General features: G+C 64.4%; 104 protein-coding genes and 1 pseudogene (2 of these 105 cut by a window edge). 47 read left to right on the top strand and 58 right to left on the bottom strand.

Features of this window, described 5'->3' with window-relative positions; all coding sequences use genetic code 11:
* On the top strand, positions 1-632 hold the 3' portion of the coding sequence (locus CIT39_RS16635; RefSeq protein ID WP_094974281.1) for a 3-deoxy-7-phosphoheptulonate synthase. 454 nt of this gene lie to the left of the window's left edge; 632 of the gene's 1,086 nt are visible here — the last part of the coding sequence; the start codon falls outside the window, past its left edge; it ends in the stop codon at positions 630-632.
* A gap of 68 nt (positions 633-700) precedes the next feature.
* Here CIT39_RS16635 and CIT39_RS16630 read toward each other — a convergent pair whose 3' ends face one another.
* Genes CIT39_RS16630 through epmA form a run of 3 tightly spaced genes read right to left on the bottom strand, consistent with a single transcriptional unit; the run spans position 701 to position 3,163 of the window.
* Positions 701-964 (bottom strand): hypothetical protein, encoded by a 264-nt coding sequence (locus CIT39_RS16630; RefSeq protein WP_094974282.1) that lies wholly within the window; start codon positions 962-964, stop codon positions 701-703.
* Between the two features lie 43 nt (positions 965-1,007).
* Positions 1,008-2,102 carry a lysine-2,3-aminomutase-like protein gene (locus CIT39_RS16625; RefSeq protein ID WP_094974283.1) on the bottom strand — a complete coding sequence of 365 codons (1,095 nt, stop codon included), beginning with the start codon at positions 2,100-2,102 and terminating at the stop codon, positions 1,008-1,010.
* The gene (epmA, locus tag CIT39_RS16620) at positions 2,099-3,163 is read right to left on the bottom strand and encodes an EF-P lysine aminoacylase EpmA (RefSeq protein WP_094974284.1); all 1,065 of its coding nucleotides are present in this window, start codon (positions 3,161-3,163) and stop codon (positions 2,099-2,101) included. Before epmA ends, CIT39_RS16625 begins: the two co-directional genes overlap by 4 nt.
* Before the next feature lie 162 nt (positions 3,164-3,325).
* Here epmA and efp point away from each other — a divergent pair, with 162 nt between their 5' ends.
* The 3 genes from efp (at position 3,326) to CIT39_RS16605 (ending at position 6,608) form a co-directional block, all read left to right on the top strand.
* Positions 3,326-3,892: an elongation factor P gene (gene efp, locus CIT39_RS16615; protein WP_028161298.1), complete on the top strand. Its 567-nt coding sequence runs from the start codon at positions 3,326-3,328 to the stop codon at positions 3,890-3,892.
* A gap of 24 nt (positions 3,893-3,916) precedes the next feature.
* A complete protein-coding gene (locus CIT39_RS16610) occupies positions 3,917-5,539 on the top strand; it encodes a peptidoglycan DD-metalloendopeptidase family protein (protein WP_094974285.1) in 1,623 nt (540 codons plus the stop codon).
* Between the two features lie 85 nt (positions 5,540-5,624).
* Positions 5,625-6,608 (top strand): DUF808 domain-containing protein, encoded by a 984-nt coding sequence (locus tag CIT39_RS16605; protein ID WP_094974727.1) that lies wholly within the window; start codon positions 5,625-5,627, stop codon positions 6,606-6,608.
* A 10-nt stretch (positions 6,609-6,618) separates the two neighbouring features.
* On the opposite strand, the gene CIT39_RS16600 is transcribed toward CIT39_RS16605, so the two are convergent.
* Positions 6,619-7,122 carry a cupin domain-containing protein gene (locus CIT39_RS16600; RefSeq protein ID WP_094974286.1) on the bottom strand — a complete coding sequence of 168 codons (504 nt, stop codon included), beginning with the start codon at positions 7,120-7,122 and terminating at the stop codon, positions 6,619-6,621.
* A gap of 21 nt (positions 7,123-7,143) precedes the next feature.
* Positions 7,144-7,623 (bottom strand): carboxymuconolactone decarboxylase family protein, encoded by a 480-nt coding sequence (locus CIT39_RS16595; protein ID WP_094974287.1) that lies wholly within the window; start codon positions 7,621-7,623, stop codon positions 7,144-7,146.
* Between the two features lie 53 nt (positions 7,624-7,676).
* On the opposite strand from CIT39_RS16595, the gene CIT39_RS16590 reads away from it, so the two are divergent.
* Positions 7,677-8,198 carry a MarR family winged helix-turn-helix transcriptional regulator gene (locus tag CIT39_RS16590; RefSeq protein WP_094974288.1) on the top strand — a complete coding sequence of 174 codons (522 nt, stop codon included), beginning with the start codon at positions 7,677-7,679 and terminating at the stop codon, positions 8,196-8,198.
* A 7-nt stretch (positions 8,199-8,205) separates the two neighbouring features.
* On the opposite strand, the gene CIT39_RS16585 is transcribed toward CIT39_RS16590, so the two are convergent.
* The 3 genes from CIT39_RS16585 to CIT39_RS16575 form a co-directional block, all read right to left on the bottom strand.
* Positions 8,206-8,391 carry a hypothetical protein gene (locus tag CIT39_RS16585; RefSeq protein ID WP_094974289.1) on the bottom strand — a complete coding sequence of 62 codons (186 nt, stop codon included), beginning with the start codon at positions 8,389-8,391 and terminating at the stop codon, positions 8,206-8,208.
* A gap of 84 nt (positions 8,392-8,475) precedes the next feature.
* Positions 8,476-8,727, bottom strand: coding sequence for a hypothetical protein (locus tag CIT39_RS16580; RefSeq protein WP_094974290.1), 252 nt, complete (start codon positions 8,725-8,727; stop codon positions 8,476-8,478).
* Positions 8,728-8,787: 60 nt separating this feature from the next.
* Complete coding sequence (locus CIT39_RS16575; protein ID WP_094974291.1) at positions 8,788-9,042, bottom strand: hypothetical protein; 255 nt, start codon at positions 9,040-9,042, stop codon at positions 8,788-8,790.
* Between the two features lie 124 nt (positions 9,043-9,166).
* Between CIT39_RS16575 and CIT39_RS16570 the strand changes: the two genes are divergently transcribed.
* Positions 9,167-10,396 carry a lytic murein transglycosylase gene (locus tag CIT39_RS16570; protein WP_094974292.1) on the top strand — a complete coding sequence of 410 codons (1,230 nt, stop codon included), beginning with the start codon at positions 9,167-9,169 and terminating at the stop codon, positions 10,394-10,396.
* 130 nt (positions 10,397-10,526) lie between these two features.
* Here CIT39_RS16570 and CIT39_RS16565 read toward each other — a convergent pair whose 3' ends face one another.
* The 3 genes from CIT39_RS16565 to recJ form a co-directional block, all read right to left on the bottom strand.
* Positions 10,527-11,324, bottom strand: coding sequence for an aldolase (locus tag CIT39_RS16565; RefSeq protein ID WP_162308529.1), 798 nt, complete (start codon positions 11,322-11,324; stop codon positions 10,527-10,529).
* Between the two features lie 95 nt (positions 11,325-11,419).
* Positions 11,420-12,229, bottom strand: a complete 810-nt coding sequence (locus CIT39_RS16560) for an SDR family NAD(P)-dependent oxidoreductase (RefSeq protein ID WP_162308528.1) — start codon at positions 12,227-12,229, stop codon at positions 11,420-11,422.
* Between the two features lie 91 nt (positions 12,230-12,320).
* Positions 12,321-14,162, bottom strand: coding sequence for a single-stranded-DNA-specific exonuclease RecJ (recJ, locus tag CIT39_RS16555; RefSeq protein WP_094974295.1), 1,842 nt, complete (start codon positions 14,160-14,162; stop codon positions 12,321-12,323).
* Positions 14,163-14,440: 278 nt separating this feature from the next.
* Here recJ and CIT39_RS16550 point away from each other — a divergent pair, with 278 nt between their 5' ends.
* The 3 genes from CIT39_RS16550 (at position 14,441) to CIT39_RS16540 (ending at position 17,082) form a co-directional block, all read left to right on the top strand.
* Positions 14,441-15,517 (top strand): methyl-accepting chemotaxis protein, encoded by a 1,077-nt coding sequence (locus CIT39_RS16550; protein WP_094974296.1) that lies wholly within the window; start codon positions 14,441-14,443, stop codon positions 15,515-15,517.
* 365 nt (positions 15,518-15,882) lie between these two features.
* The gene (locus CIT39_RS16545) at positions 15,883-16,626 is read left to right on the top strand and encodes an SDR family oxidoreductase (RefSeq protein WP_094974297.1); all 744 of its coding nucleotides are present in this window, start codon (positions 15,883-15,885) and stop codon (positions 16,624-16,626) included.
* 39 nt (positions 16,627-16,665) lie between these two features.
* Positions 16,666-17,082 (top strand): cupin domain-containing protein, encoded by a 417-nt coding sequence (locus tag CIT39_RS16540; protein ID WP_094974298.1) that lies wholly within the window; start codon positions 16,666-16,668, stop codon positions 17,080-17,082.
* A 3-nt stretch (positions 17,083-17,085) separates the two neighbouring features.
* Here the strand turns inward: CIT39_RS16540 and CIT39_RS16535 are convergent, their stop codons facing one another.
* The 6 genes from CIT39_RS16535 to CIT39_RS16510 all read right to left on the bottom strand — a co-directional run bounded on the left by CIT39_RS16535 (position 17,086) and on the right by CIT39_RS16510 (position 23,409).
* Positions 17,086-18,096: a 4-hydroxythreonine-4-phosphate dehydrogenase PdxA gene (locus tag CIT39_RS16535; RefSeq protein WP_094974299.1), complete on the bottom strand. Its 1,011-nt coding sequence runs from the start codon at positions 18,094-18,096 to the stop codon at positions 17,086-17,088.
* Positions 18,093-19,631 (bottom strand): tripartite tricarboxylate transporter permease, encoded by a 1,539-nt coding sequence (locus CIT39_RS16530; RefSeq protein ID WP_094974300.1) that lies wholly within the window; start codon positions 19,629-19,631, stop codon positions 18,093-18,095. The genes CIT39_RS16535 and CIT39_RS16530 overlap by 4 nt, the downstream gene beginning before the upstream one ends.
* Before the next feature lie 11 nt (positions 19,632-19,642).
* Positions 19,643-20,125, bottom strand: a complete 483-nt coding sequence (locus tag CIT39_RS16525) for a tripartite tricarboxylate transporter TctB family protein (protein ID WP_094974301.1) — start codon at positions 20,123-20,125, stop codon at positions 19,643-19,645.
* Between the two features lie 177 nt (positions 20,126-20,302).
* Entirely contained in the window at positions 20,303-21,295 is a 993-nt protein-coding gene (locus tag CIT39_RS16520; RefSeq protein WP_094974302.1) for a Bug family tripartite tricarboxylate transporter substrate binding protein, read from the bottom strand.
* Positions 21,296-21,345: 50 nt separating this feature from the next.
* The gene (locus CIT39_RS16515) at positions 21,346-22,605 is read right to left on the bottom strand and encodes a CaiB/BaiF CoA transferase family protein (RefSeq protein ID WP_094974303.1); all 1,260 of its coding nucleotides are present in this window, start codon (positions 22,603-22,605) and stop codon (positions 21,346-21,348) included.
* 9 nt (positions 22,606-22,614) lie between these two features.
* Complete coding sequence (locus tag CIT39_RS16510; RefSeq protein WP_094974304.1) at positions 22,615-23,409, bottom strand: enoyl-CoA hydratase/isomerase family protein; 795 nt, start codon at positions 23,407-23,409, stop codon at positions 22,615-22,617.
* Between the two features lie 119 nt (positions 23,410-23,528).
* Between CIT39_RS16510 and CIT39_RS16505 the strand changes: the two genes are divergently transcribed.
* A complete protein-coding gene (locus CIT39_RS16505; protein WP_094974305.1) occupies positions 23,529-24,194 on the top strand; it encodes a GntR family transcriptional regulator in 666 nt (221 codons plus the stop codon).
* A 219-nt stretch (positions 24,195-24,413) separates the two neighbouring features.
* Positions 24,414-25,397 carry an MBL fold metallo-hydrolase gene (locus tag CIT39_RS16500; RefSeq protein WP_094974306.1) on the top strand — a complete coding sequence of 328 codons (984 nt, stop codon included), beginning with the start codon at positions 24,414-24,416 and terminating at the stop codon, positions 25,395-25,397.
* 48 nt (positions 25,398-25,445) lie between these two features.
* Here CIT39_RS16500 and CIT39_RS16495 read toward each other — a convergent pair whose 3' ends face one another.
* The 3 genes from CIT39_RS16495 to CIT39_RS16485 all read right to left on the bottom strand — a co-directional run bounded on the left by CIT39_RS16495 (position 25,446) and on the right by CIT39_RS16485 (position 26,998).
* The gene (locus tag CIT39_RS16495) at positions 25,446-25,649 is read right to left on the bottom strand and encodes an efflux RND transporter permease subunit (protein ID WP_148667316.1); all 204 of its coding nucleotides are present in this window, start codon (positions 25,647-25,649) and stop codon (positions 25,446-25,448) included.
* Between the two features lie 20 nt (positions 25,650-25,669).
* Entirely contained in the window at positions 25,670-26,167 is a 498-nt protein-coding gene (locus tag CIT39_RS16490) for a hypothetical protein (protein WP_148667315.1), read from the bottom strand.
* A 102-nt stretch (positions 26,168-26,269) separates the two neighbouring features.
* Positions 26,270-26,998, bottom strand: a complete 729-nt coding sequence (locus CIT39_RS16485) for a haloacid dehalogenase type II (protein ID WP_094974308.1) — start codon at positions 26,996-26,998, stop codon at positions 26,270-26,272.
* Positions 26,999-27,155: 157 nt separating this feature from the next.
* Here CIT39_RS16485 and CIT39_RS16480 point away from each other — a divergent pair, with 157 nt between their 5' ends.
* Positions 27,156-28,352 carry a hypothetical protein gene (locus CIT39_RS16480; RefSeq protein ID WP_094974309.1) on the top strand — a complete coding sequence of 399 codons (1,197 nt, stop codon included), beginning with the start codon at positions 27,156-27,158 and terminating at the stop codon, positions 28,350-28,352.
* A 77-nt stretch (positions 28,353-28,429) separates the two neighbouring features.
* Here CIT39_RS16480 and glpX read toward each other — a convergent pair whose 3' ends face one another.
* The 4 genes from glpX to CIT39_RS16460 form a co-directional block, all read right to left on the bottom strand.
* On the bottom strand, positions 28,430-29,431 hold the full coding sequence (glpX, locus tag CIT39_RS16475) for a class II fructose-bisphosphatase (RefSeq protein WP_094974310.1): 1,002 nt from the start codon (positions 29,429-29,431) through the stop codon (positions 28,430-28,432).
* 94 nt (positions 29,432-29,525) lie between these two features.
* Positions 29,526-30,842, bottom strand: coding sequence for a homoserine dehydrogenase (locus CIT39_RS16470; protein WP_094974311.1), 1,317 nt, complete (start codon positions 30,840-30,842; stop codon positions 29,526-29,528).
* A gap of 29 nt (positions 30,843-30,871) precedes the next feature.
* Positions 30,872-32,092, bottom strand: a complete 1,221-nt coding sequence (locus CIT39_RS16465) for an LL-diaminopimelate aminotransferase (protein WP_094974312.1) — start codon at positions 32,090-32,092, stop codon at positions 30,872-30,874.
* A gap of 216 nt (positions 32,093-32,308) precedes the next feature.
* Positions 32,309-32,584, bottom strand: a complete 276-nt coding sequence (locus CIT39_RS16460; protein ID WP_094974313.1) for a hypothetical protein — start codon at positions 32,582-32,584, stop codon at positions 32,309-32,311.
* 252 nt (positions 32,585-32,836) lie between these two features.
* Here CIT39_RS16460 and CIT39_RS16455 point away from each other — a divergent pair, with 252 nt between their 5' ends.
* Both CIT39_RS16455 and CIT39_RS16450 read left to right on the top strand, forming a co-directional pair.
* On the top strand, positions 32,837-34,645 hold the full coding sequence (locus CIT39_RS16455; RefSeq protein ID WP_162308527.1) for a class I poly(R)-hydroxyalkanoic acid synthase: 1,809 nt from the start codon (positions 32,837-32,839) through the stop codon (positions 34,643-34,645).
* 64 nt (positions 34,646-34,709) lie between these two features.
* The gene (locus CIT39_RS16450; RefSeq protein WP_094974315.1) at positions 34,710-35,108 is read left to right on the top strand and encodes an MAPEG family protein; all 399 of its coding nucleotides are present in this window, start codon (positions 34,710-34,712) and stop codon (positions 35,106-35,108) included.
* Positions 35,109-35,143: 35 nt separating this feature from the next.
* Here the strand turns inward: CIT39_RS16450 and CIT39_RS16445 are convergent, their stop codons facing one another.
* The 5 genes from CIT39_RS16445 to CIT39_RS16425 form a co-directional block, all read right to left on the bottom strand.
* Positions 35,144-35,731, bottom strand: coding sequence for a class I SAM-dependent methyltransferase (locus tag CIT39_RS16445; RefSeq protein WP_094974316.1), 588 nt, complete (start codon positions 35,729-35,731; stop codon positions 35,144-35,146).
* A 14-nt stretch (positions 35,732-35,745) separates the two neighbouring features.
* Complete coding sequence (gene argC / locus CIT39_RS16440; protein WP_094974317.1) at positions 35,746-36,792, bottom strand: N-acetyl-gamma-glutamyl-phosphate reductase; 1,047 nt, start codon at positions 36,790-36,792, stop codon at positions 35,746-35,748.
* A gap of 103 nt (positions 36,793-36,895) precedes the next feature.
* Entirely contained in the window at positions 36,896-37,873 is a 978-nt protein-coding gene (gene argC / locus CIT39_RS16435) for an N-acetyl-gamma-glutamyl-phosphate reductase (protein ID WP_094974318.1), read from the bottom strand.
* Positions 37,870-38,535, bottom strand: a complete 666-nt coding sequence (locus tag CIT39_RS16430; RefSeq protein ID WP_094974728.1) for an FMN-binding negative transcriptional regulator — start codon at positions 38,533-38,535, stop codon at positions 37,870-37,872. The genes argC (CIT39_RS16435) and CIT39_RS16430 overlap by 4 nt, the downstream gene beginning before the upstream one ends.
* A gap of 225 nt (positions 38,536-38,760) precedes the next feature.
* Positions 38,761-39,291, bottom strand: a complete 531-nt coding sequence (locus CIT39_RS16425) for a DedA family protein (protein WP_094974319.1) — start codon at positions 39,289-39,291, stop codon at positions 38,761-38,763.
* A gap of 275 nt (positions 39,292-39,566) precedes the next feature.
* Between CIT39_RS16425 and parE the strand changes: the two genes are divergently transcribed.
* From parE to CIT39_RS16405, 4 genes are all read left to right on the top strand, one after another.
* Entirely contained in the window at positions 39,567-41,612 is a 2,046-nt protein-coding gene (gene parE, locus CIT39_RS16420; protein ID WP_094974320.1) for a DNA topoisomerase IV subunit B, read from the top strand.
* Between the two features lie 425 nt (positions 41,613-42,037).
* Positions 42,038-42,820 (top strand): outer membrane protein, encoded by a 783-nt coding sequence (locus tag CIT39_RS16415; protein WP_140479463.1) that lies wholly within the window; start codon positions 42,038-42,040, stop codon positions 42,818-42,820.
* A 282-nt stretch (positions 42,821-43,102) separates the two neighbouring features.
* Positions 43,103-43,288, top strand: coding sequence for a hypothetical protein (locus tag CIT39_RS16410; protein WP_094974322.1), 186 nt, complete (start codon positions 43,103-43,105; stop codon positions 43,286-43,288).
* A 21-nt stretch (positions 43,289-43,309) separates the two neighbouring features.
* Positions 43,310-44,080, top strand: a complete 771-nt coding sequence (locus CIT39_RS16405) for an SDR family NAD(P)-dependent oxidoreductase (protein ID WP_094974323.1) — start codon at positions 43,310-43,312, stop codon at positions 44,078-44,080.
* A gap of 112 nt (positions 44,081-44,192) precedes the next feature.
* Here the strand turns inward: CIT39_RS16405 and CIT39_RS16400 are convergent, their stop codons facing one another.
* The 4 genes and pseudogenes from CIT39_RS16400 to CIT39_RS16385 all read right to left on the bottom strand — a co-directional run.
* Positions 44,193-44,957: an outer membrane protein gene (locus tag CIT39_RS16400; RefSeq protein WP_094974324.1), complete on the bottom strand. Its 765-nt coding sequence runs from the start codon at positions 44,955-44,957 to the stop codon at positions 44,193-44,195.
* 179 nt (positions 44,958-45,136) lie between these two features.
* The gene (locus CIT39_RS16395) at positions 45,137-45,583 is read right to left on the bottom strand and encodes an FAD-dependent monooxygenase (protein WP_334272972.1); all 447 of its coding nucleotides are present in this window, start codon (positions 45,581-45,583) and stop codon (positions 45,137-45,139) included.
* A complete protein-coding gene (locus tag CIT39_RS16390) occupies positions 45,580-45,810 on the bottom strand; it encodes a hypothetical protein (protein ID WP_334273162.1) in 231 nt (76 codons plus the stop codon). The genes CIT39_RS16395 and CIT39_RS16390 overlap by 4 nt, the downstream gene beginning before the upstream one ends.
* A gap of 31 nt (positions 45,811-45,841) precedes the next feature.
* A pseudogene (locus tag CIT39_RS16385) lies at positions 45,842-45,967 on the bottom strand (FAD-dependent oxidoreductase); the annotation flags it as partial.
* A gap of 209 nt (positions 45,968-46,176) precedes the next feature.
* Between CIT39_RS16385 and CIT39_RS16380 the strand changes: the two are divergent.
* Complete coding sequence (locus tag CIT39_RS16380; RefSeq protein ID WP_094974325.1) at positions 46,177-46,464, top strand: hypothetical protein; 288 nt, start codon at positions 46,177-46,179, stop codon at positions 46,462-46,464.
* A gap of 30 nt (positions 46,465-46,494) precedes the next feature.
* Here the strand turns inward: CIT39_RS16380 and CIT39_RS16375 are convergent, their stop codons facing one another.
* Positions 46,495-48,009 carry a caspase family protein gene (locus CIT39_RS16375; protein ID WP_094974326.1) on the bottom strand — a complete coding sequence of 505 codons (1,515 nt, stop codon included), beginning with the start codon at positions 48,007-48,009 and terminating at the stop codon, positions 46,495-46,497.
* Positions 48,010-48,216: 207 nt separating this feature from the next.
* Between CIT39_RS16375 and CIT39_RS16370 the strand changes: the two genes are divergently transcribed.
* From CIT39_RS16370 to fabA, 4 genes are all read left to right on the top strand, one after another.
* Positions 48,217-49,176 (top strand): helix-turn-helix domain-containing protein, encoded by a 960-nt coding sequence (locus tag CIT39_RS16370; protein ID WP_094974327.1) that lies wholly within the window; start codon positions 48,217-48,219, stop codon positions 49,174-49,176.
* Between the two features lie 300 nt (positions 49,177-49,476).
* Positions 49,477-51,000 (top strand): DEAD/DEAH box helicase, encoded by a 1,524-nt coding sequence (locus CIT39_RS16365; RefSeq protein ID WP_094974328.1) that lies wholly within the window; start codon positions 49,477-49,479, stop codon positions 50,998-51,000.
* 166 nt (positions 51,001-51,166) lie between these two features.
* Entirely contained in the window at positions 51,167-52,234 is a 1,068-nt protein-coding gene (locus CIT39_RS16360; protein WP_094974329.1) for a GGDEF domain-containing protein, read from the top strand.
* 97 nt (positions 52,235-52,331) lie between these two features.
* The gene (gene fabA, locus CIT39_RS16355; protein WP_094974330.1) at positions 52,332-52,862 is read left to right on the top strand and encodes a bifunctional 3-hydroxydecanoyl-ACP dehydratase/trans-2-decenoyl-ACP isomerase; all 531 of its coding nucleotides are present in this window, start codon (positions 52,332-52,334) and stop codon (positions 52,860-52,862) included.
* Between the two features lie 125 nt (positions 52,863-52,987).
* Here the strand turns inward: fabA and CIT39_RS16350 are convergent, their stop codons facing one another.
* The 8 genes from CIT39_RS16350 to CIT39_RS16315 all read right to left on the bottom strand — a co-directional run bounded on the left by CIT39_RS16350 (position 52,988) and on the right by CIT39_RS16315 (position 60,564).
* Positions 52,988-53,407 (bottom strand): TfoX/Sxy family protein, encoded by a 420-nt coding sequence (locus CIT39_RS16350; RefSeq protein WP_094974331.1) that lies wholly within the window; start codon positions 53,405-53,407, stop codon positions 52,988-52,990.
* A 178-nt stretch (positions 53,408-53,585) separates the two neighbouring features.
* A complete protein-coding gene (locus CIT39_RS16345) occupies positions 53,586-53,996 on the bottom strand; it encodes a HesB/IscA family protein (RefSeq protein WP_094974332.1) in 411 nt (136 codons plus the stop codon).
* Between the two features lie 63 nt (positions 53,997-54,059).
* On the bottom strand, positions 54,060-54,431 hold the full coding sequence (locus tag CIT39_RS16340; protein ID WP_007609827.1) for an SUF system Fe-S cluster assembly protein: 372 nt from the start codon (positions 54,429-54,431) through the stop codon (positions 54,060-54,062).
* Positions 54,428-55,675 (bottom strand): cysteine desulfurase, encoded by a 1,248-nt coding sequence (locus tag CIT39_RS16335; RefSeq protein ID WP_094974333.1) that lies wholly within the window; start codon positions 55,673-55,675, stop codon positions 54,428-54,430. Before CIT39_RS16335 ends, CIT39_RS16340 begins: the two co-directional genes overlap by 4 nt.
* Positions 55,672-56,976: a Fe-S cluster assembly protein SufD gene (gene sufD, locus CIT39_RS16330; protein ID WP_094974334.1), complete on the bottom strand. Its 1,305-nt coding sequence runs from the start codon at positions 56,974-56,976 to the stop codon at positions 55,672-55,674. Before sufD ends, CIT39_RS16335 begins: the two co-directional genes overlap by 4 nt.
* An 11-nt stretch (positions 56,977-56,987) precedes the next feature.
* The gene (sufC, locus tag CIT39_RS16325; protein ID WP_162308526.1) at positions 56,988-57,740 is read right to left on the bottom strand and encodes a Fe-S cluster assembly ATPase SufC; all 753 of its coding nucleotides are present in this window, start codon (positions 57,738-57,740) and stop codon (positions 56,988-56,990) included.
* Between the two features lie 62 nt (positions 57,741-57,802).
* Positions 57,803-59,299, bottom strand: a complete 1,497-nt coding sequence (sufB, locus tag CIT39_RS16320) for a Fe-S cluster assembly protein SufB (RefSeq protein WP_094974336.1) — start codon at positions 59,297-59,299, stop codon at positions 57,803-57,805.
* Positions 59,300-59,424: 125 nt separating this feature from the next.
* Positions 59,425-60,564, bottom strand: a complete 1,140-nt coding sequence (locus tag CIT39_RS16315) for a cysteine desulfurase family protein (RefSeq protein WP_094974337.1) — start codon at positions 60,562-60,564, stop codon at positions 59,425-59,427.
* A 350-nt stretch (positions 60,565-60,914) separates the two neighbouring features.
* Between CIT39_RS16315 and CIT39_RS16310 the strand changes: the two genes are divergently transcribed.
* Positions 60,915-61,562 (top strand): alpha/beta hydrolase, encoded by a 648-nt coding sequence (locus tag CIT39_RS16310; RefSeq protein ID WP_014495555.1) that lies wholly within the window; start codon positions 60,915-60,917, stop codon positions 61,560-61,562.
* Positions 61,563-61,687: 125 nt separating this feature from the next.
* On the opposite strand, the gene CIT39_RS16305 is transcribed toward CIT39_RS16310, so the two are convergent.
* A complete protein-coding gene (locus CIT39_RS16305; RefSeq protein ID WP_094974729.1) occupies positions 61,688-62,365 on the bottom strand; it encodes a glutathione S-transferase family protein in 678 nt (225 codons plus the stop codon).
* 867 nt (positions 62,366-63,232) lie between these two features.
* On the bottom strand, positions 63,233-64,336 hold the full coding sequence (locus tag CIT39_RS16300) for an anhydro-N-acetylmuramic acid kinase (RefSeq protein WP_094974730.1): 1,104 nt from the start codon (positions 64,334-64,336) through the stop codon (positions 63,233-63,235).
* A gap of 165 nt (positions 64,337-64,501) precedes the next feature.
* On the opposite strand from CIT39_RS16300, the gene tyrS reads away from it, so the two are divergent.
* The 4 genes from tyrS (at position 64,502) to CIT39_RS16280 (ending at position 69,816) form a co-directional block, all read left to right on the top strand.
* Positions 64,502-65,764, top strand: coding sequence for a tyrosine--tRNA ligase (gene tyrS, locus CIT39_RS16295; protein WP_094974338.1), 1,263 nt, complete (start codon positions 64,502-64,504; stop codon positions 65,762-65,764).
* Positions 65,765-65,821: 57 nt separating this feature from the next.
* Positions 65,822-67,114 (top strand): MFS transporter, encoded by a 1,293-nt coding sequence (locus CIT39_RS16290; RefSeq protein WP_094974339.1) that lies wholly within the window; start codon positions 65,822-65,824, stop codon positions 67,112-67,114.
* A gap of 219 nt (positions 67,115-67,333) precedes the next feature.
* On the top strand, positions 67,334-67,738 hold the full coding sequence (locus CIT39_RS16285; protein WP_094974340.1) for a DoxX family protein: 405 nt from the start codon (positions 67,334-67,336) through the stop codon (positions 67,736-67,738).
* Positions 67,739-68,121: 383 nt separating this feature from the next.
* On the top strand, positions 68,122-69,816 hold the full coding sequence (locus CIT39_RS16280) for a methyl-accepting chemotaxis protein (protein WP_094974341.1): 1,695 nt from the start codon (positions 68,122-68,124) through the stop codon (positions 69,814-69,816).
* Positions 69,817-69,940: 124 nt separating this feature from the next.
* On the opposite strand, the gene CIT39_RS16275 is transcribed toward CIT39_RS16280, so the two are convergent.
* Complete coding sequence (locus CIT39_RS16275) at positions 69,941-73,753, bottom strand: DUF3971 domain-containing protein (protein WP_162848696.1); 3,813 nt, start codon at positions 73,751-73,753, stop codon at positions 69,941-69,943.
* Positions 73,754-73,957: 204 nt separating this feature from the next.
* On the opposite strand from CIT39_RS16275, the gene CIT39_RS16270 reads away from it, so the two are divergent.
* Positions 73,958-74,647 (top strand): peroxiredoxin, encoded by a 690-nt coding sequence (locus tag CIT39_RS16270; protein WP_094974343.1) that lies wholly within the window; start codon positions 73,958-73,960, stop codon positions 74,645-74,647.
* Between the two features lie 110 nt (positions 74,648-74,757).
* Entirely contained in the window at positions 74,758-76,110 is a 1,353-nt protein-coding gene (locus CIT39_RS16265; protein ID WP_181955156.1) for a M23 family metallopeptidase, read from the top strand.
* A 28-nt stretch (positions 76,111-76,138) separates the two neighbouring features.
* Here CIT39_RS16265 and CIT39_RS16260 read toward each other — a convergent pair whose 3' ends face one another.
* Together CIT39_RS16260 and CIT39_RS16255 are read right to left on the bottom strand one after the other, a co-directional pair.
* Positions 76,139-77,371 (bottom strand): ABC transporter substrate-binding protein, encoded by a 1,233-nt coding sequence (locus tag CIT39_RS16260; protein WP_094974345.1) that lies wholly within the window; start codon positions 77,369-77,371, stop codon positions 76,139-76,141.
* A gap of 107 nt (positions 77,372-77,478) precedes the next feature.
* Positions 77,479-78,390: a DMT family transporter gene (locus tag CIT39_RS16255; RefSeq protein WP_094974346.1), complete on the bottom strand. Its 912-nt coding sequence runs from the start codon at positions 78,388-78,390 to the stop codon at positions 77,479-77,481.
* 370 nt (positions 78,391-78,760) lie between these two features.
* Between CIT39_RS16255 and CIT39_RS16250 the strand changes: the two genes are divergently transcribed.
* Positions 78,761-80,329 carry an amidohydrolase gene (locus CIT39_RS16250; protein WP_094974347.1) on the top strand — a complete coding sequence of 523 codons (1,569 nt, stop codon included), beginning with the start codon at positions 78,761-78,763 and terminating at the stop codon, positions 80,327-80,329.
* Between the two features lie 206 nt (positions 80,330-80,535).
* Entirely contained in the window at positions 80,536-81,561 is a 1,026-nt protein-coding gene (locus tag CIT39_RS16245) for a methyltransferase (RefSeq protein ID WP_094974348.1), read from the top strand.
* A gap of 139 nt (positions 81,562-81,700) precedes the next feature.
* On the opposite strand, the gene CIT39_RS16240 is transcribed toward CIT39_RS16245, so the two are convergent.
* The 5 genes from CIT39_RS16240 to CIT39_RS16220 all read right to left on the bottom strand — a co-directional run bounded on the left by CIT39_RS16240 (position 81,701) and on the right by CIT39_RS16220 (position 89,058).
* A complete protein-coding gene (locus tag CIT39_RS16240) occupies positions 81,701-82,366 on the bottom strand; it encodes a helix-turn-helix domain-containing protein (RefSeq protein WP_094974349.1) in 666 nt (221 codons plus the stop codon).
* A gap of 345 nt (positions 82,367-82,711) precedes the next feature.
* Positions 82,712-83,593, bottom strand: coding sequence for an NAD(P)-dependent oxidoreductase (locus CIT39_RS16235; protein WP_094974350.1), 882 nt, complete (start codon positions 83,591-83,593; stop codon positions 82,712-82,714).
* Positions 83,594-83,595: 2 nt separating this feature from the next.
* Positions 83,596-84,727 (bottom strand): peptide chain release factor 2 gene (gene prfB / locus CIT39_RS16230; protein ID WP_101635035.1). Its coding sequence is split into 2 segments (ribosomal slippage): positions 83,596-84,657 and positions 84,659-84,727, totalling 1,131 coding nucleotides; the frame shifts between segments, so codons are not numbered across the junction.
* 186 nt (positions 84,728-84,913) lie between these two features.
* A complete protein-coding gene (locus CIT39_RS16225) occupies positions 84,914-87,421 on the bottom strand; it encodes a penicillin-binding protein 1A (RefSeq protein ID WP_094974352.1) in 2,508 nt (835 codons plus the stop codon).
* 338 nt (positions 87,422-87,759) lie between these two features.
* The gene (locus CIT39_RS16220) at positions 87,760-89,058 is read right to left on the bottom strand and encodes an N-acetylmuramoyl-L-alanine amidase (protein ID WP_094974353.1); all 1,299 of its coding nucleotides are present in this window, start codon (positions 89,056-89,058) and stop codon (positions 87,760-87,762) included.
* Between the two features lie 705 nt (positions 89,059-89,763).
* On the opposite strand from CIT39_RS16220, the gene CIT39_RS16215 reads away from it, so the two are divergent.
* Entirely contained in the window at positions 89,764-92,832 is a 3,069-nt protein-coding gene (locus CIT39_RS16215) for an Rne/Rng family ribonuclease (protein WP_094974354.1), read from the top strand.
* Positions 92,833-92,900: 68 nt separating this feature from the next.
* Positions 92,901-94,133, top strand: coding sequence for an NAD(P)/FAD-dependent oxidoreductase (locus tag CIT39_RS16210; RefSeq protein WP_094974355.1), 1,233 nt, complete (start codon positions 92,901-92,903; stop codon positions 94,131-94,133).
* Between the two features lie 27 nt (positions 94,134-94,160).
* Here the strand turns inward: CIT39_RS16210 and CIT39_RS16205 are convergent, their stop codons facing one another.
* On the bottom strand, positions 94,161-94,997 hold the full coding sequence (locus CIT39_RS16205; protein ID WP_094974356.1) for a helix-turn-helix transcriptional regulator: 837 nt from the start codon (positions 94,995-94,997) through the stop codon (positions 94,161-94,163).
* A 105-nt stretch (positions 94,998-95,102) separates the two neighbouring features.
* Here CIT39_RS16205 and CIT39_RS16200 point away from each other — a divergent pair, with 105 nt between their 5' ends.
* Positions 95,103-95,987: an SDR family oxidoreductase gene (locus CIT39_RS16200; RefSeq protein WP_094974357.1), complete on the top strand. Its 885-nt coding sequence runs from the start codon at positions 95,103-95,105 to the stop codon at positions 95,985-95,987.
* A gap of 28 nt (positions 95,988-96,015) precedes the next feature.
* Here CIT39_RS16200 and CIT39_RS16195 read toward each other — a convergent pair whose 3' ends face one another.
* The 3 genes from CIT39_RS16195 to CIT39_RS16185 form a co-directional block, all read right to left on the bottom strand.
* Positions 96,016-97,350 carry a dicarboxylate/amino acid:cation symporter gene (locus CIT39_RS16195; protein WP_094974358.1) on the bottom strand — a complete coding sequence of 445 codons (1,335 nt, stop codon included), beginning with the start codon at positions 97,348-97,350 and terminating at the stop codon, positions 96,016-96,018.
* Between the two features lie 83 nt (positions 97,351-97,433).
* Positions 97,434-97,991, bottom strand: coding sequence for a biotin transporter BioY (locus tag CIT39_RS16190; protein WP_094974359.1), 558 nt, complete (start codon positions 97,989-97,991; stop codon positions 97,434-97,436).
* An 88-nt stretch (positions 97,992-98,079) separates the two neighbouring features.
* A complete protein-coding gene (locus CIT39_RS16185) occupies positions 98,080-99,267 on the bottom strand; it encodes a pyridoxal phosphate-dependent aminotransferase (protein ID WP_094974360.1) in 1,188 nt (395 codons plus the stop codon).
* Positions 99,268-99,457: 190 nt separating this feature from the next.
* Between CIT39_RS16185 and CIT39_RS16180 the strand changes: the two genes are divergently transcribed.
* From CIT39_RS16180 to aat, 10 genes are all read left to right on the top strand, one after another.
* Positions 99,458-100,858, top strand: a complete 1,401-nt coding sequence (locus CIT39_RS16180) for a M48 family metalloprotease (RefSeq protein WP_094974361.1) — start codon at positions 99,458-99,460, stop codon at positions 100,856-100,858.
* A 98-nt stretch (positions 100,859-100,956) separates the two neighbouring features.
* Positions 100,957-101,724, top strand: coding sequence for a DsbA family protein (locus CIT39_RS16175; RefSeq protein WP_094974362.1), 768 nt, complete (start codon positions 100,957-100,959; stop codon positions 101,722-101,724).
* A 210-nt stretch (positions 101,725-101,934) separates the two neighbouring features.
* Positions 101,935-102,735: a DUF1236 domain-containing protein gene (locus CIT39_RS16170; RefSeq protein ID WP_094974363.1), complete on the top strand. Its 801-nt coding sequence runs from the start codon at positions 101,935-101,937 to the stop codon at positions 102,733-102,735.
* 257 nt (positions 102,736-102,992) lie between these two features.
* Complete coding sequence (gene aroQ, locus CIT39_RS16165) at positions 102,993-103,460, top strand: type II 3-dehydroquinate dehydratase (protein WP_094896869.1); 468 nt, start codon at positions 102,993-102,995, stop codon at positions 103,458-103,460.
* A 38-nt stretch (positions 103,461-103,498) separates the two neighbouring features.
* Positions 103,499-103,987 (top strand): acetyl-CoA carboxylase biotin carboxyl carrier protein, encoded by a 489-nt coding sequence (accB, locus tag CIT39_RS16160; protein ID WP_094974364.1) that lies wholly within the window; start codon positions 103,499-103,501, stop codon positions 103,985-103,987.
* Between the two features lie 81 nt (positions 103,988-104,068).
* Entirely contained in the window at positions 104,069-105,427 is a 1,359-nt protein-coding gene (gene accC, locus CIT39_RS16155) for an acetyl-CoA carboxylase biotin carboxylase subunit (protein ID WP_094974365.1), read from the top strand.
* A 106-nt stretch (positions 105,428-105,533) separates the two neighbouring features.
* Positions 105,534-107,060 (top strand): sensor histidine kinase, encoded by a 1,527-nt coding sequence (locus tag CIT39_RS16150; protein ID WP_094974731.1) that lies wholly within the window; start codon positions 105,534-105,536, stop codon positions 107,058-107,060.
* Positions 107,057-107,497: a response regulator gene (locus tag CIT39_RS16145; RefSeq protein WP_094896865.1), complete on the top strand. Its 441-nt coding sequence runs from the start codon at positions 107,057-107,059 to the stop codon at positions 107,495-107,497. The genes CIT39_RS16150 and CIT39_RS16145 overlap by 4 nt, the downstream gene beginning before the upstream one ends.
* On the top strand, positions 107,494-108,609 hold the full coding sequence (locus CIT39_RS16140) for a sensor histidine kinase (protein WP_094974366.1): 1,116 nt from the start codon (positions 107,494-107,496) through the stop codon (positions 108,607-108,609). Before CIT39_RS16145 ends, CIT39_RS16140 begins: the two co-directional genes overlap by 4 nt.
* Before the next feature lie 63 nt (positions 108,610-108,672).
* Positions 108,673-109,353 carry a leucyl/phenylalanyl-tRNA--protein transferase gene (gene aat / locus CIT39_RS16135; RefSeq protein WP_094974367.1) on the top strand — a complete coding sequence of 227 codons (681 nt, stop codon included), beginning with the start codon at positions 108,673-108,675 and terminating at the stop codon, positions 109,351-109,353.
* Between the two features lie 40 nt (positions 109,354-109,393).
* Here the strand turns inward: aat and CIT39_RS16130 are convergent, their stop codons facing one another.
* A complete protein-coding gene (locus CIT39_RS16130) occupies positions 109,394-110,410 on the bottom strand; it encodes a DUF2155 domain-containing protein (protein WP_162308524.1) in 1,017 nt (338 codons plus the stop codon).
* Between the two features lie 207 nt (positions 110,411-110,617).
* On the opposite strand from CIT39_RS16130, the gene CIT39_RS16125 reads away from it, so the two are divergent.
* Positions 110,618-111,565: an alpha/beta hydrolase gene (locus tag CIT39_RS16125; protein ID WP_094974369.1), complete on the top strand. Its 948-nt coding sequence runs from the start codon at positions 110,618-110,620 to the stop codon at positions 111,563-111,565.
* Between the two features lie 117 nt (positions 111,566-111,682).
* The gene (locus CIT39_RS16120) at positions 111,683-112,690 is read left to right on the top strand and encodes a Na+-dependent transporter (protein ID WP_094974370.1); all 1,008 of its coding nucleotides are present in this window, start codon (positions 111,683-111,685) and stop codon (positions 112,688-112,690) included.
* A gap of 53 nt (positions 112,691-112,743) precedes the next feature.
* On the opposite strand, the gene CIT39_RS16115 is transcribed toward CIT39_RS16120, so the two are convergent.
* On the bottom strand, positions 112,744-112,779 hold the end of the coding sequence (locus tag CIT39_RS16115; protein ID WP_155526020.1) for a hypothetical protein. 129 nt of this gene lie beyond the right edge of the window; the window shows 36 of its 165 coding nt (coding positions 130-165); its start codon lies beyond the right edge, outside the window; its stop codon occupies positions 112,744-112,746.

Raw genomic sequence — 112,779 nt, 5'->3', positions numbered from 1 at the left:
ACATTGCCGACCTCGTGTCCTGGGCCGCGATCGGCGCGCGCACGACCGAGAGCCAGATCCATCGCGAGCTGGCCTCGGGCCTGTCCTGTCCGGTCGGCTTCAAGAACGGCACAGACGGCAATGTGCGGATCGCGGCGGACGCTGTGAAGTCGGCCTCGCATCCGCATCACTTCATGGCGGTGACGAAACTCGGCCGCTCGGCGATCGCCTCGACCGCGGGCAACGAGGACTGCCACATCATCCTGCGCGGCGGCAGCAAGCCGAACTACGACGCGGCAAGCGTCGCGGCCGCCTGCAACGAGCTGACCAAATCCGGCGTCGCACCGCTGGTGATGGTCGATGCGAGCCACGCCAATTCGAGCAAGAAGCCCGAGAACCAGCCGCTTGTGGCGGCTGACATCGCCGGCCAGATCTCAGGCGGCGAGAACCGCATCATGGGCGTGATGATCGAGAGCAATCTCGTTGCCGGCCGCCAGGACGTCGTGCCGGGCAAGCCGCTCGTCTACGGCCAGAGCATCACCGATGGCTGCATTGATTGGGCGGCCACCGCGACCGTGCTCGAGCAGCTCGCTGACGCGGTGGAGGTCCGCCGCAACCTCCGCGGTGCAGGCCTGCATGAGCGGTCGGCATAGGGATGACGTGACGAAGCGTCGGTCGCGGGCCCGTTATCAACCTCTCCCCGTCGGGGAGAGGTTGAGCCTCAGCAGCCGCGGCAGATGCTCTTGATCTTCTTGTCGAGCGCCTGATTTTCCTTGCTGAGCGGATCGTTCGGATCGCTCAAATTCTTCTCACTCGGCACGTCGCTGGCGCGCGGCTGACGATGACCGACGGGTGCAGGCGGCACGGAGCCCGCCGACGGCCCGGACGTGGCGCCGCCTGACGTTGATCCCTTGCTCCCGGTCTGCGCGACCGCTGCGCCACCGAGCAAGACCACGAGCGATGCCGCCACGATGATCTTCTTCATGTCTCTCCTCCATTCCTCAAACCAGCGTCGCCGCTTTCACCGCTCAGGTCTCGGGCGGATAGAGATGAACGTCGCCGCAATAATCGACGATACGATAGCGCGTTTCGGTGTCGGCATCACGCGCGTCAGGTGCGGTATTTTGCTCCGCCAACACGTAATTCGGTCCGACCGGCGACTTCCCGGCACCACCGGGAATATCGATGACATAGTCCGGCTGACAGAGCCCTGACACCCGCCCGCGCAACTGCCGCATCAGGTCCTGCCCCTCCGCCAGGGTCGTCCGCAGATGCGCGGTGCCCGGCGCGAGATCGCCGTGATGCAGATAATAGGGCTTGATCCGGCATTCGACGAAAGCTCGCATCAAATCCGACAGAGCGGAGATATCGTCATTGACCCCGCGCAAAAGGACGGACTGGCTCACCAGCGGAATGCCGGAATCGACGAGCCGCGCGCAGGCGGCGCGCGCCGTTCCCGTCAATTCCCGCGCATGGTTGGCATGCACGGCCACCCAGGTGGTCGCACCCTCGACCTTGAGCGCCGCGACCATCTCGTCGCTGATCCGCGCGGGATCGGCCACCGGCAACCTCGTGTGAAGGCGGATGACCTTGACGTGATCGATCGCCGCGAGTTCGGTCATGATCTCGCCCATCCGCCGCGGCGACAGCATCAGGGGATCGCCACCGGTCAGGATCACTTCCCATATCTCGTGATGCGAACGGATGTAGTCGATCGCCGCGCGATAGGCGCTGTCCGACAGCGCATTCTCCTTGCCGGGGCCGACCATCTCGCGGCGGAAGCAGAAGCGGCAATAGACCGCGCAGACGTGAACCAGCTTGAACAACACGCGGTCGGGATAGCGGTGCACGATGCCGGATACCGGCGAGTGCGCATGATCTCCGATCGGATCGGCGTCCTCGCCCGGCTGCATCTCCAATTCGTCTGCACTCGGAACAAACTGACGGGCGATAGGATCGTCGGGGTCGGACGGATCAATCAGTTCGACCAGCGCCGGCGTGATGGCCACGGCATAGCGTGCGGCAACGCGTTCGAGCGCCGGCAGCGCTGCTGCGGGCGCCAGACCTTCGGCGACCAGCTCAGCCGGCTCGCGCAGAGTGCGTGCAAGGTTCGTTTTCGTCATGTCTCGAAAGATGCTTCATTTGCAGGTGGCGTCCAAACCACCTGATCGATCCGCGATGCGCCGCTTGCCAGCATCACCAGCCGGTCGAGGCCAAGCGCGACACCGCTCGCCTCCGGCATTGCGGCGACTGCGGCCAGAAAGTCCTCGTCGAGCGGATAGGCTTCGCCGTAGCGGCGCTGCTTCTCCGTCATCGATTCCGTGAAGCGCTTTCGCAGCTCCCGGGCATCGGTCAGTTCCCCAAAGCCGTTGGCGAGCTCGACGCCGCAGGCGTAGACCTCGAAGCGCTCGGCAACCCTGGGATCCCCAGCCTTAACCCGCGCCAGCGCCGCCTCCGGAGATGGGTATTCGAACAAAACGGTCAAACGCCCCTGCCCCAGATGCGGCTCGACGTGCTCGACCAGGACCTTGCTGAAGATATCCGACCAAGTGTCGTCCCCGGCCACACGGACCTTGCCGCTGGCCGCCTCGGCCAGCGCGGCACGGTTACCCTCGCCGTCCCTGATTGTCGACAGCAGGTCGATGCCGGCGAACCGTTCGAAGGCGCCCGCGACCGTCAGGAGCTCGGGCTCGGCGAACGGATCGGCGGTCCGGCCGCGGAACGAGAAGGTCCCGATGCCGGTCGCCTGCGCGGCGCGGGCGATGACGACGACGCAATCGGCCATGATGGCGTCGTAGGAGGCGCCCGCCCGATACCATTCCAGCATGGTGAATTCGGGCAGATGCAGGTCGCCGCGCTCACGGTCCCGGAACACCCGGGCGAGCTCGAAAATCCGCGTCTCGCCCGCCGCCAGCAGCTTCTTGCAGGCGAATTCGGGCGAAGTCCGCAAATATCGGCTGGCCCGGCTGCCGTCCGGCCGCATGATCTCGGTCCGGGGGGCATGCAGATGGGTCTCGTTGCCCGGGGAGACCTGGAGGATGGAGGTTTCGACCTCCACGAACCCCTGCTCGGCAAAAAAGCCCCTGAGAGACCCGGTAATGGCCCCCCTGGCCTGCAGGAAGGGCCGGCGGTCGAGATGCCGCCCGGGCGACCAGAACGGTGAGATAGGCTTGTCCCCAGCCATTACCGGACCGCCCCAGGTCCGAGCAAAATGCTGGCATCTAGCGGCAAAATCAGTATGTTGCGGCCCGAAACGGGTGCCGCGGTCTGATTTGAGGCCCCAGGTCCCCCATCAATTTGATCACGTCCTGGCCGGTGCCGGGCCAAGCAAGCAGGAAATATAGCTTTGAGAGTCATCGCCAGTTCTATTCGCAAGGGCAACGTGATCGAGCAAGACGGCAAGCTCTATGTCGTCGTGAGCGCCGAGAACATCCATCCCGGCAAGGGCACTCCGGTCAGCCAGATCGAAATGCGCCGAATCTCGGACGGGGTAAAGATCTCCGAACGCTACAAGACCACCGACCAGGTCGAAAAGGCCACCATCGAAGAGCGCAACTATACCTTCCTGTATGAAGACGGCGACGGCTACCACTTCATGAACCCGGAGACCTACGACCAGGTCCAGGTCTCCAAGGACGTCGTCGGCGACGCGGCCTCCTATCTTCAACCGGACATGACCGTCAAGCTGTCGACCCACGACGTCAACGTGGTCTCGCTCGCGCTGCCCCAGCGCGTCACGCTGGAAGTGGTCGAGACCGAGCCGGTGACCAAGGGCCAGACCGCCTCGTCCTCCTACAAGCCTGCGGTGCTCTCCAACGGCGTGCGCACCACGGTGCCGCCGCACATCGCGGTCGGCACCCGCATCGTGGTCATGACCGAAGACGGCTCCTACTCCGAACGCGCCAAGGACTGACGGGGAACAGAGCGAGCGCAACAGGTGCCGCCGGGGGGCGAGACAGTGGTTGGGAAGGGTTTCCGCTTCGTCTCGCTGCTTCTGGCGTCGCTTTCGCTCCTCATTGTCACACCGCTCGCTGCGGATGAATTCCGCAGCCCTTCGCTCACGGCCCTGCGCGTCGACTGGCGCGCAGCGCTCGACCAGCTCCGCACCGAGATCAACAGCCGCCCCAGGGTCGCGGGTGATTTCGTCTTTGCACCTCGCCGTTCGGTGCCGCGCTACGATCCGCGCGCGACCCCGGCACTGGTGCAGCTCAACGCGGTTTCCTCGCGTTTCTTCACCGGCATCACCCGCAGTCCCGTGCCGGTGCTGCTGCCTTTCGACGCCGCGGCTTACCTCGAGGCGCAGCGCAGCGGCGCGACGGCGACGCTGGCGCTGTCCCGCTACCAGGCGGACTTCAATCCCGTCGACATGTTCGATGCCGGTCCCGCCGGCTACAGCGCAACCTTCTCGCTCGAGCCCGGCGCCGGTGACGGCATGCCGGTCCGGGTGTTCACAAGGCCGGTCGAGGTGCAGATCACGGGCTCGGCGCTGGTCTATGACATCGCCGATCCCGCCGGCGGCAAGGGCGAGCCGGTCAAGCCGCTCGCGACAGCCTACCCGGACCTGCGCAGGTTCATCCGGGAAGGCTATGTCCGCTACGCTTTCACTCGTTTCGGCGTCGCCTATGTAGTGTCGATCCAGTGCCTCGACAGCGTCGCCAAACCGCGGCGGCTGGCCTGCAAGGAAGCCTCTCCGGTCGCCGAGCGCTTCCTGAAGGCCCTGCGCGTCGCCGGCGGCCAGCGCATGCGGCCATTGACGGACATCGCCTCCAGCATCCTCGATCGTCCGGCTGGCCGTTCACCGGATTTCAGCTATCGGCCGAGCGGCGACATCATCCCGAACACCGGCTATCGCAAGCAGGGCGGCCATCCCGACGCCATGGCCTATGCACAAATCCGCTTTCCGCTCGAAAAGGCGCCCGCCTTCGTCCGCTCGCAATCCTATGCCAAGCGCGACAGGACGGAGAGCACGACCGCCTATCCCTGGCGCGACAATTTCTGCGAGTCCCGCAGTTTCGAGGTCTGGCAATGCGCGGGCGGTTACGGCCATCAGGGGGAGGACATCCGCGCCGCCGACTGCCCGCCGCCCGGCGAAGGCCGCGAGCCCTGCGATCCCAAGCAGCGCGGCGTCGTCGCCGTGCGCGATGCCATCGTGATCCGCGCGTCCAAGGACCAGGCCGCGACGCTTCAGGTCAACAGCCGCACCGAGCACATCCGCTTCCGCTACATGCACATGAATCCGCAGGCGATGAATGCCGATGGCGTGCTCAATGGCCGCATCGTCACCGAAGGCGAGAAAATCGGTGTGATCTCGAACTATCTCGACCATCCCGCGGGAACGTCGATGCATCTGCATTTCGACGTGCAGGTGTTCACGCGCGACGGCTGGATCTGGGTCAGCCCCTACGTCACCCTAGTCTCCGCCTACGAACGCCTCATCCGCGCCCGCGGCCGCGAGGTTGGCCCGGAGATCGCGGTCACGGCGCAGCCGGTCGCCCATGCGCTGCCGGAGGACGTGATCAAGCCGGACCTGCGCGAGGGGTCAGGCGGCGAAGAGAATTAAGAGCTTGCTCGCTTCCAAATGAAGGGCGGTGCAAGTGCATGCAGTCGCGGACACCGCTGGCTCGAACGAACAAGGGATCGGGTTGATGAGTGTCGGACTGCTTGGCCTTCTCGACGATATCGCGGCGATCGCAAAAGTGGCAGCGGCCTCGCTCGACGACGTGGCGGGTCAGGCTGCCAAAGCGGGTGCAAAGGCGGCCGGCGTGGTCATCGACGACGCAGCCGTCACGCCGAACTACGTCATCGGTTTTGCCGCGAAGCGCGAACTGCCGATCGTCGGCAAGATTGCGGTCGGATCGCTGCGCAACAAATTGCTGATTTTGCTTCCGGTTGCCCTATTGCTTGGCTATTTCCTTCCAACCGCGGTAACCCCGCTGCTCATGCTGGGCGGAGCCTTTCTCTGCTACGAAGGCGCCGAGAAGGTGCTCGAAGCCGTGATGCCCCATCATGCGCACCACGAGGCTCAGCTCCAGCCGATGGCGGCGGATGCCAGGTCGGTCGAGGACGAGAAGGTCGCGAGCGCCATCAAGACAGATTTCATCCTGTCGGCGGAGATCATGGCGATCACGCTGGCGGCTATTCCCGCGGGCAATATCTGGACCCAGGCATTGGTGCTGGCTTTGGTCGGATTCGGTATCACGGTCGGGGTCTACGGCGTGGTGGCCCTGATCGTGAAGGCGGACGATGCCGGGCTGGCCCTTGCGCGCTATGACGGCGCCTCCATCATTGGCGCCGCGATCCGCGCGCTTGGACGCGCACTCGTCCGCGGTATGCCGACCTTCCTGGCGGTGCTGAGCACCATCGGCACGGCCGCCATGATCTGGGTTGGCGGCGGCATCATCCTGCACGGCATCGAAAAATACGGCCCGCCTGTGGTGGGCCGCACGGTCCATGCCGCAACCGAGGTTGCCGCGCACGCCCTTCCATCCATTGCCGGCATCATCGAATGGTCGGTCGAGGCGGCCATCTCAGGGATCGTCGGATTGCTTGTCGGCGCAGTTGCGATTCCGGCAGTCCAATACGGTCTCTCGCCGGCATGGAAGCGGGTGAAGGGCTTGCGGCAAGCCTGAAGGCCTTCGGCTATTCGAGCAACGTCGTGAGCTGCGCGCCCTCGTCGGCCACGAACACCGCGATCAACTCCGCGGGTTCGGTCGTGCTCGCGTTGGCCGAGACCAGATGCGTCGAGCCTGGCGGCTCGAAGAAGGACTGGCCGACGCCGAACGTCTCGACAGGACCGCCGCCAAGCTGGGAGCGGATCTCGCCCTTGGTGATGTAGGCGGTCACCGATCCTGCGTGACGGTGCGGCCGCGAGAATCCGCCCGGACCATAGGTCACGCGCACGATGGTGACGCGCTTGCCCGGCACGTTCGGCAGAGCGTAGGAGCCGATCGGTTCGACCTTGTCGAGCGGCGAGCTCTCCGCCGCCGTGGCGCAGAGCGGCGCCAGCGCGCCGGAAACGGCATCCATCGTCAGCGGCAGCGTTTTGCCGATCGCAAATGCGCAGGCAAGTCCTGCGACGACGGCAAGCGCAGTCGAAGGTGACGGCGCCGGCCGCTGTACGGTAGATAAACTCGTTGCTGTCATCGTAACCTCCGTTCGTGTCGGTCAGGATGCTGCAGCATTCGCGGCCACCGGCCGCGGTGCCGGCGTCCAGCGAAACGCAGCGCCGAAACGGTTCCAGACATTGATCGAGGCGACCGCCGAGGTCAGGTACATCAGCTCGGTCTCGGAGAACTCCCGGGCAGATTCGGCATAGACGTCCTCGCTGACGCCGTCGGGCAGCAAGGTCAGCGCCTCGGCCCAGGCCAGCGCGGCGCGCTCGCGCGGCGAAAAGGTCGGCGCCTCGCGCCAAACCGCGACCAGATGGAGCTTGTCGGCGGGCACGCCAATCCGTTCCGACAGCAGGACATGGTGCTGCACGCAGAAGGCGCAGCCGTTGATCTGCGAAGCGCGCAGCTTGACGAGCTCGAGAAGCTGCCTGTCGAGGCCGGCCTTGGCCGCAAGCTGACCCAGCGCGAGCACCAGATCATACGCATCGGGCGCGATCCGCTTGAAATCCTCGTATTCACTGCGGGCATGTGACATTGCCGTTCACCTCGTCTATTATAAGATTGCTTACATCTTATAAGAGCTCTTACATGTTACGCAAGGCACCCAAAATCACGAGATCGAAATCCCGGGGCAAAATCGCCGAGCCTGGTCCCATGCAGGTGCCCGCCGTGGGCGAAGGCAAGCGCGGCGAGCAAGGGTATCTCGGCTATCTCCTGCGCCAGGCCCATGCCGCGGTCCGCCTGACGATGGAGCGGACGCTCGCAGACCTCGGGGTGACGTCGCCGCAATTTGCGGTGCTGACGATGCTGAATGCTTATCCGGGCCTATCAGGCGCCGACGTGGCCCGTCTCACTTTCCTCACCCCGCAAACGGTCGGGGTCATCATCCGCAATCTTGAGCGTGACGGAGCGATCGTGATGACGCCTCATCCCGTCCACGGCCGTATCCAGCAATGGACGCTGACCAAGCGGGGAACGACATTGTTGAGGGCGTGCAGGGAACGCGTGATCGCGCTGGAGAAGCGTCTGGCTGGCGGGCTCGACGCCAAGGCCGAGGCGAGCATTCGCCGCTGGCTCGCCAACGTCGCGACGGAGTTGCAGGAGGACTAGGCGAGGATCAGTCGCCGCCTCCCCCGTCGCCGCCGTCACAGCCGGCAGCATCCGGGAAATCGCCGCCCCCACCGGCATGGCCGCCCTGGATGCCGCGGCCGAAATTCTCGGCGATGATCATCAGGACGACGACGAGGAGCCCGGCGCCGAAGGGCCAGGGATTGGCACGGATGATGTCGAAAAGCTCCCGCATGCCGCATCCTGCGCAGGTGGAAGCGAACCAACCGTAAAACGACAGGCCTGAAAGCCAGAGATATTCAGGAAGCGCGGGAGCCCGCTAACCGTCCTTCAAAACATTCTTAACCTCACCATCGACCCAGGTCCCGTCCGCCGCGATCACCCGTACGCGGCTGTTGTCGGTGGCATTCACCAGCACATGCGAACTCACCCGGTCGCCGCTCGGCTCCAGGCGCAAATCGGTCTCGGGCTTCCAGCTCAGCGTCGTCGCGAGATCGCCGGGAAAGATCTGCCATAGCGATCCGTCGTCGAGTTCGACGACGTGGCTCTCCGCATGCGCGCGTATCTTCATTCCACCCCGAATTCTCGATGAAGACGAGCGGCCCCGGCGCTCAGGCCGGGGCCAATTCCGTCAGTCGTTGTCGTGATGGATCACGGTCTTGCTGCGATTGCCGTACGCATCTTCCTTCTTGATCACGGTGGTGCGGCTCGACGGCTCGCGTTCCCGGACGACCGTGGTGCGGTCACGCTCGCGGACTCGATAGTCCGGCGACTGGCCGACCGTTACACCGGCACCGACCGGGCCGACGTGAACACCAACCTCATCGGCAAATGCAGGGGCCGCAATGGCAGTCACCATGGCGGCGGCAAACAGATATTTCCTCATCTTGTCCTCCTCGTTGTCATGGGGAGGGAATGCAGGACTGCGACACTTTGTTCCGCATGAACGGCCTATTCCGGCGTACCCGGAACCGGCTCACACCGGCCATGTTTCCGGCTAGACTGGATCCATGAAACAAGCTGATTCCTCGGCCCATCACACCCGCCGCACATTGTTGAAGTCCGTGCTCGGCGCGGCCGCTGTCCTCGCGTCACCCGCAGGCGTCCTCGCAGCACCGCCGGGCTTTGACGAATGGCGCGAGAGCTTTCGCGCACGTGCGATGGCCAAGGGCATCTCGGCCGCGACCTGGCAGCGCGCGATGGCACGGGTCGAGCCCGACATGAGCGTGTTCAAGCAGATGCGCAGCCAGCCCGAATTCCACGAACAGGTCTGGCAATACATCAACCGCCGCGTCTCCGACTGGCGCATCATCAACGGCAAGATCGCGCTGAAGAACAACGAGGCGCTGCTGGCGCGCATCGAGCGGGATTTCGGTGTCGAGCGCGGCACGCTGCTGGCACTGTGGGGCGTCGAGTCCGCCTATGGCGATCCCCTGGTGCAACAGAACCACATGACGCCGGTGTTTCCCTCCCTCGCCGCGCTCGCCTGGAACGAGCCGCGCCGCAAGGCCTATTGGGAGACCGAGCTGATCAACGCGCTCCGCATCGTCGACAAGGGCTGGAGCACGCCCGATCAGATGCAGGGATCCTGGGCCGGCGCGATGGGCCATTCGCAATGGATGCCGGAAGTCTGGCTCAACGTCGGCATCGACTATGACGGCGACGGCAAGGTCTCCCCCTTCGGAAAGCCCGACGACGCGCTGGGCTCGACCGCAAAATATCTCGTTAACCGCGGCAAATGGCATCGCGGCGAGCATTGGGGCTACGAGGTGCGGGCGGCCGGCAATATGAGCGGCAGCCGCACCTATGCGGCCTGGGCATCTTCCGGCGTCACCCGCGCCGACGGCCAGCCGTTCCCGCAGCCGAACGCATCCGCGCAAATGTGGACGCCGGTCGCTGGCGGACCGACATTCCTGCTGGGACCAAATTTCTACTCGGTGAAGAGCTACAACCCTTCCATGAATTATGCGCTGGCGATCTGCCATCTCGGCGACCGCTGCCTCGGCGGGCCGCCCTTCATCCAGCCCTTCCCCGGCTCCGAGCGCGCGCTGACGCTCGCCGAGGTGCAGGAGATGCAGACGCGATTGACGAAAGCCGGCTTCGACACCGGCGGCACCGACGGCCGGGTCGGCAACGACACCATGAAGGCCATCAAGGATTTCCAGCAGCGCGCGGGGATTGCGCCTGCGGACGGTTATGGCGGGCTGAAGGTGCTGGCGAAGCTGCGGCAGGGGTCGTAGGAGCCTGCGTCCTCACTTTGTCATTCCGGGGCGCGCCCTTGGCGCGAGCCCGGAATCCATTTCTCCGCCCGACTTGCTGCACGATGGATTTCCGGGCTCGCGCTTCGCGCGCCCCGGAATGACGGCCAGTTCAGTGCCTGTACTGCGGCTCTTCCGCATCCAGCTGCCGGCGGATCGCGGCGAGATGCAGCCGGGCGGATTCGGAATCGCCCTCACGCATCTGCCGATAGGTCTCGGCCGCAATCGCGGGATCGACCGGCAGCACGTTCCGTCCCGTCGACATCGCCAGCACCTGCACCTCGGCGGCGCGTTCGAGATAATAGAGATCGTCCCAGGCTTCCGCGATGGTCGGGGCCAGCACCATCACGCCGTGATGCTTCATGAAGACGATATCGGCGTCACCCACGGCCGAGGCGATCCGGGCGCCCTCGCGGTTGTCGAGCGCGAGGCCGTTGTAGTCGCGGTCGACCGCGGTGCGGCCGTAGAATTTCAGCGCGGTCTGGCCGGCCCAGATCAAGGGCTCGCCTTCGGTCATCGATAGCGCCGTCGCATAGGGCATGTGCGTGTGGAACGCGACCTTGGCGCGCGGCAGCAACCTGTGCATCTCGGCGTGGATGTAGAACGCGGTCGCCTCTGGCACGCCCTCGCCGTCGAGCACATTGCCGTGGAAATCGCAGATCAGCAGCTTTGAGGCTGTGATCTCGCGAAAGGCATAGCCGTAGGGATTGACGAGAAATAGATCGTCATGGCCGGGCACGACGGCCGAGAAGTGATTGCAGATGCCCTCCTCGAAACCGTTGCGCGCCGCCATGCGGAAGCAGGCGGCGAGATCCTCGCGCGCGGTGCGGATCGCATCGGTGGCGAGGTCCGGCCGGTTCGAGCGGAATGGCGCGGGCGCGGGTGAGGAAGCGTGAAGGCTGTGCGCCATGGCGAAGGACACCTCTGTCGGTCGAAAGCTGTCCGCCTTGTACAGGGGCTGCGCCTGCGCGTCAGCCCCTGCGCGTGCCACCCTGCCCTGCGCGCTCAGGCCCGCCGCGGAACGCCGCCGGCGTTCATGCCGCCGTCGATAACGAGCTCGCTACCGGTGACGTAGCGCGAGGCATCGGAGGCCAGATACAGCACGCCTGAGGCGATCTCCGCGGCCTGTCCGGCGCGGCCAAGCGGGGTTGCGACCTTGGCGCGCTCCTCGGGATCGATCGGCGCATTCTGGCCGGCGCCGGTCGCACCGGTCGGGATCTTGCCCCAGATCGGCGTATCGATGATCCCGGGATGCACGGAATTGACCCGGATGCCGTCGCCGGCCGCCGCGCATTCCATCGCAATCGACTTGGCGAACAGCCGCACGCCGCCTTTGGTCGCCGAATAGGCCGACAGGCCCGGCGCGCCGCGCAGGCCCGCGAGCGAGGACATCATCACGATCGAACCGCCGCCATGCTTGCGCATCAGCGGCAGGCAATGCTTGACCGACAGAAACACGCCGTCGAGATTGATCGCGTTCTGCTTGCGCCAGTCGGCGAGCGTCATGTCGACGATCGAGGGCACGGCGATGCCGATGCCGGCATTGGAGACCATGATATCGAGCCGGCCATGGCGCTTGGCGATTTCGCCGACGATTTCGATCCAGCGCTCCTCGCTGGTGACGTCCTGCTCCAGGAAGATCGCCTTGCCGCCGGCCTTTGTCACGCGCTTGGCGAGCTCGGGCCCGCGCAGCTCATCGATGTCGGTGATGACGACGGTCGCGCCTTCGCGCGCGAACAGCTCGACGATGGCCTCGCCGATACCCGAGGCGCCGCCGGTCACCAGCGCGACCTTGCCCTCAACCTGCCCTGCCATGTTCACTCCCTTTTTTGTTGTTTGAGCGATCTTATTTTTGCGCATGATCTCCGCGCAAACGCGTTCCGCGTTTGTCGCGTCGGATCATGCGTTATCTAATCACGGATGGCCCCTGGTCCGGTAGCGCGACGTCGATGACGCGGAATTGCACCCGCTCGGCGCCCTGGTAGCGATCGACCGAAAGCGAGCCGGCGACATGCAGTTGCTGGCCGCGGTTGGCAAGAAGCGCATTGCCGAGCTTCTGGCCGACCGAGCGGAACGCGATGCCGTTGACGATGGCGCCATCCCCCGACTTGAAGCGCAGACGCAGATGCGCCTGCCCAACCTCGTCGGCAAACACGAGCTGATGTGCCGGCAGCGCCAGCACGGCTTCCGGATTGCCGCTGCCGAACGGACCGGCACGGTTCAGCGTCGCCGCAAGCTCCGTCGTCACGGCGCGCGCAGAGACCGCGCCGTCGATGTAGAGCTCGTTGACGTGGCGCGCCTCGGCAACGTCCCGCGCCAGCGCGTTCTCGAGATAGGCGCGAAATTCGGCGAGCTTCTCTTTCCGCAACGTCACGCCCGCGGCCATCGCGTGGCCGCCGCCCTTCAGCAGAATGCCGTCAGTGACCGCCTGCCGCACCGCCTTGCCGATGTCGACGCCAGCGATCGAGCGCCCCGATCCGGTACCAATGCCGCCGGGCTCGAGCGCAATGGCGAAAGCGGGCCGCGAAAACTTTTCTTTCAGCCGGGAAGCAACGAGGCCGACGACGCCGGGGTGCCAGCCTTCGGACGCCGTGACGATGACGCCGAGCTTGTCCTCCAGCCCGATCGAGGCCAGCGCCTCGGCTTCGGCCTGCGCTTCGGCCGCCTGCTCGATGACCCGGCGCTCGCTGTTGAGGCGGTCGAGCTCGGCGGCGATCCGCGCGGCCTCGACGCTGTCGCCTTCCAGCAGCAGCCGCACGCCGAGATCGGCGCGGCCGATGCGGCCGCCGGCATTGATGCGCGGCCCCAGCATGAAGCCGAGATGCCACGCCTCCGGCGGCCCGTTCAGCCGCGCCACATCCATCAGCGCGGTATGGCCGACATGGTCGCGCCGCCGCATCGCGATCAGCCCCTTGGCGACGAAAGCGCGGTTCAGCCCGATCAGCGGTGCGACGTCGGCAACCGTGCCGAGCGCGACGTGGTGCAGCATGCCGAGCAGATCCGGTTCGGGCATTTCCGCATTCCAGAAACCGCGCTGGCGCAGCTCGCGATTGACCGCAACCAGCGTCACCAGCACGAGACCGACCGCGGCGAGATGGCCGAGACCGGAGAGATCGTCGAGCCGGTTCGGATTGACCAGCGCGTCGACCTCCGGCAGCTCCGTGCCGGCCTGGTGATGGTCGATCACGACCACGGACATGCCGAGGCGCTTGGCCTCCGCCAGCGGCTCGATGCTGGTGGTGCCGCAATCGACGGTGACGAGCAGCGTGGCGCCCTTGGCCGCCAGCCCGCGAACCGCTTCGACATTGGGCCCGTAGCCCTCGAAAATGCGGTCGGGAATGTGGATCAGCGGATCGAGCCCGCAATGGCGCAGGTGCCAGGCGAGCAGCGCCGCCGAGGTCGCGCCGTCGACGTCGTAATCGCCGAAGATCGCGACCTTTTCGCCCTTCGCCGCAGCATCCGCGATCCGCTTCGACGCGGCCTCCATCTCCGTCACGGTAAAGGGGTCCGGCATGAGCTTACGGATGGTCGGATCGAGAAAGTCGGGCACCGCGTCGATGTCGACGCCGCGGCCGGCCAGCACCCGGGCCAGCAGTTCGGGCAGCTGGTGCCGCTGCACGATAGCGAGCGCCTGGGCCGCCCCGCGGGCATCCAGCCGGTCGCGCCAGAGCTTGTCGGTCAGCGAACGCGCGACGCCGAGAAACGCCTGGGGCGCTTCGACGGGCAAGGCGGTGGCGGGCGGCGTCATGGGTCGCAGTCGGTTTGAGGAACCCGCAATCGACGGTATCGCGTCGGTCCGGCTTGCAGGACGATTGACCCGGAATCCTCAGGGATTTGCAATCTCCGCGCCGCACAAAGCGGTGGATTGCCGATTTGCGGCGCCGACTGACTATCATTTGGGCATCCGCCGGAACAGCAAATTAAGCGGGCGTTAGGCGGAATCTTCGAAAAAGAATCGTATTCGATCTGTAAGCGATTGTTCCGGGTTCGTTGCAGATCAGAGCTCATTGCCAAGGGAAAGCCCCGATGTCTGCTGCGCTGGGTCTGAAGGCCAAGCCGATCGCCACCGAACCCGCTGAGGACGATTCCGACATTTCCGCGCTGATCAACCGCCTGACCGCGGAGGTCAACCAGATCGCGGTCGACAAGACCAAGTCGATCCAGCAGATCACCAACCAGATGAAGATGCTGGCGCTGAACGCGCTGATCGAAAGTTCGCGCGCCGGCGCGCAAGGCGCGGGCTTTGCGGTGGTGGCGCAGGAGGTGCGTGGGGTCGGTCAGCAGGTCGAGACCATCGCCCGCGAGCTCGAAAGCCAGTTGACGAAGCGGACCGGCGATCTCGTCTCCTCGATCGAGCGCATGAGCCAGCGTTCGCGCGGTGAGCGCATGATGGATCTGTCGCTGAACGCGATCGAGCTGATCGACCGCAACCTTTATGAACGCACCTGCGACGTGCGCTGGTGGGCGACCGATTCCGCGGTGGTCGATTGCGCCGCCTCACCCGGCGCTGCGGCCGTCTCCCACGCCTCGCAGCGCCTGGGCGTGATCCTCGGGGCCTACACCGTCTATCTTGACCTGTGGCTCTGCGACCTCGACGGCAACGTCATTGCCAATGGCCGTGCCGACCGCTTCCGCGTCGTCGGCCAGAACGTCGCCCACACCAAATGGTTTCGCGAGGCCAAGGGCCTGCGCTCCGGCGACGACTACGTTGCCGGCGACGTCGAGAACCAGCCGCTGCTCGGCAACGCGCAGGTTGCGACCTATTGCGCCAGCGTGCGCGCCGGCGGTCAGGCCAACGGCGCCCCGATCGGCGTGCTCGCCATCCATTTCGACTGGGAGCCGCAGGCCCGCGCCATCGTACAAGGGATCCGCGTCGGCGACAGCGACAAGGCCCGCGTGCTGCTGGTCGATTCGAGTTTGCGCGTGATCGCGGCGTCGGACGGCCAGGGCATCCTCAGCGAGCGCATCTCGATCTCGCTGAACGGCCAGGCCTCCGGCTTCCATCACGACCGCACGGGCGCACTGGTCGCCTTCCATGCGACGCCGGGCTACGAGACCTATCGCGGGCTCGGCTGGTACGGTGTGATCGTCTGCGGGGCGTGAGGCAGCACGCCTAGCTAAAAATGCGAAAACAACCCCATGCACAGTAGCCGGAGGGTTGTTTTCATTGGCCTTTTCAGTTGAACTTTCCGCCTTGTTTCCCCTAAGATTTTGACACGACGGGCAAAACATTGGCAATCTGCGATCATCGCAGAGTGTGTTGCGGAACGAGGGAATGCCCCCTAGCGGCTTTGTGAAATCACACCCCGGCTTCTGAAGCATTTTCCGGCAAGCCGCGCCCGTTACAGGCAAGAGCCCCTCGCCCTTGTTCGAATAGAGTCGCTTCGCATCACGTTCATCGACGTGAGCGCGCGAATTCGCATTGGCATTGGCCATCTCGCGCTCGTCACATGCCAAGGAGACAGGCCATGAAGATCGTCGTGATCGGCGGAACCGGATTGATCGGGTCCAAGCTCGTGGCGCGGCTCAGGCAGCAAGGCCACGAGGCCGTGGCGGCTTCACCGAAATCAGGCGTAAATGCCGTGACCGGGGATGGCCTCGCCGCCGCGCTGGCAGGCGCGGATGTCGTCGTCGACGTCGCCAATGCGCCGTCGTGGGAGCCCGCCGCCGTGCTCGAATTCTTCGAGCGGTCGAGCAGGAATCTGGTCGCGGCAGAAGCTGCCGCCGCCGTGAAGCATCACGTGGCCCTGTCGATCGTCGGGACTGAGCGGTCGCCCGACAACGCCTATTTCCGTGCCAAGCTCGCCCAGGAGACCATCATCAAGTCATCCTCGGTCCCCTACTCGATCGTGCGCGCCACCCAGTTCTTCGAATTCCTCGCCGCCATTGCCGACATGGGTGCGGTTGACGGCAGGATCGTCGTTCCCTCGGCATTGTTTCAGCCGATCGCCGCTGACGACGTCGCTGCTCGCCTCGCGGAGGTCGCAACGGGCAAGCCACTCAATGGCACGATCGACATCGCAGGCCCCGAGAAGGCTCCCTTCAACGAATTCATCGCACGCCGTCTGAAGGCATCGGGCGACACCCGTCCGGTGGTCGGAGATCCGAAGGCGCCGTACTACGGCGGCCCCATTGACGACACATCGCTGGTCCCGCTCGGCGAGGCGCGCCTCGGACCAACGAAGCTCGCAACATGGCTCGCTAGCCTCTGAGATTGGCAACCACGAAACCACCGCAGATAAGGAGCTCCCATGCGCGGATTGCTGATCGCGACAGCGGTTTATGCCGCCTCATTGCTGACGGCCCACGCAGCCGAGCCGGCGGCGCCATTGGCGAAAGTCACGGTCGTGTTCGACCAAGCACTGCCCAACGTTCCCGGCAAGAGCATGAAGGGCGTGCTGGTCGAGTACGGTCCCGGGGGCTCCTCACCCGCCCATATCCACGCCCCCTCCGCCTTCATCTATGCCACGGTGTTGGAAGGCGCGATCCGCAGCCAGGTCAATGACGGCCCCGCTAAGGTCTTTCACAAGGGAGAGAACTTCTCCGAACACCCCGGTGACCGCCACGGCATCAGCGCGAATGCCAGCGATACCGAGCCTGCCAAGCTGCTGGCCGTGTTCGTGGTGGATACGGCTGACAAGGAACTGACGACGCCGATCACGAAGTAACGTTTACCCAAGACGCTTTCCGGCCGCCGCCATCTCCGCCGCGAGCAACATGGCCGCACGGCTGGCGCCGATCGAGGCGATGCCCTGTCCTGCGATGTCGTAAGCGGTGCCGTGCGCGGGCGTGCAGATCGGGAACGGGAAGCCGCCGAGCAAGGTGACGCCGCGATCGAAGCCCATCAGCTTCATCGCGATCTGGCCCTGGTCGTGATACATCGTCAGCACCGCATCGAAGGCACCGCCCTTGGCGCGCAGAAACACGGTGTCGGCGGGAAACGGTCCTTCCGCCGCGATGCCCTCGCGCTGACCGGCCGCGACCACCGGCGCGATGATATCGATCTCCTCGCGGCCGAAATTGCCGCCGTCGCCCGCGTGCGGGTTCAGTCCGGCGACGGCGATGCGCGGCCGCGCGAAGCCGGCGTTGCGCATGCAGGCATCGGTCAGCTCGAGCGCACGGTGGATGCGTTCGCTGGTCAGCTTGGCAGCGACATCCCGCAGCGGGATGTGGGACGTGACGCGCGCGTTCCACAGCCGGTCCAGCACGTTGAACTCGCTCGCCGGCGTCTTGAGCCCGACCATCTCGGCCGAGAACGCGATCTCGTCGTCGTACTCTGCGCGGGCGAGCCGCATCGCCTGCTTGTTGAAGGGGGTGAAGCAGACCGCGTCGACACGGCCGTCGCGGCCAAGCTCGAGTGCGTGCCGATAGTTCGCCAGCGCGAATTTGCCGCCGGCAAGCGTTGCGGTCTTCGGCTCGACCTGTTTGGGATCGAGGTGACGAAGATCGAGAAACAGCGCGTCTTCCTTCGCCGCGCGAAGATCGGCCCCCTGCTCCACCATCTTCAGCGCCGGCTTGACACCGGCAATGCGCGCGCCCTCCTCGAAGATGCGGCGGTCGCCGATCACGACGAGCCGGCAGCTTTCGCGGATGTCGTCCTGCGCCACCAGTTTCGCCGTCAGCTCGGGGCTGATGCCGGCGGGATCTCCCATGGCCAATGCAATCAGCGGCTTTGCGCTCATATGATCACCTTCTCCTGGGCGGAGGTTTCGATGGTGGGGGCTGCGGGCTTGCGCCAGAGACGCGCGAACTGCAGCACGAGCGGCAGCAGCAAGAGCGCGATGCCGGCCATGATCAGGCATGTCACCAGCTTGTTGGCAAAGAAGATGCCCAGGGATCCCTTCGACATCAGCATCGATTGCCGGAACGCATCCTCGGCCTTGTCGCCGATGACGATGGCGAGCACGAGCGGCGCCAGCGGATAGAACAGCTTCTTGAAGAGATAGCCGACGATTCCGAAGCCGAGCATCATGACGACGTCGAGATAGGAGTTCGACACCGAATAGGCGCCGACGACGCAGATGATCACGATCAGCGGCGCGATCACCACGAAGGGAATCCGCATCATGGCGGCGAAGATGGGCACCGTCAGCAGCACCAGCGCGACGGCGACGATATTGCCGACATACATCGAGGCGATCAGGCCCCACACGAAATCCTTCTGGTCGACGAACAGCATCGGCCCGGGATTGAGGCCCCAGATCATCAGCCCGCCCATCATGACGGCGGCGGTCGCCGAGCCGGGAATGCCGAGCGCAAGCATCGGCAGCAGCGCGCTGGTCCCGGCGGCATGATCGGCCGTCTCCGGCGAGATGATGCCTTCGACCTCTCCGGTGCCGAAATAGCGACCACGGCGCGAGAAGCGGCGGGCGATGCCGTAGCTCATGAAGGACGCCGCGGTCGGGCCCCCCGGCGTGATCCCCATCCAGCAGCCGATTGCGGCGCTGCGCAGCAAGGCAACGCCATGCCGCGGCAGGCGGCCGACGGCGCGGAATACCTCGCGCCAGTCGATCTTCGAGGACACCGCGCGGGCATGGAATTCCTCTTCGACCGCGACCAGCAGCTCGCCGATCCCGAACAGGCCCATTACCGCGACGACGAAGCTCACGCCCTTGACGAGTTCATCGACGCCCATGATGAGGCGGACGCTGCCGGAGACGGTGTCGATGCCGATCGCGGCGATCGAAAACCCGATCGCGAGCGCCACGACCGTCTTGACCGGCGCGGCACCGCCCATGCCGACGAAGCTGGCGAAGGCCAGGAAATAGACCGCAAAGTATTCCGCCGGCCCGAAGGCAAGCGCGACCTGCGCCACCCAGGACGCCAGGAAAGTGATCAGGATGACGCCGACCAGCGCGCCGAATGCGGCCGAGCCGAAGGCGGTGGCGAGCGCCGTGGTCGGCCTTCCGTCACGCGCCATCGGATAGCCGTCGAAGGTGGTCGCGACCGACGACGGCTCGCCCGGAATGTTGAACAGGATCGAGGTGACGGAGCCACCGAACAACGCGCCCCAGTACATGCTGGACAGCAGGATGATCGCCGACACCGGCTGCATGCCGAAGGTCAGCGGCAACAGCAGCGACACCCCGTTCGGCGCGCCAAGCCCCGGCAGCACGCCGACGAGAATGCCGAGCAGCACGCCGACGACCATCAGCACCAGATGCGGCACGGTGACGGCGATGCTGAAGCCGTGCAGGAGTTCCCCGAGATTGTCCATCGGCGCCGCCCTCAGAAGCCGAGTGCGGCGGCGAGCGCGCCGTGTGGCAAGCTGACCTGGAACATGCGCTCGAACACCACGTAGAGCGCGAGCGCCGTCACCGCCGCCATCCCCAGCGCGCGCGGCACCGATTGATGCCGGGGGATCGCGAGCACCGCGAAGACATACAGCGCCGAGGCGACGTACATGCCGGCGAGCGGGATCGCAGCCACGAAGATCGCGGCCGGCACGAACAGGCCGGCAAGCCGGCCCAGCTCGATCCGCGTGATCGCGATGGGGACATTGGCGAGGGACGCAACCGGCAACACGCCCCGCACCAGGTTGTAGAGGCTACCGAGCACGATGATGGTGCCGGTCAGGAGCGGAAACGTGCCGGCATCGACACCCGCGCTGGACCAGCCGATGCCGTTGTCGAGGCTTTGGACCACGACGGCGACACCAAAGCCACCGGTGATGACGGCGGTCACAAGTTCAAGCGCGCGGCGTGAGATCATGGGCAGCTCCGGAGAAACAGTCCTCGTCCTGAGGAGCGCGCTTGGCGCGCGTCTCGAAGGACGGCTCCAGGCGACATCGCATCCGCCGCCATCCTTCGAGACGCCCGCCTCCGGCGGGCTCCTCAGGATGAGGACCAGGGCTGCAGTCGGCTGCGCGATCGAAGCCCATCCGCCGCCTCACTTCACCAGCCAGCCCTGCTCGCCCGCGACCTGCTTGACGTGCTCGAGGTCCTCCTTGATGAACTTGTCGAACTCGGCGCCGGTCAGGAAGGTGTCGACCTGGGACGTCTTCTCGATGTAGTCCTTCCACTCCGGCGTCGACTGCACCTTCTTCATGAGGTCGACATAGAACGCGGCCTGGTCCGGCGTGACCTTGCCGGGCAGCCAAACGGTGCGCGGCTGCTCATATTGCTTGATGTCGAGCCCCTGCTCGACGCAGGTCGGAACGTCGCCCCAGCCTTCGGTCGCGGTGACCTTGGCGCCCTGCGGCAGCCGCTTCGGGCTGAAAACGCAGAGTGGCCGCTGCGTGCCGCCGCGCCATTGCCCGAGGCTTTCGTTGGGATTGTTGACGTGGGAATCGAGATGTCCGCCGGCAAGCTGCACGGCGGTCTCCGCGCCGCTCTTGAAGGGGATGTAGGTCAGCTTGACCTTGCCGGCCTTCTCGATCATCCGCGTCAGGACCTCGTCGGTGTCCTTTGACTGCGCGCCGCCCATCTTGAACTCACCCGATCCGGCCGCCTTCAGATAGTCGCCCGCATTCTTGTAGGGCGCGTCCTGCTTGACCCAGAGCAGGAACTCGTCCTGCGCCATCGCCGCTACGGGTGTGAGATCGGTGTAGTTGAAGGCGACCTTGGAGACGAGCGGTTGCTGCCAGGCGTTCGAGGTGCCGAAGATCACCTTGTAGGGATCGCCGGCGGAGGCCTTGCCGTAGACATAGCCTTCGGCCCCGCTGCCGCCGCCCTTGTTGACCACGACGATCGGCTGCTCCGTCAGCTTGTGCTTGGTGATGATGTTCTGCACCGCGCGCGCGAGGTTGTCGGTCCCGCCGCCGGGCCCGGCGGTGGCGACGAACTCGATCGGCTTTTGCGGTTGCCAGGCGCTCAGCGCGGGCATCGTGCCGGCGAGCATCGTCGCGGCTGCGGAGAGCAGAAATATCGACGTCCGACCCATGATTTCCTCCAGCTGATTTTGTCTTTTATCATTGTCGTATCGACGTCCGCTCAGGCGACACGTTCCTCGCGTCTTCCCGATGCCAGGACGATTGCGCCTTCTTTTTCGAGCGCTTCGATCTGCTTCTGGTCGAACCCGTACTCGGCCAGGACCTCGCTCGTATGCTCACCATAGACCGGGGCGCCCGATAGCACTTTGCCTGGGGTCTCCGAAAACTTGACGGGAAGACCGATCGTCTTGACCGGGCCGAGCGTGGAATGCTCGACCTCGACGACCATCTCGCGCGCCAGAGTCTGGGGATCGCTGAGCGCCTCCAGCATGTCGTGCACGGGTCCGCACGGCACGCCCTTCTCGTCCAGTGCCGCGAGCCAATGCGCTCGCGACCGGGTCCGGAAGCGCTCGCTCAGGACCGCTTCCAGCTCTTTGAGATTGGCCATGCGGTCGGCGCCATTGACGAAACGCGGATCGGCGGCGAGTTCACTTGCCCCGAGCGCTTCCAGCATCAACAGCCAATGCTTCTTGTTGGCGCCGCCGACCACGAGCCAGCCGTCCGAGGCTTCGAACGCCTGATACGGCGCGTTGAGCGGATGGGCCGAGCCCATCGCGCGCGGTGCCGTGCCCGCGGCGAGCGCGATGGTCGACTGCCAATAGGTCTGCACCAGGGCGGCCTCATAGAGCGAGGTCTCGACCCACTGCCCCTTCCCGGTCTTGAGACGGTGCGCATAGGCCGCGAGGATGCCCATGCTGGCGAGCAGGCCGGCGGTGATGTCGGACAATGGCGGGCCGCATTTGACGGGCGGACCGTCGGGACGTTCGCCGGTGAAACTCATGATGCCGCTCATGGCCTGGGCGACGAGATCGAAACCACGGCGGTTCTTGTAGGGACCGGTGCGGCCGAAGCCCGACAGCGAGCAGTAGATCAGCGCCGGGAATTGCTGGTGCAGCGCCTCGTAGCCGAAGCCGAGGCGCTCCATCGCGCCCGGCGCAAAATTCTCGACCAGCACGTCGGCGTCCGCGATCAGCCGCCGCAACACCTGCTTGCCGCCCTCGGTCTTGAGATCCAGCACGATGCCGCGCTTGTTGCGGTTCATCATCAGGAAGGAGGCCGCCTCGTCGCCGATCTTTGGCGGCACCGAATGGCGGGTGTCGTCGCCGTTCGGCGATTTCTCGATCTTGATGACGTCGGCGCCCATGTCGGCGAGCATCAGGGTGCAGGTCGGCCCGGCCATGACATGGGTGAGGTCGACCACCCTGAGGCCGGCAAGAGGTCCCGAACGGCGGGAGCTGGATTGCGATCGATCGCTTTGCATCGGCGCGTCCTATTGGCCGCGCCATTGCGGGGCGCGCTTGTTGAGGAAAGCATCGAGCCCTTCGCGAAAATCCTGGCTCGTGTAGCACATCAGGATGAGGTCCTCGCCTTCGTCTCCCGTCAGCCGCTGTTGCAGCCGGCCGACCGCCTGCTTGGTCGCATTCAGGGTCAGTGGCGCATGACTGGCGACGAGCCGGGCGACTTCGTCGGCGCGCCGGTCCAGCGCAGCCAGATCCTCGACGATCTCGCCGAGCAGTCCGACGCTCGCCGCCTCCGTGGCATCGACGAGACGCGCGGTGAAGATCAGGTCCTTGACGCGCGCGGCGCCGATGAGTGCGGTGAGACGGCCGACATTGGACATCGACAGGCAATTGCCGAGCGTCCGGGCGATGGGGAATCCAATCTGGGCACTGCGTGTGCCGATGCGCAGGTCGCAGGCCGCGGCGATGCCGGCGCCGCCGCCGGTGCAGAACCCGTTGATCGCCGCGATGGTCGGCACGCGGCACTGTTCGAGCGTGGTCAGCACCCGATCGATACGGTTCTCGTAGTCGATCGCGTCCTGCGGCGACTTGAACTCGCGGAACTGGTTGATGTCGGTCCCCGCGGCGAACGCCTTGTCGCCGGCCCCGCGCAGCACCAGCACCTTGATCGTAGGATCGCTGTTGGCCTCTTCGCAGATCGCGGCGAGCCGCTCGTACATGGCGAAAGTGAAAGCGTTGCGGGCCTGCGGGCGGTTGAACGTGATCCGCCCGATGCCGTCGTTGCATTCAAAAACGAGGTCGTCTGCCCCTACCGCCCGGTCCATTTCCTCGTATCCTCTTGTTTTTTATATTTTTGAATGCAAAATCTGCGATTAGCAAGCTGGAACTTCGTAATACCATTCGATTACCCAAGTTTTGCATTCAAACTGGAGCGCTGGTCCCCATGCTTCACGAGGACGTCGTCGGCCGTATCCGCGCCATCCTGCTCGACGGCGAAATCCCGCCGGGCGCGCGGATCCCGGAGCGCGAGCTGTGTGAGCGGCTGGAGATCTCGCGCACGCCGCTGCGCGAGGCGCTCAAGGTGCTTGCCGCCGAGGGGCTGGTGCAGCTCTTGCCGCATCGCGGCTCGCGGGCGGCAAAACTGACCGACAAGGACATGCGCGACCTGTTCGAGGTCTGCCAGGGTCTCGAAGCGCTCGCAGGCGAGCTCGCCTGCGAGCGCATCACGGACGCCGAGATCGACGCGATCGACGCCGCGCATGCGGCCATGGTGCAGCATTATCGCGACGGCGATCTGATCCAGTACTACCGCGGCAACCGCGCCATTCACGAAGCCATCGTCAGCGCAGCCGGAAACCCCGTGCTTGCTGGGCTGTACGCGTCAGTGACTGCACGCATCCGGCGCGCACGCTACGTCACGCCGATGACGCCGCAGCGCTGGGCGCTCGCCGTGAAGGAGCATGACGCCATCCTGAACGCGCTCCAGCGTCGCGACGGCGCCGGCCTCTCGCACATTCTGCGCGCGCATCTCCGCCACAAGCGCGAAGAAGTGTTGCAGGCGGGCTTTGCCGAGACGGAAGGAAACGATCTCACGCTGAAAATTGCGTAAGACGCAATTCACGTCGTCCGTGCGGGCGGAGAGCGAGTGCACATGCGCGCTGCCGCAGCTCGTTCTCGCTCCGCGTGGCTCTGCGCACTAATTCCACTTGCTAGCTTGTCGCGGCCGGAGCAGCATACTTTTCTGCCGGGCCGCGGCCGCGTGGCCGATCAGGCCGGCCCCAACGCGCGAACAATCGCGCAAAACAAAAGACAAAAGCGGAGGAAATGCATGACAATCGATGTCTCCCGTCGATCCCTACTCGCACTTGGAGCCGGCCTTGGAGCCGGCCTCGGTGCCAGCGCCATGCTCGGCACCAGCGCATTGGCGCGGGCTCCCAAGCTCGGCACCCAGACGCCATACTGGCACCGCTTCGTCCTCGGCGATGCCGAGGTCACCGTCGTCTCCGACGGGCCGCTGCCGCTTGGCGATCCCTCCGGAACCTTCACCGGTGTCCCCAAGGAAGAGGTGAAGAAGATGCTGGCGGAGAATTTCCTGTCGCCGGACAACGTCGTGCTCGAACAGAACTCGCCGATCGTGAACACCGGCGACAAGCTGATCCTGTTCGACACCGGCATGGGCACGTCCAAGGCGTTCGGCCCAACCACCGGCCGCCAGCAGAAGAGCATGGCCGAGGCGGGGATCAAGCCGGAGGACATCGATGCCGTGGTCTGTTCGCACGCGCATATCGACCACATCGGTGGCATCGTGGATGCCAACAACAAGCCGCTGTTTCCGAACGCGCAGATCTACATCGCCCAGAGCGATTTCGACTTCTGGACCGATGAAGGCAAGCTCGGCGGCCCGGCCAAGGACTTCGTCGTCCACGCCCGCAAGAACCTGATGCCGGTGCGCGAGCGGATCAAGTTCTTCAAGGACGGTGAGGAATTCCTGCCCGGCGTGCAGGCGATGGCGGCCCCTGGTCACACCGTGGGCCACAGCATCTTCATGGTGTCGTCGGCCGGCAAGTCCTTCGCCTTCCTCGGCGACCTCTCGCATCATTCCGTGCTGCTGCTGGAGCGGCCGCGGATGGAATTTTCCTACGACACCGACCCCAAGCAGGCGGCGGAATCGCGGGTTAAGTTGCTTACGATGCTCGCGGCCAACAAGATCCCTGTGATGTCGTATCACTTCGCCTGGCCCGGCTACGGCCACGTCGCCAAGGCCGGTGAAGGCTTCCACTATTATCCCGAACCGATGAAGATGACGCTGTAGCTCGAGATCAACCCCGGGGGGCGCAAGCGCCTCCCGGGTCGTTGCTCGCTACTCGGCGGGCTCTGCGACCGCGCGCGGCTGCGAGGCTGTCGCGTCTGCTCGAGCGCCGGTGAATATGCGGCGGACAAGCACGTACAGCGCGGGTACGAAGAAGATGCGGAGACCGGTCGCCGCGATCATGCCGCTGGCGACTCCGATGCCGACCGCGTTCCGGCTTTCATAGAATTCAGCGCCGACCAAGCGGTACGACATCGCAGGCCCTGGCGCGATCATCAAGACGCAGGAAGCTCCAAATCGGGTCGCTTCGTGTAGAGAAACGCGTCCAGAGCGCCGTGGCCCTTGTAGAGATAACTCCAATAAACCCGTCTGCCGTCCCGACTCTCGACGAACCAGTAGCCGGTCATGGTCGTTCCGGTTCTCGAAATATCGCGCCACAGGATTTTGGTTCTTCGCGAACCCAGTGTTGGACCAAACAGGTTCGAGGGGCCTTCAACCGACTCTTCGTCCCATGTCACGCGGTGCACGGATGTGAGTGATGGCGACATGAAGCCGGCAGCGCCAAGCCCCAGGAGCGTCATCGCCAAGGCTCCCCAGCCGACCTCGCGAAACAGGACCCCGTACAAGCCGGCAAGCGACATCAGGAAACCGCCGATGACCGTGAACCAGGCAGTACTTTTATCCGGCTCGATGGCTCCTGCGGTATCGCCGAGCTCAATCGGCCTTGCCTGTTGGAGCGTCCACGATATGAGCGCAATGATGGCTGCGGTCACCACCGCCCCGAACAAGACTTGCAAAACCGACGGTGAGGAGGCCAACCAGCAACTCTTGTTCTTGCCTATGTCCTGACTCGCAGCCGATCACGCGTCACGCTGCTAGCAGCCGAGCTTGTCGGCGATCCCGCCAAAATCCCTGGCGACGATGTCCCAGTTGCCGGTCGCCTCAAAGTCCACCTTCTGCAACGGACCGTACTCCGTCGGCCGCGCCACGAAGGCGGTCTTGAGCCCGTTCTTCTGGGCGGCCGCGAGATCGCCGTTGTGGGCGGCGACCATCATCACCTCGTCCGGCTTGAGGCAGAGCAGCTTTGCTGCGCCGAGATAGGTCTCGGGATCGGGCTTGTAGTGCTCGAACAGCTCGGCCGACATGATGAGGTCCCACGGCAGGCCTGCGAACTTCGCCATGTTGGTGAGCAATGCGACGTTACCGTTGGAGAGCGGCGCGATCACGAACTTCGTCTTCAGCCGCGTCAGGCCCGCGACGCTGTCCGGCCAGGGATTGAGGCGGTGCCAGCCCTTGGTGAGATAATCGAGATCGGCCTCGGTGAGACCCTTGATCGCGAACTGCGCGACCAGCTTTTCCAGCGAGCGGCGGTGCAGATCATCCAGCATGACATAGCCGCGCTCCGGATGTTTGCGCACGTCGTCCATCGAGGCCATGTACATGCCGCGCCAGCCGTCGACCAGAGCGGTCCAGTCGGCGCTGATGCCGCGTCCCTTTGCCCACCACATGAAGTCGGTGATCAGGCTGGTGCGCCAATCCACGACGGTGCCGAACACGTCGAAGACAAGGGCTTTGACGGCGGAGAGATCGGATGCTGGTGTCATGTTCGCTCCGCGGATTTTTCCTGCGCCCGGTCGGCTCCGGCTGAGATCGAGGGCTTTAAAGCATGATCCTTTCCGTGCAACAATAGCAGTTGTCCGCCAGACCTCGTTCGTCCGCGACGAGCAAAAACTTTCGCCCCAGCGTGCGCATGCATCTGCCATGACAGACCTCCCTGTCGCATACGTTCTGCTCGATCATGTCCGCCTCCCGGATGAGGAGGCGTTGATCCGGACATTGCGCATTCGTCATCCCGACGTGCAGTGGGGTCCCGGCGGGCTCTCACGCAGCAACGATGCCGACGATCCGATGTTCATCCGTGCCGGCGATCATCTCATGACGATCCTCATGATGCCGGCGCCAATACCTTTCGATCAGGAATTGTGGCAGCGGGCTTCCTGGCTTTGGCCGGAAGCTTTCCACGCCGTTGGCCGGCATCGTGCGCACCTCATCGTGGCGCCGATGGGCTCTGCCGAAAGCAATAAGGCAACGAAGGCGCTGAATTTTGCCGAGAACACGCAGCTCACGACCGCTTTTGTCGGGACCGTGGTCGCGGCATTGCCGGAAGTTGCCGCTGTCGTCTGGCGGGGAAATGTCGGCCGCTCGCCCGAGATGTGGCTGAACCAGTCACGTAGCGCCTTTGCTTCCTATCCAGATCAACCCCTCGCATTGTGGATCGAGATCGTCCCCTACCTTGCGGGCAAGACCATCGGAGCCTTGACGATCGGATTGTCCGCATTCACGGGACGAGAGATCGAATTCGAGGTGGATGGGCTCGATCATGGCACCGTCACCTCCCGTGTTGCCCAGCTTTCATCCTACCTTATTGCCCACGGCCTGGACGACGGTCCCGCGAGTGGCGCGGTGTTCGAGGCCGACTCCGAAATTGATCATCGTGTCGCGGTGTTTCACCGCAACTCCCGCTTCAACATCGGGCCCGTCATTTCGTTCGCTTCCCTTGATGATCGATCCGGGAGAGTCAGGACCTTTCCGATCATTCCCTCCGCCATCGCCCGAGATCATCCGTTGCTGGTCATGCTGGGCAAGGTCGGGCTTTTCGATCCGGCACAGGCCGAGAACCACATCAGGCTCAGGCCGGATCATTATGAATCGGAGGTCCGCCTTGAGGCCTTCGACCGAGGCCTCTCGCAGGCCCTGTCCCGCATGATCGCAACAGACATCTATGCCGAGGCCGATACGAACGCGCGCCGCGCGCTCGCGAATGGAGACATGGCGTCCGCGAAGGCCATTCTCCAGCCCTGGGCCGATGAAGTCGGCGAGCTTCAACTGACCGTCAAGTTCGCCCTGACCGCTTGCGACACGTTCCTGTTCATGCCCGCGCCGCCCCGCAGCCCATAACAGACAAGCGCGAAATCAAGTCTGCGGCGCGCGTCCGATCGGAGCAGCCGAACGATCGCGCGCCGACGGTCGCGACATTAATCCAGATGGAACTTCGCCAGTTCCCGGTGCTCGGCCTTGATGTAGCGCACGGTGCCGGTGACGGAGCGCATCACGACCGTCTCGGTCTCGATCACGCCGTCCTTGCGGAACTTGACGCCCGACAGCAGCGAGCCGGTCGTGACGCCGGTGGCGGCGAACAGACAGTCGCCGCGCGCCATGTCCTCGATGCCGTAGATCATCTTGGGATCGTTGACGCCCATCTTGGCGGCGCGCTCGATCTTCTCAGCGGAATCGAGAATCAGGCGGCACTGCATCTGGCCGCCGATGCAGCGCAACGCTACGGCCGCGAGCACGCCTTCAGGCGCGCCGCCGGTGCCGAGATACATGTCGACGCCGGTATTGTCGGGGTCGGCGCAATGGATCACGCCGGCGACGTCGCCATCGGTGATCAGGCGCACGGCAGCGCCGGTCGAGCGCACGCTCTCGATGATGCTGGCATGGCGCGGACGGTCGAGCACGAGAACGGTGATGCCATCAGGCTGGACGCCCTTGGCCTTGGCGAGGCGGCGAACGTTCTCGGCCGGCGTGGCATCGAGTTCGACGACGCCCTTGGCGTAGCCGGGGCCGATCGCGAGCTTCTGCATGTAGACGTCGGGCGCGTGCAACAGCGTGCCGCCGTCGGCCATTGCCATGGTGGCGATCGAGCCCGGCATGTTCTTGGCGCACAGCGTGGTGCCTTCGAGCGGATCGACCGCGATGTCGACCTGCGGGCCTGCGTTCATGCCGACCTTCTCGCCGATGAAGAGCATCGGCGCCTCGTCGCGCTCGCCCTCGCCGATCACGATGGTGCCCTCGATCGGGAGCTTGTTGAGCTCGCGGCGCATCGCATCCACCGCGGCCTGGTCGGCCGCCTTCTCGTTACCGTGTCCGCGCAGCCGCGCCGACGACACCGCCGCCCGCTCCGTCACCCGCACGATCTCCAGCGTGAGGATGCGCTCGAGCAACGCTTGCGGGGGGACTGAAATATGGGTCGACATCGGCTCACTCCTTCGAAACGTTTGGGACGGAAATCTCCGTCCGCATCAACTCGCAACACCCATGGTTCGTTCGAACCGCTCGTCTGTTCACGCTCTAATTCTTCTCGATCCGGATCACCTGCGGCCGTCCACTGATCACCTTGTCCTTCTGCACGGCGGCGAGCGCGCGGCGCACCGCGTCTTCGTGAGTGGCGTAAGTGATCAGGATGACCGGCACGGGGACCGCCTTGCCGTTATCGGGCGCAACGCCGCCATTGGGATGACGCTGCACGATCGACTCGATCGAAATCTTCTGTTCTGCCAGCCGCGTCGCGATCGCGGCCGCGGTGCCGGGGAAATCGCGCGCCAGAAGACGGATGTAATAGCCGCCCTCGTGCCGCTCCATCGGCGCCTTCTTGGTGTCGCGCAGTTGCGAAATGGGCCGGCCGAACGGGTTGGCGCGGATGCCGCGCGCGACGTCGGCGATGTCGGCAACGACGGCAGATGCGGTCGCGGCACCACCGGCGCCGGGGCCGACCAGCGTGATCGGCGGAATGCCCTCGCCGTCGATCGTGACCGCATTGGTGACTCCCATCACCTGCGCGATCGAGGAGGATTTCGGCACCATGGTCGGATGCACGCGCTGCTCGATGCCCTTGGCGGTGCGCACCGCAACGCCGAGAAGCTTGACGCGATAACCGAGATCGGCGGCCGCACGCAGATCTTCCGGCGCGATGGAGGAGATGCCTTCGACATACACCGCGCTTTGAGCAACTTTCGTGCCGAAGGCGAGGCTGGCGAGAATGGCGAGCTTCTGCGCGGTGTCGTGGCCGTCGACGTCGAAGGACGGGTTGGCCTCGGCATAACCGAGCCGCTGCGCATCCGCGAGGCATTCGGCGAAAGACAGGCCCTCCTGCTCCATCCGTGTCAGGATGTAATTGCAGGTGCCGTTGAGGATGCCGTAGACGCGGTTGATGCCGGTTCCGGCAAGACCCTCGCGTAACGTTTTGATGACGGGGATCGCGGCGCCGACCGCTGCCTCGTAATTCAGCGCACCGCCGTGCTTTTCAGCGGCTTTCGCCAGCTTCAAACCGTGCTTCGCGAGCAGCGCCTTGTTGGCGGTGACCACTGACTTGCCGGCGCTGAGCGCAGCCTCGACCGCCGACAGCGCGGGATCGCCGGCGCCGCCCATCAGCTCGACGAAGCAATCGACGCCGGGATGGGTGGCCAGAGCCATGGGATCCCTGACCCATTCGACGCCGCGCAGGTCGATGCCGCGCTTCTTCGCCTTCGAGCGCGCGGTGACGGCAACGACGCGGATGCCGCGGCCGCTGCGGCCTGCGAGCACGCGGGCCTGCGCTTCAATCAAACGGACAACTTCGGCGCCCACGGTGCCGAGCCCCGCTATGCCCACTTTCAGGGGTGCAACCATGATGACTTAGAAAACCTGCCGAAGAGAACCTAACGCCGATTGGCGAGCGGAACGACGTTGTGCAACGTTTCGATGCCGCTTTCAAGGAAGCGTCGCACGCCGCGCGCGGCCTGCCTGATCCGTTGCTCGTTTTCCACCATGGCGATGCGGACATATCCTTCACCATGCTCGCCGAAGCCGACGCCGGGCGAGACCGCGACACCGGATTTCTCCACCATCAGGGTTGCGAATTGCATGCTGCCGACGCTGCGGAAGGCCTCCGGCAGCGGCACCCAGGCGAACATCGAGGCCTCCGGCGGCGGGATCTCCCAGCCGGCGCGGCCGAACGATTCCACCAGCGCGTCGCGGCGCTTGCGGTAAGTGTCGCGCATCTCCTTGATGCAATCGTCCGGGCCGTTCAGTGCGGCGGTCGCCGCGACCTGCACCGGCGTGAAGGCGCCGTAATCGAGGTAGGATTTGACGCGGGCAAGAGCTGCGATCACGCGCTCATTGCCGACCGCAAAGCCCATGCGCCAGCCGGCCATCGAATAGGTCTTCGACATCGAGGTGAACTCGACGGTGACGTCCATTGCGCCGGGCACCTGGAGCACCGAGGGCGGCGGGTTGTTCTCGTCGAAATAGACCTCGGCATAAGCGAGGTCGGACAGGATCAGGATCTCGTGCTTCTTGGCGAACGCAACGAGGTCCTTGTAGAAATCGAGGCTCGCCACATAGGCGGTCGGGTTCGACGGATAGCAGACGACGAGCGCGAGCGGCTTCGGGATCGAATGCACGATCGCCCGCTCCGCTGCCTCGAAGAACTGCGGGGTCGGCTCCGAGGGCACCGAGCGGATCACGCCGCCCGCCATCAGGAAGCCGAAGGCGTGAATCGGGTAGCTCGGGTTCGGACAGAGGATGACGTCGCCGGGCGCGGTGATCGCCTGCGCCACGTTGGCAAAGCCTTCCTTCGAGCCCAGCGTTGCCACGACCTGGGTGTCCGGGTTGAGCTTCACGCCGAAGCGGCGGGCGTAGTAGCCGGCCTGGGCCTTGCGCAGGCCGTTGATCCCTCGGGAGGCGGAGTAGCGGTCGGTGCGCGGCTTGCCCAGCGTCTCTTTCAGCTTCTCCAGCACATGCGCAGGCGCCGGCAGGTCCGGGTTGCCCATGCCGAGGTCGATGATATCGGCGCCGGCATTCCGCGCGGCCGCCTTGGCCCGATTGACCTGCTCGAACACGTAAGGCGGAAGGCGGCGGATGCGGTAAAATTCTTCCATGGCTCTCTGGGCTCCGGGGCAACCGGTCAGGACAGAATCGACAGGCCGGGACGGCAGTTCGGAAAGGCGTCCAATTTCGTCGAGAAAATTACTCAAAATCAAACGCTTAGAGCAATCATCGACGACGAAGACTGAAGTCGTTCGCCCTGACTCTCGGTTGAACCGGGGTCTTTTAGCACGGCAAGGCGGGGGCGCCAGCGATTACGTTGGAGCGGCTCATTTCCCATCCTTGCCGGCGACCGCCTGGCGGTCGCGCGCGGCGGCGAGCTCAGCCTCGATCTTGGCGCGCTGCTCCGGCGGGATGACTGCCTCATCGCGATCCGGCGGCAAGTCGTGCACCGGCAGATAGCTGCCGGGCTCCCTGGGATGCGCCTGCGCGTCCGTGGGCGTCATATCCGCGAGCTGGCTCGAACAGCCGCCGACGGCGAGCGCCGCGATCAGCAGCGCGCCGCGGATCGGCAGCGTCTTTTGCAGGTCCCATAACGCCAACACTTGGGAAATCCCCTACTCGTCCCAAAGCACGGCCCCGGGCAATGTTACCCAAGACCGCGCCCAAGCTCAAACCATTGTGCCCAAATGGTGCGAGCGAGAAAACAGCCATTGCCCACCAAACCGAGCCGTGCGGCCCGATTGTGACGGAACCGAGAAGATTTGTCGCAGTGCAACACATCTTCGAGAGGGTTTAACGTCAAACATGCGAGCTTCGCGGTGACGAATACGGAATGAATCGTTACTGTTCTGCTCATGAGTATGGCCACGACCGATACGCCCAAACCCGAGCCGAAGTTCGATGCGGAAGCCTTCGCGATGAATGTCGCGCGGGCGATGGAGAACGGCGGCAAGGCGCTCGCCGCCTATCTGAAGCCGCGCGAAAACGGCGAGGTGCAGGATCGCCCGCCGGCCGAGCTCACCGAGGTCGTCAAGACCTTCACATCGGTTGCCGAGTACTGGCTGTCGGATACGTCCCGCTCCTCCGATCTGCAGACCAAGCTCGCCAAGGACTATCTCGACCTCTGGGGTTCGGCGGCGCGCCGCATGGCCGGCCAGGACGCAGCGCCGGCGATCGCGCCCTCGCCGCGCGACAAGCGCTTTGCCGACCCGGAATGGAAGTCGAACCAGTTCTTCGATTTCGTCATGCAGCTCTATCTGCTCACGACCAGATGGGCGCAGGAGCTGGTGCGCGACGCCGAGGGGCTCGATCCGCAGACCCGCCGCAAGGCGGAGTTCTACATGCAGCAGCTCACCAATGCCCTGTCGCCCTCCAACTTCGTGCTGACCAATCCGGAAGTGCTGCGCGAGACGATGGCGAGCAGCGGCGAGAATCTGGCGCGCGGCCTGAAGATGCTGGCCGAGGACATCGCCGCCGGCAACGGCATGCTGAAGATCCGCCAGTCCGATCCGGACAATCTCGTCGTCGGCGTCAACATGGCGACGACGCCGGGCAAGGTGATCTACCAGAACGAGTTGATGCAGCTGATCCAGTATTCGCCGACCACGGAGACGGTGCTGCGCACCCCGCTCCTGATCGTGCCGCCCTGGATCAACAAGTTCTACATCCTCGATCTCAAGCCGGAGAAATCCTACATCAAATGGTGCGTCGACCAGGGCATCACCGTGTTCGTGATCTCATGGGTCAATCCCGACAAGCGGCTCGGCAACAAGAGCTGGGAAGACTACATGAAGGAAGGCCCGCTCACGGCGATGGACGTGATCGAGAAGGTCACCGGCGAGATGAAGGTGCACACCGCCGGCTATTGCGTCGGCGGCACCATGCTCGCGACCACGCTGGCCTGGCTCGCCGAGAAGCGCCGCCAGCGGGTGTCGTCGGCGACGTTCTTCGCGGCCCAGGTCGACTTCAGCCATGCCGGCGATCTCCTGGTGTTCGTCGACGAGGAGCAGATCGCATCGCTCGAGCAGGACATGAAGGCCGCCGGCGTGCTCGAAGGCTCGAAGATGGCGATGGCCTTCAACATGCTGCGCTCCAACGATCTGATCTGGTCCTACGTCGTCAGCAACTATCTGAAGGGCAAGCAGCCGAGCGCATTCGACCTGTTGCACTGGAACTCCGACGCGACGCGCATGACGGCATCGAACCATTCCTATTATCTGCGCAATTGCTATCTGGAGAACCGGCTCTCCACCGGCACGATGGTGCTCGACAATACGCTGCTCGATCTCTCCAAGGTCAAGGTCCCCGTCTATAACCTCGCCACCCGCGAGGACCACATCGCGCCCGCTGAATCGGTGCTGTACGGCTCGCAGTTCTTCGGTGGCCCCGTGAAATACGTGCTGTCGGGCTCGGGCCACATCGCCGGCGTGGTCAATCCGCCCGCCTCGAACAAGTACCAATACTGGACCAACGACAACATCAAGGACGTCAACGTCGCCGAGTGGATGAAGGGCGCGGTCGAGCACAAGGGCTCGTGGTGGCCGGACTGGCGCCAATGGCTCGGCGAGCTCGATCCGGAGCAAGTCCCGGCGCGCAGCGTCGGCAGCGACGCCCTGCCGCCGATCGAGGACGCGCCCGGCAGCTATGTCAGGGTCCGCGCATAGCGGAATCTTCCAAGCTTTTGTATAGACTCGCGCTCAACGCAGCGACGACAGAGGGGATCGAACCATGACGCGCGAATTGTTCTGGCTGACACTGACGGTGATCCTGACCGGGATCCTCTGGATTCCCTACACCATCAACCGGTGCCAGGTCCGCGGTCTCACTGGCGCCATGGCCAACCCCTCGCGCGGCGACAAGCCGCAGTCGGAATGGGCGAACCGCCTGATGTTTGCGCACGACAACGCGGTCGAGAACCTCGTGCTGTTCGCACCGCTGGTGCTGATCCTCAACGCGATCGACTATTCCACGAAATGGACCGTGCTCGCCTGCGCCGTCTATTTCTGGTCACGCGTCGCGCATCTGATCGTCTACGCGCTCGGGATTCCCGTGTTCCGCACGCTGGCCTTCACCGTCGGCTTCCTCGCCCAGGCCGTGCTGGCGCTGGCGATCTTCAAGGTGTTCTAGAAATCACGCCTTTTGAAGATCAGGCCTCTTGAAAATCAGGCCTTGCGCACGACGAGATTCAGCATGTTGGCTGGCGTTTGGTCGAAGCTCTGGATCACGCTGATTTCGGATGACAGCGTGATCCACGGACCCGCATTGGCGTAGGTCGCATCTAGCCACTCTGGCGAGACATAGCTGTAATAGCGCCCGAGGCTGTCGCGGCCGTCGCTCTCGCCCATCTTGTAGCTGGCATAGAAGACGCCTGACGGTTTCAGGGCGAGGTGAATCCGCGCAAGGATGCCTGCGAGTTCGCCGCGCGGTACGTGCAGCAGACAGGCGCTTGCCCAGACGCCGTCGTAAGCCTCGTGCGCCTCAAGCTGGTCGAACCGCATCGCCTCGACCGGATGACCTAGCCGCTGCGACGCGATCTCGGCCATTTCGGGCGAGCCATCAGTCGCACGCACCGAAAACCCTTCGGCCAGCATCACCGCCGAATGATTGCCGGCGCCGCAGCCGAGCTCGAGGATCGCGCCGCCTGGCGGCAGCAGGGCAAGGAAGCCACGCAGCCGTGTCGAGGGCGCCTTCGCCCAGTCGGCGTAGGACTGGGCGTTGCTCCGATAGAATTGCAGGGTCGCATCGTCCACTGCAGGACCTCGTGTCATGGAAACAGCGCGATCTGCTCCAGCCCCGCCGTCTCCGGCAGCCCGAACATCAGGTTCATGTTCTGGATCGCCTGCCCGGCCGACCCCTTCACCAGATTGTCGAGCGTGGAAATCACGATCGCCCGGTTCTTGATGCGATCGGCGACGACGCCGATCTGCACATAGTTGGAGCCGCGCACATTCTGGGTCTGTGGCAGCACGCCCTTGCTGGCGACATGCACGAAGGGCTCGTCGGAATAAGCCTGCTCCAACGCTGTTCGCAGATCGTCCGGCGTCGCGCCGTTGAGCTTGACGTAGGACGTGCACAGTTCGCCGCGCGCCATCGGAATAAGATGCGGTGTGAAGTTGATCGTCACCGCGGAACCGGCGGCGACGCCGATCTCCTGCTCGATCTCGGGCGCGTGCCGGTGGGTGCCGACCGAATAGGGCGACAGCCCCTCGCCCGCCTCGCTGAACAACGTGTTCTGTTTCAGCCCGCGGCCGGCGCCGGTGACGCCCGATTTCGCGTCGATGATGATGTCGTCGACGTCGATCAGTTTGGCTTTCGCAAGCGGCACCAGCGCGAGCAGCGCCGCCGTGGGATAGCAGCCGGGACAGGCGACCAGCCGCGCCGACGTAATCTTGTCGCGATAGAATTCGGTCAGGCCATAGACCGCTTCGCCCTGCAATTCCAGCGCCCGGTGCTCATGGCCGTACCATTGGGCATAGGTGTTCTTGTCCCGCAGCCTGAAATCGGCGGACATGTCGAGGACCTTGATTTTGGGATTTGCCTTGAGGACAGCGGCGATGATTTCCTGCGTGGTGCCGTGCGGCAGTCCGCAGAACACCGCATCGAGCCTGCTCCAGTCGACCTTTTCCCATTCCACGAGTTTCGGCAGGTCCAGCATGAAGAAATGCGGAAACACGTCGCCCATCGACTTGCCGGCGTGGGTGTTGGCGGTGAGTGCGATGATCTCGGCATTCGGATGCCGCGCCAACAGGCGCACTGCATCAGCCCCGGTGTAGCCGGAAGCGCCGAGAATGCCGATCTTCTTCGAGCTCATCGCGCGTGCCTTTCAGGCGTCATTTGATCGTCTTTAGAATGTCGAAAGTCGTAGCGTCGCTTCGTCCGCCGGGTTGGGTTCGCGAGCAACGTTCGATCGGCTACTACTCCGGCAGGCCCAGCATCAGCCGCATGTTCTGCACGGCCGCGCCGGATGCGCCCTTGCCGAGATTGTCGAGCCGGGCGACCAGCACAGCCTGATGGTGCTTGTCGCTGGCAAACACATAGAGCTCGAGCTGATTTGTCTCGTTGAGCGCCTCCGGTTCGATCCGGCCGCCCTTTGAGGCTTCGTTCTGAAGCGGCATCGCCGAGACGTATGTCGAGCCGGCGTAGCGCTTTGCCAGCGCGGCCTGCAGATCCGCACCGGTCGGTTTGCCCGGCAGCGTGTCGAGTTGCAGCGGGATCGAGACCAGCATGCCCTGCCGGTAGTTGCCGACCGAGGGAATGAAGATCGGCCGCCGCGTCAGGTTCGAATAGAGTTGCATCTCCGGCAGATGCTTGTGCTCGAAGCCGAGGCCGTAGAGCTCGAAGGACGGCGCACTGCCGTCCTCGAAGCTCGCGATCATCGACTTGCCGCCGCCGGAATAGCCGCTCACCGCGTTGACCGTGACGGGATAATCCTGCGGCAACAGGCCGGCATCGACGATCGGCCTCAGCAGCGCGATCGCGCCGGTCGGATAGCAGCCGGGATTGGAGACCTTCTTCGCCGCCTTGATCTTGCCGGCCTGCTCCGGCGTCAGTTCCGGAAAGCCGTAGGCCCAATCGGGCGCGACCCGGTAGGCGGTCGAGGCGTCGAGCACCTTCGGGCCCGAGGCGCCCATGCTGTCGACCAGCGCGACCGTCTCCTTGGCGGCATCGTCGGGCAGACAGAGGATGACGAGGTCCACCTCCTCCATCAGCGCCTTCTTGGCAGCGGGGTCCTTGCGCTTGTCGTCAGGGATCGTCTTCACGACGACGTCATTCTGGTGCTTCAGCCGCTCGTTGATGCCGAGACCGGTGGTGCCGGAGCCGCCGTCGACGAAGACGGTTGCGGGTTTGGTGGCAGCGCCCTTCGGGGCCTGTTTGATGTCAGCGAGGCTCATGGCGCGCTCCCTTCGAGCATGTTCGTGTCGTCTGCAAAAACCTGCGGCCTTGCCTGCCGCATCAAATGTGAGATCTGCCTGGCGTCGGCATCGCCGGCACTGAGCGCATTGGCGATCGCCGCATAGTCGGCGTCGGATTTGTGCTGGTTGAGCTTGAAGCTGCCCTCGACCTCCTCAACCGTCATCACCAGGCCCACGATCGCCTTCTTCATCGCCTCGAGCCGTCCGGCGGTGATTTTGTCCGATGTCCAAGGCTTCTTCGGCAACAGCCAGGTCTCGAACTTGTCGCTGAGCGTGTCGATCTGCACTGCCAGCTCGTCATCCGACAACATCCGCACCGGCCCGCTCAGATGCACCGACTGGTAGAGCCAGGTCGGCACCTGGTCCGGCGAGACGTACCAATCCGGCGATACATAGGCATCGGGGCCGTTGACCGCGAGCAGCCAGGACGCATCGCCGCTCGCAAGCTTTAGCAGCGGATTGTGACGGGCGACATGAAAGGCGGCCTGCGGCGTGCCGTCGGCGGCGTAGGTCAGATAGAACGGCAGCGGCGAGGCCACCGGCTTGTGGCCGTCGAAGGCGCACATGGTGCCGAAGCCCCGATCGCTTGCGAATTTCAGGCTCGCGGCGCGGTCCTGCTTGAAAAAGGGTGGCGTGTACATCGTGGTCTCCTGCTGGGCCTCTTTGGGGGGCCGCCGGATCAGATCGCGCTGACAGGAGAAAGAATGCCGCGGATCGGATCCAGCGGCAAAGACGATGATCTCAAACGCGATCGACCGCCCGAACCGCAAGACTGCGGCGGCGGCGACGGGCGAACAGAATGGTCGCGGCGTTGATCATGGCGCGCGGCTATAAGGCTAGATCAGGCTTTCGTCAAGGTTCCGGCGTCAGATCACCCGCCAGATCCATTCCATGATCTTCGCGAGCACGTCGCCGAACAGCAGGAGCACGGCCGACCAGATCAGGGCCGAGACGAAATTGGCGGCCTGGAAGCTCCAATAAGGCATCTCGAAGATGCCGGCCGCCAGCGGCACCGAGGCGCGGAAAGGACCGAAGAAGCGGCCGATGAAGATGCTGGGGATGCCCCAGCTGCGCACGAAGGCCTCGCCTCTGGGCAGGAGATCCGGATAGCGCGAGAGCGGCCACATCTGGGCGACCTTCTCCTTGTAGCGGTAACCGAACCAGTACGAGACCCAGTCGCCGAGCGCCGCACCGAGGCCGCCGGCGATCCAGACCGGATAGAAGCTGATGCCACTCACCCCGATCAGCGCACCGATCGCGACCAGCGCGCCCCAGGCCGGGATCAGCAGCGAAATGAAGGCGAGCGACTCTCCGAAGGCGAGCAGGAACACGATCGGAGCCGCCCAGGCCTGGTGAACGCGCACGAAATCGGCCAGGGCGTGCGCAAACTGCTCCATCTAAAAAAGCCTTCCCGCCCCATCTCAAGGTGCTGCTCGATGAAAAGGACTGGTAAGCCAAGGGCTTGTGTGACATCAAGTCACAAAGCTCGGCTCAGCCCCTACCAGCCGGTCAAATTGCCGGCAATTGCAGGGGCCTGCGGCGTAAAATCGCCGGGATTGGCTCCCAACCACACCGCCCGGCCTGCCCCGCGGTAACCTTTCCAAGTCAGAAGTGGCATAGTCGCCCCAACCGATTCGCCGCTGATGCGGCCCCTCAAAGCGTATCAAGATATATGTCCAAACAGTTGAAACCCAAAGCAAAAGACGATTTTTTCGGCGGCGATGAGCCGAAGCCCCGCAGCGCGCCCAAGGCGGCGCCGCGCGGAAGCGGCGGCGAAGCCGACTACACCGCGGCCGACATCGAGGTGCTCGAAGGCCTGGAACCGGTGCGGCGGCGGCCCGGCATGTATATCGGCGGCACCGACGAGAAGGCGCTGCATCATCTGTTCGCCGAAGTCATCGACAACTCGATGGACGAGGCGCTGGCCGGACACGCGACCTTCATCGGCGTCGAACTTTCCGCGGATGGTTTCCTCACCGTCACCGACAACGGCCGCGGCATCCCGATCGATCCGCATCCGAAGTTCCCGAAGAAGTCGGCGCTGGAAGTCATCATGTGCACGCTGCATTCGGGCGGCAAGTTCGACAGCAAGGTCTACGAGACCTCGGGCGGCCTGCACGGCGTCGGCATCTCCGTGGTCAACGCCCTCTCCTCGCTGCTCGAGGTGGAGGTCGCGCGCAGCCAGAAGCTCTACCGCATGACGTTCGAGCGCGGCCATCCCAAGGGCAAGCTCGAGGACCTCGGCAAGATCAACAACCGGCGCGGCACGCGCGTCCGCTTCAAGCCCGATACCGACATCTTCGGCGCCAAGGCTGCGTTCAAGCCGCAGCGCCTGTTCAAGATGACGCGCTCGAAGGCGTACCTGTTCGGCGGCGTCGAGATCCGCTGGAATTGCGCGCCCGAACTGCTCAAGGGCATCGAGGACGTCCCGGCCGAAGCCACCTTCCACTTCCCCGGCGGCCTCAAGGACTATCTTGCGGCTGCAATCCACGCCGACACGCTGGTGCACCCGGATATCTTCTCCGGCAAGTCGGGCCGCAACGGCGCGCATGGCGCCTGCGAATGGGCGGTGGCCTGGACCGCGGATGCCGATGGCTTCCTGTCCTCCTACACCAACACCGTCCCGACGCCAGATGGCGGCACGCACGAATCCGGCTTGCGCAGCGCACTGCTGCGCGGCCTGAAGGATCACGCCGAGCGCGTCGGCCAGGGCAAGCGCGCCTCGTCCATTACGTCGGAAGACGTGATGGTCGGTGCCGCCGTGATGCTCTCGGTGTTCGTGCGCGAACCTGAATTCCAGGGCCAGACCAAGGATCGCCTCGCAACGGCCGAAGCGCAGCGCATCGTCGAGCAGGCGATGAAGGATCCGTTCGATCATTGGCTGTCGGGCAATCCGAACATGGCCAACCGGCTGCTCGACTTCGTGATCGACCGCGCCGAGGAACGGCTGCGGCGGCGGCAGGAGAAAGAGACCGCGCGGAAAACCGCCGGCAAGAAGCTGCGCCTGCCCGGCAAGCTCGCCGATTGCACCGATGCCGGCACCGACGGCTCCGAACTCTTCATCGTCGAAGGCGACTCGGCCGGCGGCAGCGCCAAGCAGGCGCGTGATCGCAAGACGCAAGCGGTGCTGCCATTGCGCGGAAAAATCCTCAACGTCGCCTCCGCCGGCAAGGACAAGCTGACGGCGAATGCACAGCTCTCCGACCTCGTGCAGGCGATCGGCTGCGGCCAGCTCCTGCAATACCGCGAAGAGGATCTGCGCTATCAGCGCATCATCATCATGACCGACGCCGACGTCGACGGCGCCCACATCGCGTCGCTGCTGATCACCTTCTTCTACCGGCAGATGCCGCGGCTGATCGACGAAGGGCACCTCTTCCTCGCGGTGCCGCCGCTCTACAAGCTGACCGTCGGCACCAAGTCTGTCTACGCGCGCGACGACAAGCACAAGGAAGAGCTGATCAAGAGCGTGTTCAACGCCAACGCCAAGGTCGAGGTGAACCGCTTCAAAGGCCTCGGCGAGATGATGCCGGCGCAGCTCAAGGAGACCACCATGGATCCAGCCAAGCGCACGCTGCTCAAGGTGGTGCTGCTCGCCGACGACCGCGATACCACCGCGGATTCGGTGGAGCGCCTGATGGGCACCAAGGCCGAGGCGCGATTCGCCTTCATCACGGACAAGGCCGAATTCGCCAGCGACGAGCTGCTGGACGTTTGAGTCCGCGGCGCAATAGCACTCCGTCGAGAGCCCCGGCGAAGAGCCGTGGCTCTTTTGCGTTTCGTGGCGCGACAACGTCGCCGCGCCGCATAGCTTTGAACGATTCGCGGCGCCGGCGCTGCGACTCGGCCAACGACTCACGGCGCTCAAGCCGAGGCGCAGCTGCCTCCATTTCGGACAAGGTCGAATTTCCTAACGAAACCCTACCTGAAATTGAGTTCCTAAAACACGCTTAAACCATTGAATTTATGAAGCTATTTCAGATTTCGACAATTGCGACCGAAATACCCGCGCACCGGCGTTTTCCGGCGACTGTGCTTGCCCGGCAACAGCATTCCGGCAGGAAACGTCTATAGTCCGGGCATCAGTTGACAAGAACTCCAGTGCGCTCGCGCCTGCTACACAGACCAAGTTGGGGATTTGACATGAAGAAGATTTTGCTCGCTCTGACCGCGGTTGCCGCGATGACCGGTTCGGCCTCTGCAGCCGATCTCGGTGCCCGTCCCTACGTGAAGGCCCCCATGCCGGCGCCCGTCGCCAACTGGACCGGCTTCTACGCCTTCGGCGGTGGCGGCGGCGGCCTCTCGAATGCCGACCAGAGCATTGTGGATACGGCCACCGGCACGCCTTTGACGATCACGCAGCGCCAGGGCGGCTCCGGCTGGTTTGGCACCGTAGGCGCTGGTTACGACTGGCAGTTCAGCGGCACTTGGGTCGCCGGTATCTTTGGCGACGCCCAGTTCGGCAGCATCCGTTCCACCATCCAAGATCCCATTTTCAGCCTCACGGGCAGCCAGAAGCTGGAAACCTCTTGGGCCGCGGGTGTGCGCCTCGGCTGGCTGGTCGCCCCGAACGTTCTCTCCTACGTCAACGGCGGTTACTCCGGCGCTCACTTCGGTCAGACCAACTTTACGACGCTGGGTGGCACTCCCGTGGGCGTTCATCTCGCCAGCTACGACCGTCACGGCTGGTTCATCGGCGGCGGTGTCGAGAACAGCCTGAACATCTTCGGTGTCTCTTCGCCCGGCTGGTTCATGAAGACCGAGTATCGTTCGGCCTTCTACAACGCCAAGACCCAAACCGAGCTGTTGGATGGCACCAACGCGCCGCTCATCAACAGCGTCCGCGCCAACAGCTGGAACCAGACGATCTCGACCTCGCTGGTTTACCGCTTCAACTGGACCGGTCCGGTCGTCGCGAAGTACTGATCTGATCTCACGATCAAACGTCAAAGCCCCGGCATCGCCCGGGGCTTTTTCGTTGTGGGCTTGTCGGCAGCCAATGCCCGTCTTCAGCAACGGTGCGCAGCGCTGAGCTGGGCTTCGACCCAGCACAACATTGCTGATTGCCCTGCCCACGCATCGCACCGGTTCTGCCGGCGCCATTGTATCCGAACCAAAGCTACGGTTACTGTGTGCCCAAGCTTTCGGGACCGCGGCAATCGTTCATGCCGCGAGTCGCGAGGGAAGCGGATCGACGGGGAGGAATGCATGCGCAGATTTCTGCTTGTAGCAGGCCTGTTTGCCCTCGCCATCGGGCTGCTCTGGATCGGACAGGGCACGGGTACGGTTCCCTGGCCGCGATCGAGCTTCATGGTCAACCAGCTGCATTGGGCTGGCTATGGCGCCGCCATGGCCGGCTTTGGGCTGGTGCTGATCTGGCAGAGCAACCAATAAAAGAAACCAGGGAATACAAGCATGACATCCAGCCGGTTCGATCTCCGCGGCAAGGTCGCGATCGTCACAGGAGGTAATGGCGGCATCGGGCTTGGCATGGCGCGCGGCCTTGCCGATGCCGGCGCCGACATCGCCGTGGTCGGACGCAACGAAGCCAAGTCCAAGGCAGCAGTCGAAGATCTCAGGCAGCGCGGCGTCAAGGCGATCGCGGTTGCGACCGACGTCACCGACAAGGCGGCGATCGAGGCCATGATCGCGGGCGTGTTGAAGGATCTCGGCCGCATCGACATCCTCGTCAACAACGCCGGCATGAGCATCCGCAAGCCGCCGCACGAGCTCGAGCTCGACGAGTGGAACAAGGTGATCGAAACCAACCTCACCAGCGCCTTCCTGTGCTCCAAGCTCGCCTATCCGGCCTTGAAGGCCTCAGGCAACGGCAAGGTGATCAACATCGGCTCGATGATGTCGATCTTCGGTGCGAGCTTCGCCACCGCCTATGCTGCGAGCAAGGGCGGCATCGTGCAGTACACGCGGGCCTGCGCCAATGCCTGGGCGCCCGACAACATCCAGGTCAATGCGATCCTGCCGGGCTGGATCGACACCGACCTCACCCGCGGTGCGCGGCAGCAGGTGTCGGGATTGCACGAGCGGGTGCTGGCGCGCACGCCTGCGGGGCGCTGGGGCGACATCGACGATTTCGCCGGCATCGCCGTGTTCCTGGCATCGCCTGCATCGAACTTCGTCACGGGCACCGCAATCCCCGTCGATGGCGGCTTCTCGGTGATGGCCTGAGGCCGGGCCGCACGCAATCCGACGACGCAAAAAAGAAGCCCCGGACAAGTCCGGGGCTTTTGAATTTTGGCAGTGCTTTTTTTGATCGTTGGTCGCGTTGCGGTCGACTTGCTCAGTAACGGGCGATGGTCGGGGCGTCGAACTTGTAGCTCGCGCGCACGACGGCCCATTGAATGTCGCGCGGCTTGGCATCGAAGGTGTAGTTCCCCGAGGTGCCGCCGAGCTGATAGGTCTGGCTGCCGAAGGCCGCGTAGTTGTATTCGAGGCCGACGATCCAGTTGCGGGTGACGCCGTATTCCCAGCCGGCGCCGACGGTCCAGCCGTTGGCCCAGTGGGTCTGTCCGCCGGAGCCCGACACACCGACGGTGTCGCTGACGGAGAGACGGTTGTTCACGCCGGCATAGCCGCCCTTGATGTAGAAGAGGTTGTTCTGCACGGCGAAGCCGGCGCGGCCGACCACGGTCGCGAGCACGTTGGCGCGCCAGGAGAACACGTCGTCACCGGCACCAAACGCGGTGTTCGTGAAAGAGCCCTTGTTGTCGAGGCCGGAGATCGTGCCTTCCATGCCGAACACGTAGTTGTTGGCCTGCCAGTTGTAGCCGATCTGGGCACCGCCCATGATGCCGGATCCGCGCTGACGATAGCCCTCGCCCGGGACGAGATCGCCGAACGGCGCACCGATCCCGTTGTTGATGAACTGCTCATTGGTCCACGCGCCACCGATATGGCCGCCGACATAGAAGCCGGTCCAGTTGAACAGCGGCTCCACATAGGCGGGCGCCTTCGTGTAGCGCGCGCCGAGATCGGCGGCGGAGGCCGCGCCGGTCGAAACCAGAGCGGTCGTGCAGGCGAAGGCGGCAATCAATTTGTTACGCATGGTACACCCCGTGTCCTTTGATGCACGCACGGTCACAGACGGGTGTTACTAAAATTCGAATCAACAGAGTTAACGCGGCGCATGGGCACGCGCTGGTCCGCGAATCCGTCGGCGCTGTTGCACGCACGCAACGCCGCAGGCGCGATTTAACGCGACATTATCCCTACCGAATTGCTGCGCTACGATGACGGCGCAGCCTTCGAATGCACATGCTCGGGTCGCACGCCGAGCGCAAGCAGGCGCGCCGGAATGCCCTGCAACCACGGCAGCGCGGTGATCAGGCGCACGATCAGCGGCACTCGGAGCGGCCGATCGTTCCCCTGCAGGGCGCCGCTGATGATCTTGTTCTGCACGATCACCTGCATCCGCTGCGTCATCCTCGCCGGGAACTCGCGGCGACGGCGTACGGCGTCGAGATCGTTCTCGGACGGGCAGCCGTGCTGTAGCTTGTCCGCCAAGAGATTGGCGGTCGCGACCGCGGCCTGCACGGCGAGATTGACGCCGACGCCGCCGACCGGCGACATCGCATGCGCGGCATCGCCGATGCAGAGCAGGCCCGGCCGCGTCCAGCGCGCCATGCGGTTGATCGCGACGGTCAGCAGCTTGACGTCGTCGAAGCTCTTCACGTGGCGATGCCGCCCTTCAGGGTCGGCGCCATGCGTACGACGTCGTCGAGCAGCGCCTGCAGTCCCCTCGCCTTCACGGCGTCATACTGTCCCTTGGCGATGACATAGGCGCATTGCCAATAGTCGCCGCGATCGAACGTGATCATCATCTTGCCGGGCTCGACGCGCGCAAACTCGTTTTCCGTTTCGTCGGGTTTGCGACCGACGCGGGACCACAGCACGTCCATCGGCGCGCTTCAGGAAGCCGTCGATCAGGCCAAGCTCGTCCATCACCTGAAGCGTCCAAGGATGCACGGTATCACCGCGAAAGTCGCGGAAAAAGATCCGCGTGCTTCTCCAGCACCACGACATGATGCCGGCGCGTCCCAGGAGATAGCCGAGCATCATGCCGCCCAGTCCGCCGCCGACGATGGAACATCGGACCTTCACGGAGCGAGCTTGGGTCGACTTTAAGATACCTGGTTCCACAATTAGCCCCCTCATTTACGACTTTCGGTTCTCTTTGCAGCGCAGCAATCGTGAATTGATTTGCCGCAATGGTGAATGGCCACTAGCGTTGCAAACAGGGAAATCGACTGAGTTCAGGACATGCGGTGCAGACGATCCTTATAGTGCTCGGGGTGTGGATCCTGATCAACGTGCTTTTCGTCGTGATCATGATCCCGCCGCGCAGGCCGCGAACGTCGGATCCACAGCAGACCGGCGCGCTTGCGCCTGTGCCGATCGACCAGAACGGCTATCCGTTCGAGGAGGAGCATGAGAAGCTGCTGCTCCGCCACGTCGTCATCTCGATCGCGATGGGCGCGTTCTTTTCGCTGGCTCCGCCGTTGATCGAAGCCGTCGAGTCCATCAAGCGCTTCATCAGGAAGCGCCGCGCGTAGCGGAAGCGCGCGACACCTCCGCCCGCGTCATCAATTGTTGCTGCGGTTGCCGCTGCGAAAACTCTTGATCTCCGAGACGCTGCCGTCGCGATAGGTCAGTTCCACCGAGATGGACTGCGTGCTCGGTGCAAGCTTCATGTAGAGCGGCATGCCGGCGGTGATCGCACTGGGGTCGCGCATGTCGCAAGCGGGCATCTTCAGCACCTGGTTGGGCACAGCGCTGTCGATGCCGATGCGCACTTCGCGGATGGCGCAGCGATACGACACGAGATGCGTGTAGTACACCAACAGCCCGTTGAACTCGCGGAACGACAGCCAGCTCGTCGCCGTCATGTCGAGGATCTTGCGCTGGTCGCGGATCAGTGCGACCTCGGGATCGAATCGGATCGGGAACGGCCCCTGCATGTCACCGGACTGATCGACATAGCGGACCTCGATGGTGCCGGCCGCCGCGTCCGGCGGCAATTCGATCGACGGGTTCGGCATCCGCTTGCGCGTGCGCGGATCGAGCGTGTCGATGAAGCCGGTCTCGCGGAAATCGCCCTTGCCGGCCATGCGCCAGGAAATGCCAAGCGTCGGGTCGGCAAAGGAGAACACGACGCTCCAGCCGCCATTGTGCCGCGAAAAGCTCGCGATCGGCGCGTTGGTGGTTTCTTCCTTTGGCATCTGCGGCACCGACACCGGCGGCAGCGCCGCAAGCTTCTGCGGCGGCGGATCGGCCGGCCGCGCGACGGCATCCTTCGCCATGCCGCTGAGGAAGACGTCGTCGACCATCTGGTCGAAATAGACCGGCACCTGCCTGTGCTTGACGGTGCCGGCTATCTCGCTGACGAGACGGCGGGTGCGCTGCGCCACCTGTACGAGATTTTCGCCGGGCTGCAGCAGCTCCTTGGCGAAAGTACGTGTGAACACCGAATTGGGATTGGCGTCGTCGTGGGAGAGCCGATCGAGCGCGGTTTGGCGGGGACCGGCCGAAAACACCGAGAACACGCCTTCGGGCAGCTGCACCATCGGAGCAAGCCCGCCGCCGCCGGCGACTGCGCGCGTGCCCTTGCGTTCGAACGGGTTGTTGCGGCATGCGTCGAACACCAGGATCGACGTCCGCGCCTTCTTGTTCTGGAGGCGCTCGACGATGCGGTCGGCCAGGATCGAGGCGTCGCGCACCAGCTCTTCCTGCCCTTCGGTCGCCGCCGGCACGTCGGTCGGCAACAGGTAGTTCTGGCCCGCGATCTCGAAGCCGTGGCCGGCGTAGAAGAAGAACGCGGTGTCGCCGGGCTCGATCGCCTTGTCGAAGGCGAGCAGGGTCTCGGAGAATTGCTGCCGGCTCTGGTTCTCGGCGACCATCACCGAGAAGCCGAGCTGCTTCAGCGTATCGCCCATGGTGCGGGCGTCGTTGACCGCCTTGAGCAGCTTCGGGACATTCCTGTAATCGTTGTTGCCGACGACGAGCGCGACACGCTTCTCGGCATGGGCGGGGGCGACGAAGCCGCTCAGGCTCGCCGCCAGGCCAAGGGCCGCCAGAATTCCGAAAAGCCGACGCGTCATCGCAAAATTCCCGTTACAGAACGGCGCCACGCCGCTTCCCTCGAACGGCAGTTCATTGGACCCCCTGCCGCTGTGTGATAGTCGGCCCAGACGTAACGAGGGTTCAAGCGCCCGGGCCCCGGTTCCACGATCTTCCTATGGCAGATTGCGCTGGAATCTGCTTTTTCCTTGGCATCGGCCAAACGCACTGGAAGCGAGGGGGCTGCCGTGTATCGCTGGTGTACCGACGAAGTCGAGCCGAAGGATCGCTTCGACTATTGGCGCGAGGTGCGCTCCAAGGGTTTGTTCGGCGTCACCGCCGAACTCGATCGCGAACGGCGCGGGGATTTCTTCGGCGAATTTTCGCTGCGCCAATTCGGCGGCGCCGGCCTCGTCGAGCTAAAGGCCTCGCAATATTCAGTCGAACGCAGCAGCTCCGACATCGCCTACGCACCCGGCGACAGCATCTGCGTCTACCAGCAGCTCGGCAGCGGCGGCTGGTTCGGCGGCATGCGCGGAAACGACTTCGCGATCGCGCCGGGAAGTTTCGCCACCAGCCATACCGACCTGCCCTACCGCACCGCGCCGCTCGGCGCCGGAGGTTTCCATTTGCGGATCCTGAAGATCCCGGTCAGCAGCATTCCGGCGCAGGACAAACGCATGCGCGAGCTTGCGCCCCGGACATTCAGCGATCCCACCCTGGCGCCGCTGCTCGGCGCCTGCTTTGCCGATCTCGATGAGGCCGCTGATGGGTGCGCCGTCGATGCGACCTCCCTCGTCCAGACTTTGGCCCATCTGGCGCTGATCGAGCGCGGCATCGTCAGGCCCGGCAGCCGGCGCGGACAGGCCGCGTTGCGGACCGCCCGCCTCTCGCAGGCCCGACGCCTGATCGCGGGCCACCTGCAAAACCCGGATCTGGCGCCGGCGATGGTGGCCGACCAGCTCGGCGTGTCCGTGCGCCACCTGCACATGCTGTTCGAGACCGCGGCGAAGAGCTTCTCGCAGACGGTGACCGACGAACGCCTGAAGCAGAGCCGCCGCCTGATGCGCGAGGCACCGGAGCGGCTGATCGCCGACATCGCGACCTCCTGCGGCTTCGAGAGCCTGGCGACCTATTACCGGGTCTTCAATGCCGCCTATGGCATGGCCCCCGGTGACTTCCGGGCGCAGGCCTCGGATGGGCGTTAGCCGCCGTTTTGGCGGCCCCGGCCTGGACGTGCGGCGAGGCGGAAAAAACCCAGTCGCACCCGCTATTTGGTAAAAACCTCAGGTTTTTTAGGACCTTCCCGCGCCCGCTCCATTGACTTTGGCCGATTCCCGCCTATGTTCCGGGTCGACGCGGCTCGGTATCGAAGAGCGATTCCTGAGCTTGGCGCTTTGTTCGCGTGAGTCAGCACCCCCAGCTTCTTTGAGAGCGCGCCGTTTTGGGGTGGAACGCGACAGCCTTATTACCCTCGATTCCGAACGGCGGTTTCGACCAGAGGCTCAATGTCCTTTTCAGATCTCGGACTGTCCGAAAAAGTCCTCGCCGCAGTGGCGGCCACCGGTTACACCACCCCCACCCCCATTCAGGAACAGGCGATCCCACACGTCCTCGCACGCAAGGACGTGCTCGGCATCGCCCAGACCGGCACCGGCAAGACCGCGGCCTTCGTGCTGCCGATGCTCACCATCCTCGAAAAGGGTCGCGCCCGCGCACGCATGCCGCGCACGCTGATCCTCGAGCCGACCCGCGAGCTCGCGGCGCAGGTCAAGGAAAACTTCGACCGCTACGGCGCCGGCCAGAAACTCAACGTCGCCCTCCTGATCGGCGGCGTTTCCTTCGGCGACCAGGATGCCAAGCTGACGCGCGGCGTCGACGTGCTGATCGCCACCCCCGGCCGCCTGCTCGACCATACCGAGCGCGGCGGTCTGCTCCTCACCGGCGTTGAGCTGCTCGTCATCGACGAAGCCGATCGCATGCTGGACATGGGTTTCATCCCCGACATCGAACGCGTCTGCAAGCTCGTCCCGTTCACGCGGCAGACCCTGTTCTTCACCGCGACCATGCCGCCGGAAATCCGGCGTATCACCGAGACCTTCCTGCACAACCCGCAGAAGGTCGAAGTGTCCAAGCCCGCCACCACCGCCGTGACCGTCACGCAGTGTCAGGTCCCGGCCGGGCGCGAAGCGCATGAGAAGCGCGAATTGCTGCGACGCCTGCTGCGCGAAGCCAAGGACCTCCAGAACGCGATCATCTTCTGCAATCGCAAGCGCGAGGTCGCGATCGTTCACAAATCGCTGCAGAAGCACGGCTTCAGCGTCGGCGCGCTGCACGGCGACATGGACCAGTCGGCCCGCACGGCGGCGCTGGAACAGTTCCGCAAGGGTGAGCTGCCGCTGCTCGTCGCCTCCGACGTCGCCGCCCGCGGTCTCGACATTCCCGAGGTCAGCCACGTCTTCAATTTCGACGTCCCCCACCATCCCGACGACTACGTCCATCGCGTCGGCCGCACCGGTCGCGCCGGCCGCACCGGCACCGCGATCTCGCTCGTGACGCCGCTCGACCAGAAGTCGATCGTGGCGATCGAGAAGCTGATCGGGCAGAGCATTCCGCGCGCCGAAGGCGACTACGAAGTGAGTGCCGACACCGGTGAACACAGTGATCGCCCGCGCGAGTCGCGCGGCCGCGAGCGCTCGCGTGGCGGACGCGGCAAGCCGCAGCGCGGCGGTCGCGACCGTGAGCGCAGCCACGAGCCGCGCGTCGAGGCTCGGCCAGCAGCCGAAACACGGCCCGCTCCCGAGGCAAGACCTGAACGCGAAGCGAGGCCCGCACGCGAGGCAAGACCTCCGCGTGAAGCCAGGCAATCATCCGAGCGTCATGGCTCGCGCCAGCAAGCCAATCCGTCGCATGTGCCGTCGATCGGCCGGCCCGAGCCACGCCGCCAGCGCGAGGCCGACACCGAGCCGGGCGATCATTCGCATCTGCCGGCGTTCCTGCTGCGGCCGGTTCGCTCCCCCGCCGGGGCCTGAAGCGCGATGCGCGCCAGGCTTTCGGTTGAGCAAAGCCTCCTCACAATTTTTTAGATGTATCCGTGAACGTATATTTACGGGGCGTTCACGATCGTCCGTTAGCCTACGAACATAATTTAAGCATTGCTGCGGTCGACGGCGCATCGACCGCTGTGGGGTATGTTCCGTGGTCAAGGTTCTCGACGAACACGAACGCACGATGGCGTTCGCCGAGGTAGCGCTCGGGCAGATCCGATCGCTGCGGCAGACGGCAATTCCCCGCAACTATGAGATTTGGTACGTCTACGCCACCGGCTACAACGCGCCGCTCAACAAGATCATCAACGAGACGCTGGCGCGCAGCGGCAAGCTGACTGAAGCCGACCTCGAGCAGATCTACGAGACCTATCTCTCCCACATCAAGACCACCGACCGCATCGACAAGGTCGGCGCGCGCGTCATCGGCGAGATCGACGACGTGATGAAGGTCTTGAGCGACGCACTCGGCGTGACCGGCTCCTACGATGCCAGCCTGTCGGGCGCCACCGAGAAACTGGCGTCGGCCAAGAGCCGCGAGCAGATCAAGTCGATCGTCGAAACGCTGCTGCGTTCGACCAGCGAGATGCGCGAGACCAACAAGACGCTGGAAGACCGGCTGACGCTGTCGAAGAACGAGATCAGCAATCTCCAGCTGAGCCTGGAGGCGATCCGCGCCGAAAGCCTGACCGATCCGCTCACCGGCCTTGGCAACCGCAAATATTTCGACCGCATGATCGACATGGCGGTGCAAACCGCGCTCGCCTCGGGCGAGCCGCTGTCGCTGCTGCTGTTCGACATCGATCACTTCAAGTCCTTCAACGATTCCTACGGCCATCTCACCGGCGACCAGGTGCTGCGGCTCGTCGGCCTTTCGCTGAAGCAGACCATCAAGGGCCAGGATATCACCGCGCGCTATGGCGGCGAGGAATTCGCGGTGGTGCTGCCCAACACCGCGCTGCGTCAGGCCCTCACGGTGGCCGACCACATCCGCCGCGCCGTGATGGCGAAGGAATTGAAGAAGAAGTCCACCGGCGAGATCCTCGGCCGCGTCACCATCTCCGTCGGCGTCTCCATGCTCAAGCCGGGCGACGACACCGATGCGCTGATCGAGCGTGCGGATGCCTGCCTCTACGCCGCCAAGCGCAACGGCCGCAACCGCGTGATCTGCGAGGCCGATCCGGAATACGCGGACGAGACCCACAGCCGCGTGGCGTGAGGCGATCGCGGCGGGCCGGACGGCTGCGGTTGACATTCCAACCTGCCGACCGACATCCTCTGCGCCGCCGGACCGCGAGCATCGAGGATTTGTCGTCGTGCCCAATCCGCATGATTTCCACACGCCGCAACCGTCCTACACCCGGGACGAACTGCTGAGATCGGGCGACGGCGGTTATTTCGGGCCGGGCAATGCGCAATTGCCGGCGCCGCCGATGCTGATGATGGACCGCATCACGGAGATCAGTCTGGACGGCGGCGAGTTCGGCAAGGGCCATATCGTCGGCGAGCTCGACATCGTGCCGGACCAATGGTTTTTCGATTGTCACTATCGCGGCGATGCGATGATGCCGGGAAGCCTGGGGCTGGATGCGATGTGGCAGATGGTCGGCTACTGGCTCGGCTGGTCGGGCTCACCTGGCAAGGGCCGCGCGATCGGCGTCGGCGAGGTGGAGGTCACCGGAGTGGTCACGCCGGAGACGCGACGCGTGCGCTACGAGGTCGCCATGCGCATGGTCCGCCGCGGCAAGCTGGTGCTCGGAATCGCCGATGGCCGTGTGCTGGCTGACGGCGTGTCCGTCTTTGCGGCGAAGGATATGCGCGTAGGCCTGACCAAGGCCGCGGACTGAAGTCCCGTAGGGTGGGCAAAGGCGCGCAAGCGCCGTGCCCACCATCTCGGCATGATTATTTCGAACCGTGGGCACGCTTCCGCCGTCGCTCTTCGAGCTAGGGCGGACAAGTCGCTTTGCCTTTCCTACCGCACCTTCCTTTTGGCTGCCTTTTTGGCCAACCGCTTCTTCGGCACGGCTTTTCTTGTCGCCTTCTTCGCCGCCGCCTTTTTCTTCGGCCGCGTCTTCACCTTGGCGCGCTGGGCGGCGGCGAGCGCCGCCCTCGCCCATTGCGCGAGCTCGGCGGAATCGTCGAACAGGCGCGCAGGCAGCTCCCAATAGGAGTTCACCACCACGATCTTGGCGCGGGTCGAATATTGGAACGGTTTTGAGCCTTCGGCTTCAAAGTCCGGGATCGTCACCTCGTCGGCCCGAAAGAACAGGCCGGCACGCAGCGACAGCGCGAAGTTGATGCCGTCGGCTGAGATGCCGTAGCCGGAGAACATTTTTCGGATGGTGACGGGGCCGAAATCGGCGAACAGGTCGGTCAGGAATTCGCGGTCCATGGCCTACACTCTCTCCCCCGCGTCGTCCCCGCGAAAGCAGGGACCCATAACCACAGGGAGAAGTTTAGCGAAGACTGGCAGCTAAGGAAGCGTGGTACTGATACCGCACATCACCGCCGGATCACGCGGTATGGGTCCCGTTCGCCGGCACGACAGTGGAGCAAGGCGCTAGCCAAGCTTACCCGTCGATCTTGGCCGGACGCAGCTCGACCGACTCGCCGCAGCCGCAGGCGGAGATCTGGTTGGGATTATTGAAGACGAACTGGGCCTGCATCTTGTCGGCCTTGTAGTCCATCTCGGTGCCGAGCAGGAACAGTACGGCCTTTGGGTCGACCAGGATCTTGACGCCCTTGTCCTCGACGACCTCGTCGGTCGGGCGGACGTCATGGGCGTATTCGACCGTGTAGGACTGGCCGGCGCAGCCGCCGTTCTTCACCCCGACGCGCAGGCCGACGATCTCGGAGTCGGCGCGGTTTGTCAGTTCGCTGATGCGCTGGGCGGCAGCGTCGGTCAGCCGCATTACCTGCGGGCGTGGCCGCCGCGGCTTGGGAGTGGATGCTGGTGTCGAGCCTGACGATATCTGGGTCATGTCAATGATGTGGTCCGTTGCGGCGCGAATTCAATGCCGAGGATTCAAAGCAAGCGTTACGCGTCACCACATGTTGAGGACGAGGCGGGCCTCGTCGCTCATGCGCTCGGGCGTCCAGGCCGGCTCCCAGACGACCTTGACGTCGACCACGCCGACGCCGGGAACGCTGGCGACCGCGTTTTCGACCATGGTCGGCAGTTCGCCGGCAGCAGGGCAGTTGGGCGTCGTCAGCGTCATCTGGACATCGACCGAGCGGTCGTCCTTGATCTCGACCTTGTAGATCAGGCCAAGTTCGTAGATGTCCGCCGGGATTTCCGGGTCGAACACGGTCTTCAGCCCGGCGATGATCTCGGTGGTGAGACGCTCGGTCTCCTCCGGCGGCAGCGCCGAACGGGTCTCCATCGGATTGGCTTTGATTTCGGCCGTGTCACTCATGCGAACAAATCCCGCGCCTTCAGCAGCGCCTGTGCCAGATGATCGACTTCTTCCCGCGTATTATACATGCCGAACGAGGCTCGGCATGTGGCCGTGACGTTGAACCGCTCTAAAAGCGGCATCACGCAATGGGTGCCGGCGCGCACTGCGATGCCCTGGCGGTCGATCACGGTGGCGACGTCATGGGCATGCGCGCCCTTCAGCTCGAACGAGATCACCGGACCCTTGCCGCGTGCCGTGCCGATCAACCGCAGCGAGTTGATCTCGCGCAGCTTCTCCTGGGCATAGGTGGTGAGATCGCGCTCATGCGCGGCGATGCGCTCCTTGCCGATCGAATTGACGTAGTCGATGGCGGCGCCAAGGCCGACGGCCTCGACGATCGCGGGCGTGCCCGCCTCGAATTTATGCGGAGGATCGCCGTAGGTGACGACATCGCGCGAGACCTCGCGGATCATCTCGCCGCCGCCATTGAAGGGGCGCATCGCGACGAGGTGGTCGTACTTGGCCCAGAGCACGCCGATGCCGGTCGGACCGTACACCTTGTGGCCGGTGAAGACGTAGAAGTCGCAGCCGATGTCCTGGACGTCGACGGGCAGATGCACCGCACCCTGGCTGCCGTCGACCAGCACGGGAATGCCCCGCGCGTGGGCGATCTTCACGACCTCCTTGACCGGCACGATGGTGCCGAGCGCATTCGACATCTGAGTGATCGCGACCAGCTTGGTCTTGGCCGTCAGAAGCTTCTCGAACTCGTCGATGAGGAAATTGCCCTCGTCGTCGACCGGCGCCCATTTGATCACGGCACCTTGACGTTCCCTGAGGAAATGCCAGGGCACGATGTTGGAATGGTGCTCCATGATCGAGAGGACGATCTCGTCGCCCTCTTTGATGTTCGGCCCGCCCCAGGACGAGGCGACCAGGTTGATGGCCTCCGTCGCGTTGCGGGTGAAGATCACTTCCTCGGTCCGGGGCGCATTGATGAACTGCGCGACCTTGGTGCGACCGCCCTCATAGGCTTCGGTCGCGGCATTGGCGAGGTAATGCAGGCCGCGATGCACGTTGGCGTATTCGCTCGTATAGGCCTGCGTCATGCGATCGAGCACGGCGCTCGGCTTCTGCGCCGAGGCCGCGTTGTCGAGATACACCAGATTCTTGCCATAGACCTGCAAGGCGAGCGCCGGGAAATCCTGGCGGACGCGCGCGACGTCATAGGCGCCGTTTTTGACTGCCGGATGCGTGCTCATTGGCGCCGCTCCAGCCAGCGCTCGGCGATGCCGATCACATGCTCGCGCAAGCCGTCATCGGCGATCTGCTCGATCGCTTCACCGACGAAGGCCTGGATCAGCAGCGCTTGGGCCTGCTTCTCCGGCAGGCCACGCGCCTTCAGATAGAACAGCAGGCTGTCGTCCAGCGCGCCGGCGGTGGCGCCGTGGCCGCAGGAAACGTCGTCGGCGAAGATTTCCAGCTCGGGCTTGTTATCGGCCTCGGCTTCGTCCGAGAGCAGCAGCGCGCGGATCATCATCTTGCCGTCGGTCTTCTGCGCGTCAGGACGGACGATGATGCGGCCCTGGAATACCGAGTGCGCACGGTCGTCGAGCACGGCGCGGAAGACCTCGCGGCTGACGCAGTTCGGCACCGCATGGTCGACCACCAGCGTGGTGTCGCCATGCTCGGTCTTCTGCAACAAATTGACGCCATTGGCCGAGAGCTCGCTGCCCTCGCCTGCCAGCGTGATGAACCCCTGCAGACGGCTGACCGCGGCACCCGTGGTCATGTTGAAGAAGTTCAGCTTCGTGTTCGCTCCGACGGTCACGAAGTGCGAGCTGATGTTCACCGCGTCAGGCGCATCGTCCATCAGACGGATATGTGCGACATCAGCGTTGTCGCCGATCGAGAGGATGACGGCATCGTTGACTTGGTAGGCTTTCGCACCGACTGCGACAAAGCTCTCGATGATGGTGGCGCTGACGCCCTTCCCAACCATGACCCGCGAGCGGGTGAAGGCCGAGGCGGAAGCCGCGGTTGCGAGATGGATGATCTGGATCGGCGCAGAGAGTTGCGCACCATCCGCAATCGACAGCACGACACCGTCGGTCGCCATCGCCGCGTTCAGCGCGATCACGGCATCGGTGGTCGCGGTTTTCAGCAGACCGGCATCCTTCTCCAGCGTCTCCCGCAACGTCTTGAAGCCGGCCTCGGCGGCGAGCGCCTTCACGTCGGACAGATCGCCTGCGAACACGCCGTCGACCAGCACCAGCTTGCGGGCACCCTCGATCGCATGCGCCTTGACGGCTTCCGCGGCGCGCTTCAGCGCAGACGCATCGGGCGCGGCCGCCAGCGGCAGCACCTCGCCGACCAGCGCGCGCAGGTCGGTGTATTTCCATTCCTCGATCCGGCGGTGCGGCAGGCCGAGACGCTCATAGGTCTCGAACGCCTCGCGGCGCACCGCGATCACGGAAGGCGAACCCGGCAGCCGGCCTTCGGCGCTGGCGAAGAGATCGCTCACCGCGCGGCCCTTTCCGGTCTTTGCCACAGCAACGTTCATCGCAAAATTCCTTACGCGGCGTCCTCGAACTGGGCGTAGCCGGACGCTTCCAGCTCGAGCGCCAGTTCCTTGCCGCCGCTCTTCACGACACGGCCCTTCGACATCACGTGCACGATGTCGGGCACGATGTAGTTCAGCAGCCGCTGATAATGGGTGATGACGACCATCGCGCGCTTGGGCGAATGCAGCGCGTTGACGCCGTCGGCCGCGATGCGCAGCGCATCGATGTCGAGGCCGGAATCCATCTCGTCGAGGATGCACAGGCTCGGCTCGAACAGCGCCATCTGCAGCACCTCGTTGCGCTTCTTCTCGCCGCCGGAGAAGCCGACATTGACGCCGCGCTTGAGCATGTCCTGCGGGATGTTCAGCGACTTCGAGACCTCGCGGACCTTCTTCAGGAAGTCGGGCGTCGAATATTCGCTCTCGCCGCGCGCCTTGCGCTGCGCGTTGAGCGCGGTGCGCAGGAAGGTCATGGTGGCGACGCCGGGAATCTCGACCGGATACTGAAACGCCAGGAACACGCCTTTCGCGGCGCGCTCCTCCGGAGCCATCTCCAGCAGGTCCTCGCCCTTGAACAAGATCTGACCGTCGATGACTTCATAGCCGGGCTTGCCGGCGATGACGTGGGAGAGCGTCGACTTGCCGGAGCCGTTCGGCCCCATGATCGCGTGGATCTCGCCCTCGTTCACGGTCAGATTCAGCCCGTGGAGGATCTCACGCTCCTCGACACGAACCTTGAGGTCTTTCACTTCAAGCAAAGCCATCTTGGTATCCAGTTTATTCAATTGATGCATGGAGCGCCCGAGGCGCACCGCGAGGGTCGGAGCTAACCGACCGACCCTTCGAGCGAGATCGAAATCAGCTTCTGCGCTTCCACCGCGAATTCCATCGGCAGCTGCTGCAGCACGTCCTTGACGAAGCCGTTGACGACGAGGCCGACCGCTTCTTCCTGCGAAAGGCCGCGCTGGATGCAGTAGAACAGCACATCCTCGGAGATCTTCGAGGTCGTCGCCTCGTGCTCGAACGTCGCCGACGAGTTCTTGGCCTCGATGTACGGCACGGTGTGCGCGCCGCATTTGTCGCCGATCAGCAGGGAATCGCAGGCCGTGAAATTGCGGGCGCCGGTCGCCTTGCGATGCGCGGTGACGAGCCCACGATAGGTGTTCTGCGACTTGCCGGCGGCGATGCCCTTGGAGATGATCCGGCTCGACGTGTTCTTGCCGAGATGGATCATCTTGGTGCCGCTGTCGACCTGCTGATAGCCGTTCGAGATCGCGATCGAATAGAACTCGCCGCTGGAATTGTCGCCGCGCAGGATGCAGCTCGGATATTTCCAGGTGATCGCCGACCCGGTCTCGACCTGGGTCCAGGAAATCTTGGAGCGGTCGCCGCGGCAGTCGCCACGCTTGGTGACGAAATTGTAGATGCCGCCCTTGCCTTCCGAATTGCCGGGATACCAGTTCTGCACCGTCGAATATTTGATCTCGGCATCGTCATGCGCGACGAGCTCGACCACGGCGGCATGCAGCTGGTTCTCGTCGCGCTGCGGCGCGGTGCAGCCTTCGAGATAGGAGACGTAGGCGCCCTTGTCGGCGATGATCAGCGTGCGCTCGAACTGACCGGTGTTGCGCTCGTTGATGCGGAAATAGGTCGACAGCTCCATCGGACAGCGCACGCCCGGCGGCACGTAGACGAACGAGCCGTCGGAAAACACTGCCGAGTTCAGCGTCGCGTAGAAATTGTCGGAGGTCGGCACCACCGATCCCAGATATTTCTGCACCAGTTCAGGGTGCTCGCGGATCGCCTCCGAGATCGGCATGAAGATCACGCCGGCTTTCTTCAGCTCCGCCTTGAAGGTGGTCGCAACCGAGACCGAATCGAAGACGGCATCGACCGCGATCTTGCGGCGCGCCGGGTCTTCCTCGCCGGGCTTGGGCTCGACGCCTTCGAGCATCGCGACTTCCCGCAAGGGAATGCCGAGCTTCTCGTAGGTCTTGAGAATCTCCGGATCGATCTCGTCGAGCGAGGTGATCGTCTTCTTCGGCTTCGGCGCCGAATAGTAATAGAGGTCCTGGAAATCGATCTTGGGATAGTCGACGCGGGCCCAGGTCGGCTCGGTCATGGTCAGCCAGCGCCGATAGGCCTCCAGCCGCCACTGGAGCATCCAGGCGGGCTCGTTCTTCTTCTCGGAGATGAACCGGACTGTGTCTTCCGACAGCCCCTTGGGGGCCTTGTCGGATTCGATCAGGGTCTCAAACCCATAGCGGTATTGGTCGACGTCGATGCGCTTGACGCGCTCGACCGTCTCTTGCACGGCTGGCATTCTATCCTCCGCTCGCGGTTTCAAGGACCGCGGTGGATCAAACTCGGACGAGTATTACGATGTCTATTACGATGTTTTTTGGCGGAAAGCACGGGCTTAGAACCGTTCAAGCCCTGTTTCATCGCCTATCCCTTAAGTAGGGTATTACCGAGCTTTCGCCAAGCCTCTAACGCCCTATTGATGTCATCCGGTTCCGTGGACCAGCCCAGACTGAGGCGCACCGCCCCCTGGGCCACCGCGGGATCGTACCCCATGGCCGACAGCACGTGGGACGGCTGGACCTTGCCCGAGGAACAGGCCGACCCCGACGAGACTGCGATGCCTTCGAGGTCAAAGCCGATCACGGCGGTCTCGGCCTTGAGGCCGGGCGCGGCGAAAAGAACGGTATTCGGCAACCGCTCAACGTCATCCGAGAAGACGGTTGCGCCGGCGGTTCCCCGGATACCATTTTCCAAGCGAATTCTGAGGGTTGCCATCTGCTCCGCATCTTCCGAAAGAGTCTGAAGCGCGACTTTCACCGCTGCGCCGAAGCCGGCGATTCCCGCAACATTCTCGGTTCCGGCGCGCCGGTTCAGCTCCTGGCCGCCTCCCCGCAGCAAGGGCTCCAATCCGCTCAGTCCCTCGGCCACGACCAGGGCACCGACACCCTTGGGGCCGCCGACCTTATGTGCAGAAAAAGTCGCAAGATCCGCGCCCACGATGTTGATCTCGAACGGAATTTTCCCGAGCGCCTGGATTGCATCGACGTGCAGGAGGCCGCCGGCCTCGTGGACGACCCGGGCGACCTCCGCGACCGGCTGGAGCGCGCCGGTTTCGTTGTTCGCGGCCATGACGGAAACCAGGGCCGAAGGGCCGTCAGCGAGCAGGCCCCTGAGACGGTCGAGATCAACCACACCGGAACGCAGCACCGGGATCAAACCGATCTTGTCCGCCGGGAACCGGCCACCGGCGAGCACCGAGGCGTGCTCCACGGCCGAAACCAGCAGCCGTTCGACCGGGCCGCCAGATGACCGCCGCAGGCCAGGCGACAGCGCCATCGCGTTGGCTTCCGTTCCAGCGGAGGTGAAGACGACGTTGCGCGGCAGCGCCCCTACCGCTGCTGCCAGTGCGCCACGGGCCTCTTCCACTAGCCGACGCGCCTCCCGTCCCTCGGCGTGGACCGAGGACGGGTTGCCGACCAGATCCCAGGCAGCAAGCATGGCGCGTCGCGCTTCCGGGCGCAGCGGCGTGGTCGCATTCCAGTCGAGATAAACGCGGTTCCGCATGTAGTATTATATTACCTTGCTTGGAAGACCCGGCCTGTGGGACCCCTTTGGTCCGACATGGCGCCCCGGCCCGCGCTTGGCAACGGGCGATTCCATGTCCGCGGCCGCCGATGACGCGACCATGACACGCTAACATCTTGAGCCCATTGAGTGATGTTCAAGATGCTTGCTTTTTGACCCTCAGCCTATGTTAGAACCCGCACCGTCAAGTCACCGCGCGCCTTCAGCGCATCACCGCAAGGCGCGCCTTCTCACCCTTCATTCGCGCTTCCGTCGGCACCCGCCGACGAGGCCACAATCGGTTGATTGCCGAGGATCGTCGCTCCAGCAAATCAATCAAGAGATCATCGATGCCTGAAGTTATTTTCACTGGCCCTGCCGGCCGTCTCGAAGGCCGCTATCACCCGGCCAAGCAGAAGAACGCGCCGATCGCGATGATCCTGCATCCGCATCCGCAGTTTCACGGCACGATGAACCATCAGATCGTGTACCAGTGCTACTATGCGTTCGCGCATCGCGGCTTCTCGGTGCTGCGCTTCAATTTCCGCGGCGTCGGCCGCAGCCAAGGCTCGTTCGACCACGGTACCGGCGAATTGTCGGATGCGGCCGCAGCGCTCGACTGGGCGCAGACCATCAATCCCGAGGCGCGCGCCTGCTGGGTCGCGGGCTTCTCCTTCGGCGCCTGGATCGGCATGCAGCTGTTGATGCGCCGCCCCGAGGTCGAGGGCTTCATCTCGATCGCGCCGCCGGCCAATCTCTACGACTTCTCGTTCCTTGCGCCCTGCCCGTCCTCGGGCCTGATCGTGCATGGCGAGAAGGACGCGGTGGTGCCGCCCAAGGACGTCAACACGCTGGTCGAGAAGCTGAAGACGCAGAAGGGCATCGTGATCGACCAGCAGGTCATCCCCGGCGCCAACCATTTCTTCGATGCCAAGCTCGAGCCGCTGATGGAAACCATTACGGCGTATCTTGATATGCGTCTGGCGAACGTACGCTGACGCCTTGTAGCGCAGAGACCTTGTAGCCCGGATGGAGCGAAGCGAAATCCGGGTAGCTTCATTCGCGGATACAAGCCCCGGATTGCGCTTCGCTCCATCCGGGCTACGGGATCAACGCGCGCAGCTTAAGCCGCGAGCTTGAGCAGATGCGCGTCGTGCCGCACGAGGAAGGCGCGCAGCAATTGCGGATAGTCGGCGCCGACCGCCGTGCGCACGCTCGGGTGTTTTGCCAGTTCGGCTCTCCACGCCTGCACCTTGGGTAGATCCTTGAAGACGCCGAGCTCGGTCAGTTCGTCGAACACGTCGAAATAGCGGAAGATCGGTGCGAATACCGCATCGACCAGACTGAATTTATCGCCAGCGAAATACGGCCCCGCGCCGAGTGCCCCTTCGACACGCGCGAATTTCGCGGCGAGCGCCTGCCGCTTGCTCTCGAACGTCGCCGGATCGGTCGTGGTCTCCAGACCCCAGAGATCGCCGAGGATCACCGAGCCGAACTCCATCCAGGCGCGATGCTCGGCACGCTTCAGCGGGTCTGCCGGATGCAGCTGCGCGCGGCCTTGCGTCTCCTCGATGTATTCACAGATCACGTTGCTCTCGAACAACGCGACCTCGCCCTCGTCGGTCGTCACCACCAGCACCGGCACTTTGCCGAGCGGCGACAGTTTGAGAAACCAGTCGGGCTTATCGGCGAGATCGATGTCGATCCGCTCGAACGGCACGCCCTTTTCTTTCAGCGCGATCACGGCACGCTGCACATAGGGGCAAAGCTTGTGGCTGATCAGTTTGAGCGAAGTCGTCATGGCAATGATCCTGGCGGTTCGATGCAACTGCATTCAATATAGATGCATTTGCATTCACTCGTCAAGATCAATGCAATTGCATTAATTCAGGGCCAACCGATCACCCTACCCGTCATCGGCATCGGCACGCGTCGGGCAAAACACCCAAAACCCGTCAATCCCTTCCGGCCAAAATATATCGCTTTTCCGAATTTCGGATTTGTGGCATACATCCGTCATCCCGGCCCTGCCAGAGGGGCGCTTCGCGATCGTCACGAGATGCGGGCCGGGGTGCGGTGGACGCGGTAGCGCCGGCGCGATGTGCGTGAGGACAGGGCGGGCGACCGTGAGTCCCGGTGCAACGTGCATACGACACGGCGCGGTCACAGCGGTTTGGTCGATGGTCCGGGGCGGGCACACGCAAGCCCCGGATGTTGAGGCCAGACCGTCCGCGGACGGAGAAGTCGTGTGGTCCTGACGCCCGGGGTTCTGGCGTCAAGGTTTGCGGTGATGTGGCGACCAACCGGCACGCGCATCGATCAGCCGCAAGGCGACGGGGGCAATAGTGCAACGCTCCCCGAGGAGAGCACGAAGGACACCGTTAAAACCATCCGCGCAGGGAAGGCCGGGCGACCGGCACACCTGTGGTCCACCCCGTGTGCGCTCTTATCGCCCACGGACCTGCGGGTGCCGCCGGCGCCCGGCCTTCCCTGCGCCCTTTGGTCTTCAAAGAGCGCGAAACGACCTGCAAAGCTCGGGCGAAATCTGCCGCGAGAACGAGAAGGTGCGTCTTGCGAGAAAGCGCGCGGAATGAACCGCAATCGCCGACGCATGCGCCATGATTGCGCGCGCAGCGAAGCAACGACGATGGGCCGACCGGGGCCGCCCTCAGGGCCGCGCGATCACTCCACCTGTCATCGGCATCGGCACCCCCGTGGTCGCCGGATAGGACAATGGCAGGCCTTTCAGGCCGCGGGCGGCGAGGAAGCCGAAGGCCTGGGCCTCGATGGCGTCGGAGGCCCAGCCGAGCGTCTCGGCGGCCTCGACGGTGGCCGATCCCATCCGCTCCCTCAGCATCCGCAGCATGGTGAGGTTGCGCGCGCCGCCGCCGCAGACGATCCAGCTCCGTGGCCGCCGCGGCAACAACGGGATGATGCGGGCGATCGCCGCCGCGGTGAAGGCGGTCAGGGTCGCCGCGCCATCGGCCGGCGCGACCTCGCCGAGCTTGAGCGCAGCAAAGTCGTTGCGATCGAGCGATTTCGGCGGAGGCAACGCAAAGAACGGCAGCTCCAGCGCGCGGGCAATCCAGGCCTCGTCCACCTTTCCGAGAGCTGCAAACTTTCCCTCCGTATCGAACGACTGGTTCATCGTGCGGTACATGAAATCGTCCAGCAGCGCGTTGCCGGGCCCGGTGTCGCAGGCGATCAGCGTGTCGTTGCCGTCGATATAGGTGATGTTGGAGACACCGCCGATATTGACGACGACGATCGGGCCCTCGCGATCCAGCGAGTTGGCGAGCGCACGGTGGTAGACCGGTACGAAGGGCGCCCCCTGCCCGCCCGCCTCGACGTCGGCGGCACGGAAATCATGCATCACGGGGATATGGATCGCTTTCGCCAGCGCCGGCCCGTCGCCGATCTGCACCGTCAGCCGCCGCTCGGGGCGATGCAGCACGGTCTGGCCGTGGAAGCCGACGATGTCGATGTCCTCCGGCTTCATGCGGTTCTGGGCGAAGAAGGCGGCAACCGCCTCGGCATGGGCCTGTGTCACCGCGCGCTCGGCCTCGGCCAGGATGCCTGGCCGGGCGGCACGTTGCGACAGGTGCACGGCTTCGCTCAGCGCCTGGCGCAGCAGATTGCGCTCCGCCGGGCTATAGGCCCGGTAGCCGGACGGCCCGAACGCCTTCACCTGCTTTCCATCGGTTTCGATCAGCGCGACATCCACCCCGTCCAGCGAGGTGCCGCTCATCAAACCGAGTGCCGTCAACATCATGGGATCAGCGCCCTCAAAATACCCCTCCAGCATGCCGATCTTGTGCCAGAGGGACACATCTTATAATGCCACAGCGCCAAGTGGCGGGCAGCAATCGGGTTCCGACCGAAGACCCTTAAATTGCTCCCAAAACAGTAAACCAAGAATTGTCAGGCATGCCGACAGATGACTGCATTTAAATCGGATTTCCTCAATATCCTGCAGGAACGTGGTTTCGTCCACCAATGCTCCGATTTCGAGGGGCTGGACGCGCTGGCCGCCAAGGGCGAAGCGACCGCCTATGTCGGCTACGATTGCACCGCCCGCTCGCTGCATATCGGCAATTACCTGACCATGATGATGCTGCACTGGCTCCAGGAGTCCGGCAACAAGCCGATCACGCTGATGGGCGGCGGGACCACCATGGTGGGCGATCCCTCCGGCAAGGACGAGACGCGCGCGATGCGCACCGTCGCCGAGATCGAGGCCAACAAGGAATCGATCCGCGGCGTGTTCGCAAAGGTGCTCCGCTACGGCGAGGGCAAGAGCGACGCGATCATGCTCGACAATGCGGAGTGGCTGACCAGGCTGAACTGGATCGAGATGCTGCGCGACGTCGGCCGGCACTTCTCGGTCAACCGCATGCTGACCATGGACTCCGTGCGGCTGCGCCTCGAGCGCGAGCAGGAGATGAGCTTCATCGAGTTCAACTACATGGTCTGCCAGGCCTACGACTTCGTCGAGCTCGCCAAGCGCACCGGCTGCAAATTGCAGATGGGCGGCTCGGACCAGTGGGGCAACATCATCATGGGCGTCGATCTCGGCCGCCGCATGGGCACCCACCAGCTGTTCGCGCTGACGACGCCGCTGCTGACGACGGCATCGGGCGCCAAGATGGGCAAGACGGCGCAAGGCGCGGTCTGGCTCAACGCCGACGCGTTCTCGCCCTATGATTTCTGGCAGTACTGGCGCAACACCGAGGATGCCGACGTCGGCAAGTTCCTGAAGCTGTTCACGACGCTGCCGATGGCCGAGATCAGGAAGCTCGAGGCGCTCGGCGGATCCGAGATCAACGAGGCCAAGAAGGTGCTCGCCACCGAAGCGACCGCGCTGCTGCACGGCCGCGACGCCGCGAACGAGGCGGCGGAGACCGCGCGCCGCACCTTCGAGGAAGGCTCGACGGCTGACACGTTACCTACGGTCTTGATACCAGAACACGAGCAAAAGTATCTGTTTGGCGAGGGGTTATCCGTTATCGTTGCTGTTCAGCTCACCAAGCTTGTTCGATCGAACGGCGAAGCTCGCCGTTTAATCGATTCCCGTGGCGTGAAAATCAACGACGAAACGGTCGAAAGCATCATGAAGATGCTCACCCCGGCTGATCTAAAGGATGGGGCTATCAAAGTCTCCCTCGGCAAGAAGAAGCACGTCCTCCTCAAGCCTGCATAGGCGTATGAGCTTTTCGCTGCTTGTCAGGGCGCACGGATGCGCGCTCCCTGACGGGCAATGGATCAGAACACGCCCAGAGAAACGGCCAAGGAAACGACCAAGGAAGCGCCCGCGGTAGCGATCATGGAACCAGAGCGCTCGCAGCAAGCTGCGGTGCGCACCGCGCTCGTCGTGCTCGCGCTGTGCTTCACGCTGGCGGTCCTGGGCCGCGGCCTGAGCGAGAGCTTCACCGTCTTCCTCAAACCGATCTCCGAAAACTTCGGCTGGGACCGCGCGCAGGTCGTTTCGATCTATTCACTGACCTGGCTGATCAGCGGGTTGACCGCGCCGCTGGTGGGACGATTGTTCGACCATTCCGGACCGCGCATCGTTTACGCGCTCGGTCTGTTCCTGCTCGGTGCGGCCTTCCTGATCGCAAGCCAGGCGCAGGCGCTGTGGCAATTCCAGCTTTCAATCGGACTCTGCGTCGGCATCGGCGTCGCCTTCATCGGCAATGTGCCGAACTCGATGCTGCTCGGCCGCTGGTTCGGTCCAAAGCTGCCGACCGCAATGGCGGTGGTGTATTCGGCGATGGGCGGCGGCGTGCTGGCGCTGCTGCCGGCCTCGCAGCTCCTGATCGACCATCTCGGCTGGCGTGAGACCTACCAGCTGTTCGGCTTCGCCGCGCTCGGCTTGCTGGTGCCGCTGCTGCTGCTGCCCTGGCGGATGTTTTCGGCCGGCTCGCCGCATGTGACCAAGAGAAGCGATCCCGACTTCATCGACCACGGCTGGACGCTTCCGAGCGCCATGCGTCACCACGCGTTCTGGGCGCTGTTCTCGACCTTCTTCTTCACCGCCGTCGGCATGTATGCGATCGCCGCCCAGATCGTGGCCTATCTGATCGATGCCGGTTTTCCGCCGCTCCAGGCCGCGACAGCCTGGGGCTTTTCCGGCGTCGTGCTGGTGTTCGGAATGCTCGGCGTGTCCGCGCTCGACGGCCTGATCGGGCGCCGGCCGTCGGTGCTGCTGAGCTACGCGATCTCGATTCTCGGCATCGTCCTGCTCTGGCTGCTTCAGTACTATCCGAACGTCATCCTGCTCACCGGCTTCGTCGTCTGCTTCGGCAGCATGATGGGCTCTCGCGGCCCGCTGATCACGGCAACCGCGATGAAGATCTTTCGCGGCAAGCGCGTCGGCACGATTTTCGGCACCATCTCGATCGGCAGCGGCCTCGGCTCCGCCTTCGGCTCATGGAGCGGCGGCCTCATCCACGATTTCACCCACGGCTACAACCTGCTGCTCGTGTTCGCGCTAGCGAGCGTGATCCTCGGAATGATTCCATTCCTAATCGTGCCCGCCTTGCGGGAATAGGTCTCCCCAACGTAACCTGCATCCCTCGGTGTCACCGGGATAATACGGATGATGGACGGACGTCGTAAGCAAAAAAATCCGGCGCGAGCGGCGTGAACGGACGAGCTGCGGTGTTTTGTCCGATATGACAAAAATGTCAGCGCAAATTGACGCGGGGTCGCTTGCGGGGTTGAACTGAATACGATCCTAGTCGGGCATTGGATGGAGGGCACAAACCAAATGAACTTTCCTTATCTCACTCGCTTTCAACCGGTTCTCTTGAGCCTGTTTCGCTTCATCACCGGATTGCTGCTGTTCCAGTACGGCGTCGCAAAGATCTTCAAATTCCCGGTGCTCCCCTACTTCGCCAACATCCCGCCGCTGATCTGGACGGCAGGCGCGATCGAGCTCGTGCTCGGCGCGCTTCTGATGATCGGCCTGTTCACCCGCCTCGCCGCTTTCATTCTCGCGGGCGAAATGGCCTTCGCTTACTTCATGGGCCACATGCTCAAGGGCGAAACGCCGGTATTCCTGCCGCTGCTCAATGGCGGCACCGCTGCGATCCTGTTCTGCTTCGCCTGCCTCTATCTGTCGGCCGCCGGTGGCGGCTCGGTCAGCGCCGATGCGGCGATGGGCAAGGACTAGCGGCACGTTCGCGCGGCGCCGAGGCGCTCGCGAATTAACCTGAAAGCAAGACGGCACCGGCGGATCTGCCGGTGCCGACTCAGCGCGCCCCCAGCACGTTCCAGATCAGAACGAGGGCCGCCACGAGCAGCACGGCCATGACAAGGCGGTGAACGAATCGGTTCATTGCCGCTCCGATAGAGCTCGATCAGCAACAAAGTCCGGTGCGAGATCCTCCCGCAAGAATGCAGGCGCGCGGCGATGCATGGCCTTCTGCCTGCACGCTTGCGCATGAGGCTGCGGGGCGTCCTTCGCGCGGCCGGCGCCCACAGGCCTACGTTCATGATTGGTAAGAACTTCATGCTACCCATGCGAGCAACAACAACCATTCCGTAGGGGCTGTGATGAAGCTGTTGAGCCATCTGACGATCCGCACCAAGCTTGCCAGCATGGTCTGCCTTGCGGCTCTCACGGTCACGGCCATCATCGGCGTATCGTCCGTCCTCAGCAAGAGCCGCATGATGGAGGACCGGGTCCAGCAGATGCGGACTGCGGTGGAGCTGCTCTACAACTATGCACAATCGCTTCAGGAAGAGGTGACCGCCGGCAAGCTGACGCTGGCCGACGCCAAGGCCCAATTCCACCAGCGTGGCCGCCGCATGAACTTCAACGGCAACCAGGGCTACCCCGTCGTCTACAACCCCGACACCTCCATCCTGGTGAACGGCGCCAACCAGCAGCTGGAAGGCAAGATCACCGGGGCCAAGGATTCCAACGGTGTCCTGATCGCCGACGCCATCATCAAGGCCGGCAGCGAGACCGCGCAGGGCGGCGTGACCTCCTATCTCTATCCCCGCCCCGGCCAGACCGAACCCGTGCGCAAGACCGTGTTCGCGCGCAAATTCGCGCCCTGGAACGCGACCATCAGCTACGGCCTCTATGTCGACGACATCGACGCCGACGTGCGCGCACTGACGCTGGAGCTCGCCGCGATCGGCGTCGGCCTGATGCTGCTGATGGCGACGCTGTCCTGGCTGATCGCCCGCGACGTGCTCAGCGCACTCGATCGCCAGAAGAACCGCATGCAGGAGATCTCCGCAGGGGCCATCGACAAGCCGGTCGAGGAGACCGATCGCGGCGACGAGATCGGCCGCATGGCCGAGACGCTCGAAGTGCTCCGGCAGACCGCGCTGACGGCGCGTAATCTGGAAGCCGAGCAGGTCGCCACCAAGACCCGCACCGAGCAGGAGAAGCGCGATGCGCTGATCTCGCTTGCCGACCGCTTTGACGCCTCCGTCGGCCAGCTCGTCGGCCTGATGGCCTCCGGCTCCGGCGAGTTGGAAACCACCGCCAAGTCGATGTCGTCGACCGCCGAAGGCACCAACCGCCGCGCCGCCGTGGTCGGTACCGCCGCGACCGAAGCCAGCCAGCGCGTCCAGACGGTCGCAGCCGCCGCCGAAGAACTCTCCTCCTCCATCACCGAGATCAGCCGCCAGGTGGCACAATCCGCCGAAGTCACGGGCCGCGCCGTGGACAGCGCCCGCCGCACCGACACCATCGTGCGCGCGCTCTCGGACGGCGCCCAGCAGATCGAGCACGTCGCCGAACTGATCTCCAGCATCGCCGCTCAGACCAACCTGCTCGCGCTCAACGCCACCATCGAGGCCGCGCGGGCCGGTGAAGCCGGCCGCGGCTTTGCCGTCGTCGCCTCCGAGGTGAAGTCGCTGGCGAGCCAGACCGCCGAAGCCACCCGCGAGATCGGCGACAAGATCGCGCAGATCCAGGGCGCGACCAAGGAGGCCGTGGACGCCATCGGCGGTATCACCGCCACCATCGAGGAGGTCAGCCGCATCGCCACCTCGATCGGGGCCGCCATCGAGGAGCAAGGCGCCGCCACCGCCGAGATCGCCCGCAGCGTCTCGCAGACTGCGGAAGCCACCCAGGAAGTCACCACCAATATCGGCGGCGTCTCGACCGCCGCGAACGAGACCGGCAATGCCGCCGGCATGGTGCTCGCCGCAGCCAGCAACCTCTCCAAGCAGGCCGAACAGCTCTCCGGCGAAGTCGGGACGTTCCTCGCCGGCGTGCGCGCGGCGTAAGGGGCAAACGCCCAACTCCCCAACATTCGTCGTGGCCGGGCTTGTCCCGGCCATCCACGTTCTCCGTACCCATAGCAAGAAATTACGTGGATGGCCGGGACAAGCCCGGGCATGACGATTTCGGCTACCGCCGCGTCAGGGTGCAGCCGCTCGAGAGCTGGCGCGTCGAGCCGGTCGAGCCGTCGTTCGACTGCGAGGGGAATTCCTCGAACGGTGAGTTCTGCTTGCCGGTGTTGAACTCGAAGATCTTGCGGAACAGGCCCGGGGCCATCGCCGAGATTGGATTGACGCGCATCACAGGCGCCGACGGCGTTCCGACGACCTCATAGGTCACGCCGATCAAGCCTTCATTGTTGCCGCCGCCGAGGAAGATGCCGAACAGCGGGATCTGGCCGAAGATGTTGTTGACGCCGTACATCGGCACGAAGGTGCCGCTCATGCACACCTGGTTGCCGGGATAGTCGATCGAGCCCTCGATGGTGGCACCGATCATCGGACCCTTGACCACGCCGTCGCGGACCGTGAGCGCGCCGTTCTGCCGCGTGAACTCGGCGCGCAACGCGCTGAAGGAGACCCCGCTGCCGGTGCCGTTGGGCGCGCCGGCGGCAACGCGTTCGAGCTGTGCCTCGCCCTTCACCATGAAGTCGCGAACATTGATGAGACCCTCGCGCGAGGTGTTCGGCTCAGACGTCGGCGGCTCCATCGCCACCACCATCTGGCCGCCGACCGCCTTGGTGTAGGTGTCGGTGAACCGCAGCAGCGCGCCGGCATCGTTGGTCTGGAGGTAGATCACCTCGCGGCTGCCCTGCGCACGTCCGCCGCGCAGATCGGCGGCCACCGGCGTGTCCTTGCCGATCTTGCCGCTCAGCGTGAACGCCTTGATCGCACCATTGCGTTTCGACATCTTGGCATCGACGCTGCGCATCGCCTCGCCATTGAAGCCGGCGACGGCGCCGAGTTTCACGTCGATGTCGAAATCGACGTTTTTCAACTTGTTGTTCTTCTCGTCCTTGGAATTGCCCGAGATCGCCGATTTCAGGAAGCCGCGGCCGTCGAACACATCGCCGCGCATGGTGCCCTTGACCACGCCATCCTGGCTGCGCTCCACCTTCAGCGAGGCCTTGTCGCCATCGGAAGGCGAATAGGTCGGGAAGTTCGCATTCATGAGATCGCCGTTCGCGTCGACTTCGAGCGAACCCTTGATCGAGGCGCCACCGCCTTCGATGACGATGTCTTCCAGACGCGTCGATTGCGCGGTCGGCACGACCTTGAAGCTGGCCTTGCCGGACTTGCCCGGCAGCTTGACCCAGCCCGGAAGGATATTGTCGAGCTTGACCGAGGTCAGGTCGGCCTCGACGCCGAGCTTGGTCGTCTGCTCGGGACCGCCGGCGATCTTGCCCGAAAGCTTGATCGGCAACGATCCGCTGACGGCGGGGCCGAGATCGAATCCCAGGCGCGCCCGGCTCGCATCGTCCAGCGTCGCTTGCAACCTGACATCCGCGTCGCCCTCGGCGGGCTTGCGATAGTCGATTGAGGCCGCCTGCCCGTTGATCTTGACGTCGCCCTTGACCTGATAGCCCTGGTTGTTCGCAACGATCTTGAGAGTGTTGGCCTCCAGCTTCTGGTTCATCACCAGCTTGTCGGCGGCAAAACCGTTGAGATCGGCGGTGACGGCGTAAGTCGTGTCCGCCTTGGTCAGCTCGCCCTTGACCGGGAGGCCGAGCTGGATGTTCGCCGTGAACGTCCCCTTGCTGGTGTTGGGATCGATGACGGTCGACGAAAGATCACTCAGGCGATCATTCGAGAGCATCTCGGCCGCCGCAGGCACGGGTCCGTCGACGCGGAACCTGGTCCGCGACGGCGACGGCTTGGGCGCCATGTCAGGCACCTCGAAAACGAAATCGGAAATCGTGACCTTGCGGCCGGCGGGCGTATCGGCAATGCCCTGTCCGATGGTCACGGTCGCGGTGCGGCCGGTCACGCGCGCCTTCAGATCGGCATCGTGCACGACAGGCATGCCGTCCACGGGACGGACCGCGACGCCGCTCGCCACGATGTTGACCGAGAGGCCGTCGTCGGGAATCGGCGGCCCCTTGCGGGGAAGGTTTTTCGTCGGCGAATTGACGCCGATCTCGATGCGCTGGAGCGTACCGCGCTCGATCCGCTCGATCACCCATTCGCGCAACTCGGGAACGACCAGCGTCGGCCACATCCGCTTCAGCGCGGAGGCCGACATCGGCGTTCCCGCAAAGCCCAGCGTCAGCCGCGGCTCGCCGGAATAGTCGATGGCACCGGTGCCGGCGACGCCGATCTCGCCATTGCTGATGTCGGCCTGCGTCAGCAGGAGACGCTTGTGATCGGTGTCGAAGCGGAAGCCGACGGCGATGCGGTTGAAGACGAGCGGCGGCTCGTTGTCGATGCCGCCGAGCAGGATCGAACCGCCGCTGAAGCCGAGCTGCCAGTCATTGACGGTGCCGTTGGGCGGCTCGAGATGAGCCAGAAGCGTCAGACGGTTTGCGCCCGACAGGATCTTGAACGGGGCGACCAGCACCCGCCGATTGGCGTCCCACTCGACGTTGATCTCGGCCTGGTCGATCGCCATCGGATAGTCCGGCGTATCGGTGTCGATGATATTGCCGGCGCCGACCGCAATCTTGCCGCGGAAGAAGGTCGGCACGCCGTCACGGCCGAGCTCGCCCTTGAGCTCGCCCGTCAGCGGCAGGTCGGCCGTGTAGGTGAGATCCTTGACCCGCAGCGCCAGGAGGATGTTGGAGGTCGAGAGCTTGTCGGCCTTGATGTCGACCGAGCGCACGCCGTTCTCGGCCGGCCCGATCGTGGCGCGCAGCATCCACGGGCGCGCGCCCTCTTCGCCCAGGCTGAGCGTGACGCCGCCGCGGCTCGGCCGGCGCAGGCTGAGCGTGATGTTCTCAAACGACCATTTGCTGCCGCGCTGCTGATCGTCGACGATCAGATTGCCGTTCTTCAGGCCGATCTCGTTGAGGTTCTGGCCGTCGAGGCCGGTCATGCTCAGACTGTCGAGCCAGTCGAGGCCCTGAAGGATGCCGCTCTGCGCCGTCGCCTGAGGCGGGCCTTGAGAGGCGGCTTGGGATGGATCCTGGCTCGCAGGCGCTGTGGCGAATGGCGGCGGCGGGACGCCATTGCGCGGGAATGTCGGCGGCAGGCCCGCATCCTTCTTCGAGGCGACGCCGGTTGCCAGCGGCTTTGCGGTATCGCCGGCGGACACGGTGACGGTGCCGTCGGGCGCGATGCGGATGGCGAGCTCGGCATCGACCAGATTGAGACTTTCGGCGCGCAGGTGCCCCATCAAGAGGCCTGCACCCGACAGCTTCACTTCGGCCTTCGGCGCGCTGGCAACGACGGCGTGATCGCGATCGCGGACGATGATGTCCCGGATGCGGACGGCGATGCGGACCCGGCCGGCGCGCTCGATCTGGGTGCCTCCGATCTCGACCGTGTTGCCGTGACCGATATTGTCCTCGATCGCGGACGCCAGCCACGGCGTTGCGATATCGAGATTGATGGGGCCGGCACCGAGCCGCCACCACAGCGCCCCGAAGCAGCCGACGAAGACGACGGCGAGGGTCCCGACGACGAGCGCGACCCGCTTCAGCCAACGATCGGCGGCCAGCCAGCGCCGCACCCTGCGAAACCCGTCGCCGAAGCGATGAAAGCCCGAATTGGAACGCGACAACAGCCGGCGCGCGCGATGGCCCGCGGCCGCCTCCTGATCCGGATCCCAATCGGCGTCGTCCCATTCCTGCGGCTGTTGCTGAACGCCGCGCCGATCGAAGTCCGGATTGTAATCTTGGGGCGACTTGTTCCTTGCCATTGCCTCTCGATACAGGCGCCCGTCATAGGATTGAGCGCCGCCGGGACCGCAGCCGTCCACTGGAAGCGAAGCTCCCTGCGCCGGCATTGCCGCCATACCTGGAATATTCCTGCTGTTCGTCATTTCGCCCCGGGAGCGCGTTCAACGAGCAGTGGGGTGGTGCGTGGAATTCCTTGTAACCATACTCCAGCGCCGCGAGACTTGCCCAGCCGAGGGCGCGATTCCGGCACGCCGGACGAGAGCTGCAATACCGTTTCGATTGACCCGCCGAAAGCGTCGAAAGGAAGGCGTATGTCCAAGAAATCCCGAACGAAATCGTCCAAAACGCCCTCCGGCAGTCCGACGGCTAAAAAGAAGGCCCTCAAGACGCAGGCCTCGACTCCGGCCAAGTCCGCGAAAACACCGCGGACACCGGCGAGCAAATCAACCGGGACCTTAGCAAAACCAGGATCACATGGGGCCGCATCGAAACAGTTAAATTCCTCCAAATCGGCATCCCCGCCCGCGAAGGCGAAATCCGGCCTGACCGAGGGCCAGAAGGCCCCCGCTTTCCGCCTGCCCCGCGACGGCGGCGACGTCGTCACATTGGCGGACTATGCCGGCCGAAAGCTCGTGCTGTTCTTCTACCCCCGCGCCGACACCCCGGGCTGCACCCGGGAAGCGATCGACTTCACCCGCCTGGCCGGCGCCTTCGCCGCTGCCGGCACCGCCGTGCTCGGCGTCTCCGCCGATCCGTTAAAGGCCCAGGAGAAATTCCGCGACAAGCACGGCCTCGGTATCCCCTTGATCTCGGATGAGACGCACCGGATGCTTGAAGCCTATGGCGCCTGGGGCGAAAAGTCGATGTATGGCAAGAGCTTCCTTGGAATTCTTCGCACCACGATACTGGTCGGAGCCGATGGCAAACTGGCCAGGATCTGGCGCAACGTGCGGGTCGACGGCCATGCCCACGAGGTGCTGGAAGCGGCAAGAAGTCTTTAACCAGTTCATTGAATTCGCGCATTCCCATTTCCGGAAAATTAACCATGACCGGCCCAGATTGCTGCGGCAATTAGGCCGTACGGACTCATCCGACCGGCGCGGGAGTGCCGATGTCGAAAAGTTCTGCCCAATATTCGCAGTACGCCCAACATCATCCTCACGACCACGGACGGGCCTTCCAACGCCGTCCCGCCCTTGCGGCAGCTGCAGCGATTCCCCTTCCCGCGACCGACGACGCCTACACCATCGTCCATGCCGGCAAGCAGGTCCGCTTCGGGCCCGTGGTGTTCTGGATCGTGGTCGGTACGGTGGTGCTGCTCGGTCTCTGGTCGGCGGCAACCGCCACCTATTTCGCGTTCCGTGACGACGTCCTGACCCGGCTGATCGCCCGCCAGGCCGAGATGCAGTACGCCTATGAGGACCGCATCGCGGAGTTGCGCGCCAAGGTCGACCGGACCACCAGCCGCCAGCTGCTCGACCAGGAACAGTTCGACCAGAAACTCGACCAGATCATGAAGCGCCAGACGGCGCTGGAGTCCCGGGCCACGGCGCTCGGAGCCATGCCTGATGTAACCGGCTCGATTCCGCGCGCGACGCCTCAGCGCGGCGATTCGAGCCAGGTGACGCCAAAACCCTCGCCGATCAGCGACACCGTGATCTTCGTGGCACCGCCGGACCGTGAGGCGCGCCTCGAGTCGCGCGCTCCGACTGTTGCCACTCCCCCAACCAACCAGTTCGCCAAGAACCAGGGTTTCGACAACGTCCTGGTCCGGCTCACGACCTCGCTCGACCAGGTGGAACGGCGCCAGATGGCGGCGCTCAGCGCCGTCGAGGAAAGCATGGATTCACGGATGCGCCGGATGCGCGGTGTCGTCAGCGATCTCGGCCTGAATCTCGCCAATCTCGAATCCGCCGTGCCGCGCACCGCGATGGGCGGTCCATTCGTACCGGTCAAACTGACGGCGAACGCCGGACCGTTCGAGAAGCAGCTCTCACGCATCAACACCACGCGCGCCGAGATGGACCGTCTCAATCGCACGCTGGCGCTGGTGCCTTATCGCAAGCCCGTGATCGGCGAGGTCGAATTCACCTCCGGCTTCGGCGTTCGCAGCGATCCCTTCCTCGGTCGGCCCGCGATGCATACCGGGCTCGATTTCCGCGCCGCCACCGGCGATCCGGTTCGCGTCACCGCCAACGGCAAGGTGGTGTCCGCCGGCTGGTCCGGCGGTTACGGCCGCATGGTCGAGGTCGACCATGGTAACGGGCTTTCGACCCGCTACGGCCATCTCTCCGAGATCAACGTCAAGGTCGGCGAGATCGTAAAGATCGGCCAGGTCGTCGGTCTGGTCGGGTCGACCGGTCGCTCGACCGGTCCGCATCTGCATTACGAGACCCGCATCGAGGGCGAAGCGGTCGATCCGCAGAAATTCCTGCGCGCCGGCGTGCGTCTCAGCGCGGGCTAAGCCCTGGCAGGAGCGTTTATAGCCCTGACTACTGACTGCGCTCGTGGCCGACCTCGCCGGTGATGACCTCGCCGAACAGCTCCCAGGCCTGCCCGTTGAAACGCATCAGCTGCATCTGCTCGATCGGGAAGTAGTCGTCGGCTGAGGTGTTGACCATAATGCCGGGCAGCATCAGGTCGGTGTGAAAATTCTTCAGGCTGGTGGCTTGCTTCATCGCGTTCTCGCGCGTGAGGTTGTCGCCGCACTGCTTCAGCACCTGCGCCATCGCCTCGGCCTGCACGTAGCCGTAGATGTTGTTGGCGTTGGCCTTGTCGCCGTCGGGGTAATATTTATCCATGAATTCGCGCCACTTCACCACGGCCGGATCCTTGTCCCAGGTCGGATCGGTCGGGTCCTTCAGATAGGCGGTCGAGATGATGTCCTTGGCATAGTCGAGCCCGGCGGGCTTCAGCACCGACGCAATGGATGTGGCCGTGTTGGCGAGGAAGAATTTCGGCTTCCAGCCGAGCTCGCCGACCTTCCGGATCGCCTGCGCCGATCCCTTCGGCGCGGCCCACGAGAAGAAGATATCGGCGCCTGAATCGTGCAAGGCGACGATCTGGGAATCGATCGAGGGATCGCTGACCTCGTAGGACTTGTCGGCGATGATCATGTTGGCCTTGTCGCCGAGCCCGTCCTTCAATCCCTTGAACTGGTCCTTGCCGGCGTCGTCGTTCTGCCAGAACACCGCGATCTTGCTGTTGGGGAAATGATCGCGGATGTATTTTGCGTAGATTCGTCCCTCGCTCTGATAGTTCGGCTGGAATCCCATGGTCCAGGGGAAATTCTTGGGGTCGCCGAACTTGGTGCCGCCGGAGGCGACGAAGAGCTGCGGCACCTTCTTGGCGTTCATGTATTTCATGATCGCGGAGTTCGAGGGCGTGCCGAGCGGCTGGAAGATCAAGAGGACCTCGTCGCTCTCGACCAGCTTGCGGGCCTGCTCGATCGCCTTCGGCGGCGAATAGGCATCGTCATAGCTGATGAAATTGACCTTGCGGCCGTTGATGCCGCCCTGATCGTTGATCATCCTGAAGAAGGCGGCCTCGGTCTTGCCGATCACGCCATAGGACGACGCCGGTCCGCTATAGGGCATGATGTTGCCGATCTTGATTTCGGTGTCGCTGGCGCCGGGGTCGTATTTCTTCTGCGCCGAGGCCGGTGTCGTGACGAGCACGCCGGCAAGAATGGCGAGGGCAGCAAGGTTTTCGCGACGACCCGGCATCGGTCTCTCCCCTGTTTTGTAGTCTTGTTTTGTGGGGAGTGTCGCAAGGCCGTTCGCGGCTGGCAAGCGCATCGATTTTCCGCGCGGTGAAACGGAGAAGCCGGAACTTACGTGACGCGCCGCAGCACGTTGAAAATGCGTCCATCGATCACGAGCAGCGCGCTGCCGATGACGATGGCACCAGCGATCTCCCGCATCGAGATCGGCTCACCTAGCACCAGCCCTCCCAGCAGGATGGCGGTGACGGGAATGAGCAGCGTCACCAGCATGACATTGGTCGCACCGGAGCGCCGTATGATCTGAAAGAAGACGATGTAAGCGAGCGCCGTCGAGAGGCCCGCGAGGCCAGGCACCGCGAGCCAGGTCGTCAGGCCCGGCATCGGGAGATGCCACGGCTGCTCCACCACGCCGGCGACGATCGCCATCATCACCGTCGACGCCATCAGTTGAAACGTCGCCGTAGCCAGCGGAGCTGAGTCCTTCAGCATTCGCCGCGCGGCCAGTGCGGCAAAGCCGTAGCTGAAGGCGCCGCCAAGGCAGAGCAGGATGCCGAGCCCCTGCCCCGGCCTCGTCTCGAGGCCCCATCCGCGCAGGACGATCACGCCGGCAAGGCCGAGCGCAGCGCCGGCCACGCGCCGCGCCTGCAAGGCCTCTTCGCCCGCCGCGGCCATCACGAGTACCGTGAATATCGGCGTGGTCGCATTCAGGATCGATGCCAGTCCGCTCGGGATGAAAGTCTGCCCGGCCACGATCAGCGAGAACGGGATGACATTGTTGAACAGCCCGATCACGATGAACGGCGTCCAATCTGACATGCTATCGGGAAAGCTGATCCCCTGCATGCGCAACAGCGGCAGGAGAATGGCCGCACCGAGCGCGACGCGCAGGAACACCAGCGTCAGCGGCGACAATTCCCGCAAGGCCGCGCCGTTGAAGAAGAACGAGCCGCCCCAGAGGATCGAGAGTACCGCGAGCAGCGACCAGTCTCGCGCGTGAATCCTGTCGTCGATTGGGGGCATGGGCTCTCACATCGGCGGTCGAGCCCGCTGGCCTAGGACCACGCGGCGAACAGTGCCACCCGATTTCCGATGAATGCCGGTTTACGAAACAGATGCCGGCAATGAATTGGGCGATCGAATTTGTCCCACGCGATGCTGGCCGGCCAGGGCGTGTACTCGTAAACCCGATCAGCCCGCGCGGAGGCGGCGCCTTGTCCGTTCAGCTTTCAATGGCGGACATGGCCAGGTCGCACCAGTTGGTCAGCTAAGGGCCAGAAGCGGTCGTCGGCGTGGCGCGACTGCTTCCTTGAGATGGATCAATCAGTCTTGACGTGAAGCAGGCAGGCTCAAGTCTGTGCCTCAGAGGCATACATGCCCTTAGGAGGCACAAATGGCCGCAAATACGAATAACAAAGCCGGCGTTGATCGCAGAACATTTCTCGCGACTGGTGCAGCCGGTATCGGAGCAAGCAGCATCAGTTCGGTCGGACCGGTCCTGGCGCAGGCGGCACCCGTAGCAACCGCATCCGCTGTCCCTCCTCCATCTTCAGCAGCCAATGCTGCGACAGCCGTGGAGAGCTCGCGCGACATAATTCTGCGCATTTCCCGCGAGGTCTGGACGAACGCCGAGGGTCTTTTTGTCGAGGAAAAGTCGGCGGCGATTCATGTCCGCGAGTTGAAGGCCGCCGGTTTCAAGGTGACCACCGGAACGTCAAATATCCCGACCGCCTTTCTCGCGGAATGGAGCCAGGGATCGGGCGGTCCCAAGATCGGCTTCCTGCCTGAGTATGACGCCCTCCCTGGCCTCGGCAACGCAGCCGAACCGCGCAAGACACCTGGGCCGACCGGCTTTGAAGTCGGACATGGCTGCGGACACAATATGCTGGGCGCCGGGTGCACGGGCGCCGCCATCGCGCTGAAGAAAATGATGGAACAGGACAAGACGCCTGGCACGATTCTGGTCTTTGGCTGTGCCGCCGAGGAAGGTGGCGCCGTAAAGGCCTATTTTGCGCGGGATGGACTCTTTGACGATGTCGATGCCGCCTTGTCATGGCATCCAGCGCCAGTTGCAGTCACAGGCGCCGTGTCCACGGCTGCAAATAATGGCATTCGCATCAAGTTTTTTGGCAGGACTGCGCATGCGGGCGTAGAACCGTGGCAGGGGCGCAGCGCACTGAAGGCGGCGGAATTATTCGGCATTGGCATACAGTTCATGCGCGAGCATGTGGAGCCGACCGTACGCATGCACTACGTCTACGAAAAAGCCGGCCTCTCCCCGAACATCGTGCCGGATTTTGCGCAAATGCTCCTGACCATCCGGGACAAGAATCGCCAGAACGTGGTGGAGCTCACTGAATGGGCGAAGGGCATTGCCGAAGGTGCGGCCCAGATGACCCAGACCAAAGCGGAATTCCAGGTGTTCACCGGCGTTCACCAGATCCTTCCGAATGATACACTGATCGCGCTGACACATCGGCACATGAAGGCGACGCCGATCGAATGGACAGAAGCAGAGCAGGCCTTTGCGAAGACCATTCAGAAAGAGATGACGTTGCCGGAAAAAGGATTAGCCACGGCTGTCGCCCCGATAATCGGGGAAAAGACGACGGGTGGCGGATCGGATTGCGGCGACGTCAGCTTCAACACGCCATTGTCGGTTTTCGGCTGGCCAACACTCCCGCTCGGTATTGCCTTGCACACCTGGGGTGTCACGGCGTGTGGCGGCATGTCTATCGGCGACAAGGCATCCATCGCGTCGGCAAAAATCATGGCAGGCATTGGACACGATCTGATGACCAATGCCGACTTGCGCAAGGCGGCGAAAGCCGATCTCGTGCGCCGCCGTGGTGACTACAAATATGTCTCGCCGATTCCGCCAGAGATCAAGCACCCGCCGGGCATTCCCGACCGGCTGACGAAGGATATTGGGGACGAAATTCTTAGCGAGGTTGGTTCCTAAGCATGGGCAACGGGGATGATGTCCGTCGCGTTTTTATGGCCGAGATGGGTCAAAATGCGAAGAACTCAACCTGAACAAATCTCGTTCGCCATGCCTCGACAAGCGGACCTCGTGGAGCGATGCCGCCACTTCGCGGAATGGCCATTGGCTGAAGTAGCCCGCTCCTGGATTGTCTTGTATATTGCTCGTCTTTGAGGGTAGTGGTTATGTCAGTTACCGGGCCGGACAAACCTCCGCCGCACATTCAATTAATTCAAATGGGTCGTGCCCACGTCGTCGCGAGAACCGTCTACGCGGCGGCCAAGTTGGGGGTGGCAGATCAACTCGCCTCCGGACCGAAGAGTGCTGCACAACTTGCCGGACTGTTGCACGTACATGCGCCTTCATTGCACAGGCTGATGCGTGCCCTGGCGAGCCTGGGCATTCTGACCGAGCGCACTGAACAACGCTTTGCCCTCACCGCATTGGGTGAGGCTCTGAAAACCGGCGCGCCCGGCTCGGCACGAGCATCCGTAATTTTTTCCGGCAACCCGTCGTCTCAAAGTGGTTGGGACCACGTTGTCTATTCCATTGAAACGGGACGACCCGGGTTTGAAAGGGCGCAAGGCGTCGCGTTTTTCGACTACCTTGCTCATCATCCCGAGGAAGCATCGCTATTCAGCGAGATGATGGTCGGCATCCATAATCAGGAGCCTGCTGCGGTTGCCACGGCTTATGATTTCTCAGTCTTCAGTACCATTGTGGACGTCGGCGGCGCGACCGGCAACATGCTGGCGGCTGTCCTATCTCAACATGCCGGGCCGCGCGGCATTTTGTTCGACCGGCCGCACGTTGTGACCGATGCACCAAATTTGCTCAAAGCCAGAGGCGTGAGCGACAGAGTGATGATTGAGCCTGGCGATTTCTTCAAGAGCGTCCCCGCGGGCGCTGACGCCTACGTCCTTTCGCACATCATCCACGACTGGAATGAGGATCAGTGTCTGACTATCCTCGGCAATGTCCGCAAGGCAATTAATTCGGTCGGGCGTCTGCTCCTCGTTGAAATGGTACTGCCCATCGGCGACATACCGCATCCAGGGAAGATGCTCGACATGACCATGCTCGTCAATATGGGAGGTCAGGAGCGAACCGAAGTCGAATACGCGTCACTCTTGGGCAAGGGAGGTTTCCGATTAACCCGGGTCGTGCCGACCAACTCGGGTGCGAGCATCGTGGAGGCCGTGATAGCTTAGGCGCGAGCGATATTGGCTGCAGGGGCCGCTTTGGGTCAAAGTGAGAAGTCCGGGCGCTCAACCGGCAGGTCGGCTTTACCCCCAACTCAGGACATGGTCTTGCGCCACGCAAACTGACGCTTTGGGCCAATACCTGAAATCAGGCGGAACGCAGTACAAGTCCTTCTAGGTCTAGCAGCTTGACCCGTCGTTGTGTCGCCCCATCGAAACGTAAGAGCTGCACGTCTCGCAATGTGGAAAATGCGCGTGAGACGGTTTCCAGAGTTAGCCCTAAATAATCCCCGATGTCGCGGCGGTTCATCGGCAGGATCAATATGTTCGGGTGGGACTGTCGCTCGTCCATTTCCAGTAGGAACGCGGCAACTTTCTCCAGCGCTGTTTTGCGACCCAGGAGGAGCATGTGATTTTCGGCATGTGCAAGGTTCTGCGTGACAAAGCCGAACAGGTTCATTGCGTCCTTCTCTCGATTCGTCATAGCCCCCACAACATTGCATCGCCGCGTGATACTCACGACAGTTTCAATGATTGCCTCAGCGGTAAAGCGATGCGTCGCTCCGTTTTCAAAGCCGAACATATCGCCCGGCAAATGGAATGAATTGATCTGACGGCGGCCATCGGGAAGCATTTTGCTTGTACGCACTGCGCCGGAAGAGATTTGATAAACGTACTCGGCATCTTCGTCCTCCCCAAAAATCTCTGTTCCGCGACGGTACTTGAACTCGCTGTGAAAGGCGCGATCGCCTGCTACTGCAGCAAGATGTCCGTCGATCGGACGGCGGTTTGCCCCATTGGTCCGCACCAGCATTGTCGCCTCCCTTGTTTATTCCGGGAAAAGTAGGCAATTCAGGCGTGGTCGAACTTGATCCTGCGCAAATCTTGCGGGCCTAGGTATTTCCCCGGAGGTGGTAGGCTTCGCATCGCCCGCCGCGCGCAAAAGAAAGAGCCGCCAGCTTTGGGGAAACTGACGGCTCAACGGTGCGCAATTAGGGACTTCGCAGTTGCACTTATGAGACTACGACCAAATCGCGCTTTGATCAGGATCAAAAGGCTGCAACACTTTGCGTCCGCTTTGGGTCACAAGCCGCCGAACACCTTCAAAGTCGGAGACTTCCGCTTTGCGTTGCTAAGCTGAACTCTACGAGTCCACGCCCTAGGACGGCTTCTTCGGCCGCGACACCAGCTCGATCAGCCTGCCCTCATCTTCGTCGGGCATCGCCGCCTTCGCCTGCGCGTAGGACTCGACCGCGGCGCGCGCGACCAGCGGCTTGTCGGCCAGCAGACTCTCCGCCAGCTTGACGGCATAGGCCGCATCCTTGTGGCGCAGTGCTGTGGTGAACGTCGCGCCGGAAAAATCGCGGGCGACCATGCGCTTGGAGTGGCGTTGCACCTGCGGGCTTGCGGCCACGCCTGCCTGGATCGATTCCAGCACGAGGTTCATGTCGAGCCCGGCCTGCTCGGCGATGGCAAGGCCCTCGGCCAGGCCGGCGATCTGGATCGCGCCCATCAGGTTGTTGATGAGCTTGTAGACCGTGCCGGCGCCCACCGGTCCGAAATGGCGGATGGTCGAGCCGATTGGCTCGAGATAGGGCCGCGCGCGATCGAGGTCAGCCGCGTTGGCGCCGACCAGCAGGGTCAGTTTTCCGGCAGCGGCCGCATCCGGCAAACCCGTCACGGGACAATCGAGATAAATGAGGCTGCGCGCGTTCAGTTCGCGGCCCATCTCGCGGGCGTGGTCGTAGGAGACCGTGGAGCATTCGATCGCGATGGTGCCGGCCTTGGCGGTCTTGGCCGCGCCCTTCGGGCCGAGCCAGACCGCGCGCGAGGCTTCGTCATCGGCCACCATGGTCACGACGGCGTCGGCGTCGATCGCGGCGTCTTCAGGCGAGGTCGCCCAATGCGCGCCGCGCGCGATCAGGTCTTCCGCTTTTGCCTTGCTGCGATTCCACAACGTCACCGTGAAGCCGGCATCGAGATAGCGGCCGGCCATGCCATGACCCATCCGCCCCAATCCGATGAAGGCGATGCGGGGCATGGTCAGTCCACGTCCTCGATGTCGGCGCCAGTTGTGCCGAAGGCGCGCTGCGCCAGCGTCGCGGCCATGAAGTCGTCGAGCTCGCCGTTGAGCACGCCCGAGGTGTCCGAGGTCTGCACGCCCGTGCGCAGGTCTTTCACCATCTGGTAGGGCTGCAGAACGTAGGAGCGGATCTGGTGGCCCCAGCCGATATCGGTCTTGGCGGCCTGGTCGGCGGCGGCCTTCTCCTCGCGCTTCTTCAGCTCGATTTCATAAAGACGCGCACGCAGCATGTCCCAGGCCTGCGCCTTGTTCTTGTGCTGGGAACGGCCGGCCTGGCAGACCACGGCAACGCCGGTCGGGATGTGCGTCAGCCGCACCGCGGATTCGGTCTTGTTGACGTGCTGGCCGCCGGCGCCGCCCGAGCGCATGGTGTCGACGCGGACATCGGATTCCTTGATGTCGATCTTGATGCTGTCGTCGATGACCGGGAAGACCTGCACGCTGGAGAAAGACGTGTGCCGCCGCGCGTTGGAATCGAACGGCGAGATGCGCACCAGGCGATGCACGCCCGCTTCGGTCTTCAGCCAGCCATAGGCGTTGTGGCCGGAGACCTGGATGGTCGCGGACTTGATGCCGGCCTCTTCGCCCTCGGACTCTTCCAGCACTTCGACCTTGAAGCCGTGGGTGTCGGCCCAGCGCGTGTACATGCGCAGCAGCATCTGGGCCCAATCCTGGCTCTCGGTGCCGCCGGCGCCGGCATGGACTTCGAGATAGGAATCGAACCGGTCGGCTTCGCCCGAGAGCAGCGCCTCGAGCTCGCGCCGCGCCACTTCCTTCTTCAGGTTCTTCAAGGCGGCTTCGGCCTCAGCCACGACGCCGGCATCGCCCTCGGCCTCGCCGAGCTCGATCATGCCGATGTCGTCTTCGAGCTCCTGCTCGACCTTGCCGATACCGCCAAGCGAATCCTCAAGCGAGGTCCGCTCCTGCATCAGCTTCTGGGCCTTCTGGGGGTCGTTCCAGAGGTTGGGATCTTCTGCGAGCTTGTTCAGCTCAGCGAGGCGCGCCGTCGATTTCTCGACGTCAAAGATGCCTCCTCAGCAGCCCGACTGACTGCTTGATCTCTTCTACCAACCGTTCGATTTCGGCGCGCATGTCGTTCTCTGGTCTCGCGGAATTGGTCCGCGCCGCGCGCATGGTCCGGGAAAGTGCGAAGCGGCTTCCCGAAAGATCATGAGCAAGGCAAAACCCAAGGCGCGATGAACATCGCGCCTGACGGGGATGTAACGGCGGCAGCGCCAAAGCGCAACCGCCCGTCTCGCCCGTATCAGGCGTTATCCGCTACCACAGCCCACCGGTGCCCGGCCGCATGAGGAAGCCGGAGTCCGGCTGTTGCTGCTGCGAGGCCGGCATGCCGCCGCGCCCGTCGGCGTCGGCCACGCCGATGACCGAATAATTATCCGGCGGCGCCGTGCCCGGCTTGAAGGCTTCGAGGATGGTTCCGCCGGTTTCGCCGGGGCCGGCGCGCATGCCGGTCTTGGCGACGACGCGAACCAGCTTGATGCCGGCCGGGACCTTGAACGGAACGGCGGGCTTGTCGGCGAGCGCGAGCTGGAGGAAGTCGCGCGCGATAGGAGCCGCGAGATGGCCGCCGGTCGCGGCGTTGCCTTTGCCGAGCGGACGCGGCTTGTCGTAGCCCATATAGATGGCGACGGCGATATCGGGCGAGAAGCCGACGAACCAGGCGTCCTTGGCCTCGTTGGTGGTGCCGGTCTTGCCGGCGATCGGCTTGCCGACCGCCTTGACCACGGTCGCGGTGCCGGCCTGAACCACACCTTCCATCAGCTCGGTGATCTGATAGGCGGTCATGGAGTCCAGCACCTGCTCGCGGCGATCGATCAGCTGCGGCTCGGGCTGGTTCTTCCAGCCGCCCGGCGCGTCGCAGCCGCGGCATTCGCGCTGGTCGTGCTTGAAGATGGTGTGGCCGTAGCGGTCCTGGATACGATCGATCAGCGTCGGCTTCACGCGGCGGCCGCCATTGGCGAGCATCGAGTAGGCCGTGACCATGCGCATTGCCGTCGTCTCGCCGGCGCCCAGCGCGTAGGAGAGATAGTTCGGCAGTTCGTCATAGACACCGAAACGGCGGGCATATTCGCCGATCAAGGGCATGCCGATGTCCTGCGCCAGTCGCACCGTCACGGTGTTGAGCGACTGCCGCAGCGCATTGCGCAGCGTCACAGGTCCCTGGAATTTGCCCGAGGAGAAGTTTTCCGGCCGCCATACGCCGGCGCCCTGCCCCTGGTCGATTTCAATGGGTGCGTCGAGCACCACGGTCGAGGGCGTATAGCCGTTGTCGAGCGCGGCCGAATAGACGATCGGCTTGAACGACGAACCCGGCTGCCGATAGGCCTGCGTGGCGCGGTTGAACTGGCTCTGGTCGAACGAGAAGCCGCCGACCATCGCGAGCACGCGGCCGGTCCAGGGATCCATCGCCACCATCGCGCCGGACACTTCGGGGATCTGGCGCAACCGGTACTGGCCCTCGACCGGCTGGCCGTCCTTGTAGAGCGGATCGGCATAGATCACGTCGCCGGGCTGCAGCACCTGCGACACCGCCGTCGGCGTCTTGCCCTTGGTTCCGCCCTGCGCGGCCCGCGCCCAGCGCACGCCGTCAAGCGTGACGATGCCGGTCTCGCGCTGCTTGCTCACGGCGCCGCCGAGCTCGCGGCTCGGCTGGAAACCGATGCGGGCAGACTGGTCGCTGGTCTCCAGCACCACCGCCATGCGCCATGGCGAGATGTCGGAGAGCGATTTGATCTCGGCGAGCTTCACGCCCCAATCGCCCGAAATATCGAGCTTGCTCATGGCGCCGCGATAGCCCTGCTGCTCGTCATAGTTCACGAGGCCCGTGACCATGGCCTTTCGCGCCATGACCTGGATCTTCGGATCGAGCGTGGTGCGGACGGAAAGACCGCCCTCATACAGCTTCTTCTCGCCATAGCGCTCGAAGATGTCGCGGCGGACTTCCTCGGCGAAATATTCGCCAGCGAAGGTGTGGGCGCCGTTGGAACGGCTGGTGACGGCCAGCGGCTCCTTGCGAGCCTTGTCGGCGTCGGCCTGCTTGATCCAGCCGTTCTCCAGCAGACGGTCGATCACGTAGTTGCGGCGCTCGATGGCGCGGTCGCGATTGCGGACCGGATGCAGCGTTGCCGGCATCTTCGGCAGCGCGGCCAGATAGGACGCTTCCGCCACCGTCAGCTCGTTCACCGACTTGTCGAAATAGACCAGCGACGCGGCCGCGATGCCGTAGGCGCCGAGGCCGAGATAGATTTCGTTCAGATACAGCTCGAGGATCTTGTCCTTCGAATAGGTCTTCTCGATCCGCATCGCCAGCAAGGCTTCCTTGATCTTGCGGGAGAAGGAGACCTCGTTGGTCAGCAGGAAGTTCTTGGCGACCTGCTGGGTGATGGTCGAGGCGCCCTGCGGACGGCGGTTGGAGCCGTAGTTCTGGATGTAGGCCACGCCGGCGCGCGCCATGCCGGTGTAGTCGATGCCGCCATGCTCGTAGAAATTCTTGTCTTCGGCCGCCAGGAACGCGTTGATCACGAGCTTGGGCACCGCCTGGATCGGCAGGTACAGCCGCCGCTCCTTGGCATATTCGCCGAGCAGCGAGCCATCGACCGCGTGCACGCGGGTCATCACAGGCGGCTCGTAATCCTGAAGCTGAGAGTAGTCGGGCAAGTCCTTGGAGAAATGCCAGATCAAGCCTGCCACGGCCCCGACACCGACAAGGAACAATACCGTTCCCGCGGCGAACAGGAAGCCCATGAACCGCACCAGCAAGCGCATTATGTGTTTATCCGTTCAAACTCTGGATCAGACCAGTATCAGCCCATCGGACCAAAAAACTGGCACCCCCAACAGGCGCCAATCTCACGTCGCGAATTCACCGGCTAACGCAATACCATCAGTGCCGGACTTATGACGCCTGCCGAACAAGGATTCTCGCCGATTCCGGAACCCCCTGCGGGATTTTTATAAAGCGCCCGCTGTGGCCAAACTAGGGCTTTTGCGGCGGGACTGGAAAACCCCTTCAATTCGACGATCCCCGGGTCGCCCAATTGGGGCGATCCAGAGGTCGTCAATTCGGCGATCCCTGGGTCGTCAATTTGACGATCCCCGGGGCGTCAATTCGACGATCCCGCCGTAGCCATCCGTTTGGTCAGGAACCCGTCGATCGCCTGCGCCATCGAGCCCACGGCACGGGACCGCCAGCCCTCGGAGACCAAATGCTCGAGGTCACCTTTATTTGAGACGTAGCCGATCTCGACCAGCACCGAGGGCACATCCGGCGCCTTCAGCACCCGGAAGCCCGCCGACTTCAGGGGATGCTTGTGCATCCTCACCGTCGACTTCATCTCGCCCATCAGAAGGCGCGCGAAACGGTTTGAAAAGGTGCGGGTTTCCCGCTGGGTGAGGTCGATCAGGATATCGGCGACGTCGGTCGGCTCTTCGGCGAGGTTGAAGCCGGCGATCGCATCCGCCCGGTTTTCGGCGTCCGCCAGCCGCTGTGCCTCTGCGTCGGACGCCTTGTCGGACAGCGTATAGATGGTCGCGCCCTGCGCATCGCCCTCGGCGCGAGGCAGCGCATCGGCATGAATGGAGACGAACAAGGCCGCCTTCAGATTCCGGGCGACCTTGGTCCGGTCATTGAGGGGAATGAAGGTGTCGTCGTCCCGCGTCATGACCACACGGTATTTGCCGGCCTTTTCCAGCTTGTCGCGGAGCGCCAGCCCGAAGGCCAGCACAAGGTTCTTCTCGCTCTCGCCGCTCGACTGCGTGCCGTTGTCGATGCCGCCATGGCCGGGATCGATCACGACTACCGGGCGGCCGTCGGCCTTCTGCTGCGCCGCCGAGTCCGGGGCTGCCGTCGCGGGAGCCGTTGCAGGCTGCGCTTCCGCGATGGTCGGGCGCAGCTCGGGGCGGTGTTCGGGTGCGAGCGACTGCACGAAGGCGGTCCGGTCGACCTCCTCCAGCTCCAGCACGAGCCGGGCCGGCTGGCCGTTGGCCGCCTCCAGCACATAGGAATTGGCGATCCGGGCCGGTCCGGTCAGGTCGAACACGATTCGCGAGCCGCCGGGCATGACGAGTCCATAGCGGAAGGCCTTGACCAGTCCGCGCCCCCCGCTCCCTGCCCCCGCGGGCAGCTGAAAATTCACCTGCGGCACGTCAACGACGACCCGATACGGGTCGGCCAACGTGACGGCGCGAAAGGTGACGGTCTGGTCGAGGTCGAGAATGAAGCGAGTCTGCTTGCCATCCCCGGCCAGCCGGGCGGCGGAGGCGATCGGAAAATTCGCTACTGCAACAATGGGTTGCGGCTGGCTTTCCGCGGCGCTCAGGCGCGAGGAATCAGCACACGGCAACGCCGCTGCGCACAGCAGAGCGCATCCCAGCAAAACCCGTTGATTTGTGCGGCTCGCCACCGATTCCGTGCCTCCGAGCAGCCCTTTTAACGCAATAGAACCACAGGGTTAATCGATCCTTAATGACAGAAGCGCGAAACTCGCTGACTGTGACCGCCGTGCGACGCTCCCTTGCACCGATGGCTCATTCCTCGTATGTACGGAATGCTGACGGCCGATATTTCCGGTTGTGTCGCATTCAGCCTCCCGGTGCAGCGCCGGAACTCTCAAGGTTTGGGAATTCCAGCGTTTTTCCGTTCCCCTCTAAGACCAGCGCGGTGCGCGGCAGCGAGGTGGAGCGGGTCAAGCGCCGGTGGCGGACGGTCCTGGGTTACCACTCGCGTTTCCGGGACAGTTCTGACAGCGACGTAACCCATTACCCGGTCCCTTGATCCCAAGGGAGCGGTTCGCGACCCCAAGGCGAGCGCGCTCGCGCCATGCCTGGCCAGCAGCAACTGATTGAAGGGCGGCCTCGCCGCCCAATGTTTCATACGGGCCGACGCTTGATGCGCCAGACTGTGCCGACGAATTCTGAAGGATCATTCGCGACGCTGCGGGGTGAAAATCCCGCGCGCCGCCTTGGCCCTGAAGCTTTCGGTTCGGCAAGGCGCGAGAGACGGCGTTTCGGCCTTCCCCTCACCCCCGAATCAGGTGGACCGTCGCGTCACCCGGCAGCGCAGCTCGCGCCCACGGTGAAAAGCGCCCGCCGCCGCCAAGAGTTAAGACATGCCCAACAAGATGTTGATCGATGCCACCCACCCGGAGGAGACCCGGGTCGTCGTGGTCCGCGGCAATCGCGTCGAAGAGTTTGATTTCGAGACCGCGCAACGCAAGCAACTGCGCGGGAATATCTACCTCGCCAAGGTCACAAGGGTCGAACCCTCGCTCCAGGCCGCCTTCGTCGAATATGGCGGCAACCGCCACGGCTTCCTCGCTTTCAGCGAAATCCATCCCGACTATTATCAGATCCCGGTCGCCGACCGGCAGGCGCTGATCGAGGCCGAGGAACAGGCCCATCGCGAGGCCGAGGAAGAGAGCGAGAACCGCTCCAACGGCCGCCGCCGCTCGCGCCACCGCAACTCCCGCCGCCGCGGTCATGGCGAACGCGTCCGCAGCGACGTCGTTGAAGGCACCGATCCCACGGCTCAGCCGGTCGAGGGCGAGGCCATGCTCGCCGAAGGCGCGTCGCACGAAGGCGAGCATCTGCACGCCGATGCGGAGCATCAGGGCGAGCACGATCATCACGACCACGAACATGGCGATCATGATCACCACGATCATGACCACGAAGGACACGCGCACGACCATCATCATGCCCATGGTGACGATCACGCGCATGATCATGACCATGGTCACGATCATGACGAGCATCATCATGCCGATGAGACCCCCGCGCCTGTCGCGGCCGTCGGCGCCGAACCCGTGGTTGCTGCCGAACCGCAGGGGGCCCAGACCTTCGAGGCTCACGCCTCCTATTCCCACGAAACGCATGCCGAGGATCTCGCCGAAGCCGTGACCGCTTCAACTGAGCCGGCCGACGCCGTCTACGGCGAGGCCCCGCATGCCGAGGCTGCGGAAACAACCGGCGAAGACGACGAGGATGAGGACGAGGACGACGAGGAAGCCGAAGAGGAAGTCGTTGAATCCGTCGGCGGCGACGACGTGCTGGAGGAAGTGCCGGAGCGCACCTTCCGCCCACGCCGCCAGTACAAGATCCAGGAAGTGATCAAGCGCCGCCAGGTCATGCTGGTGCAGGTCGTCAAGGAAGAGCGCGGCAACAAGGGCGCGGCGCTGACCACCTACCTCTCGCTCGCCGGCCGCTATGCCGTGTTGATGCCGAACACCGCACGCGGCGGCGGCATCAGCCGCAAGATCACCAGCGCCCAGGACCGTTCGCGCCTGAAGGAAGTGGTGCAGGATCTCGACGTGCCGGAAGGCATGGGCATCATCCTGCGCACCGCCGGCGCCGCCCGCACCAAGCCCGAGATCAAGCGCGACTTCGAATATCTGATCCGGATGTGGGAGACGGTGCGCGACCTGACGCTGAAGTCGCAGGCTCCGACCCTCGTCTACGAGGAAGGCTCGCTGATCAAGCGATCGCTGCGCGACCTCTACAACAAGGAGATCGACGAGATCTCGGTGGCCGGTGAAGCCGGCTACCGCGAAGCCCGCGACTTCATGAAGATGCTGATGCCCGCCAATGTCAGCGCGGTGAAACAGTATCGCGACGGCCAGCCGTTGTTCTCGCGCATGGGCGTCGAAAGCCAGCTCGACGCGATGTTCTCGCCGACCGTGCAGCTGCGCTCCGGCGGCTACATCGTGATCAACCAGACCGAGGCGCTGGTCTCGATCGACGTCAACTCCGGCCGCTCGACCCGCGAGCACCACATCGAGGACACCGCGCTCAAGACCAATCTGGAAGCGTCCGAAGAGGTCGCCCGCCAGCTTCGTCTGCGCGACCTCGCCGGCCTGATCGTCATCGACTTCATCGACATGGACGAGAAGCGCAACAACCGTGCGGTCGAGCGCAAGCTGTCGGACTGCCTGCGGCAGGACCGCGCGCGCATCCAGGTCGGCCGCATCTCGCATTTCGGCCTGCTCGAGATGTCGCGCCAGCGCATCCGCGCCAGCGTGCTCGAGAGCTCGACCGATCCGTGCCCGCATTGCGGCGGCACCGGCCATGTCCGTTCGGTGTCTTCGGTGGCGCTTCAGCTGCTGCGCGGCCTCGAAGAGATCCTGATGAAGGGCGCGACCCACAATCTGGTGGTCCGCACCCGCACCGACGTCGCGCTCTATGTGCTGAACCACAAGCGCGGCCATCTGCGCGATCTCGAGAACGGCTTCAAGGTGACGCTGTCGGTCATCGCCGACGCAAGCGTCAGCGGACCGCAGGCCTATGTCATCGACCGCGGCGAGCAGGTCCACACGCTGGAAGCCGCCAAGGCACTGCTGGTGGCGCAGGCGGCCGCGAGCCCGCCCCCGCTGGCGGAAGAAGCCTTCGACGACGAGGACGGCTTCGACATCGAGACCGAATCCGAAGTCGAGACCGACGAGAGTGAAGGTCTCGCTGAAGAGGCCGCGGGCGAAGCAGGTTCCGAGCAGGACGGCCAGCGCCGCAAGCGCCGCCGGCGCCGGCGCGGCCGCGGTGGCCAGCGCGACGGCGAGTTGCGTGAGGATAGCCCTGCCACCCTTCCCGAGCCGGCTGTCGCGGCCGGCGAAGGCGAAGAGGATGCAGAGTCCGAACAGGATGGCGAAGAGGGCGAGGAGCAGGCGGCCCGCGGCGAGCAGCAGAGCAGCGCGGACCGACGCCGCCGGCGTGGTCGTCGGGGTGGACGCCGTCGGCGTGGCAGCGGCGAGGAAGGTCTTGCCGGCTCGATCGGCGACGAACTCGGTACCAGTCAGCCGTCGGAAGCGTCCGACGCAGTCGCCGATTTCGACGGCTTCAGCAGCGAGGCTGCACCCTCGATCGCCCAAGCCGAGCACACCGCCGAGCCTGAGGTCTCACAGCCCGAGCCGCGCGCCGAGGTGCGGACCGAGGTGGCGCCGGCCCAGCCGGAGCCCGTTGCCGCGGAGGAAGAGCCCGCCGACGACAAGGCCGCGCGGCGCCGCTCCACGGTCCGGGAAAAGGTGAGCTTCCTGTCGAGCAGCTCGAGCGAGCCGGCAGCCCCGGTCGCGCAGGCGCCTGAGCCGGCCACTCCGCCGGCGGCTGAGCCCGCGCCGGAACCGGCAAGCGAAACGCCGGCCGCGCCACGCCGCGCCGGCTGGTGGTCCCGCCGCTTCGGCGGCGGCGAATAAAACCGAACACTCAAGAGAAAACGCCCGGGTCAAGCCGGGCGTTTTTTGATTTGGCGAGGTCAGTTTCAATGCAAAGCGCAATCGTTCTCGGCGGCGGCATGATCGGCGTGAGCGCGGCGCTGCACCTCCAGCAGCGCGGCTGGACCGTCACGCTCGTCGACCGCAGGGAGCCGGGCCGCGAGACCAGCTACGGCAACGCCGGGATGATCCAGGCCGAAGCAGTTCGCCCCTATCCGATGCCGCGGGACCTTGCGACCCTCCTGAAGATCGCGACCGGCCGCACCAACGACGTACGCTACAGCCTGTCGTCGCTTCATCTCCATATCGAGCCCCTGCTCCGTTACTGGTGGCATTCGGCGCCGAAGCGCCATCGCGAGGCGATCGAGGCCTGGGCGCGGCTGATCGCCTACGCGACGAGCGAGCACGACATCCTCATTCGCGAGGCCCATGCCGACAATCTCATCCGCCGCGCCGGCTACCGCGCGCTGTATCGTGATGCTGCCGCCCTGGAGCACTCGATCAAGGACGCCGAACAAGACCGGCGCGAGTTTGGCGTGAATTTTCGCGTGCTCTCGGGCAGCGATCTCGCCAAGGCCGAGCCGGTCCTGCGCGACGACCTCCCCGGCGCGATCCATTGGCTCGACACCTGGACCGTGTCCGATCCCGGCGCGCTGGTCACGGCCTATGCCGAGCTGTTCGAGCGCCGCGGCGGCACCATCGTGCTCGGCGATGCGCAGTCGCTGCGGCAGACCGCGAGCGGCTGGTCGGTCGATACGGACCAGGGGCGCCTCGACGCCGCCCACGCCGTCGTGACCCTCGGGCCGTGGTCGCCCGATCTCCTCCACAAATTCGGCTATCGCATCCCCCTGGTGCGCAAGCGCGGCTATCACATGCATTACAGCGGCGGCGCTTCGCTCGACCTGCCGCTGATCGACAAGTCCGGCGGCTATGCCATGGGGCCGATGGCCAAGGGCATTCGCATCACCACGGGAGCCGAGCTAACGAGCCCTGAGGCTCTCGCCACGCCCGTGCAGCTCGCCAGCGCGGAAGCATCCGCACGCGAGCTGATTGATCTCGGCAAGCGCGTCGAGCCGGATCCGTGGTTCGGCACCCGCCCCTGTACGCCCGACATGCTGCCGGTGCTCGGGCAAGCGCCGCGCCATCCGGGCCTCTGGATGAATTTCGGCCACGGCCACCAGGGCTTCACCCTCGGACCGGCGACGGGGCGCCTGCTCGCGGAGATTATGAGCGGCGAGACGCCTGCGATCGATCCGACTCCGTACCGGCCGGGGCGGTTCTAAGCCCTTCGGGCAAGCTGCCTGCTTCCGTCAATCTGTTCGCTCGGCGAGCAGCTTTCTGATGCGCTCGGCGTCTTCGGTCGTCGCCGGGTTGTAGACGATCATGCTGAGATCGGAGCGGCCCTCGACGTTGAAGCTCGAAAATTCGAACGACATCATGCCGTGAACCGGGTGGCGCAGCCGCTTGGTGCCATCGCCGTGATGGCGCACGTCGTTGTCGCGCCAGAGCGCGGCGAATTCCGGACTGGTGCGGCACAGCTCATCGACGAAGTCGGCGACATGCGAGACCGCGCCCGCGCGCGCGGCATCCGCCCGGAACGCGGCCACGACGAAGCGGGCCACGCTGTCCCAATCATATTGCGTCGCGCGCACGCGCGGATCGCAGAAGATGAAGCGCAGGATGTTGCGCTGTCCCGGCGGGATCGCGCCGTAGTCCGTCAGCACGGCGGTTGCGGCACGATTCCAGGCGACGACGTCCCAGGTCGCGGTCCGCACCAGCGCCGGGCTGAATGCGAGCGCGTCGAGCACGCGCTGCAGCCGCGGCGAGACGCCTTCGCTGGCCTGGTAGCGCACCTCGGGCGGGCGGCCGAGGCCGATCAGGAACAAATGCTCGCGCTCGACATCGGTCAGCATCAACGCGCGGGCGATGCGGTCGAGCACGTCGGCCGACGGTGCTCCGCCGCGGCCCTGCTCCAGCCACGTGTACCAGGTCGGGCTGATATTGGCGCGCTGCGCCACCTCCTCGCGACGCAAGCCGGGCGTGCGCCTGCGACTGCCGGCAAGGCCGAACGCGGCGGCATCGAGCCTGGTGCGGCGATCCCGGAGATAGGCCCCGAGCAGGTTCTCGGCGGTGGCCGTCTCGCTCATGCTGTTAGCTATTATACCCTGATAACGTCACTACTTTACCCGGATATTTGTAATGCGGATGGTCATCTCCACCAACCCCTCGCCGCCAATTCCTGGAGATTGCTCATGCGTGTCTTCGTCACCGGCGCCACTGGCTTCGTCGGCTCCGCCGTCGTTGCCGACCTGATCGCCGCCGGGCACCGCGTCGCCGGCCTTGCCCGGACCGATGCCGGTGCCGCCGCCCTCACCGCGATGGGCGCGGAGGTCCATCACGGCTCGCTGGAGGATCACGCCTCCTTGCGCAGCGGCGCGGCTGCCTCCGACGGCGTGCTTCACCTCGCATTCAACCACGACTTCTCGAAATTCACCGAGAATTGCGAACTCGACCGCCGTGCGATCCTCGCGCTCGGCGACGAACTGAATGGCTCCGAGCGTCCGCTGATCGTCACCTCGGGCGTCGCGCTGCTCGCGCCCGGACGGCTCGCGACCGAGGACGATGCGGCGGCCCGCCACTTTCCGCGCGTGTCGGAAGCGACCGCCGAAGAGCTCGCCGACCGCGGCGTCCGCGCCGGCATCGTGCGGCTGCCGCCCACGACCCATGGCGAGGGCGACCACGGCTTTGTCCCGCGCCTGATTGCGATCGCCCGGGAGAAAGGAGCTGCAGCCTATATCGGCGACGGCATGAACCGCTGGCCGGCCGCCCATCGCCTCGATGCCGCGCGCGTCTATCGCCTCGCGCTCGAACAAGGCGCATCCGCTCGCCGCTATCACGCCATCGCCGAGGAAGGCGTGCCGTTCAAGGTGATCGCGAAGGTGATCGGCAAGAGGCTCGGCGTGCCCGTGGTCTCGAAATCTCCCGACGACGCCGAATCTCATTTCGGCTGGTTCGCGCGGTTTGCGGCCGTCGACGTTCCGACCTCGAGCGCGAAGACGCGGGCTGCGCTCGGCTGGGCGCCCAAAGAAAAAGGGCTGATCGAAGATCTCGACCAGCCCCATTACTTCAAGGTCTGACAACGCAGCTCGTGTCGTCAGATCCAGATCAGTCCGTCGTGATCGCCGTCTCCATGTCGGTCGGATCGATCTGCCTGGAGAGGTTGGCGTTCAGCTTGTCGCGGTCGAGCTCACCCTCCCACCAGGCGACGATCACGCAGGCGACGCCGTTGCCGCACAGGTTGGTCAGCGCGCGGCACTCGCTCATGAACTTGTCGATGCCGAGCACGATCGCCATGCCTGGCACGAGGCGCGGATCGACCACGGCCAGCGTCGCCGCCAGGGTGATGAAGCCCGCGCCGGTGATTCCGGAGGCGCCCTTCGAGGTCAGCATCGCCACGACCAGGATGGTCAGTTGCTGGCTGAAGCTGAGATCGACGCCGAGTGCCTGCGCGATGAAGAGCGTCGCCAGCGTCATGTAGATGTTGGTGCCGTCGAGATTGAACGAATAACCCGTCGGCACGACGAGCCCGACCACCGACTTGGAGCAGCCGAGCCGCTCCAGCTTCTCCATCATGGACGGAAGCGCGCTTTCCGAGGATGAGGTGCCGAGCACGATCAGGAGCTCGTCCTTGATGTAGGCCAGGAACTTGAAGATCGAGAACCCGGCGATGCGCGCGATGATTCCGAGCACCACGAACACGAACAGCGCTGCGGTGACGTAGAACGTGGCGATCAGCCCGATCAGGTTACCGAGCGCCGTCGGTCCGTACACGCCGATCGTATAGGCCATCGCGCCGAACGCGCCGAACGGCGCTGCGCGCATCACGATGGAGATGACACCAAACACCGCATGCGCGGCGTCGTCGATGAAACTGCGGATGGTGTGGCCGCGCTCGCCGAGGCTCATGATGGCAAAGCCGAACAGCACCGAGAACAACAACACCTGAAGGATCTCACCCTGGGCGAACGCACCGACCACGGTATCGGGAATGATGTGCAGGACGAATTCGGAACTCTTTTGCGCCTTGGCCTGATCTGCGAACTTTGCGACCGCCTGCGCATTCGCCGCCGCGTTGCCGAAGCCGGCGCCGGGCTTGACGAGGTTGCCAACGACAAGTCCGATCAACAATGCGAAGGTCGAGACGACCTCGAAATAGACCAGCGCCTTGACGCCGATGCGGCCGACCTTCTTGGCATCCTGGATATGGGCGATGCCCGAGACCACGGTGCAGAAGATGATCGGTGCGATCACCATCTTGATCAGCTTGATGAAGCCGTCGCCGAGCGCCTTGATCCATTCGTTCTTGGCGAATTCCGGCCAGAGCCAGCCAACGATGGCGCCGAGCACGATGGCGATCAGCACCTGGACGTAGAGAACCTTGTACCACGGCTTGACGACGGGCGGCGCGACCGGCGCCCCCGTCATGACGGTCGTCGTCATCGTTTCACTCCCCTCAAAACACTGGGCCAGCCAAGATCAACTTGGCCGGCCCTGTCAATCGGAACTGCCCGCGCTTGCGCGTTTTACCGGCGGCGATCGATCAGTCTGCGCGCTGCCGGCATCAACGTTGCGCCAAGCGCATTCTTCACCAGCGAGGCCGCAACGAACGGCACGATGCCGACCTGAAAGGCCTTTGCAACGCCCAGCCCGAGGCCGAACGCCAGCCAGCCAAAGCCGGCCGCCAGAATGACGATATGGCCGACAGCCATCGCTGCGAACAGCAGCATCACGCTGCTATCCCAACCACGTTCGGCGAGCCAGCCGGTCACGAAAGCGGCCGCAATGAAGCCGAACAGATAGCCCGCGGTCGGTCCGACCAACGGCGCAATGCCACCGATCGGCCCGGCAAACACCGGCGCCCCGAGCGCGCCTTCCACGAGGTAGGCGACCATGGTTGCGCTGCCAAGACGCCAGCCATAGGCAGCGCCGATCATCAGCACCACCAGCGTCTGCAACGTCATGGGCACATAGGGCAGCGGCAGGTTCACCTTGGCCGACAGCGCCATCAATGCGGTGCCGAGTGCAACCAGAACGACGGCACGCACCGCGCCGACGGTTTCGCCCGGTCGGGTCGGCCACATCAATGCGGCGAGAGGAAAATGCGGCGTGGCAGAGGTCGGGACAGATCGGTCAGACAAGATGAACTCCGGAATTGGTCGAAACTGGCGGCTATTTAAGCCAGTGAGCGATCCGGTCAACTGCCTCGCGCATCTCGCCGGGCGAGCGCGCATAGGAAAGACGAATGAAGGAGCGGCCGTGAACGGGATCGAAATCGAGCCCCGGCGTGGCCGCGACGCGTGCCTGTTCGAGCATCTGCTTGGCGAATTCGAAACTGTCGGAGGTGAAGTCCGAGACGTCGGCATAGAGATAAAATGCACCATCGGCCGGCAGGAATTTGGTGAGGCCGGCTTTCGGCAAACCCTCGATCAAAATCCGCCGGTTTTCCTGATAGCCGTGCTTGATCGCCTCCATCTCGGCTGCACCGTCGAAGGCGGCTTCAGCGGCAATCTGCGAGAGCGACGGCACCGAGATCGAGAGGTTCTGCTGCAGCCGCTCGATCGGCCGCACCAGGATGTCAGGCACGACCATCCAGCCGACGCGCCAACCGGTCATGCAAAAATACTTCGAGAACGAGTTGATCACGAGTGCGTGCTCGGAAAGCGCCGCTGCGGTGACTGCCGGAAACGCATAATCGAGCCCGTGATAGATCTCGTCAGAGATGAAGCGGATGCCGGCATCTTCGGCGGCCGCCATCAGGCCGGCGAGCGCTTCGCGCGACATCATGGTCCCCGTCGGATTGGCGGGGCTGCCGACCAGCACACCCTTCAGCGGGGCCTTGCGATGCGCCGCGAGCAACGCCTCGCCGGTGAGCGCATGGCGCGTCTCGTGGGTGGTCTCGATCAGCACCGGCTCGCAGCCGAGCGCAGTGAGAATATGGCGATAAGGCGGATAGCCCGGCACCGTCACGGCGACGCGGTCGCCGGGCTCGAACATCGACAGGAAGGCCAGGATGAACCCGCCCGAGGAGCCGGTGGTCACCACAATCCGGTCAGGGCTGACGTCGCAGCCATAGGCATCGCGATAATGGCGTGCGATGCGCTGCCGCAGGCTGGGAATGCCAAGCGCTGAGGTATAGTCGACCCGCCCGGCCTCCAGCGCCGCATGGGCGGCTGCGATCGCGGTGCTGGGTGCACCGGCCGCGGGCTGGCCGACCTCCATATGGATGACATGCCCCCCGGCGGCCTCGATTCGGGCGGCCGCGGCCATGACGTCCATCACCATGAACGGGGGAACATCGCTGCGGCGGGAGGGCTCGAGCCACTGCCCCAACCGGGTCCTCAATGTCGCATCGTGCATCGATTTCTGCTATTTCGCTGGCGGACCGGTGCGTCCGGTCCGGAAAACGGAGCGCTTGCGCCCCAGACTGGCCGCATTGTACGGCTCATAAGGGTAACGCTCGTAAGGGCATATCGCGTATCCGGTCCGCCGCCAATCGCCAAAACCAATCACGAAACTGCTGTCCAGACCGTTTGACCAAGACCGTTTGATGTCGTTCCAGATCGCATTGCGCAAGAAGGCCTCCGCCCTCACCGCCCTTGTCACGGCTGCGGCGATCGCGCTGCTGCCGCTCCCGGCGGCGCGGGCGCAGCAGAAGGGGCCGCCGGTCCTGCGCGACACCGAGACCGAGCAGCTGCTGCGCGAATACACGCGCCCGATCCTGCGCGCCGCGGGTCTGGAGAAGCAGAACATCCAGATGGTGATCATCAACGACAGTTCGTTCAACGCGTTCGTCGCCGACGGCCGCCGCATCTTCGTCAATTACGGCGCGATCCTTCAATCGGAGACGCCGAACCAGATCATCGGCGTGCTCGCGCACGAGACCGGGCATCTGGCCGGTGGCCATCTGTCCAAGCTGCGCGAGCAGCTCGCGGCCGCCCAGACCCAGATGATCATCGCGATGCTGCTCGGCGCCGGCGCGATCGCCGCGGGCAGCACCCAGCGCAGCAGCGCCGGCAACAACGGGCTCGCCAATGCCGGCGCCGCCGCGATCGCCGCTCCACAGGAGATGATCCGCCGGACGCTGCTGTCCTACCAGCGCCAGCAGGAGGAGAACGCCGACCGCGCCGGCGTGAAATTCCTGACCGCGACCCAGCAATCGCCGAAGGGCATGTACGAGACCTTCAAGCGCTTCACCAGCGAGAGCCTGTTCGCGTCGCGCGGCGCCGATCCCTATCTCCAGTCGCATCCGATGCCGGCCGAGCGCGTCGCCGCGCTTCAGGAACTCGCCAGTTCCAGCCCCTATTGGAACAAGAAGGACGATGCCGCGCTGCAGCTACGCCACGACATGGTTCGTGCCAAGATCTCCGCGTTCATGGAGCGGCCGGAAACGGTGTACCGCCGCTATCCCCAGACCAACGACAGCATGCCGGCACGTTATGCCCGCGCCATCAGCACCTATCTGCACGGGGATTTGCGCAGCGCGCTCGCGCAGATCGACGCGCTGATCCAGGTCCAGCCCAACAATCCGTACTTTTACGAGGTCCGCGGCCAGGCCCTGTTGGAAAGCGGCAAGCCGGCCGAGGCGATCGCTCCGTTGCGCAAGGCCGCACAGCTTTCCAACAACGCCCCCCTCATCGAGATGTTACTTGGGCAGGCTCTGGTTGGAACCGATAATAAGGCCTACACCGACGACGCCGTTCGGATTCTCCGCGGTGCGGTAGCCCGAGAACCCGAGGCGGTGCTCGGCTATACCCAGCTCGCGATGGCCTACGGCCGGAAGGGCGACTATGCCGAAGCGGATCTCGCCTCGGCGCAAGCCGCTTACCTGCGCGGCGACAACAAGACCGCCCGCGAGCTCGCCACGCGCGCGAAAACCCGTTTCGCCGTCGGCACGCCCGGATGGGTCAGGGCCGACGACATCGTGGCGGCGAAGCCGCCACGCAACTGACGTAACTCGAACGACGCCCGATACCACGACGTCACGACACCGAGCTTAAGTCCGCCGGGACGTATTCCGAAACCTGCTTTGGATAAGAGGATTTACCCATGCCTTCGCTGCGCCTGCTTGCTCCCGCGCTGTTTGCGCTCGCTTTGTTCGGCGCGGCCGCGCCCGCCTCGGCCGACAGTTTCTCCGATGGCCAGCGCACCGATATCGAGAAGATCATCAAGAACTATCTCGTCAGCCATCCCGAGGTGCTCGAAGAGGCGATGGCCGAGCTCAGCAAGCGCCAGGCCGCGGCCGAGACGCAGAAGCACGAGGCCAGCGTCACGCAGAATGCGGACGCGATCTTCAACTCGCCGCGCCAGGTCGTGCTCGGCAACAAGGACGGCGACGTCACCTTCGTCGAGTTCTTCGATTACAATTGCGGCTACTGCAAGCGCGCGATGGACGACATGCTCACCCTGATGAAAAGCGATCCGAAGCTGAAGGTGGTGCTGAAGGAGTTTCCGGTGCTGAGTCAGGGCTCGGTCGAGGCGGCGCAGGTGGCGGTTGCCGTGCGCATGCAGGATCCCTCCGGCAAGAAATATCTCGACTTCCACCAGAAGCTGCTCGGCGGCCGCGGCGCCGCCGACAAGGCGCGCGCGCTTCAAGCCGCCAAGGAAGCCGGCCTCGACACCGCCAGGATCGAGAAGGACCTCGCCAGCCCCGAGGTGCGCGCCACCATCGAGGAGAACTTCAAGCTCGCCGAAGCGATGGGCATGAACGGCACGCCGAGCTACGTGATCGGCAAGCAGATCGTGATCGGCGCCGTCGGCGTCGAAGGCCTGAAGGAAAAGATCGGCATTGCCCGCTGTGGCAAGGCGACCTGCTGATCACACGATCTACGATATTGACGACCCAAAAGGCCGGCTGAAAAAGCCGGCCTTTTTCTTGCGCGCCGAACGTTGGCAGCTTCGTGCAAAGTCATTCATCTGGCGTTCAACAAACAAATGCCGCGGAACAGCCGAAGTTCCGGAACAACTCAAATCCCCTTTCGTTGTCGGCGCGGGCAATGACGCAAAGAACCACGTGAGGAGAATTCGATGTTGAACCGCTTTATGATCTCGGTTGCCGCGGCCGCACTCGTCGCCGGCGCCGGTGTGGCGAACGCACAGGGCATGAAAGGCGACACCGGCGGTGCGGCCGGCGCACAGCCGACGCAGCACGCGCAGCCTTCGGGTGGTGCGGCAGACCATGGCGGCGCCATGGGCCGGGACAAGGGCACTGTCGGCCAGGCCGGCGGCGCCATGAAGCCCGGCGGAGCCGCCGAGGACAAGTCGTCCGGCACCATGGAGAAATCCGGCGGGATGGAAAAGTCCGGTGCGATGAACAAGAACTCGGCCGACGATAAGGCCGGCGCGAGCAAGGGCGACGTCAAGGGTGAGCACGCCCAGGGCGCCCAGGACAAGTCAAAGAGCATGAGTTCGGACTCGACGACCAAGTCGGATTCCACCAAGTCCGGCGCGAAGGACATGAAGGCCGAGGACAACAAGGCGGGCGGCGCCGCCAAGAGCAACAATGCCGAGAACCGTCCGGGCACCACCGACGGCAAGTCTCAGACCACGACGGGTAACGCCCCCGCGACCGCGGCTGCGCCGCCCGCAGAGAAGCGGACTGAAATCTCGACGGCGATCAAGTCGACCAAGATCCAGGAGACCACCAACGTCAACTTCAACATCTCGGTCGGCACCGCGATCCCGGCATCGGTCCACTTCCATCCGCTGCCGCCCCGGATCGTGGAGATCTATCCGCAATGGCGTGGCTATGAAGTCATCTACGTCCGCGGCCAGTACGTGATCGTCCGTCCGCAGACGCGCGAGATCGTCTACATCATCGAAGGCTAAGCTGCCTCGCTGAACCCCAAATGGGCCCTTGCCGAAACATCGGCAGGGGCCTTTGGCCTATGCGTCGCCCTCCCCGGCGAGCCTCCCTCCGGCAGCCACGATTGGAACTGGTTAACAAGCAATTTCCGTAGCTTGCGCACAGGTTTTTGCACCGGAGATGAGGTACCTGAAGGCCCCTGGGAGGCCCTTCAAGGCTTCCCCTAGGCCGCTTTGTTACCTATAACCCCCGCCACGCCGAAGCACCTGCCGGGATAGGAATGGCCGAACCAGCAACCGATACGATCCTCGTTCTCAACGGGCCTAACCTCAACATGTTGGGGACGCGCGAGCCCGAGAAGTACGGCCACGCCACGCTGGCCGACGTCGAGGCGCTGTGCCGGGACACGGCCGCCAGCTTCGGCCTCAAGGCTGACTGCCGGCAGTCCAATCGCGAGGGCGAGCTGATCGACTTCATCCACGAGGCGCATGCCCGCAAGATGAAGGGCATCATCGTCAATGCCGGCGGCTATTCGCACACCTCGATCGCGCTGCATGACGCGCTGCTCGCGGTGCAGATCCCGACGGTCGAAGTGCATGTGACCAACATCCACGCCCGCGAGAGCTTTCGTCACCACTCCTACACCGCGCGTGCGGCTTTCGCCTCGCTCTGCGGATTCGGCATCGAGGGCTACCGCCTCGCCATCCAGGGCCTTGCCGCCAAGCTTGCCATCAAGCCCAAAGCCTGAAGCCCCCTTCATCAAACAGAACATTCGGATCAAACAACATGGCGCGCCAGCCAGACGACAAAGCAGCCGCAAAGTTTTCCAGCGAGGATTCCGCGCTCGTCCGTGAGCTCGCCCTGCTGCTCGATGAGACCAGTCTCACCGAGATCGAGATCGAACGGGCAGGCCTGCGCCTGCGCGTCGCCCGCAACATCAGCGTTGCCGCGACCATGCCGATGCAGATGGCAGCCGCTCCCGCCGCCCTGCCGGCAGCCTCCGCCGCGCCTGCCGCCACCGGACCCGACCTGTCGAAGCATCCCGGCGCCGTCAGTTCGCCGATGGTCGGCACCGCCTATTGGTCACCGGAGCCCGGCGCCAAGCCGTTCATCGAGGTCGGCAGCAAGGTTTCGGTCGGACAGACGCTGCTGATCATCGAAGCCATGAAGACCATGAACCAGATCCCCTCGCCGCGCGCCGGCACGGTGACGCAGATCCTGGTCGAGGACGGCCAGCCGGTCGAGTACGGCGAGCCGCTGGTGATTATTGAGTAAGCGAATGGGGAATAGCGAATAGCGAATGGTCCACCCCTTCCCTACTCGCCATTCGCCACTCGCCATTCGCGACAGGACACCATGTTCGACAAAATACTCATAGCCAATCGCGGCGAGATCGCCCTTCGCATCCTCAGGGCCTGCAAGGAGCTCGGCATCGCGACCGTCGCCGTGCACTCCACCGCCGACGCCGACGCCATGCATGTGCGCCTGTCGGACGAGAGCGTTTGCATCGGACCGCCGGCGTCCAAGGACAGCTATCTCAACGTGCCCGCGCTGCTCGCGGCCTGCGAGATCACGGGCGCCGATGCCGTGCATCCCGGTTACGGCTTCCTGTCCGAGAATGCCCGCTTTGCGGAGATCCTCTCAGAGCACAATCTGCATTTCATCGGTCCCAAGGCCGAGCACATCCGCCTGATGGGCGACAAGATCGAGGCGAAGAAGACCGCCAAGAAGCTCGGCATTCCCGTGGTGCCCGGCTCGGACGGGGCGGTCGGCCCCGATGACGACGCGCTGGGGATCGCCAGGACAATCGGCTTTCCAGTGTTGGTGAAAGCGGCGGCCGGCGGCGGTGGCCGCGGCATGAAGGTGGCGCACAGCGAGGCCGACCTCCTGATGGCGCTGTCGACGGCGGCCAACGAAGCCAAATCCGCCTTCGGCGATGCCTCCGTCTATCTCGAAAAATATCTCCAGAAGCCGCGCCACATTGAGATCCAGATTCTCGGCGACGGTCGCGGCGGCGCGATCCATCTCGGCGAGCGCGACTGCTCGCTGCAACGCCGTCACCAGAAGGTCTGGGAAGAGGGCCCCTCGCCCGTCCTTGCCGCCGCCGCGCGCGCCAAGATCGGCGAAACCTGCGCCAAGGCGATGCGCGACATGAAATATCTCGGCGTCGGCACCATCGAATTCCTCTACGAGGACGGCGAGTTCTACTTCATCGAGATGAACACCCGCATCCAGGTCGAGCATCCCGTCACCGAGAGCATCACCGACATCGACCTCGTGCTGGAGCAGATCCGCATCGCCGCCGGCGGCGATTTGCCGGCAAGGCAGGAAGATATCCAGGTCATCGGCCATGCGATCGAGTGCCGCATCAACGCCGAGAATCCCCAGACCTTCCGCCCCTCGCCCGGCCGCATCTTGCAATACCATCCGCCCGGCGGCCTCGGCGTCCGCATCGATTCCGCGGTGTACCAAGGCTACACGATCCCGCCCTATTACGATTCCCTGGTCGGCAAGCTGATCGTGCACGGCAAGACCCGCGCCGAATGCCTGATGCGATTGCGCCGGGCCCTGGACGAGATGGTCGTGGAAGGCATCGAGACCACGCTGCCGCTGTTCCGCGCGCTGGTGCGGGAAGACGACATCATCAACGGCGACTATCACATCCACTGGCTGGAACAGTACCTCGCCGGCAAGACGGAACCCCCTCCGCGATAAATCCGCTTTCGTCGTGGAACCCTTTGGCCCCCATCGCGTTCTCGACGCGGGGACAGTTCCAAGGGGGCGTTTTGACTTCCGCTGAGTGTGACAGAGCGAGGCCGTGGTGACGGCCAAAGCCCAACGACGGCGCGCATTTTGGCAGATCCTGCTGTTTTCAGCGGGACTTTTGGTGCTGACAGGCATCAGCGCGGGTTCAGTCTATCTCGTCAACAAGGCGAGAGATGACAACAAATGGGTGGTTCACACCATCGAGGCGGAGAACCAGATCAACGCCCTGCTGTTGGAAATCCGGCGTGCGGAAAGTGCAGCGCGCGGCTACCTCCTGACGCAAGAAGCGGTTTTCAGGATCGACCATGAGAGGGCGATCGCGGCGATAATGCCGGCCCTCGACAGGCTCACGCGCCTGACCGGCGACAACCCGGTGCAGCGCGAAAGCATCGCGAAACTCAGCGAGGCGATCAAGACCCGGCTCGGGCAGTTCGGGCAAGAGATGGGTTTCATCGCTCAGGGTCAGCCGGAGAAGGCCGCCGCGGTCGTCCGTGAGGTTGCCTCGACTGACGCGACCGCCGAGATCGCCAAAATCGCCTCTGGGATGCTCCAGGAGGAGGAACGGCTATTCCGGCAACGCTCGGAAAACGCCGACCGTAGCCAGACATTCGCGGCCTCGATGACCGGGATTGGCTCCGGCCTCGTCGTGGTGCTGGCGCTGATCTCGATCTGGCTGGTGCGGCGCTCGGCTCGCGCCCGAGACGAGGCTGAAGCGCGGCTGCGCGATGCCAATTTCAATCTCGAATCCATCGTCGACGAGCGCACGGCCGATTTGCGCGAGGCCAACGACGAGATCCAGCGCTTTGCCTATATCGTCAGTCACGATCTGCGCTCGCCGCTCGTCAACATCATGGGCTTCACCAGCGAGCTCGAAGAGCTCAGCGGCGATGTCTTCCGCCGCATCGGCGGCCTCACCCAGGTCCCCGCCGGCGGGCCGCCGCTGGCGCCCGGCGCCCCCGGCGAGATCATGCTCGAAGCGGCCGACAAGCAGCTCTCGGACGATGTTTCCGAAGCGCTCCGGTTCATCAAGACGTCGATCGCCAAGATGGACCGGCTGATTTCGGCCATTCTCAACCTCACCCGCGAGGGCCGACGCGAATTCCAGCCCGTGAAGGTCGACACGCGCGAACTGATCGAGGCCATCGTGTCGACGCTGGCGCACCAGGCCGCCGAGGCCCACGCCGAGATCCACCTCGATCCCCTGCCCGACATCGTGAGCGACCGGCTCGCACTCGAGCAGATCTTCTCCAATCTGATCGACAATGCGATCAAGTATCTGAAGCGCGGAGTGCCCGGCGAGATCAGAATCCGCGGGCGAACCAAGCTCGGATACGCTATCTTCGAGATCAGCGACAATGGCCGCGGGATCGATCCTAAGGATCACCAGCGGATCTTCGACCTGTTCCGCCGGGCGGGAACCCAGGACAAGCCTGGCCAGGGCATCGGTCTTGCGCATGTGCGTGCACTTGTGCGTCGCCTCGGCGGCACCATGTCGGTATCATCGGAACTGGACGCGGGCAGCACCTTCACCATCACGTTGCCGATAGCCTGGAACGTGAACAACCGGAACGCAGATCGATGACCCAGCCTGTCACCATCATCATGATCGAGGACGACGAGGGCCACGCCCGCCTGATCGAGCGCAACATCCGCCGCTCGGGGGTCAACAACGAGATCGTCGCGTTCCCCAACGGCACGGACGCGATGCAGCATCTGTTCGGCGCCGACGGCAGCGGACTCGTGCAGAAGGGCAACGCGCTGCTGATCCTGCTCGACCTCAACCTGCCCGACATGAGCGGGATCGACATCCTGCGGCAGATCAAGGAAAACAAATATCTGAAGGCTTCGCCCGTGGTGGTGCTGACCACCACGGACGATTCCCAGGAAATCAAGCGTTGCTACGAGCTCGGTTGTAACGTCTACATCACCAAGCCCGTCAACTACGAGAATTTCGCCAATGCCATCCGGCAGCTTGGCCTGTTCTTCTCGGTCATCCAGGTCCCGCCCGCCGCCCCATGAACCAGCGCACGCCAACCCTGCTCTACATCGACGACGACGGCGCGCTGGCGCGCCTGGTCGATCGCGGCCTGACGCGGCGCGGCTACAGGGTCATCCACGCCGCCAGCGGCGAGGACGGCCTGGAGCGCATCCGCCGCGCGTGTGCCCAAAGCAACGTCGACGGCATCATCGACGTGGTGGCACTCGACCAGTACATGCCCGGCCTCGACGGGCTGGAGACGCTGGAGCAGATCATGGCGATCCCGGGCTCGCCGCCGGTGGTGTTCGTCACGGCCTCGCAGGATTCCAGCATCGCGGTCACCGCGCTGAAGGCCGGCGCGGCCGACTATCTGGTCAAGGACGTCACCGGCGATTTCATCCCCCTGCTCCACGTCGCCGCCGAAGGCGCGCTGCGCCAGGCCGAATTGCAGAGGGCACGCGAGGAAGCCGAAGCCGAGATCCACGCCTCGCGCGACCGCTACGCAGCTCTCGCCGCCGAGCGCGAAATGCTGCTGCGCGAAGTCAACCACCGCGTCGGCAACTCGCTCCAGATCATCGCCTCGCTGCTGCACCTGCAGGCAAGCTCAGCCGCCCAGGACGAGGTCAAGGCGGCGCTGACCAACGCGATGGGCCGCGTCGCCGCGGTCGCGCAGGTGCACCGCCGCCTCTACACCTCGCAGGATCTGAAGAGCGTGGTCCTGAACCAGTATCTGGACTCGCTGCTCGAGGATCTCCGCCGCTCGGCCGAAGGCAACCGGATGTCGCGCCTGACGTTGAAGGCCGAGCCGATCGAGATCGATCCCGACCGCGCGGTCGCCGTCGGCATCATCGTCAACGAACTGGTGATGAACGCGGTGAAATATGCCTATCCCGACCGCGCCGGCCCGATACATGTCGAGTTGCACGGGCACGGCGAGGATGTCCTGCTGTCGATCACCGACAACGGCGTCGGCGACAACGTCAAGGTCGATCCGCGCTCCACCGGCATGGGCCAGCGCATCGTCGCGGCCATGGCCTCCAAGCTCGACGCCGTGGTCGAGCGCGATCCCGCCCATTCGGGAACCCGGATCGTGCTGAAGTTCGCGCGCATGCCCGCAGCCCCCGGCAGGACCAGCACCGCCGCCGCGAGCTGATCTTCGCGCCCCGCCGCGCACCCCCATCGCAACCGCATCGCGATCCTGCTATGATTGCGAACCATGACTTCGCGCGACTCCGCTCCGTCTGAAATCACACCGGCCGTGCTGCTGCGCGCCTATGCCTGCGGCATCTTTCCGATGGCCGAAAGCGCCGAAGATCCGACCCTGTTCTGGGTCGAGCCGGAGCTGCGCGGCGTCATTCCCCTCGACGGATTTCGTGTCGCCTCGCGGCTCGCGCGCACCGTGCGTTCGGATGTATTTCGCGTCACCGTCAACACCGCGTTCAAGGCGACGATGGCCGGCTGCGCCGCGCCGCAGGCCGGACGCGAGGACACCTGGATCAACAAGCGCATCCGTGACCTCTATGGCGGCCTGTACGAGCTCGGCCATTGCCACAGCGTCGAGGCCTGGCAGGGCGAGCACCTCGTCGGCGGTCTGTATGGCGTGAGCCTCGGACGGGCCTTCTTCGGCGAGAGCATGTTCCACACCGCGCGCGATGCCTCCAAGGTCGCGCTGGTGCATCTGGTCGCGCGGCTGATCCATGGCGGCTTCGAGCTGCTCGACACCCAGTATGTCACGGACCATCTGAAGAGCTTCGGCGCGGCCGAGATCTCGCGGCGGCGCTACACCGCGCTGCTCGACAAGGCGCTCGCGGGCGAGCCCGGCGATTTCCTGAAGCTCTCTGCGGGTGAGGCGATCCCGGGCGCACGCGCACTCGAGATCATCGCGACCAGGCAATGATCGACAGCCAGGCCTAGCGGCCAAACCGGCGGGATTTGGCCTATCGGCCAAACCCGGGAATGCCGAACAGGCCCGGTCGCTGCTCCGGCGGCGGGGGCGGAGGCGGTGCCGGTTGCTGTTGCTGGATCGGCGGCAGAGGCTGCGGCGGACGCTGTTGCACCTGCTTCGGCGCGGCCTTCTTCTGCGCGGGCGGCGGCGGCGCAGGCTTGGTCGCAGGATCCGGCGCTGCGGTCGCAATGGTCTGCTGCGGCTCTTTGCAGTCGGTGAGCCAGATGTCGTAGATCGGATGCTCGACGCCATGCAGGCCCGGGCTTGCCGCATACATCCAGCCCGAGAAGATCCGCTTCACCTCACCCTGCAAGGTGATCTCGTCGACCTCGACGAAGGCGTCGGTGTTGGCGGCTTCAGTCGCGGGCCGCGTGTAGCAGGCGTCGGTCTTGACCCTAAGCGCGCCGAACTGGACGGTCTCGCCGATCTCCTCGTCGAAATTGATGATCCGCCCGGTGATCTTGTCGAGGCCTGAGAACGTCGCCTTCTTGTTCACAATCTTCTGGGCGGGCGGCTCGGTGACGACCTCGTCGCCCGGCTGCAGGCTTGCCGGGGTCTGCGGCACGGCACCACCCGGCCCGCCCTTCTGCTGCGGCTGGCGACCCGGCGCGCCCGGCGGTGCGACCGCGGTGGACGGTAGCTGGTTTGGGGGCGCGACGGTGGAGCCCGGTGGCGGCGCCAGCGGCTGGATCTCGACCGGCCCCGGCATCACATTGCCCTGCCGTCCCTGAGGCGGAGGCATCGGGCGCGACGGCAGCACGCGGCCCTGCGGCGGCAGTTCCGGCACTTCCTCGTCGTCATCGGGGATCTGCTGCGGCTGGGGCTGGCCGCGCGGAATGTTGCCGGGCGGCCGCAGCGGCGGCGGATCGGAAAAGATCGTGCCGATCTGCGCCTGGGCCGGCGTCGCAGCCGTCAGTGCGGTGGCGGCCAAAAGCGCCGCAAAACCTGTCAGGGTAATGGTTCGAAACATCTCGCGCGGCTTCAACAGCGAATCGGGCTTGTTGGACATTTTACAGGGGATACCGCCGCTCGCAGGCCCTCCGGTTAACACGGGGAATACGGCGGGGGAAGGGCGGCATCCCTGCCCTGTCCGCCGCCCGCTGGCCAGGGCTGCTGACGGGTGGGATAGTCGGACGCCCCACCCAAGGGCGCGAGGCGGCATCGCCCCGAAAACGACGTCCAACGATAACCGGAAATCCCAGAGGTGCGCCCTTCCATGCCCGTTGTGCTCGATCCCGATGCCGCCGCCGTCTACAAGGCTTTCCAGGAGGCCGGCCGTCCTGCCTACGAAGCCCTGACCGCGCCGGAAGCGCGCGCCTATTATTCGCAGGCCCGGTTTGCCACCAACCCCGAGCCGCCCGAGCTTGCCCGCATTGTACTGCTCTCGATCCCGGCCCCACACGGGGTGATCCCCGCCCGCCTCTACGTGCCCAAGGAGCCGCGCCGGCACGACGGCCTGGCGCCGGCGCTGGTGTTCTTCCATGGCGGCGGCTGGGTGATCGGCGATCTCGACTCCCACGACGTCGTCTGCCGCCAGCTGGCCGACGCCGGCGCGCTGATGGTGATCTCGGTCGACTACCGCCTCGCGCCCGAGCACAAGTTTCCCGCTGCCGCCGATGACGCCATCGCCGCGACCCAATGGATCGCGGCGAACGCGCGCGAGCTCGGCATCGATGCCTCGCGCCTGTCGATCGGCGGCGACAGCGCCGGCGGAAATCTCACCGCGGTCGTGGCGCTCGCCGCGCGTGATGCCGGCAGCCCTGCGCTCGCAGGCCAGGTGCTGATCTATCCCGCCACCGATTTCGCCATGACCCACGGCTCCCACAGCGAGCCCGAGACCAGCGTGCTGCTGACGCATTCGGTGATCCGCTGGTTTCGCGACCACTACCTCAATGGCGTCGCCGACATCCACGACTGGCGCGCTTCACCGGCGCGTGCGCAAAACCTGGCCGGCCTGCCGCCGGCCTATGTGCTGACCGCCGGCGCCGATCCGCTGCGCGACGAAGGCGACGAATATGCCGCGCGGCTCGAGCAGGCCGGCGTATCGGTCACGACCAAGCACTATCCCGGCCAATTCCATGGCTTCTTCACGATGGGCAAGCTGTTGCAGCAGGCCAATGTCGCCGTCGGCGAGATCGGCGCGTGGCTGAAGGGATTGGGTTAGCGAACTCCCGTAGCCCGCATGAGCGACAGCGACATGCGGGACCGCTCTCACCCCTCGCAAATATCTGTCCCGGATATCGCTGCGCTCATCCGGGCTACGCAGGCGACACTCATCGCAATGCCGTCCACCCTCCAAACCATCCTCGCCGTCCCGCTGCGCGTCCTGACATGGCTCGGCAGCCAGGGCACGCGCGGAGTCGCCGCTGTGGTCTTCATCGCGGCCGCGGTGCCACCCCTCGGCGCGCTGCTGCGTCCCTATCTCACCGAGGCCATCCTCTGCCTGCTCTGCATCTCCTTCATGCGGGTCGATCTGGCCGCCCTCTACAGCCATCTGCGCCGACCGGCGCTGGTGGCAACTGCCACGGCCTGGACCACGATCGGCGTGCCGCTGATCGTCGGGTTGATCGCCCAGGCAACCGGGCTCACGGCGCGCGCCCCTGGCCTTTCGCTCGCGCTGATGCTCCAGAGCATGGCCTCGCCGATGATGGCCTCTCCGGCACTGGCCGCGCTGATGGGTCTCGATGCCACGCTCGTGCTGATCACGCTGGTGACCTCGACCGCGCTGGTGCCCTTCACGGCCTCGCTGTTCGCCGGGCTCTTCCTCGGCGACATGCTCAGCGTCACGCCGTTGGCGTTGGGCCTGAAACTGCTCGGCATCCTCGCGGCCTCTCTGCTGGCCGCAACCGCGATCCGATGGATCTTCGGCGCGGAGGCGATCCAGCGTCACAAGACGCCGATCGACGGCCTCAACATCATCATCCTCTTCATGTTCGCTGCCGCGATCATGGGCGACGTCGTGCGCGACCTCCTCGCACAGCCGCTGTTCACCCTTGGCCTCGCAGCTCTCTCGTTCGCGATCTATTTCACCCTGCTCGCGGTCACCACGCTGCTGTTCCGCCGCATCGGCACCGAGCGCGCGCTCGCACTCGGGCTGATGGTGTCACAGCGCAATCTCGGCCTGATGCTGGCGGCAACCGCCGGCGCATTGCCGCCCACCACCTGGCTCTATTTCGCGATGACGCAGTTTCCGATCCACCTTGCGCCATACCTGCTGATGCCGATCGCGCGGCGCTTGATGGCGCGCGCGGATGCGTCCTGCGGAGCGGCGGCGAAGAGGACCAGCTAGGCAAGCGGAACGTGGAGCCGAATTCGATTGACGCAATCTACGGGCGCTCCAGATCAGGTGTCAGGCCAATCGTCCGGCCGCACGTCCTT

The sequence above is a fragment of the Bradyrhizobium symbiodeficiens genome (assembly GCF_002266465.3).
Classification (GTDB): domain Bacteria; phylum Pseudomonadota; class Alphaproteobacteria; order Rhizobiales; family Xanthobacteraceae; genus Bradyrhizobium; species Bradyrhizobium symbiodeficiens.
Note: the sequence above shows the minus strand (reverse complement) of the source record. Positions and strands in the feature narration are given on the sequence as shown.

Bases quoted from the DNA above. Each gene is read 5' to 3' on its own strand.
- aroQ (WP_094896869.1), top strand. From the start codon at position 102,993: ATGGCCGAACCAGCAACCGATACGATCCTCGTTCTCAACGGGCCTAAC.
- CIT39_RS16455 (WP_162308527.1), top strand. From the start codon at position 32,837: ATGAGTATGGCCACGACCGATACGCCCAAACCCGAGCCGAAGTTCGAT.
- CIT39_RS16145 (WP_094896865.1), top strand. From the start codon at position 107,057: ATGACCCAGCCTGTCACCATCATCATGATCGAGGACGACGAGGGCCAC.
- CIT39_RS16540 (WP_094974298.1), top strand. From the start codon at position 16,666: ATGCGCGGATTGCTGATCGCGACAGCGGTTTATGCCGCCTCATTGCTG.
- CIT39_RS16265 (WP_181955156.1), top strand. From the start codon at position 74,758: ATGTCGAAAAGTTCTGCCCAATATTCGCAGTACGCCCAACATCATCCT.
- aat (WP_094974367.1), top strand. From the start codon at position 108,673: ATGACTTCGCGCGACTCCGCTCCGTCTGAAATCACACCGGCCGTGCTG.
- CIT39_RS16590 (WP_094974288.1), top strand. From the start codon at position 7,677: ATGTTACGCAAGGCACCCAAAATCACGAGATCGAAATCCCGGGGCAAA.
- CIT39_RS16520 (WP_094974302.1), bottom strand. From the start codon at position 21,295: ATGGGTCGGACGTCGATATTTCTGCTCTCCGCAGCCGCGACGATGCTC.
- CIT39_RS16425 (WP_094974319.1), bottom strand. From the start codon at position 39,291: ATGGAGCAGTTTGCGCACGCCCTGGCCGATTTCGTGCGCGTTCACCAG.
- CIT39_RS16530 (WP_094974300.1), bottom strand. From the start codon at position 19,631: ATGGACAATCTCGGGGAACTCCTGCACGGCTTCAGCATCGCCGTCACC.
- CIT39_RS16255 (WP_094974346.1), bottom strand. From the start codon at position 78,390: ATGCCCCCAATCGACGACAGGATTCACGCGCGAGACTGGTCGCTGCTC.
- CIT39_RS16525 (WP_094974301.1), bottom strand. From the start codon at position 20,125: ATGATCTCACGCCGCGCGCTTGAACTTGTGACCGCCGTCATCACCGGT.
- CIT39_RS16500 (WP_094974306.1), top strand. From the start codon at position 24,414: ATGACAATCGATGTCTCCCGTCGATCCCTACTCGCACTTGGAGCCGGC.
- CIT39_RS16315 (WP_094974337.1), bottom strand. From the start codon at position 60,564: ATGCGGAACCGCGTTTATCTCGACTGGAATGCGACCACGCCGCTGCGC.
- recJ (WP_094974295.1), bottom strand. From the start codon at position 14,162: ATGACGCCGCCCGCCACCGCCTTGCCCGTCGAAGCGCCCCAGGCGTTT.
- CIT39_RS16290 (WP_094974339.1), top strand. From the start codon at position 65,822: ATGGATCAGAACACGCCCAGAGAAACGGCCAAGGAAACGACCAAGGAA.
- argC (WP_094974318.1), bottom strand. From the start codon at position 37,873: ATGAGCCTCGCTGACATCAAACAGGCCCCGAAGGGCGCTGCCACCAAA.
- CIT39_RS16365 (WP_094974328.1), top strand. From the start codon at position 49,477: ATGTCCTTTTCAGATCTCGGACTGTCCGAAAAAGTCCTCGCCGCAGTG.
- CIT39_RS16205 (WP_094974356.1), bottom strand. From the start codon at position 94,997: ATGAGCGAGACGGCCACCGCCGAGAACCTGCTCGGGGCCTATCTCCGG.
- CIT39_RS16185 (WP_094974360.1), bottom strand. From the start codon at position 99,267: ATGCACGATGCGACATTGAGGACCCGGTTGGGGCAGTGGCTCGAGCCC.
- CIT39_RS16200 (WP_094974357.1), top strand. From the start codon at position 95,103: ATGCGTGTCTTCGTCACCGGCGCCACTGGCTTCGTCGGCTCCGCCGTC.
- CIT39_RS16410 (WP_094974322.1), top strand. From the start codon at position 43,103: ATGCGCAGATTTCTGCTTGTAGCAGGCCTGTTTGCCCTCGCCATCGGG.
- glpX (WP_094974310.1), bottom strand. From the start codon at position 29,431: ATGTCGACCCATATTTCAGTCCCCCCGCAAGCGTTGCTCGAGCGCATC.
- CIT39_RS16305 (WP_094974729.1), bottom strand. From the start codon at position 62,365: ATGACGACTTCGCTCAAACTGATCAGCCACAAGCTTTGCCCCTATGTG.
- CIT39_RS16545 (WP_094974297.1), top strand. From the start codon at position 15,883: ATGAAGATCGTCGTGATCGGCGGAACCGGATTGATCGGGTCCAAGCTC.
- CIT39_RS16630 (WP_094974282.1), bottom strand. From the start codon at position 964: ATGAAGAAGATCATCGTGGCGGCATCGCTCGTGGTCTTGCTCGGTGGC.
- CIT39_RS16560 (WP_162308528.1), bottom strand. From the start codon at position 12,229: ATGGCAGGGCAGGTTGAGGGCAAGGTCGCGCTGGTGACCGGCGGCGCC.
- CIT39_RS16505 (WP_094974305.1), top strand. From the start codon at position 23,529: ATGCTTCACGAGGACGTCGTCGGCCGTATCCGCGCCATCCTGCTCGAC.
- argC (WP_094974317.1), bottom strand. From the start codon at position 36,792: ATGAGCTCGAAGAAGATCGGCATTCTCGGCGCTTCCGGCTACACCGGG.
- CIT39_RS16405 (WP_094974323.1), top strand. From the start codon at position 43,310: ATGACATCCAGCCGGTTCGATCTCCGCGGCAAGGTCGCGATCGTCACA.
- CIT39_RS16400 (WP_094974324.1), bottom strand. From the start codon at position 44,957: ATGCGTAACAAATTGATTGCCGCCTTCGCCTGCACGACCGCTCTGGTT.
- CIT39_RS16285 (WP_094974340.1), top strand. From the start codon at position 67,334: ATGAACTTTCCTTATCTCACTCGCTTTCAACCGGTTCTCTTGAGCCTG.
- CIT39_RS16450 (WP_094974315.1), top strand. From the start codon at position 34,710: ATGACGCGCGAATTGTTCTGGCTGACACTGACGGTGATCCTGACCGGG.
- CIT39_RS16120 (WP_094974370.1), top strand. From the start codon at position 111,683: ATGCCGTCCACCCTCCAAACCATCCTCGCCGTCCCGCTGCGCGTCCTG.
- CIT39_RS16245 (WP_094974348.1), top strand. From the start codon at position 80,536: ATGTCAGTTACCGGGCCGGACAAACCTCCGCCGCACATTCAATTAATT.
- CIT39_RS16300 (WP_094974730.1), bottom strand. From the start codon at position 64,336: ATGATGTTGACGGCACTCGGTTTGATGAGCGGCACCTCGCTGGACGGG.
- CIT39_RS16565 (WP_162308529.1), bottom strand. From the start codon at position 11,324: ATGGCGCACAGCCTTCACGCTTCCTCACCCGCGCCCGCGCCATTCCGC.
- CIT39_RS16585 (WP_094974289.1), bottom strand. From the start codon at position 8,391: ATGCGGGAGCTTTTCGACATCATCCGTGCCAATCCCTGGCCCTTCGGC.
- CIT39_RS16415 (WP_140479463.1), top strand. From the start codon at position 42,038: ATGAAGAAGATTTTGCTCGCTCTGACCGCGGTTGCCGCGATGACCGGT.
- CIT39_RS16350 (WP_094974331.1), bottom strand. From the start codon at position 53,407: ATGGACCGCGAATTCCTGACCGACCTGTTCGCCGATTTCGGCCCCGTC.
- CIT39_RS16470 (WP_094974311.1), bottom strand. From the start codon at position 30,842: ATGGTTGCACCCCTGAAAGTGGGCATAGCGGGGCTCGGCACCGTGGGC.
- CIT39_RS16430 (WP_094974728.1), bottom strand. From the start codon at position 38,535: ATGTACACGCCACCCTTTTTCAAGCAGGACCGCGCCGCGAGCCTGAAA.
- sufD (WP_094974334.1), bottom strand. From the start codon at position 56,976: ATGAACGTTGCTGTGGCAAAGACCGGAAAGGGCCGCGCGGTGAGCGAT.
- CIT39_RS16485 (WP_094974308.1), bottom strand. From the start codon at position 26,998: ATGACACCAGCATCCGATCTCTCCGCCGTCAAAGCCCTTGTCTTCGAC.
- CIT39_RS16250 (WP_094974347.1), top strand. From the start codon at position 78,761: ATGGCCGCAAATACGAATAACAAAGCCGGCGTTGATCGCAGAACATTT.
- CIT39_RS16375 (WP_094974326.1), bottom strand. From the start codon at position 48,009: ATGACGCGTCGGCTTTTCGGAATTCTGGCGGCCCTTGGCCTGGCGGCG.
- CIT39_RS16260 (WP_094974345.1), bottom strand. From the start codon at position 77,371: ATGCCGGGTCGTCGCGAAAACCTTGCTGCCCTCGCCATTCTTGCCGGC.
- CIT39_RS16125 (WP_094974369.1), top strand. From the start codon at position 110,618: ATGCCCGTTGTGCTCGATCCCGATGCCGCCGCCGTCTACAAGGCTTTC.
- CIT39_RS16390 (WP_334273162.1), bottom strand. From the start codon at position 45,810: ATGGACGTGCTGTGGTCCCGCGTCGGTCGCAAACCCGACGAAACGGAA.
- CIT39_RS16480 (WP_094974309.1), top strand. From the start codon at position 27,156: ATGACAGACCTCCCTGTCGCATACGTTCTGCTCGATCATGTCCGCCTC.
- CIT39_RS16595 (WP_094974287.1), bottom strand. From the start codon at position 7,623: ATGTCACATGCCCGCAGTGAATACGAGGATTTCAAGCGGATCGCGCCC.
- epmA (WP_094974284.1), bottom strand. From the start codon at position 3,163: ATGGCTGGGGACAAGCCTATCTCACCGTTCTGGTCGCCCGGGCGGCAT.
- sufC (WP_162308526.1), bottom strand. From the start codon at position 57,740: ATGGCTTTGCTTGAAGTGAAAGACCTCAAGGTTCGTGTCGAGGAGCGT.
- CIT39_RS16550 (WP_094974296.1), top strand. From the start codon at position 14,441: ATGTCTGCTGCGCTGGGTCTGAAGGCCAAGCCGATCGCCACCGAACCC.
- CIT39_RS16190 (WP_094974359.1), bottom strand. From the start codon at position 97,991: ATGTGGCCGACCCGACCGGGCGAAACCGTCGGCGCGGTGCGTGCCGTC.
- CIT39_RS16280 (WP_094974341.1), top strand. From the start codon at position 68,122: ATGAAGCTGTTGAGCCATCTGACGATCCGCACCAAGCTTGCCAGCATG.
- CIT39_RS16515 (WP_094974303.1), bottom strand. From the start codon at position 22,605: ATGCAAAGCGATCGATCGCAATCCAGCTCCCGCCGTTCGGGACCTCTT.
- parE (WP_094974320.1), top strand. From the start codon at position 39,567: ATGTCCAAACAGTTGAAACCCAAAGCAAAAGACGATTTTTTCGGCGGC.
- CIT39_RS16175 (WP_094974362.1), top strand. From the start codon at position 100,957: ATGCCTTCGCTGCGCCTGCTTGCTCCCGCGCTGTTTGCGCTCGCTTTG.
- CIT39_RS16580 (WP_094974290.1), bottom strand. From the start codon at position 8,727: ATGAAGATACGCGCGCATGCGGAGAGCCACGTCGTCGAACTCGACGAC.
- CIT39_RS16275 (WP_162848696.1), bottom strand. From the start codon at position 73,753: ATGCCGGCGCAGGGAGCTTCGCTTCCAGTGGACGGCTGCGGTCCCGGC.
- tyrS (WP_094974338.1), top strand. From the start codon at position 64,502: ATGACTGCATTTAAATCGGATTTCCTCAATATCCTGCAGGAACGTGGT.
- accC (WP_094974365.1), top strand. From the start codon at position 104,069: ATGTTCGACAAAATACTCATAGCCAATCGCGGCGAGATCGCCCTTCGC.
- CIT39_RS16310 (WP_014495555.1), top strand. From the start codon at position 60,915: ATGCCTGAAGTTATTTTCACTGGCCCTGCCGGCCGTCTCGAAGGCCGC.
- CIT39_RS16180 (WP_094974361.1), top strand. From the start codon at position 99,458: ATGTCGTTCCAGATCGCATTGCGCAAGAAGGCCTCCGCCCTCACCGCC.
- CIT39_RS16335 (WP_094974333.1), bottom strand. From the start codon at position 55,675: ATGAGCACGCATCCGGCAGTCAAAAACGGCGCCTATGACGTCGCGCGC.
- CIT39_RS16495 (WP_148667316.1), bottom strand. From the start codon at position 25,649: ATGTCGTACCGCTTGGTCGGCGCTGAATTCTATGAAAGCCGGAACGCG.
- CIT39_RS16625 (WP_094974283.1), bottom strand. From the start codon at position 2,102: ATGACGAAAACGAACCTTGCACGCACTCTGCGCGAGCCGGCTGAGCTG.
- CIT39_RS16345 (WP_094974332.1), bottom strand. From the start codon at position 53,996: ATGACCCAGATATCGTCAGGCTCGACACCAGCATCCACTCCCAAGCCG.
- CIT39_RS16535 (WP_094974299.1), bottom strand. From the start codon at position 18,096: ATGAGCGCAAAGCCGCTGATTGCATTGGCCATGGGAGATCCCGCCGGC.
- accB (WP_094974364.1), top strand. From the start codon at position 103,499: ATGGCGCGCCAGCCAGACGACAAAGCAGCCGCAAAGTTTTCCAGCGAG.
- CIT39_RS16235 (WP_094974350.1), bottom strand. From the start codon at position 83,593: ATGCCCCGCATCGCCTTCATCGGATTGGGGCGGATGGGTCATGGCATG.
- CIT39_RS16225 (WP_094974352.1), bottom strand. From the start codon at position 87,421: ATGCGCTTGCTGGTGCGGTTCATGGGCTTCCTGTTCGCCGCGGGAACG.
- CIT39_RS16195 (WP_094974358.1), bottom strand. From the start codon at position 97,350: ATGACGACGACCGTCATGACGGGGGCGCCGGTCGCGCCGCCCGTCGTC.
- CIT39_RS16575 (WP_094974291.1), bottom strand. From the start codon at position 9,042: ATGAGGAAATATCTGTTTGCCGCCGCCATGGTGACTGCCATTGCGGCC.
- CIT39_RS16210 (WP_094974355.1), top strand. From the start codon at position 92,901: ATGCAAAGCGCAATCGTTCTCGGCGGCGGCATGATCGGCGTGAGCGCG.
- CIT39_RS16240 (WP_094974349.1), bottom strand. From the start codon at position 82,366: ATGCTGGTGCGGACCAATGGGGCAAACCGCCGTCCGATCGACGGACAT.
- CIT39_RS16600 (WP_094974286.1), bottom strand. From the start codon at position 7,122: ATGACAGCAACGAGTTTATCTACCGTACAGCGGCCGGCGCCGTCACCT.
- CIT39_RS16465 (WP_094974312.1), bottom strand. From the start codon at position 32,092: ATGGAAGAATTTTACCGCATCCGCCGCCTTCCGCCTTACGTGTTCGAG.
- CIT39_RS16570 (WP_094974292.1), top strand. From the start codon at position 9,167: ATGAAACAAGCTGATTCCTCGGCCCATCACACCCGCCGCACATTGTTG.
- CIT39_RS16215 (WP_094974354.1), top strand. From the start codon at position 89,764: ATGCCCAACAAGATGTTGATCGATGCCACCCACCCGGAGGAGACCCGG.
- sufB (WP_094974336.1), bottom strand. From the start codon at position 59,299: ATGCCAGCCGTGCAAGAGACGGTCGAGCGCGTCAAGCGCATCGACGTC.
- CIT39_RS16510 (WP_094974304.1), bottom strand. From the start codon at position 23,409: ATGGACCGGGCGGTAGGGGCAGACGACCTCGTTTTTGAATGCAACGAC.
- CIT39_RS16130 (WP_162308524.1), bottom strand. From the start codon at position 110,410: ATGTCCAACAAGCCCGATTCGCTGTTGAAGCCGCGCGAGATGTTTCGA.
- CIT39_RS16170 (WP_094974363.1), top strand. From the start codon at position 101,935: ATGTTGAACCGCTTTATGATCTCGGTTGCCGCGGCCGCACTCGTCGCC.
- CIT39_RS16340 (WP_007609827.1), bottom strand. From the start codon at position 54,431: ATGAGTGACACGGCCGAAATCAAAGCCAATCCGATGGAGACCCGTTCG.
- CIT39_RS16140 (WP_094974366.1), top strand. From the start codon at position 107,494: ATGAACCAGCGCACGCCAACCCTGCTCTACATCGACGACGACGGCGCG.
- CIT39_RS16605 (WP_094974727.1), top strand. From the start codon at position 5,625: ATGAGTGTCGGACTGCTTGGCCTTCTCGACGATATCGCGGCGATCGCA.
- CIT39_RS16270 (WP_094974343.1), top strand. From the start codon at position 73,958: ATGTCCAAGAAATCCCGAACGAAATCGTCCAAAACGCCCTCCGGCAGT.